Source organism: Streptomyces sp. 11x1, assembly GCF_032598905.1.
In the GTDB taxonomy this organism is placed as follows: Bacteria; Actinomycetota; Actinomycetes; order Streptomycetales; family Streptomycetaceae; genus Streptomyces.
The window spans coordinates 2,459,471-2,574,813 of the sequence record NZ_CP122458.1 but is presented as its reverse complement, the minus strand read 5'-3'; the positions used below and the strand labels follow the sequence as shown (position 1 = coordinate 2,574,813).

Sequence of the window (115,343 nt, the reverse complement as noted above, 5' to 3'; positions counted from 1 at the left end):
GTGGAAGGTCCGCCAGCGGCGGTTGCCCTTCGACAGCTCCGTCAGCGCCTCGTCCGCCGTCTTCGGCCGCGGACGGGTGGGGGTGGAGTGCGCGGGGTTGGCGCGGGAGGAGCGGGAGACGGGCTCGGCGTCGGCCGGGAAGGCGCCGACCGCGAGGCCGCCGCCGAGGACGGCCGTGCCGGCCAGCGCGGCGCGCAGGAGGGAGCGCCGACCGCGCGACTTGGTGTGGGATATCGGGGCGTCCACGCCGGTGGCGGTCGCCTCGGTGCTGTCGCCACTGTGGGGTGTTGCGTCAGGGTTCACGGCCAGGAACGTACGCCCGGCCTAAACGCTCAAACGTTCAAGTTGCGTAATCATGGACGTGCGTTGATCAAACATGGCCGTCCCTTGAACCTCCCTTGGTCGCTTCGGGAATGGTTCTTGGACAGCCCGTCTCTTTGCGTTCGCCCGGGGCGTGGGAGCGCTCTCCCTCCGCGTGCCCGCGTGACCTCAGGTCCGGTGCGCGAAGACCACCAGGTTCTCCGTGTAGTCCATGACCTTGCGGTCGTAGTCGCCGGCGCAGGTGATCAGCCGGACCTCGGGGCGGGTCGCGTCGGCGTACACGCGCTTGTCGGGGAAGTCGTCCTTCTCGAACGTCTCCAGGGCGTCGACCACGAAGGACACTCTGCTCCCGTCGGAGCGCGCGACGTGGAAGACGTCCCCCTTCTCCAGTTCGCTGAGCTTGGCGAAGACCGCCGGTGAGGTCGCCGTGTCGACATGGCCGGCGATGATCGAGGTGCCCGTCTCGCCGGGCGCGGCACCCTCGGCGTGCCAGCCGACGAGGTTCACGTCGTCGGCTGGCGGGGCTTCGAGCTGCCCGGAGCGGCCGACGGAGAGGGGCACGAAGGGGGCGCTCACCTGGATCTTGGGGATGAGCAGCCGGACAGGTCTGGCCCGGGCCGACCGTTCTCGCCGGTCCGCCGGCCGCTCGACGGGCGCGGCCTGCTCGCCGGGGGAGGCGGGCGCGGCCTGCGGGGCGTGCCGGGCGCCCGGCGGGCGGGAGGTGCCGGACGAGGAGTCCTCGCCGCCGAACAGGCTCACCGCCAGGATCAACAGGACCACGGCGCACAGCACGGTCAGATTGACGCGGGCGCCGGGGGGAGAGGAGTGGGCTGCCATCGAAAACCACCTCACAGGTACGGCAGCAGAGCGAAAGGGACGAAGGAGCGGGCGGCCGGGGCCGGTACGACGGGAACACCGGCCGGGGGGCCGCACGCGGGGAACGCCGGCCGGGCCGCCACACGACACACGGTGTGGAGGCCCGGCCGCTATCGGGCCAGGTATCGCGCCCGGCATGGGCTCAGGCCACGCTTCCGGCGGTCTTCCTGCGGCGCAGGGCGTACATGCCCGTACCGGCCACCGCGAGGATCGCCATCCCGCCCGCGGTCACCGCCGGAGCGGCCAGCGCGCCGCCACCGGTGTGCATCCCGCCGCGCGGCTTGTCGTGGTCGCCCTTCCAGGACTCCTTGGTGGACTCCTCCTTGTCGTAGCCCCCGGCGCCGGGCCTGCCGGACCGCTCGGAGTTCCACTCCTCCCCGCCCGCCGGCGAGGTCAGCGCGCCGCCACCGGTGTGCATCCCGCCGCGCGGCTTGTCGTGGTCGTCCTTCCAGGACTCCTTGGTGGACTCCTCCTTGTCGTAGCCCCCGGCGCCGGGCGAGGTCAGTGCGCCGCCACCGGTGTGCATCCCGCCGCGCGGCTTGTCGTGGTCGTCCTTCCAGGACTCCTTGGTGGACTCCTCCTTGTCGTAGCCCCCGGCGCCGGGCGAGGTCAGTGCGCCGCCACCGGTGTGCATCCCGCCGCGCGGCTTGTCGTGGTCGTCCTTCCAGGACTCCTTGGTGGACTCCTCCTTGTCGTAGCCCCCGGCGCCGGGCGAGGTCAGTGCGCCGCCACCGGTGTGCATCCCGCCGCGCGGCTTGTCGTGGTCGTCCTTCCAGGACTCCTTGGCGGACTCCTCCTTGTCGTAGCCCCCGGCGCCGGGCGAGGTCAGCGCGCCGCCACCCGTGTGAATGCCGCCGCGCGGGCCGTCGTGGTGGCCGTCCTTGTGGTGTTCCTTGCTGTAGCCGTTGTCCTTGTGCTCCCACTCGTCACCGTCGGCGTACGCGCCGGGAGCGGTGACGGCGAGGACGGCGGCCGCCGCCCCGGTGACGAGCAGCATGCGGGCAGAACGCATCTGATGGTCCTTCCGCCGGCAGCCGGGCAGCTGGTGCTTCGTCAGCTGACTTGACCCGACTCCGACGTGATCCACCGTCAGCCGGATCGCACGCGGCCACCACTCAGGGCGCTCAGCCGGGTGAACCGGGGGACGGGTCCCCGAAGGCCTCCAGAATGCGTTCGGCGGCCAGCGTCGCCGTCAACTCGCCGTCCCTGACCCGTTGTTCGAGGTCGGGCGCGACGGAGCGGACACCGGGGTGGGTGCGCAGCCGGTCGAGGAGCTCGTCGCGGACCATCGACCAGGTCCAGTCGATCTGCTGATCCCGGCGCTTGGCGGTGAGCCGGCCGGTGGAGTCCAGGAGCGTGCGGTGCTGCTCCAGACGCTCCCAGACGGTGTCGAGGCCGGTGGACTCGCGGGCGCTGCAGCTCAGCACCGGCGGCGTCCAGACCGCGTCCTTCCCGTGCATCAGCCGCAGGGCACCCGCCAGCTCCCGTGCCGCCGTGCGGGCGTCACGCTCGTGCGGGCCGTCCGCCTTGTTGACGGCGAGCACGTCGGCCAGTTCCAGGACGCCCTTCTTGATGCCCTGGAGCTGGTCGCCGGTGCGGGCGAGCGTCAGGAGCAGGAAGGAGTCGACCATGTCGGCGACCGCCGTCTCCGACTGGCCGACGCCCACCGTCTCCACCAGCACCACGTCGTAGCCGGCCGCCTCCATCACCACCATCGACTCACGGGTGGCCTTCGCGACACCGCCGAGCGTCCCGGCCGTCGGCGAGGGCCGGACGAAGGCCGCCGGGTCGACGGCCAGCCGCTCCATCCGGGTCTTGTCGCCGAGGATCGAGCCGCCCGTACGGCTCGACGACGGGTCCACCGCCAGCACCGCCACCCGGTGCCCGAGCGAGGTCAGCATCGTGCCGAACGCGTCGATGAACGTCGACTTGCCGACGCCCGGCACCCCGCTGACCCCGATCCTCCGGGCCCGGCCGCTGTGCGGCAGCAGCGCGGTCAGCAGCTCCTGGGCCAGGGCCCGGTGCTGGGGCCGGGTGGACTCGACGAGGGTGATGGCGCGGGCGACGATCGCCCGCTTCCCGTCGAGCACACCCTTGGCGTAGGCGTCGACATCGATCACAGGTCGTGCCCGAGCTCGTCCGACAGCCGCCGCACCAGGTCGAACGCCGCGTCCGGGATGACCGTGCCGGGCGGGAAGACGGCCGCCGCGCCCATCCGCAGGAGGGTGGGCACGTCCTGAGGCGGGATCACCCCACCGACGACGATCATGATGTCCTCGCGCCCCTCCTCGGCCAGCTGCTCCTTCAGCGCCGGTACGAGGGTCAGGTGCCCGGCGGCCAGTGACGACACCCCGACGATGTGCACGTCCGCCTCGACGGCCTGACGGGCCACCTCGGCCGGGGTCTGGAACAGCGGGCCGACGTCCACGTCGAAGCCGAGGTCGGCGAACGCGGTCGCGATCACCTTCTGGCCCCGGTCGTGGCCGTCCTGGCCCATCTTGGCGACCAGGATGCGCGGCCGGCGGCCCTCGGCCTCGGCGAAGGACTCCACCAGGCTCCGGGTGCGCTCCACGTTCGGGGACTCGCCTGCTTCATTGCGGTACACGCCGGAGATCGTACGGATCTGGCTCGCGTGCCGGCCGTACACCTTCTCCAGGGCGTCGGAGATCTCGCCGACGGTGGCCTTGGCGCGGGCCGCGCGCACGGCCAGCTCCAGCAGGTTGCCCTCGCCGTCGGCCGCCCGGGTGAGCGCGTCGAGCGCGTCCTGGCAGGCGGTCTCGTCGCGGTCCGCGCGCAGTCGCCGCAGCTTCTCGATCTGCTGGGCCCGGACGGAGGAGTTGTCGACCTTGAGAACGTCGATCTGCTCGTCGCTGTCGACCCGGTACTTGTTGACGCCGATGACCGGCTGCCGCCCGGAGTCGATCCGCGCCTGGGTGCGCGCCGCGGCCTCCTCGATGCGCAGCTTGGGGATGCCCGCGTCGATGGCCTTGGCCATGCCGCCCGCCTGCTCGACCTCCTGGATGTGCTGCCAGGCCCGGCGGGCGAGGTCGTACGTCAGCTTCTCCACGTACGCGCTGCCGCCCCACGGGTCGATGACCCGGGTGGTGCCGGACTCCTGCTGGATGAGGAGCTGGGTGTTGCGGGCGATACGGGCGGAGAAGTCGGTCGGCAGGGCCAGGGCCTCGTCCAGGGCGTTGGTGTGCAGCGACTGGGTGTGGCCCTGGGTGGCCGCCATCGCCTCCACACAGGTGCGGGTGACGTTGTTGAAGACGTCCTGCGCGGTCAGCGACCAGCCCGAGGTCTGCGAATGGGTGCGCAGGGAAAGGGACTTGGTGTTCTTCGGGTGGAACTGCCTGACCAGCTTCGCCCACAGCAGGCGGGCCGCGCGCAGCTTGGCGACCTCCATGAAGAAGTTCATGCCGATCGCCCAGAAGAACGACAGCCGGGGCGCGAACGCGTCCACGTCCAGGCCGGCCTCCCGGCCCGCCCTGATGTACTCGACGCCGTCCGCGAGCGTGTACGCCAGCTCCAGGTCGGCCGTCGCGCCCGCCTCCTGGATGTGGTAGCCGGAGATGGAGATGGAGTTGTAGCGGGGCATCCGCTGCGAGGTGAAGGCGAAGATGTCGGAGATGATCCGCATCGACGGCTTCGGCGGGTAGATGTAGGTGTTGCGGACCATGAACTCCTTGAGGATGTCGTTCTGGATGGTCCCGGCCAGCTTCTCGGGCGGTACGCCCTGTTCCTCGGCCGCCACGATGTAGAGCGCGAGCACGGGCAGCACCGCGCCGTTCATCGTCATCGACACGGTCATCCGGTCCAGCGGGATGCCGTCGAAGAGCTGCCGCATGTCGAGGATCGAGTCGATCGCCACGCCCGCCATACCGACGTCACCGGTCACCCGAGGGTGGTCGCTGTCGTAGCCCCGGTGGGTGGGCAGGTCGAAGGCGACGGACAGGCCCTTCTGACCGGCCGCCAGGTTGCGGCGGTAGAAGGCGTTGGACTCCTCGGCGGTGGAGAACCCCGCGTACTGGCGGATCGTCCAGGGCTGGTTGACGTACATCGTCGGGTACGGGCCGCGCAGATACGGGGCCATGCCCGGATACGTGCCCAGGAAGTCCAGACCCTCCAGGTCCTGCCCCGTGTAGAGCGGCTTGACCGGGATGCCCTCCGGTGTCTCCCACAGCGGCTCGCCGCCGTCGGTCGTCTTCTCGACGGCCGTACGCCACTCGTCGGCGCCGCCGTCGACGGACGGGGAACCCAGCTCGATCCCGGTGAAGTCGGGGACGGAGGGGACGGATGGGGTGGATGGGGTGGATGGGGTGGAGGGGGTGGTCATCAGGACACTCCCATGCGGTCGAGGGTGGCGGACAGGACGGCCACGGCGTCACAGCCCGCGAAGACGTAGGCGTCGACGTCGGCGTACTCCCCGGGGCGGCCCGCGAGGAACACGTGCGTGGCGCCGGAGGCCCTGAGCGCGGCCGCCTCGGTCGCGGCGCTCTCCTCGTACAGGGCGTCGCTGGAGCACAGACAGACCTCGGTGGCGCCGCTGTCCTCGAAGGAGCCCTCCGTGACGGGCTCGATGCCGCCCGCCTGGAAGAGGTTGGCGGCGAAGGTCGTCCGCGCGGTGTGGGCGGCGGCCGGGCCGAGGGCGGCCAGGTAGATCCGGGGGCGGGAGCCCGTCGCGGCGAGGTGGGCGTCCGAGCGGGCCCGCAGGGTCTCGTACGCCTCGTCGCGGGTGACGCGGGGGAGACCGCCGGAGGGCGGCTCGGGCGCCGGGGCACGGACGACCGGCTTCTCCGTCAGGTGCGGGAACTCGCTGACACCGGTGACCGGTTCGCGCCGCTTGGCGAGCCCGCCGGTGCGGGCCGCCCAGGTGTCGGCGAGGTCCCGGCAGAGGTCGCCCGATCGCAGCGCGGCGGCCTGTCCGCCCAGGCGTTCGATTTGCTGGAAGAACTCCCAGCCCGCGTGGGCGAGTTCGTCGGTGAGCCGCTCCACGTACCAGGAGCCGCCCGCCGGATCGATCACCCGGGCGAGGTGGGACTCCTCGATCAGGATCGTCGAGGTGTTGCGGGCGATCCGTCGCGCGAACGCGTCCGGCAGGCCCAGCCGGTGGTCGAAGGGCAGCACGGTGACCGAGTCGGCGCCGCCCGCGCCGGCGGCGAGCGCGGCGATGGTGGTACGCAGCATGTTCACCCACGGGTCGCGGCGCGTCATCATCACCGGCGAGGTCACTGCGTGCTGGATCTGCGCCCCGGCGGCGGGTGCCCCGCACACCTCGGCGACCCGGGCCCAGAGGCGGCGCGCGGCGCGCAGCTTGGCGATCGTCAGGAACTGGTCGGCGGTCGCCGCGTACCGGAACCCCAGCTGTGCGAAAGCCTGCTCGACGCTCAGCCCGGCGCCGGTCAGCTCCCGCAGATACGCGACACCGGTCGCGAGCGAGGCGCCCAGCTCCTGCGCCGCCGAGCCGCCGGCCTCGTGGTACGGCAGGGCGTCCACGGTCAGCGTCCGCAGCCCCGGGTACTCCTCGGCGCACCGGCGCGCGAGGTCGAGGACGGGTGCGCTGTCGTAGCTCTGTCCGGTGCGGGCCTCGTGACCGAGGGGGTCCGCGCCCAGGTTGCCCCGCGCAGCCGCACCGGCGACGCCCCGCTCGGCGTACAGCCGCAGCAACTCCCGTGCGGCGGGCTCCGCTTCGGCACCCGCGTCCAGGACCACGGGCGCGAGGTCGAGGTGGACGCCGTCCAGGGTCCGGCCGAGCGACGCCACCGGGAAGCCGCCCTCGCCGAGCACCAGCCACAGGGAGGTGACGCCGTTCTCCAGGTCCGTGAGCACGGCCGCGCCGTCCGCCGCCGTGTGCCGTTGGCGTACGTCCCAGCCGCCGACGGTGTTGCCGGCGGCCCTGCCCCCTCGTACGAAGGGCGCGAAGCCGGGGTGGCCGGAGGGGGGCGCGGTGTCGTGCGCGGTGTAGAGGGGACGGGTGCGCAGCCCGTCCTCCAGCGCGGTGGACAGGGCTTCCTCGGCCTGAGCGCCCTCGACGTCCTTGCCCGACTTGCGCAGCACGCCCGCAACGAGGCGCTGCCACTGCTCGTGGGTTGCGTCAGGGAACTCGGCGGCCAGCTCAAGCCCGTCGTCAGGCAGGACCGTCATGCTCGGATGCTAGGCCAGAGGCGCAAAGGAGCAGCAGGGGGCACGGCTGTGACCTTGCCCTCTCCGGATAGACGGTTGAAGGGCGGCGGACCGGGACCGGACGGCGGCAGGCGGCGACGGCTGAACGTGCCGAGGGCGTGCGCCGTACCTCGTGCCACGCGGCCCGTGCGCCCCCTCGGCGCGGTCACCGGGCCGACCGAGGACAGGAGCGACCCCATGGCCGAGAAGTACTTCACCGTGTCCGGCATGAGCTGTGGCCACTGTGCCGAGAGCGTCACCGAGGAGGTCGTCGCGGTGCCCGGCGTCACCGAGGTCGACGTCGACGTACGCGCCGGCCTGGTGATCGTACGGGGGGAGACGGTCGACGACGCGGCGGTGCGTACGGCGATCGTCGAGGCCGGCTACGAGGTCGCGGAGGTCGTACGCCGGGCGGCTGCCTGAGCCGGCCCCGCCTGCCGTGGCAGAAAGGAAAGTCCCGGGACCATTGGCCGTCACCGCCGCGGCCGAACACGGTTGTTCCGTTCCGCTGCCGCCGGCCACGTACAGCGAAGCGCCCGGGTCCGTCCGTACGGCGGACCCGGGCGCCTGCTCGCGGCGCCGGTGGCGAGGCGGCACGCTCCAGCGGCCGGCGGGTGGGAGGCGACCCGCCACCCGGTCCCCGTGCGCGTCATCTCACCGCCGGCGCCGCTCGTCTCATCGCACCTCCAGTGCGTACGGTGCGACCGTGATCCGGTCGATCAGCGGGGCGAAGCGGGAGCGGAGCAGCACACCGGGGAAGGTGTCCGAGGCGTAGGTCTCGCCGTCGAAGTTCGGGAGTTCCTCGGAGCGGAAGGTGATCGTGTTCTGCCCCTTCCTCAGATGGACGGGGACGGTCAGCTCCCAGAAGTTGTTCTGGTGGAAGGTGTGCGGGAAGGTGACCCGCCGCGTCTCACCGCCGTTGACGGCGAGGTCGGCATGGCGGGCGAGCGGGTCCGGGTTGTAGTGGGTGGCCGGCGACTGCTCCGGGTTGGAGTAGCGGATGCGCAGCGCGTGGGTGCCCGCCCGGTCCGCGGCGACGGTGAACGTGGCGGTGTTGCCGTTGCCCGGGTCGCCGCCGATCCCGGTGATCGCGGTGCCGCCCGTGGCCAGGGAGAGGGAGCCGAGCGCGGCCGAGCCGCGGAGCTCGGCGTCCTTCCCCTCGTACGTACGCGCCGGGAGTGTGCCCTCGGTCGAGGTGACCATGAGGCGGTCGACGAGCGTGGTGGACGAACTCCCGGTCACGGTCACCTTGTTGACGCCGCCGGAGAGGGAGACCGCGACGCTGCTCCGGCCCTTGTCCAGCCTCAGGACGTCCTGGCCGTTGACGGAGAGCCGGGCGCCCGAGCCCTTCAGGGTGTCGATCCTGAGGGTGGCCTCGCGGTCGGCGGGGGAGTACACCCAGAACGTGGCGGTGCCCTTCTTCGGGAGCCGGGCCGCGCCCGATCCGGTGGCCGCCCGCTTCGGCAGGTCGTAGACGGGACGTGCCCCGCCGCCCAGCCAGGCGAGTTCACCCTCGTACACCCGTGTGCGGGCGGAGGCGTCCGGCAGGGAGAGGGTCAGCCGGTCGACGATGGCGTCGCCCTGGGTGACGCGCTTGCCGTCGGCGCTCCGCGCGGCGAGCGTCAGGGTGTGCCTGCCCTTGGTGAGCCGGACCGTGGTGTCGGTGTGGTCCCAGACCACCCACTTGTAACCCAGCGGCAGATACAGCTCCTGCTCACTGTCCGCCTTGCCGTCGACCCGGAGGAAGACATTGGTGGGGCCCTGGTCCTTCACCTTGTCGAAGGTGTTGAGGGAGTTGGCGAACACGCTCAGGTCGTAGGTGCCGTCCTCGGGCACGTCCACGGTGAAGTCGAGCGTCAGGTCCGAACCGGTGCGCAGGCCACCGACGTCGTAGCCGCCGGAGGTGTAGAACTTCGACACGTCACGGGGTGAGCCCTCGGGTCCGTTCTTCGAGTAGCCGGACCCGGTGTGGGCGGCGTCCTCGGCCTCGTAGGAGTGCTGCCAGCGCGTGGGCGCGTCCAGGGTGGCCTTCGCCTTCCCGGCGGGGCTGAGGACGATCTCGTACGCCGAGGACTCCTTCAGCGCCGGCAGGGCGCCGTCGCCGAAGTCGACGGAGACCGTGCCTTCCTCGGAGACCATCAGGTTCGTCTCCGTGAGCAGCTTCGGACCGGAGCTGTCGCCGATCTGTCCGCTCCACTCGATCTCGCGGACCCAGGCGTGGACGTTCTTGCCGAAGGTCTTCTTCGGGACGCCGGCGAAGGTGATGTGGCCCTTGCCGGTGGAGCCGCCGAAGATCAGCCGGGCCTGCTTCTTCCTCTCGTCGAGCGTGCCGACGCCCTGCATGGTGTAGTTCTCGCCGGGGAACGGCGGGTCCACCTTCACCGTGTGCCCGCTCATCGAGGCGTACGCGTTGAGCAGCCACCACTGGCCGTTGCCGCGGCCCGACTGCACGGCGGAGTCGGAGAGGTTGCCGTCGATGTTCCAGTAGGCGATGTCGGCGTCCACCTTGGACTCCTCGATCGCCGAGACCCACTGGATCATCTGGCCGGGCACCGAGGTGTGGTAGTTGAACGCGTACTCGTTGATGTTGATGGGGAGCTGGGTGCCGTCACGGGCGGTCCCCTTGAACAGGTCCTTCTCCCAGCCCCGGTACTTGGCCACGCTGTCGCGCACCGCCTCCGGGTGACTCAGCTCGTGCCAGGTGACGACGTCGGGGAGCGTGCCGGCGGCCAGGGCGTGCGCCATGAAGCCCTTCACCTGGTCGTACAGGACGCTGGTGTTGGGGCCCGCGATCCGGGCGTCCGGCATCCTCTCCTTGATCAGCTTGTACGCGGAGTCCCAGGCGGCCAGGAAGTCGTCGGGTTCGTCGAGCCAGCTGACCCGGTTGTAGCTCCACTCCCCGGTTCCGAACATGTTGCCCTCGGGCTCGTTGAACGGCACGAAGACGATGTTGTCCTGGTACTGCTCGGGCAGTCGGAGCACCTGGTCGACCTGCTTGGCGAGCTTCTGCTCGTAGAGCTTGAGCTTCTCGGCCGGGGTGTCGCCCGGCCACTGGTACGGGAAGCCGCGGTGGATGTCGGTCATGTAGACGTACACATCGCCGTCGGTGGAGTCCGCCAGCGGCTTCACCACTTCCAGCGCGTCGGCGCCCGGGTGCTGCGGGCCGTCCTGCGCCTTGGTGGAGACCGTGCGCAGGCCCATGCCCTCGATGAGGTTGTTGGTCGGCACGTCCGGCCCGTACACGCCGTAGAGCGTGCCGGAGGCGCCGCCGTGGAACGCGCCGGTGTCCGAGGCGAGGTCGACGGTGAGCTGCCCCTCCCGGACCACGGCGACCGTCGCCTGCACGTCCCGTCCGGCCGCGCGTCCGGCCACCGTGAACGTGCCGGGCCGGGCGTACTTCTCCTCGGGCACCGCGTCCCAGACGATCGGCGTGTCACGGTCGTAGCCGTCGGAGTACGAGGAGCGGACCGCGGCGGGGAGGGACGGAGCGGTCCCGGTCGTGGTGCGCACGTCGAAGGACGTGCGTGACAACGACTGCAGGGTGGGGGCGTCACCGACCACGTCCGCCACCTGCTCTGCGCTCAGCGCCGAGTGCCACACCGTGAAGTCGTCGATCGCGCCCTTGAGCAGCGGGTCCGGCCAGAAGGACTTGCCGATGTATCCCGCGGCGGTGGCCGAGGCGTCCAGCAGCTCCCTGGCTTTGACGGAGGTCTTCGCGGAGGAGACGGCCACGCCGTCGAGGTAGGTGGTGACCCGCCCGGCGGCGGTGTCGAGGGTGACCGTGACCGTCCGCCAGGAGCCGGCGGGGAGTGCCGCGTACCCGGAGACCTGGGACTCCGCGCCCCCGCCGCCGGTGGTCACGGCCGTGCGCAGCGCCCCGCCGTTGTGGGACGGGGTGGTGAAGAGGTACCTCGTGGTGTCGGTGCCCAGGTCGAAGATCCGCTGCCAGGCCGACTTGTCGTCGCCCCACTTCACACGGGCGGACACCGTCAGGTCGGTGGCGTCGCCGACCACCGCGCGGGGCAGGCGCACGTACGCGCCGTCGGAGGTGGGTGTCCCGCCGGGCAGGGCGAGCGCCCTGCCGCCGCCCGTGCCCTCGACGGACCGCGCGGTGGAGCCGTTGACGAGGCTCGCCGTCAGACCGTTGCCGGAGACGTCCGTGATCTTCCCGGACGTGAGGTCGTCCTCGTCGAAGGTGTAGCGGGCGGTGGGCTCGGGCGCGTCGGCGGCCTGGGCGGGGACGGCCGGCGCGACCAGCACGCCCGCGCCGAGGGCCAGGGCCACGGCGGCCGGGGCCCGGCGCCGGGCCGATCTGTCAGCGGATGGCATGGAGTGCGTCCTCGATCCTGTGAGTAACGAGTCCCGGCCGGCCGGCCGCCCCGGCCCGCAGCGCCGGCTCGGCTGTCGGTCCGCGTGCCGTGGTCGGTGAGGCGGGTTCGAGGGTGGAGGCATGCGGACTCGGTGACGGCGATGCGGAGTCGGTTCGATCGCCCGCGCTACGGAGCCGGGGCGGCCGACCCGGGTGGCCGTGACGGCGCCCCGCACACCAGGGACTGCGCGGAGCGGAGGCCCCGGCTGCCGGAAGGATCACTTCGTCGAACCGGTTCGCTGGAAGCTAGCACCGGAGAAATCGCGCAGCAATACCTCCGACACGAGCGAAGCCGCGGAGGGCCGGGGATCGTCCGGATCGCCGCGCCACGACGGGAAGTCCGGATCGAGGTGTTGACAGCCGCCCCGCCCGTTCCTACCTTCACTTCACGCGAACCGGTTCGACGACCGGGGACCGTCCGCTCCTCAACCTTCCGTCCCAGCGGCTCGGAAACTTCGCCCCCGCGGAGTGTCGAACCGGTTCGAACAAGGAGTTCTCCGTGAACATCGGTGAGATCGCCCGGCGGGCCGGTGTCTCGCGGAGCACCGTGTCCTACGCCCTGAGCGGCAAACGCCCCGTGTCCGACGACACCCGCCGGAAGATCCAGCAGGTCATCGACGAGCTGGGCTACCGGCCCAACGCCAGCGCCCGAGCCCTGGCCAACGGGCGGACCAGCACGATCGGCCTGGTCTTCCCGCCGGCCGGCAACCACTACACGGGCATGCAGCTGGACTTCATCGGCAGCGTGGTGGAGGCCGCCGCGGCCCACGACTACGACGTGCTGCTGTCACCCAGCGGCGTCGACAGCGACCGTTCCTTCCAGCGGCTGCTGGGGGAGCGGCGGGTGGACGGCGCGATCCTGATGGAGATCAGGCTGGAGGACGACCGGGTCGATCACCTGGCCGACCTCGACTTCCCCTCCGTCGCCATCGGCCGCACCGCGCGGCCGGAGGGCGGCTGGTGGGTGGGGCTCGACCACACCGCGCTGGCGGAGGCGTGCGTCCACCACCTCGCCGACCTCGGCCACCGCAGGGTCGCCTTCGTCAACCGGCCCGAGCAGCTTCTGCGGGCCGGGTACGAGTCCGCGCACCGGGGGCTGGACGGCTTCACCAAGGCCGCTGCCGAGCGCGGACTGACCGTGCGGACGTACACCTGCGGGGACGACGCCGCCTCCGGACAGGCGTGCCTGGAGCGGATCCTGCGGGACGACCCGGCGACCACGGGCCTGGTCACCCTGAACGAGGCGGCGCTGGGCGGCCTCTACCGGGGGCTGGCCCGGGCCGACCGCCATGTGCCGCGCGACTTCTCCGTCACCGGCATCGTGGCCTCCCGGTGGGCGGAGACGGTGACCCCGCAGCTCACCGCGGCGGACGTACCGGCGGAGGAGATGGGCCGCCTCGCCGTCGACCTCCTCGTGGAGCGGCTGGACGACCCCGACGCGTCGCCCCGCAATCACCTGCTCGTACCGCCGATCTCCCTGCGGGCCAGCACCGGCCCCGCGGGCGGCGGAACCGTCTCCTAGCCGTCACCCCGCCCGCACTTCCTTCTTCTGCCAGCCGTCACCCCGCCTGTCCTTCTTCCTTCTTCACCGGGCACCCCGTTCCGCCACCGGCTCCGTTCGGCGTGCCCGGCTTCCTCGTCTCCCTCCCTCTCACGGCACCCCTGTGCCTGAAACTAAGGACCCGCCATGCATCCCACCTTCAGACAACGTCGTCTGACCGCCGCAGCCCTGACAGCGCTGGCCGTGGCCGTCAGCGCCACCGCGTGCTCCTCCGGCTCGGGCAGCACCGGTGCCGAGGACGCGGACAGCGGCTCGTACACCATCTGGGACCCCTACCCCCAGTTCGCCAAGGGTTCGGCCTGGACGAAGCTGCTGGACAAGTGCGGCACCGACGCGGGCGTGAAGATCGAGCGGACCGGCTTCGACACCAGCGACCTGCCCAACAAGACGCTGCTGGCGGCCCAGCAGGGCAACTCCCCGGACGTCCTCGTCGTCGACAACCCGGTCGTCTCGACCCTCGCCGAGGCGGGCGTGCTCACCACGACCGACGACAACGAGCTCGACACCTCCGCCGTGGACCCCAACCTGCTCGCGGCCGGCCAGTCCGGCGGCAAGACCTACGGCACCCCGATCGGCGCCAACACCCTCGCCCTCTACTACAACAAGGAGGTCCTGAAGAAGGCCGGCGTGGACATCGCCTCGGTCAAGGACTGGAAGTCGCTGACGGCCGCGCTGACGAAGGTCAAGAAGGCCGGCAACAAGGGCATCACCTTCTCCGCGATCGGCACGGAGGAGGGCAGCTTCCAGTTCCTGCCCTGGTTCTGGGGCTCGGGCGCGCAGCTCACCGAACTCGACTCCGCCGAGAGCATCTCCGCGCTGTCCCTGTGGAAGGGCTGGCTCGACAAGGGCTACGCCCCCAACTCCGTCCTCAACAACACCCAGACCACCAGCTGGCAGGAGTTCGCCACCGGCGACTACGCCTTCGCCGAGAACGGCACCTGGCAGCTCGCAGGCGCGGAGAAGGCCGGCTTCGACTACGGCGTCCTGCCGATACCGGGCGCGGACGGGGACAACGCCGCCGCCCCGACCGGCGGCGAGTTCGTGACCGTCCCCGTCCAGCAGGACACCGGCCGCCACGCCACCTCGCGCAAGCTGGTCACCTGCCTGACCAGCACCGAGAACCTGTACGACACCGACACCACCCTGTCCTACGTCGCTCCCACCGGCGAGGTCCAGGACAAGCAGGTGGCGGCCAACCCGGACCTGAAGCCGTGGGTCGAGGCGGTCAACGCGGCCAAGGGCCGTACCAGTGACGACCTGGGCACCAAGTACCCCAAGATCTCAGAGCAGTTGTGGAAGGCCGTCCAGTCCGCGCTCAGCGGAGCCGAGTCGCCGAAGGACGCGCTGACCAAGGCCCAGTCGGCAGTCAAGTAGCAGGGAGGCGCGGTCCGTCGATGAACGACACGAGACAAGTCCCGGACCGCCGGTCCGCGCGCGACGCGGCCCGGACGGCCGCCACCGCCCCGCCCCGGGCCCCCGCGCGAGAGCGGCGCCGTCCGGTCTCCACACAGTGGGCGGCCTGGGCCTTCCTCACCCCCGTCACCCTCTACCTCGTCCTCTTCTACGCCTACCCGCTCTACCGCAACCTCGACCTGAGCCTGCGCGACTACACCGTCCGCTCCTTCGTCCAGGGCGACGCGCCCTTCACGGGCCTGGCGAACTACCAGAAGGTCTTCGACGACCCGACCTTCGCCCCCGCCCTGCTGCACACCGTCGTCTTCACCGCCGTGTGCCTGGTCTTCCAGTACGCCATCGGCCTGGCGCTGGCGGTCTTCTTCCACCAGCACTTCCGGCTGTCTGCCACCCTGCGGGCTCTGTTCCTGGTGCCGTGGCTGCTGCCGCTGATCGTGTCCGCCTCCACCTGGTCGTGGATGTTCAACAGCGACTCCGGCATCGTCAACGCCGCCCTGCACGCCGTCGGAGTCGGCCCGGTGCACTGGCTGACCTCCCCCGACTGGTCACTGACCTCGGTGATCATCGCGAACATCTGGATCGGCGTCCCCTTCAACCTGGTGGTGCTCCACAGCGGTCTGCAGTCCGTCCCCGGTTCGCTGCACGAGGCCGCGGCCCTCGACGGGGCGAACGCCTGGCAGCGCTTCTGGCGCATCACCTTCCCCCTGCTGCGCCCGGTCTCCGCCATCACCCTGCTGCTGGGCCTCGTCTACACCCTCAAGGTCTTCGACATCATCTGGATCATGACCAAGGGCGGCCCGGCGGACTCCTCCACCACCTTCGCCACCTGGTCCTACCAACTCGGCTTCGGCAACCTCCTGCCCGCCTTCGGCCCCGGCGCGGCCGTCGGCAACCTGCTCGTGGTCGCCGCCCTGGTCTTCGGCCTGATCTACCTCCGCGTGCAGCGAAAGCAGGGGCTGTCATGAACCGAAGTGCCGCCCGCTCATGGTGGAAGACGGCCGCCGGCCTGCTGCTCACCGGGATCATGCTCTTCCCGGTCTACTGGATGGTCAACGTCTCCCTCACCCGCGACCAGGACATGCGCAAGAGCCCACCGGACCTCTTTCCGGCCCACGGCACCCTGGCGGGCTACCGCACCGTCCTCGACGACCAACTGCCTTACCTCGGCACCAGTTTGGTGGTCGCCCTCGGCACCGCCGTGCTGACCGTGGCCCTCGCCGCGCCCGCCGGCTACGCCCTGGCCAAGCTGCGCCCCCGCGGCGGCGGCCTGCTGAGCTTCGTCCTGCTGGCCGCCCAGATGATCCCGGGCATCATCATGGCGATGGGCTTCTACGCCATCTACCTCCAACTCGGGCTGCTCCAGTCGGTCCCCGGCCTGATCGTCGCCGACTCCACCCTGGCCGTCCCCTTCGCCGTGCTCATCTTCACCGCGTTCATGTCCGGCATCCCGGGCGAACTCCTCCAGGCCGCTCAGATGGACGGCGCGAGTGCCCTGCGCACCTTCGTGTCCATCGTCCTGCCGATGAGCCGCAACGCCGTCGTCACGGTCTCCCTGTTCGCCTTCCTCTGGTCCTGGTCCGATTTCGTCTTCGCCAACACCCTGGTCAACGGCGGCGCCCACGAACCGATCACCCTCGGCATCTACCACTACATCGGCAACAACAACCAGGAGTGGAACGCCATCATGGCCACCGCCGTCGTGGCGTCACTGCCCGCCACGGTCATCCTCGTCCTCGCCCAGCGCTATGTGGCGGCCGGTGTCACCACCGGCGCCGTCAAGGACTGAACCCCCCGCCCGCCCTCATGTCCGGCGCCCCCTCCCGCGCCGGTCGGTCGGCACCCCCTGCTCCAGAAACGAGTCACGCCACATGACCGCCGCCCCGTCCGGCCCGGCCTTCTCCGTCCACGACATCCCGTTCAGCGCGTACGGATCCTGGTTCGACATCTCGCCCGTGGTGGCGGAGAAGACCTACGCCGAGGATCTCCACCTCGTCTCGCACCAGAACGGCATGCACGGCGTCCTGCGCCTCGTCCCCCTCGACGCCTCCACGGGCGCCCGGGCCGACACCCGTGTCGAGGCGACACCGGCCCTGCTCACCTGGACCGCCGGGCGGGGACGCGTGGAACTCGCCTACGAGGCCCCGGACACCGTACGCCTGCGGGGCAGCGGCCTGGACCTCGGCGTCCTCGCCGCCGCGCGGACCCTGACCCCGTTCAGCGGCACGTACTTCTTCCATGACCCGGTGGCGGACGCGCACGTGTTCACCTCGTACGAGACCGGCCGCCGCTACCGCGTCACCCTGCTGTCCGGCGCCCTCGCCGACACGGCCGGGGCTCAGGCCCTGGGCAGCGCCGAACGAGGTGTCACCGTGACCGCGCCGACGGACGGTAGCTGGGAGCTCGCGATCGAGGAACTCGACACCGCCCGGCCGCCGTACGCGCCTTCGGCGCCCTTCGACGCCGTGGTGGCCTCCGCGCGGGCCGCGTTCGCGGACTTCGTCGACGCGGTGGCCCCCTGGTGTTCGGACGCCACCCCGGCCGCCGAACTCGCCGCCTATGTCGTCTGGTCGGCGACCGTGGCGGCGAAGGGCCTGGTCACCCGGCCGGGGGTGCTGATGTCCAAGCACTGGATGGACAAGGTCTGGAGCTGGGACCACTGCTTCAACGCCCTCGCCCTGGCCGAGGGTTCGCCCGAGCTGGCGCTGGACCAGTTCCACCTGCCCTTCGACCACCAGGACGAGAGCGGTGCCCTGCCGGACTCGGTCACCCACTCCGAGGTCCTCCACAACTTCGTCAAACCGCCCATCCACGGCTGGGTCTTCGGCCGTCTGCGCCGTACCCTGCCGACCCCTGTGGACCGCACCGAACTCACCGAGGTGTACGAACGCCTGGAGCGCTGGACCGGCTTCTGGCTCACCGCCCGGCGCGCCCCCGGCGCCGACCTGCCCCACTACCAGCACGGCAACGACAGCGGCTGGGACAACGCCACCACCTTCGACCCCGAGCGCGTGGTCGTCACCGCGGACCTCGCCGCCTTCCTCGTCCTACAGCTCCACGAACTCGCCGTGCTGGCAGATGAGTTGGGCATGCAGAACGTGGCCGAACGATGGACGCGGACGGCCGAGGAGATCCAGACGGCACTGCTCGACCAGCTCTGGACCGGGGACAGGTTCGTCGCCCGCTCGGCCACCACCGGGGAATCCTGGGGCAGCGCGAGCCTCCTCGATCTGATGCCCATCGCCCTCGGTGAGCACCTGCCCGCGGAGATCGCGGGCACCCTCGCCGACCACATCAAGGCCCACCTCACCCCGTACGGCCTCGCCACCGAACTGCCCACCTCCCCGCACTACCTCGCCGACGGCTACTGGCGCGGCCCGATCTGGGCTCCCGCCACCGTCCTCGTCGAGGACGGCCTGCGCCGCGCGGGCCACCACCGGCTCGCGGACGACATCAGCGCCCGTTTCCGCGCCCTGTGCGAGACCCACGGGTTCGCCGAGAACTTCGACGCCCTCACCGGCACGGGCCTGCGCGACCGCGCCTACACCTGGACCGCGAGCAGCTATCTCCTCCTCGCCCGTGAACACCAGCGGCGCGAGGGGGCCGGGACCGACGACCCGGTGGCCTGACCCGCGAGCGACAAACCACCCGGACGAAAGGACTGCCCGACCGAGAGATCCATTGCCAGAGGTATTGACGCTTCCGGTTCTCGCTCATAGCGTCTGCCCGATTTGACGAACACCGTTCGAGGTGCCGAACGGCGTTCGTCGCGGACCGTCATGTCCCCCGCTGGTGCTCGCTGGTGCTCTTTCGCAGGACGACAGGAGATGTACATGTCCGCGCTTCGCGCTCGGCTGGCGGCGATACTGGTCGCAGCCTGCCTCCTCCTCACGGGCCAAGCCGTGATCACACCGCAGCGGGCCGTCGCCGCCGACCCCGGCTACCTGATGACGCACTTCATCGGGGAGGGGGCGACCGGTCAGCAGATCCACTTCTCGCACAGCTCGGACGGCCGCAACTGGAGCGACCTCAACGGCGGTGGGACGGCCCTGCGCTCCACTGTCGGTACCCGTGGCGTGCGCGACCCCGCACTGGTCCGCTCCCCTGACGGCAGCCGGTACTGGATCATCGCGACCGACCTGTGCATCGGCTGCGGACAGTCGTGGAGCGACTCCATCAACAACGGCAGCCGCAATCTCGTGGTCTGGGAGTCGACGGACCTGGTCACCTGGTCGCAGCCGTGGTTGCTGAACGTCGCGGGCGCGATCCCCGACGGGCGCAACGCGTGGGCGCCGGAGGCGATCTGGAACCCGGCCACCAACGACTACGTCCTGTACTGGGCGACGAACAAGCCCCTGGACGGCGTGACGAAGCACCGCATCTACTACGCGCGCACCACCGACTTCCGCACCATCACGACCCCGCAGGTCTACATCGAGCGGCCCGGCACCCAGGAAATCATCGACACCCAGATCGTCGAGCTCCCGCCCGGAGTCGGCGGCTACCGCTATGTACGGGCCTCCGGCGACGGCCAGATCACGCTCGAAGGCAGCAACTCGATCCTGGGCACATGGACCGCCCTCGGCAACCTCTCCGGCATCGGCCTGACGGGCTCCCAGGTCGAAGGCCCGATGTGGATGAAGTTCCGCGACCGTGACGAGTGGACCCTGTACCTCGACCAGTACGCGACCGGGAGGGGATACATGCCGGTCACGACGACCGACCCGTCCGCCGCCGGCACCTACCGGCTGCCGACGTCGGGAACCTACTCCATGGGCGGCACCAAGAAGCGCCACGGCTCGATCCTGACCCTGACGGCCGCCGAGGAGAGCCGCGTCCAGGCCCGCTGGCCCGACACGACCGCCAACCGGCTCCAGTCGTACAACTTCCAGGACCGGTACGTACGGCACGCCGCCTTCGACGTGCGTATCGACGCGAACGTCAGCCCGGTCGAGGACTCCCGGTTCCGGTTGCGGACCGGCCTGGCGGGCTCCGGCACCGTCTCCTTCGAGTCGGTGAACTTCCCCGGGTACTTCCTGCGCCACTCCGGTTACGACTTCCAGCTGGCCTACAACGACGGCACCACCCAGTTCGCGGCGGACGCCACCTTCCGCCAGGTCTCCGGGCTCGCCGACGCGAGCTGGTCGTCCTTCCAGTCGTACAACTTCCCCGACCGGTACATCCGCCACTACGCGTACCAGCTGCGGCTCGACCCGGTCACCACCACGACGGCGCGCGGCGACGCCACCTTCCGCGTGACGAGCTGACCCTGCGCCGATCCGCCCTCCGGCGGATGAGGCCTCAGTGAGCGTCGTGGCCTGCCACGCTTGCTGGGGCCGAGTGGTTGACCTGTGTAAACGCCCTTTCCGCTGTTTCACGGCCTCGCCCGGGAGCGCATCGACACCGCCTGGGCACCGGGGCATCAGGGAGTCAGGGTGCCGGGTTCCGTCCAGGTCGCCTTGTCCCGTCCGCCGCGTCCATGAGGGGCTGCGCGACGGGCAGCTCGGCGAGTTCCCGCCACGCGTACGCGCAGAAGTGCATCGCTCCGCCCTGCTCGCACAACTCGCCCGCTCGCCGGTACACCGCGGCGGCGGTGGACGTGTCGCCCAGCGCACGGTAGATCCTCGCGGTCCACAGCAGGTTCACCCCGACCTCGTGCGTGGCGGGCCAGGCTCCCGCGCGAGGCTGGAGATCTACCTGCGGCCGCTGGACGACGAGGTCATCCGCGACGACGTGGTGGTCCTCGACGACTTCGCGACGCCCGCCCACTACTTCCAGGTCCGGCTGACGCTCAAGGACGCCGATGCCGGGCGGCTGCGCCGCGTCCAGGAGACCGCCAGGGCGATCATCGACCGGGAGAAACCGGCCCACACCTTCTACGCGCTCAAGATCGTGGTGCCCACGATGCGGCTGGTCTCCGAGGAACTGCACGCGGCCGGCGGTGGCGAGTTGCTCATGCTCGGCGAGAACACCGTGCTCGGCACGCGCGATCTGACCTGAAACCCGGAGGACGAAGCCCCACGGCGGACTACACCCAACCCGACGTCGTACCGAAGCGCGTCCGCTTCTTCGACGGGCAGTACCTGGTGGACCAGGACTTCATCGACGAGCAGAAGTTCCACCTCGACCGTGAGCGCAGACAGAGCCGGCTGCTGCGGCTCACCGGCGTCAGCGCCGGCCTGACGGTGACCTCCGGCGGACCGTCCTCGATCACGGTGAGCGCCGGGATGGCGGTGGACGCGCTGGGCCGGCATCTCGTCCTGGCCGCGGACACGACCGTGTCGGTCGGGGACCTCGACGGCCGGCAGGACGTCGAGGTGCGCCTGGCCTACCGGGAGACCGCGACGGACGTGGCGCAGACGGAGGGGGTGGCGAGCGAGCGCCGCTGGGACGAGAGCCCGAGGCTCGTGGTGATCGCTCCGGACGGCACCGCCGTGGTCGCCCCCGACGACGCCTCGCCCGACCTCGACGGTGTCCCCACGGTGCTGCTGGCCCGACTCGCGGTCGCCGAGGGCGGTGAGGTCACGGTGGACCTCACCGCGGCACAGCGCTCCACCCTCTCGGTCGCGGGCGCGCTGGGCGTGGGCACGGACACTCCCGGCAGCGACCTGGAGATCGGCGACTACGGCCCGCGGGACCGGCACCTGACGTTCAAGGTGGCGGGCGGCGACGGACACCGCGGCGGAATCCGGCTGCGGGCCGGGTCGGAGAACGCGAACGAGGGCTACTCCCTGGAATACGACGGACGAGCGGTGGCGGGACAGGGCCTGCATGTCAGGACCCACGGTCCCGGCGATGCCGAGGACGGCACGACCAGGCTCTTCGTCTCCCCGGGCGGCGATGTCGGCATCGGTACCACCGCACCGGACAACCAGGGCCACGGACGCGTGACGGGCCGACGCCCGCTACGCGCCGTACCGCCTGAGATCCGCTCGCCACGCACACACGTCCCCGTACGTCCCGCGCCGTTCCGGCCGGGCCCCGTCCCACGTCTGGAGGTCCCCCATGGCCCCCCATGCCCGCAAGTCGTCTCGTGGCCCCGCTGAAGGCCGAAGGGGTGAAGGTCGTCGAGGCCGACGGCTGGCGCACCCGCACCCGCAACCACAAGGGCGCCTGGGCCCCCGTGAGCGGGGTGATGACCACCACACCGTCACCTCGGGCACCAAAGCGAGCGTGGACTCTGCCGTGACGGACACGCCGCCCTGCCCGGCCCGCTGTGCCTGGGAGTCATCGCCTGGCTCGCGAAGCGTTGCGCAGCAACGGGGTCCCTCTCAGCCCTCGCGCCGCCATGTGCGGCGATGTCCCCTCCGCCGAGCTGCCGGACGAGTGCGGGCCTGACCGCCGTTCGAGGGGCAACGCCTTGGGCTGTTCGACGGACATGTGGTAGCGGTACGCCCCGGGTGGAACCCCTGTGACAGCGGCCGTTCGGCCGCTGTCCCGCCCGCTGTCCACCGAGGTGACCATGCGTCTGCTCCTCGTCCACCCGAGCGCTCTGATGTACTCGGAGATCTTCCTGCGTCTGGAGCCGCTGGGCCTGGAGCGGGTGGCCGGTGCCGCGCGCGACGCAGGCCATGAGGTGCGGATCGTGGACCTGCAGGTCACCGGAGTCAAAGAACTCGCGCGTGAGTTCGCCTCCTTCCGCCCCGACGCCCTCGGGGTGTCCCTGAACTACCTGGCCAACATCCCCGAGGCGATCCGCCTCGCCCACGCAGCCAAACGGGCCGCCCCTGACTGCTTCGTCTTCTTCGGCGGGCACAGCGTGTCCTTCGTGGCCGAGGACGTGCTCGCACAGGCCGAAGGGGCCGTGGACGCAGTGGTGCGAGGCGAGGGAGAGCCGGCCGTTGTTCCGCTGCTCGCCGCGGTCCGGGACGGCGGCGTGCAGGATGTGCCCGGGATCATCACCCTGGCGGGTCGCGGCCCCGCACCACAGATGCTGCACGGCATCGACAGCCCCGCACCGGCGCGCGACCTGATGCGCCACCGGCGCCGCTACTTCATCGGGGAACTGGATCCGTGCGCTTCGATCGAGTTCACCCGGGGCTGCCCGTGGGACTGCTCCTTCTGCTCCGCCTGGACCTTCTACGGCCGCAGCTACCGCAAAGCCTCCCCCGAGGCGGCGGGGGCGGAGATGGCCTCCATCCGCGAGCCGAACGTGTTCATCGTCGACGACGTCGCCTTCATCCGGCCCGAACACGGGCATGCCATCGCCGCCGAACTGGAGCGCCGAGCCATCCGCAAGCGGTACTACCTGGAGACCCGCAGCGATGTCCTGCTGCGCAACGAGGAGGTCTTCCAACGCTGGACCCGGCTCGGTCTGAAGTACATGTTCCTCGGCATGGAGGCCATCGACGCCGAGGGACTGGACCTGTATCGCAAGCGCGTCAGCCCCGACGACAACTTCCGCGCCTTGGAGGTGGCACGGCGACTCGGCATCAGCGTGGCGATCAACCTCATCGTCGACCCCGCGTGGGACGAGGAACGTTTTCGCGTCGTCCGCGAGTTCGCCCTGTCCGTTCCGGAGATCGTGCACCTGACAGTGATGACTCCCTATCCGGGAACCGAGATCTGGCACACCGAGGCCCGCAGGCTCACCACCCGCGATTACCGGCTCTTCGACATCCAGCACGCCGTGGTGCCCACCGCTCTCCCTCTGGACGTCTTCTACCGCGAACTGGTGAAGACCCAGGCGGTCATCAACCGCAAGCACCTGGGGCTGCGAACCGCGCTGGGCGCCCTGCGCGTCCTGGGCGGCAACCTCGCGCGCGGACAGACCAACTTCGCCCGCATGCTGTGGAAGTTCAACCGTGTCTACAACCCCGCACGGCAGTTCGCCGACCACCACCGCCCGGTGCGCTACGAACTGCCCCTGCCTCGCCACCTGGACGTCGGCGACCGCCGCCAGCTGTACGTCCACTCCCGCGGCGACGCCCGGCGTGCTGCTCGGGCGGCGGAGTAGGTGGGAGCCGCCCGGGGGCATGCGACCGGACGGGCTGGTCCGGAAGTCACGGCCTCTCCCTCGCCATCAGCGACGGAAAACCGCGCGGGCCCTCCGTATCGAGATCGCGGCGACCACCGCGCTACCGCTCAACCGAACGCCGCGGCAAGGCGCCGGTAAAGGGCCGGAGCCGTGCCGCGAATCCGAGCGGGCAGACGCAGCCAGCCAGGGACGTAGATCTCGTCGCGACCGCGGGAGACCGCGGCCCACACGGCATCCGCCACGCGCTCGGGCGGCACTGGCCTGGGCCACGACCGCTGGTACGGGGTGCCGCGCCGGGCGAAGAACGGAGTGTCCACCGCACCCGGCACCACAAGGCTGACCCCGACGCCGCTACCGCGCAGTTCGTATCGGAGGGCGTCGGCGAAGGCACCCAGCGCCGCCTTGGCCGCCGAGTACACGGCCTCCCCCCGCACGCCCACCGCGCCCGCCACGGACCCGATGAGCACAACGCGTCCGGAGCCGGCCGCCACCATGTGCGGAACCAGTTCCCGTACCAGCCGCAAGGGGGCCAGCAGGTCGACTTCGACGACCTCTTCGATGGCGGGCCGGGGCATGGAGCTGAAGTCCCCGGCCCAGCCGATGCCGGCGCCGACCACCAGCAGATCCACCCGATCGACGTGCTGGAGGGCGAAGTGGGTCAGTCGCCGTTCGGCGCCGGGACGGGTCAGATCCGCCGGGAAGACCGACGCCGGGGACTGCTTCGCGATTTCCTGGAGGCGTGCCGTGTCCCGCCCGTTCAGGACGAGACACCATCCTTCTGCGGAGAGTCTTCGGGTCACGGCGGCGCCGATCCCCGAGGACGCTCCGGTCACGAGTGCCGTGCTCCGGCGCTCGGCCCCGTCGGCTGGGGAACGGTGCACGGCGCCGGGCAGCGGGGTCGACATCCCGGTGAGTGACACGTCGGCGGTGCCGGCGCGGAGAGGCGCGTGAGACATGGGCTTGAACCTCGGCTGCCAAGGTGAACGCCCGGGAGACAGCCCACTGCGGCCGCTCCCGGGGTTCGTGGGGACGGGGCAGCGTGGAGTAACCGGGGCCCGCGATGCCCAAACGCCGGGCGGGCACGTTTCACCAGGGCAGCGCAAGACCGGCCGAGCGGCAGCGCGGGACGTCAGGGGAAGCCGTCGGGATTCACCGGCCGCATCACGCTCTTTCGAGTGACGGCGGCCGGGGCACCACCACCCCGGCGGCCCGCCCGGGGCGGTTCCCGGCCGCACTCTGCCCGTCTCCGTCGGACCGGGGCCCTGGGCACACGGGCGGTGTCAGCCGAACCCTGACTGAGGCGGTTTGCGGTGACCCGGCAGGCGAAAGGCCGTGGCGCCTGCGCCGCTGGGCGGATGACCATGCATCCGCGGGTACCTTCGCGTCCATGGGTATCACCGCGCCGAACACGAGCGGCACCGCCCCCGCACCGCCGGACGCCCTGTCCGTCGCGGTACTGGTGGAACTGCTCAGAAACGATACGTCCGGTGGGCATGTGAAGTGCTGGGAGCGGTTCGCCGAGGCGGCGGCCCGGCACGCCGACGACAGGGCGGGCCTCGACCTGACGGTCTATGTGCTCGGACATCACGAACACGTCGAGGAACTCTCGCCACGAGTGCGGTTCGTCGCGCTGCGGCCGATGCTGAGCAGCGCTCCGGTCATGCGGGCCGTGGGCACCGTGGACATCACGGACCTCGCACCCCACCACTTCCGTCTCGCCGAGCTGCTGCCCGGGCACCATGTCTGGCACCTCACGCACACCTTCGCGTTCGCGTCGACGGCCGTCCGGCTCGCCCGCCGCGCCGACCCGGCATCCCGTGCGGGTCTCGTGGCGTCGCTGCACACGGATGTTCCGGCGCTCGCCTCCGCCTACACCCGTCAGGCGCTGAGCAGGGTGCCCGGCTTGTCCCGGCTGACCGAGCACCCCGTCGGCGGGCTGCCCCACCTGGTGGGGGAACTGGCTCGGCGTCGGCGTGACCGGCTGGTGCGTCAGTGCGACCGGGTGCTCGCCTCGTCGTCCGACACCTGCCGGGAGATCGGCGCGATCACTGGTTCCGAGCGCGTGTCGCTGCTGCGCCGCGGTGTCGATCACGAGCGGTTCCGGCCCGATCCGGCAGCGCGCCACGAGCTCGCCCGCGTTCACGGCGTCCCCCTGGACCGGCCCCTGGTGCTGTTCGTCGGTCGCGTGGACGCCTCCAAACGGGTCCAGCTCCTTGCCCAGGCCATTGCCCGCCTCAGACACCGTGGTCACCGCCCGCACCTGGTCGTCGTGGGCCGCGGTGCCGCGACCGGCCTCGTCACCCGGCTGCTGGGACCCGACGTGACACATCTCGGACCGCAGCCTCAGGAGCGGCTGGCTCGGGTGTACGCCGGCTGCGACCTCTTCGCACTGCCCTCGCACACCGAGACCGTCGGCAATGTCGTCGCCGAGGCGATGGCGTGCGGCCTGCCCGTGGTCCTGCCGGAGTGCGCCGCCACCAGGCAGTGGTTGGCCGCCCCCGGAGCGGACGGCCTCCTGGTGCGGGACGACACCCAGGAGGGCTGGGCCCGGGCGCTTGAGGACCTGCTCACCCGGCCGGACGCACGGCGGGCGATGGGACGACGGGCGGCCCGGACAGCCCGGACCCGGCACCCCACCTGGACACGAGTGCTGGAGGAGGATCTCCTGCCCGTGTGGCGCGAGGCGGCCAAGACGCGTGGGCGAGCAGGCGCTCTCCGTTCCTGAGCGCCGCTCAGGGTCGGAAACCGCGACGGGACCGGCCGGGAGGAGCCGACCGCGCGCCTCTTCCGCGCGCCGCCGCGGACTCCTGCCGAAGGGTGTCCCGCCGGTGCAGTGCCGCTATCGCCGGTGAGGTGTCCAGGCAGACGATGCCCACGACGGTGGCGGCCACACCGGTCACTGTGAGCGCCGTGAGCGGCCATCCACCGTGCAACGTCTCGCCGAACAAGGTGGCTCCCACGGTCACGGCCACGACCGGCTCGGTTGTGTCGATCACCGTCACCGAGGCGGCGAGCGGCCCCTCCCGGAACGCGCTCTGGATCAACAGCAGTCCACCGACGCTCGCGACGACGAGGACGTACGTCTGCCAGGCCGACACGACGGCGACGAACCCTCTGGGCATCCGGGCCACCGTGGCAGCCAGCAGTACCGACTGGAACCCCATGACCGCACCCGCGGCGAGGGCCATGAAGGAGGCCCGCGCCACCCCGGCGACGTAGGCGCACACGACCAGGGCACCGGCCACCACGGCGGCTACCGTCCCCGACGCCAGCAGCCACGGACCGAGGTGAGCGGTCGCCGGGTCCCCGCCACTCGGCCGGGCCGTAACCAGAGCGGTGGCGAGGCCGGCCGCCACGGCTACGGTGCCGCTCCACTCGCGCATCCCCAGCCGGACACGGTGCAGCCGGGCCGACAGCGGGATGGCGAAGACGAGCTCGCATACGATCAGCGGCTGCACCAGGCTGAGTGGACCGAACGCCAGCGCGAGGGACTGGAACCCGTACGCCACGATCGCGAGCCCGATACCGGACAACCACATCGGCTGTCGCAGCAGATGCGACAGCAACCGCCAGGACAAAGCCTCCTCGGGAGGCCGTGTGCTCGCCGAGCGCTGCTGGAGCACACCGGCCACCGCGAAACAGGCACCCGCGGCGAGAGCGGCAAGAACGGAGACGGTCATCCGGCATACCGGGAGATGAGGGTCGACGAGCGCAGTCCTGATGCTCGCGCGGCGGCAGGAGGGGACCGAGCGGTGCGGCGGGGGTGTCCGGCGCACGACGAAGGGCGGAGTGGTGCCGCTGCCGACCTCACCCGTGGGGGTCGCCCCACGGTTCCGGGGCGAATCAGCCGCAGCACGCGTACGGATCGCTGCCGGATCACGTGTCGGCCCCCGCGGGCGGGGACGGGCCGCCTCTCGTTGTCGGGTGCTGCCGGGACCGGTTTCACGGGGGCCGGCCCAAAGGCCGCCGGGCGGGCGTACTCCGCCGGACGCAACGGCTCAGCTGTACCAGAGCGACCGCGAGAGTGGCGCGTGGGTCGGGTCGGCGGACCGGTGACCGGCTCCTGTTCCTCATTCCCGTCATCGTCGGCGAACGGCTCGCACGTCCGGAGTGCTTCGCGCAGCTGGTCGCAACAACGTCTCAGGATGCGCGAGACCTGCATCTGGGAGACCCCGATGCCATCCGCGATCTGCTGTTGGGTGTGCTCCCGATAGAAGCGGAGGTAGATGACCCGGCGATCCCGTTCCGGTAGCCGCTTCACCAGGGAGGCCAGGGCCACGTTGTCGACGACGCGACCGAGCGCGGGGTCGTCGGACCCCACGAGGCAGGAGAGGGGGGCTTCCTGGTCGCGTCCCGCCGACTCGTCGAGGGAACGCGGACGGCATTCCTGCACCGCCCGCAGTGTGGACAGAACGCGGTTCGGCTGGAGCCCCGTACGCTCAGCGATTTGCTCGGCGTCGGGTGAGCACCCGTGGAGTTGCTGCTCGAGCTCCTCCACGGCTCGGAAGATATGACCGCTCGCCTCCTGGAGGGGACGGGGCAGCCGTACACAGGCGGTGCCATCGCGCAGGTGCCGCCGCAGTTCACCGGTGACCTTGGGAAGTGCGTACGACAGAAAGGCGTGACCCAGAGAGGGGTCGTAGCCGTCGACGGCCTTGACCAGTCCGAGGGAGGCGACCTGCACGAGATCCTCGAATTCCTCCCCATGGTGCCGGAAGCGGCGCGCGACACGGTGGGCCATCGGCAGCAGCTGACGGATGACGTGGTCCCGGAGGGCCGATTGTCGTGGCCCCGGGAGCTGCTCCGAGAGCTCGCGCATCAGCGCGTCGAGTTGCTCCGAGCCCGGCCCTTCAGCGGCAGGGCGAGTCCGGATCGAGTCGGCGGCTGAGGAGGGCATGGGGCCTCTGGGATGTCGGGCTCGGCTGGGACGTGTGGCTGGGAATGCCGTGGCTCGACGCCTGGCATCCGGCGAGCAGGGACCAAACGGTCACGTGCGGCGCCGCTGCCGTTGGTATCGGGGCCACGACGACTTCTCGTGGGCGGCCGTAGTGTTCACGTCACTCTTGGAGTCACCCTTCGCCCGCGTCGCGAAACACCGCGTGACCCAGGTGCGGGCACCCTGCCCGTCATACGAGTGACTTCGTGTGCCGCCCGTTTGCGGAGCCGGCCCGGGCAGCCGGGTACATGTCCTACCGGAACCGCCCTGATGGAGATCGTTTCTCGAACTGCTCCGATTGACGCCGATGGTCAGGCCCGCCGCAGCCAGACTCCGAGCGGAGCAGCCGCCCGGGCGACCCGGAGCATCCTTTCCGGAGCCGTGGTGAGCCCTTGGTGCATTGACTCGCAGGGTTGTTCACGCGGGTGATGGGTGGCCGGCCGCCGAGTGCGGTGTCGCGCGTATGCCTCCATGATGACCGCGTACAGGGCCTGGTCGATGCGGCGCAGGCGTTCCAGCAGGCTGGGGAAGAAGGATCCGGTGCGGACCTTGGGGATCGCCAGGTCCAGGTCCCCGGCCTGCGTGGTCGGCACCTTGTCCCGGACCCCGTTGCGCATCGTCGTGCGGGTCTCGGTGTGTTCGCCGGGCTCCGCACCGATGTGGGCGGTGGCCTCGGCCTCGATGAGTTCCTGCAGGATCCGTTGGGCCAGGATCCTGATCAACTCGATTCCGTCCGCCGTACGCAGTGGTAGCCAGTCGGCAGAACCTGTTGAACGTGGCCCGTAGCCTGCCGCGGGCCCAAAGTCCCAGAGAAGTCCCAGAGATGCCGCCGCATCCCCTCTGACCCGCTAAGTCGCAGGTCAGAGGGGGTGCGGCGGCATCCGCTCATCAAATGTCCCGGAAGAGACCAGTGAACGCCGTGACCTGCCACGCTTACTGGGGGCGAGTGGTTGACCTGGGTAAACGCCCTTTCCGCTGTTTCACGGCCATGCACGTTGATGCAGCCGGAAGTCCCAGAAAAGTCCCAGGGCACTGCCACTGCCGACAGCCACTCTTTCGGCTCTGTACAGAGTTCGGGGCGTGACAGTGACCTGTGGTGGAGCTTCGAGCGGCACGGTGCCGGGCCTCAGGCGGCGGCCCCACCGGTGTGTCGGTGGTCGTGGCGCGACAGTGCACGGGCGGTCTCGATCTCTTCGCGAGTGAGTTCCTCGTTGCCGGTCCCGAAGCCGACGACGGTCTCCCGCAGCTTGTCCATCGTGCCCCGCTGTTCGAGAGGCTCCCTGAACGCCGGTCGGGAGCCGGTTCGGCGGTGGGAGGATGCGGCGAGGGCGACAGAGGGGTGGGAAGCGTGGGGCGGGGCGAGCGGGACACGGTCGCGAGGGGAGCGCGACTGGACGAGGCGGCGCAGGCGGTGCTCGGTGACCACGGAAGGGCGGTGGAGGCGGTACGGGCGGCACTGAAGCCGATCCATGACGCGGCGGTGAAGCGGGAGCTCGACGCCATCCCTGTCGTTCGGCTGCAGGACGTCACCGAAGGGCGGCTGCGGCTGGGGAGCGTCGAGAAGAGCGGACTGCGCACCCTGGGCAGTGTCCTCGAAGCCGGCCCGTACCGGTTGCGGCAGATTCCCGGTGTCGGGCAGCGCACCGTCGACCAGATGCTCGCCGCCGCCCGCCGGCTCTCCGAGGCCGTGCACGAGACCGTGGCCGTCCACATCGACGTGGACCGGCCGGAACCGAGCACCACCGCGCTCGTCATGGCGCTGCACGTCCTGGTGGAGGCGGGTCCGGACGCCCGGCGTGCGGTCGACAAGGCCACCGTCCTGGCGGAACGGCTCGGTCCGTTGCTCGACGACGCCAGGCCCGCCGCCGGACGTATCCGGATGTTCCTGGCGGGCCAGGAGAAGAAGGCTCGCGCGTTGGCGGCGGTCACCGAAATCCGATCGCTGGTGGACGAGGCGGAGCCGACGGGCCTGCCCGGACTGCTCGCCCAGGCGTCGGTGGACCTGCTCCGGGGGCCTTCGTCCGACATCGCGGCCTGGGTGGATTTCGAACTCCGTTCCGCGGAGTACTACAGCCTGCTCGCCGAGATCTCCGGGCGGCCGCCGGACACGGCCGCCGCCGAGGGTTTCCTACCGGACGAGATCGCCGAGCGGGTACGCACGAAACACCTCGACGACGCGCACCGTCGGGTCTCCCTGCGCGGCTACCAGGCGTTCGGCGCGCGGTTCGCACTCGCGCAGCGCAAGGTGATACTCGGCGACGAGATGGGCCTCGGAAAGACCATCCAGGCGATCGCCGTCCTCGCGCACCTGGCCGCCGAGGGGGAGAGTCACTTCATGGTCGTCTGCCCGGCGAGCGTCCTGGTGAACTGGACACGGGAGGTCGAGGCCCGCAGCGCCCTGCCTGTCATGGCGCTCCACGGCCCCGATCGGCACGAGGCGTTCGCCGACTGGAAGGGGCGGGGCGGAGTCGCGGTGACCACGTTCGATGCGCTGCGCGGATTTCCCGTACCGGGCGGCGGGGAGGTCGGACTGCTCGTGGTCGACGAAGCGCACTTCGTGAAGAACCCGAAGGCCAAGCGGTCCCAGGCGGTCGCCCTGTGGGCGGAGCGTTGCGGGCGTGCCCTCTTCATGACCGGAACCCCGATGGAGAACAGGGTCGTGGAGTTCCGCAACCTGGTCCAGATGCTCGACGGCGATGTCGCGGATTCCCTGGGTGAACGGGACGCCTTGGCCGGATCGGTCGCCTTTCGCAAGGCCGTGGCCCCGGTCTACCTGCGGCGCAACCAGGAGGACGTGCTGACGGAACTCCCGAGTCTCCAGCAGACCGACGAGTGGGAGGAGTTGAGCGTCTCGGACGAGGAGGCGTACCGCGAAGCCGTGCGCGCGGGCAACTTCATGGCGATGCGCAGGGCCGCGTACATGCGCCCCGATAAGTCGGCCAAGCTGGACCGGCTTCGGGAGATCGTTCGGGAGGCCGGCGAGAACGGGCAGAAGACGGTGGTCTTCTCCAATTTCAAGGACGTACTGGGCGTGGTGAAGGAAGCACTTGCGGCCGGAACCACCGACGGCACTGCGGTGTTCGGCCCGCTCGTCGGAAGCGTCCCGGCCGGGCGGCGGCAGCAGATCGTCGACGACTTCGCCGGCACCGCGGGCCCCGCGGTGCTCTTGGGGCAGATCCAGGCGGCGGGTGTCGGCCTCAACATGCAGGCTGCCTCCGTCATCGTCATCTGCGAACCCCAGATCAAGCCGACCATCGAACACCAGGCGGTGGCCCGAGCCCACCGTATGGGGCAGGTCAGGCCGGTTCGCGTGTACCGCCTCCTCGCCACCGGCGGCGTGGACGAACGCTTGGTGAGGATGCTGGAGGCCAAGACCCGCCTGTTCGACGCCTACGCCCGACGCAGCGCCGTGGCCGAAGCCACCCCGGACGCGGTCGACGTGTCGGACACCGAGCTGGCGCGCCGGATCGTCGAGGAGGAACAGGCACGTCTGGGCATGACCGCGTGACTGCCGAGTCCGACCTGGCGGGGCCCGCATGCGCCGGTCGTCGTTGTCGAGGGCTGTGAGGACCACGGCGTCGTACAGGTGGGGGATGTTCGCGCGGTCGGGGCTCCCGGGCTGCCGAGGCGCCCGGAGTCGTCGGCGACCAGTTCCGAGCGGGCGCCGGGCTCCTCCGGGGGTGAAGGCGCCGTGTTCCCTGAGGGGGATCTTCCGGCCCGGTGGAGTCCGGTCGTCAGCGCTGCGGGGTGGAGCGGGCGGTGGTTGCCGCTGCAGTGAGGGGTGGTGATCGGCCGCAGCAGCCCGGCCGTGTGCCGGTGCGTTCCCAGGAACCCGCGACGGCCCGCACGTCGTTCTGGTGATCGCGACCGGTCCCTGCGTCGACCCGCGAGGGTTCAGCGCGGTGCCCCGTCCCCCGGCGGGCGGCGGTCACCCTTGGGGCCTCTCCGGGGAGCGCAGCGACACCACCATGGCACCGGGGACATCAGGGAGTCAGGATGCCGGGTTCCGTCCAGGTCGCCGTGTCCCGTCCGCCGCGTCCATGAGGGGCTGAGCGGCGGGCAGTTCGGCGAGTTCCCGCCACGCGGACGCGCAGAAGTGCATCGCTCCGCCCTGCTCGCACAACTCGCCCGCTCGCCGGTACACCGCTGCGGCGGTGGACGTGTCACCCAGCGCACGGTAGATCCTCGCGGTCCACAGCAGGTTCACCCCGACCTCGTGCGTGGCGGGCCAGGCTCCCGCGTCCACCGCCGCGTCGGCCATCAGCCGGGCCCGGTCGTGCTGCCCCCGTCCGAGGGCCAGGTGCCCTTCGAGTACGGCCAGGTGGACCAGCATGCTCGTGTGGCCGAGTACCTCGATCACCGGCCGGGCCCTGGCCACCCGCTCGTCCACCTGCTCGTCGAGGCCCTGGTCGACGAGGAACTCGGCGATCGCCAGGTAGTACTGCGCCTCCGCCCAGGCGTTGATGTCCTGGCGCGGGTCGATCTGCTCCAGGGCGCGCTCGAACCAGGTCCGCGCCTGTGCGTAGTCGTCGGTCAGCAGGCCCAGCCGGGCCGACTCCCGGTACGCCGCGCTGCGCTGCCGCCAGGGGACCTCGTCCGAGATCCGCGCGACGAGCGCGTCGGCCACCTCGCGCCCCCAGCGTCGATGGCCGCTCCATGCGCAGGCGTTCACCAGTACGGTGCCCGCGCGCACGGCTACGGAGGCTTCCTGCCGGGGCTCGGCGAGCGTCCACGCGAGCTGGGCGAACCGCAGGCCGGCGACGAGGTCGCCGTTGCGCAGGCTGAGTTCGGCGAGGTGCCGGGCGACCCGTTCCCGCCTCTCCGTCGAGGAGCGGGTGTACGGGTCGTCGAGGAGCTGCCGCAACAGCAGCCGGCTCTCGTCGACGCGGCCGTTCCTGCCGTGGACACGGGCCAGTGACCAGCGGACCTCCCAGAGCATGTCATCGGGTGGGCCGTCCCCGTGCCTGTCCAGTACCGCGGTGAGCTGTTCGGCGGCCGCGTCAAAGGCGCCTTCCTCTTCCTCCTTGCGCGCCCTGAACAGCAGCTCCATGAGGTCGATCCGCCCGGGAGCGTATCTGCCGGCGCTGCCCGCGATTTCGTCGCCCGCCTCCTGCTTCGGGGCGCCTGTGTCCTCCGCGTGGAGAGACCGGGGAGCAACCCCCAGTCTCTCCGCGAGTTCGGCGACGACCTCCGGGCTCGGCACGCGCTTGCCGCCCTCGAGCAGCGAGACGTAGCTCGCGGAGAGCCCCGGTCCGGCGAGCTCGGCCTGGGACATGCCCGCTCGCAGTCGGAGCTCTCGCATCCTTCTTCCGAACTCGGGCTGCGTCGGCACTACGGGCTCCTCACTGGGACGGACGACTCTGCGAGGGCGGTGGTACCCCCCGGCAACCCATGATGACTCCCGCCCCACGAAGTTCCCTGACCGGCCTCCAGAATTGAAGGGTTGACTCGGACCCTGTCATGAAGTCAGGGTAACCAGTCATGGGACATGACTGATCATGACACGGGGGCGGGGCGCTGTTGTGGACACCCGGGAGGGCCGGTGTGAGCCGCGTGCTCGTCGAGCCGTGTGCGGGTGACGGCCCGGCGGTGACGGGTGGTGGCCGCGCCGACCCGCGGGCGGTTGTCGAATGTGCGGGAAGTGCGAATGCCTCGCGTATATGGTGTGTGAATCTCAACTCCCCTTGGATTCAAGGAGAGTTGGTGACGCCGCATCCGGAATCGGTGCCGTGGCTCGGGCGTCGTCCCAGCGTCGGCCAAGGAGAACTGGCGTGGTTCGAGGGAGCTTCGTGGTGCATGGCATACAGGTGAGACTGTTCGGAGAGGTGGAGCTTCGGCGCAGGGGCCGACCCCTGACGGCCCCGCCGGGCAAGGCCCTTGAACTGCTCGGCTACTTATTGGTCCACCGCGACCGCATGCACACCCGTGAAGCGGTCTCGGAGCTGCTGTGGCCGGACTTCGAGCCCGGCGCCGCCCGAAAGTACTTGCGTCAGACTCTGTGGCGGCTCAACACAGCCATGCAGGACCGGTCGAACGAGCACGGCGATGCAGGTGAGGCGGGAGACGCGGCACGCGAACTCGTCGTCGTCGATCCCCACCGCGTCCGGATCAACCCGGCCGCGTCCTGCTGGCTGGACGTGGACGCGTTCGAGGAGAGTTACGCGAAGGTCCGTGACACGCCCGGTCACGCCCTCTCCGACGATCAGGCGCACATGGTGGAATACGCGCTCGGCCTCTACCGCGGCGATCTGTTGGCCACCTGGTACCACGAGTGGTGCGACCACGAGCGGGACCGCCTGAGACACGCCCATCTGGCCATGCTGGACCAGTTGATGGGCCACTGCGAGGCACGCGGACTCTATGCGAGGGGGGTCGGCTTCGGGCAGGCCGTCCTGCGTCACGACGCGGCCAGGGAGCACACCCACCGGCAGCTGATGCGGCTGCACTACGCCGCCGGTGACCGCACGGCCGCGCTCCGCCAGTACGAGCGGTGCACCTCGGTGGTGAGCCAGGAGTTCGGGGTGGGGCCGTCGGCGGACACCACGGTCCTCTACGAGCACATCCGGGCCGACCGGGCCGAGGACATCCTGCCGGGCGGTGTCCGGGGGGCGGTGGCCGCACGGCCGACGTACGAGGTGCGAGGCTCGGTCGGATCCGACGGCTCCCCTGAGCGGCCGGAGCCGTTGCCCACCAGCGCGATTCCGACGCAACGGCAGTCATCTCGGAGTGAGACCGCGCCGGTCGATCCTGCCCGGCTACAGTCGATCGGCCCGTCAGGCCCGTCAGGCCCGTCAGGCCCGTCAGGCCCGTCAGGCCCGTCAGGCCCGTCAGGCCCGTCCGGCCGGTCAGGTTCGTCAGGCCCGTCCGGCTCGTCCGGCCACGACAGCCGGACTCCGAGCAGCATGCCGGACCAGAGGCGAAGACCGACCAGGGACCACCGGAACGAGGGGCGGGGCGATATGGGCGGTGCGAGCTATGCCGACTCGACGGAGCACCTGTTGGCCGAGTTCGCTCGGCTCGATCTGCTTCTGCGCAGACAGGTCGGACAGGCCCGCCGCTCCCACCGCGAGCCCGCCGGCGAACTCTCCGCGCTGTACGTCACGGACACCGAGGCGGACGCGCTGCTGGACGGCACGCTCGGCACCCCACCCGCGGCCGGGGACCCGGAATCCGAAGCGGAGCTGGACAGGCTGTCGGCGGAGATCGCCGAACGCGTGACGCTGAGCCTGCGCGGGGGTGTGAACCTGCGGCTCGTGGCCCTGGCCGGGCTGTTCGAACTGCACCCCGTGGACATAGACATCGTCGTGATGTGCCTCGCCCCGGAGATGGACCGCCGCTACGAGCGGCTGTACGGCTATCTGCACGACGACCTGACCCGGCGGCTGCCGACGGTCGGCCTCGCCCTGGACATCCTGTGCTCCGACCCTGCGGCGCGGGCCGTCGCACGGACCCGGTTCGCGCCGTCGGCGCCGCTGCTCCGACACCGTCTGATCACGCTCGCGGAGGACTCCGCGACGCCGGCGCACTCCCTGCTGGGCAACAGCGTCCGGCTGGATCCGCGGGTCGCCGGGTTCCTGCTGGAGGACGATGATCCGGCCGACCGACTGCGGCCGTACGCGCGGCCGGTCGCACCGGCCGGCACACCTGAAGACCTGCACTTCCCCCCGGAGTTCGGCGCGTCACTGGCCCGGCTGGGCGAGCACGCCGACGACCGCCTCGTGGTCTACTGCCAGGGCTCATACGGCGTCGGCAAGCAGAGTGCCGCTGCCGCCTGCGCCCGGCGCTGGAACGCCCCGCTGCTGGTGGTGTCCACGGAACTGCTCGCGGAACGCCCGATGGAGGAGTTCACGGCCCTGGTCGCCCTTGTCGACCGGGAGGCGCGGCTGCAGGGCGGGGTCATGTACTGGGAGAATGCCGATGCCCTCCTCGGTGAACAGGCCCGCCCCCGGCTTTCGTTGCTGCTGTCCACGCTGGCGACCCATCCCGGCCCGGCGTTCCTGGCGGGCGACACCGCGTGGGAGCCGGCCGACCCGCCGCAGGGCATGACCTTCGTACGGCTGGAGTTCCCCGCTCCGGGCTATGCGGAGCGGCTCCGCCTCTGGGAATCTGCGCTCGACGGGCTCGACGGGACGAACCGGGTGGTGCTGGATCTGGCCGCGGTCTCCGGGAAGTTCCGGCTGAGCGGCGGTCAGATCCATGACGCCGCGGCGACCGCCCGCAACCTGGCACACGCCCGCGCACCCGAGGCGCCCCGGATGACCCAGGACGACCTGTACGCGGCGTGCCGGTTGCAGTCCAACCGCAAACTGGCCGAACTGGCCCAGCAGATCACGCCGCACTACGGCTGGGACGACATCGTGCTGCCGGCCGACCGGATGGAGCAGTTACGAGAGGTCGCCGATCAGGTGCGCTACCGGGCCCTGGTGTACGAGTCCTGGGGCTTCGAGCGCAAACTGGCCAACGGCCGGGGCCTGGCCGTGCTGTTCGCCGGTCCGTCCGGCACCGGCAAGACCATGGCCGCCGACGTCCTGGCCCACGAACTCGGCCTGGACCTCTACAAGATCGACCTGTCGACCGTGGTGAGCAAGTACATCGGCGAGACCGAGAAGAACCTCTCCCGGATCTTCGCCGAGGCCGCCACCAGCAACGCGGTGCTCTTCTTCGACGAGGCCGACGCGATGTTCGGCAAGCGCTCCCAGGTCCGCGACGCGCACGACAAGTACGCCAACCTGGAGACCAGCTACCTGTTGCAGCGGATGGAGCAGCACGAGGGGGTCGTCGTCCTGGCCACCAACCTGCGCAAGAACCTCGACGACGCGTTCATCCGCCGCCTGCACGCCACCATCGACTTCCCCGTCCCCGGCGTCGAGGAGCGCCGCCGCATCTGGGAGCAGGTCTGGCCCAAGGACGCTCCCCTGGACGGGAGTGTCGACCCGGACCTGCTCGCCCGGCAGATCGACCTGCCCGGTGGCAACATCCGCAACATCGCCCTCGCGGGCGCCTTCCTCGCCGCCGCGGACGGCGGGGTGGTGACGATGGGTCATCTGCTTCGGGCCACACGGCGCGAGTACCAGAAGATGGGCAAGATCCTGACCACCGGAGAGCTCGGTACCGGTACCACTGCTGGAAAGGATGCTTCACATGCGTTCCCCTCAGAGTGAGGCCACATCGGTGCCGAAGGCACCGGCCACCGTCGCAGCCGAGGGCCCCGTGTCGCCGGGGCGCCGACCCGCACGCCCCGGCGACGGGTTGCTGCATCTGCAGCGCCGGTACGGAAACCGGCGGGCGCAGGGCATCATCCAGGCCAAGCTGAACGTCGGCCCGGTCGACGATCCGCTGGAGCGCGAGGCCGACAGGGTCTCGCGTCTGGCGATGGGCGCAACACCGTCCGTGTCGGCGCAGCGGGTTCCGGAGGCGGTCCGGCAGGTGCCGCATGCCGAAGGTGGCGCGGCGGATCCCTCGGTCACCCAGGCGGTGGAGCGGGCGCGCGGCGGCGGTCAGGCCGTGCCGAGGGGTGTGCGGGCGCGGATGGAGAGGGCGACCGGGGCGGATTTCGGTTCGGTGCGGCTGCACGTGGACGCAGAGTCGGATCGGCTCAACGACGCGTTGGGGTCGCGGGCGTTCACGGTGGGCGCGGATGTGTTCGTCAGGCGAAGCGAGTACCGGCCGGGTAGCGCTCAGGGCGATGCTTTGTTGGGCCATGAGCTGACGCACACCGTTCAGCAGGGCGCTGCCGGTCCGCGGGTCGGCGGCGCGTCGAAGGCCACGGTGCGGCGCGACGATGGCCTCAGGGCGCAGAGGGCGCCGAAGAAGAAGCCGAATCTCATGCCGCGCGGCGACGAATTCACCCGTGCGTACAACGAAATCGAGTACTTCAAGGCCTACATCAAGTCGATCGATGACAAGACGGCGCGCACAGAATTTGAAGAAGAATTGCTCAATGATGTCATTGAATTCCAGAAGGGCAGTATAAAGAGCTACAAGGAGGTCTTCAAAGCCGCGTTCCCGCACCGAGAGGACGAGGGAAAGACGCTCGGTGTCGACGAGACGGCCCGGGCGGCGAGCGGTGTGAGCAACTTGCTGGAAGGCCTCACTGGTATGAAAGGTAGGATCAGTGAATGGGCCCGAAATAAGGGTCTCGAGGGCTTCGGGGGGGAAGACCTCAACAAGGGTGACCTCGGGCGGATGCTCGCTGAAAAAGGCGAGGCTGCCTGGAAGAAGGATTACACGGACACCAAGAAGATCATTGACGGCGTGCTCGAGGGCGAGAGGTACCTTGGCCAGCCTCTGGAGTACCTGGGCAGCCTGAAGCGGGGGAACCGCGGTCCGCACAAGGGGCGGACGGCATTCAACGTCGACCATTTCGATGTCGACCTGTTTGTGGTGCATCCGGCCAAGTGGGAAGAAGTAAAGGGAAAAGTCATGAAAGAAAATCCGGAAAAGTGGGACAAGGAAAAGGCATTCCCGCAGGACGTGAAGCCGCATCTCAATGACCTCATACAACTGGGGAAGGCGGTAGGTGGAAAGCTGGCCGGCGCGCTGAATGGGCGCCTGCGGGACGGCGTCCTCAGGGAGATAAGGGAAGATACGGATATCGTACTGCGTGAAAAGCATCCGTAGGCTAACCAGAGAGTGAGCGAGAGATGCGGCCACTGCACCTGCTCAGATTTTCCGTCCGGTCCGATGTCCTCCAGCCACTCGGGCAGGTGGCCGAACGGCTGGGTGACATCATGGGGTGCTCGTTCCGTCCGGGGTATCACCGCGAGGAGACGGCTGCTCGCACGGCCGAACTGCTCGGAATGGACGTGTACCTCTACGAGTGGCGGGGGCTGGGGGACCGCCGGATCTACAGATTCCACGGGGATATCGGCAGAGGAAAGTACGCCCCCTACGCGGAAACCGAAGGTGTCGAATACCTTCGAATTGACATCAGTGAAGCCATCATCGACCTCCTGGCTGCTCATGGCGGTGGTGAGTGGCATCGGCCCACTGAAGCCGATATCGCAGCGGAGATCGCATACGGAAGCCGAATTCTGCGATCCGAATAAGGGGAGGTGCGGGGCAACCGGGCCGCCCCGACGGCGGCGTCGGTCGGACCCCGATGCGACACGGCGCCGTGCCCGGCGCGCGAACACCCACCGGCCGCGCCCGATTCCGGTGCGTACCCCGCTGTGCCGTTCCGTGACTGTCACGCCGTACACCACCCTCCGCCGGTGAGAACCTCGAATCACCCACCCGGTCCGCGGCTTTGGCGTCGCCGCGGGGACGGGTGTGGCACCGCAGGGCGTATCCGTTTCCGTCGAGGCGGTCTGTCGGCTCCTCTCGCCGCGTGAGCGCCGACGACATGCGGTGGCGGACTGCCAGCGCCCTCCTTCCGCCGCGTGCTCCTGACGTCTGTCGGTCGCAGTGCGGCGTGCACCCTGGTGGTGCCTTCCACGCCGACTGCCACGCCACCGCACCGTAGTCCCCGCCGCGCCGAGGCGCACGGAGAGACGCTTCGGCAGACGGTCGGGGGACGCGGGGCGTGTAGACCTACTGTTCCGAGTTGTTCGGCACGGCGGCAAGGCGAGGAGAAGCAATGTTCCAGGATCTGGACGCGACCCTCGCCGCGCTCGTCGAGGCCGAACTGCCGCTGTCCGGCATCACCGTCAGCTTCGCCACCCCGGACGACCAGTTCCCGCCCTCCGGTGTCACCCTGCCGGCGGTCGCGTTCTTCCTGTACGACGTGCGGGAGAACCACGAACTGCGCACCAACCAGTGGGACAACACGCGGCAGGAGTCCGGGATGGTCACGCGCAAGCGCGCACCGGCGCGGGTCCTGTGCTCCTATCTGGTCACCGCCTGGCCGAACGAGAGCGCGCCCAACCCGGCGCAGGACGAACACCGTCTGCTCGGCGCGGTGATGAAGGTGCTGCTGCGCCACCGGGAGATCCCCGCGAGCTATCTGCGGGGCGAGTTGGCCGAGCAGCCGGCTCCGCTGCCGGCCAGGGTCACCGCCGAGAGCCAGTTGCAGGGCATCGGCGAGTTCTGGCAGGCCATGGGCGGACGGCCCAAGGCGATCCTGCACTACAGCGTCACGCTCAGCGTCGACGTCTTTGAATCCACCGACGTCGGACCCGTGGTGACCGAGAGGGTCGTCCGGGTCGGCCACGGCGTCGACCACAAGTCATGACGAGGGGGAGATCCCGCACATGCCGCAGTATCTAGCGCCTGGCGTGTACGTCGAAGAGGTCCCTTCGGCGATCAAGCCGATCGCCGGGGTGGGAACCAACACCGCGGGCTTCGTGGGCGTCGTGGCCGACACGGTCACGATGCCGCTGCTCCCCGGCAGGTCCGGGCTGAAGGCAGACGGCACCACCCCCGAGCCCACCGACTTCGCCACGGTGGCCCCTGCCGGAGTGGCCCAGCTCGTGGACGGCTGGGAGACCTTCAAGACCCTGTTCGGCGATATCCAGTCCGGCAACAGCACGCTCGCCCACGCGGTCTACGGCTTCTTCAACAACGGCGGCGCGCGCTGCTGGATCACCCGGGTCGCGCCCGACGCCGAGGGCGATGCCGGTATCGATCCCGATGCGGGTGCCGATCCCGACGCCGGTACGGTCGCCGCCACCAGCGCGGAGCAGCTGGACGCGAGGTTGATCGCCGCGCTGGACACGTTCACCGCCCGCGACGAGATCGCCCTGGTCGCGATCCCCGGCGCGGTGAGTGACGCAGTGCAGGGCGCCATCCTGGACCACTGCGAGAACCCGTACCTCCAGGACCGCTTCGCTATCCTCGACGGCCGGCGGACCACCGAGCTGACCAAGGAGAAGATCCAGGGCGGCACCCGCGACAGCAGCTACGGGGCGATCTACTACCCGTGGATCGACGTCGGTGCGAAGGACGCGGCCGGCAACCCGGTGTATCAGCCGCCGAGCGGCCACCTCGCCGGGGTCTACGCCCGCGTCGACACCGAACGGGGCGTGCACAAGGCGCCGGCCAACGAGGTGATCCGCGGCGCGCTGGGTCTTGAGACGCTGGTCGGCAAACAGGGCCAGGCCGGGCTCAACCCCCATGGCATCAACGTGATCCGCAAGTTCGACGGAAACATAACCGTCTGGGGCGCCCGCACGATGGCGGGCGCGTCGCAGGCCGAATGGCGCTACATCAGCTCCCGCAGGGTGTTCAACTTCCTGCGCGAGTCGATCGACGAGGGCACCCGGTGGGCGGTCTACGAGCCGAACGCGCCGGAACTGTGGTCGAAGATCCGCCGCAACCTCGGCGCCTTCCTGAACACCGTGTGGGCATCCGGCGCGCTCCTGGGCAACAAACCCGAGGACGCGTTCTACGTGCACTGCGACGAGACCCTCAACCCCGCGGCGGTCCGGGACGCGGGCCAGCTGGTCGTCGAGATCGGCGTGGCCCTGGTGCGCCCGGCCGAGTTCGTGGTGTTCCGGATCAGCCAGTGGTCCGGCGGGATCCAGTAGCCGCGGACGACCGGACGAGACCATGACCCAGCCACCGATACCGGGCGTCATCCGGCAGGACGTGTTCCCGCCCCCGCCACCGGTCTTCCTCACCGGGGTGCCCGTCTTCCTCGGCCGCGCCGCCACCGGACCGCGTACGCCGACGCGGCTCACGCTGTGGCCGCAGTTCGAGGCCGCCTACGGCACGGCACCGGGAGGCTTCCTGGCCGACGCGGTCCGGGGCTTCTTCGACAACGGCGGTCTCCTGTGCCACGTCGTACGGCTCGACGAGTCGAAGCCGCCCGCCGCGGCGCTGCAGGCCGCGCTGGACGCGCTGGACGGCGTGGCGGACGAGGCCGACCTCGTGTGCGCTCCCGACATCGTCACGGCGGTGCCGTGGCCGACCGACGGTTTCCTCGAACCGGTCCTCGCCCAGCAGCGGGTGCTGCTGCGGCACTGCCGGGAAAGGGGCGACCGGTTCGCCCTGCTCGACGGCATACCCACGACGGACACGACGAAGGTCATGCGGCAGTGCGCGGAGCTGACGGGGGCCGACGGCTCCTTCGGGGCGCTGTACTACCCCTGGTTGTGGGCGCCCGGCGGGGACGGACTGCTGCGTCACCTGCCGCCCTCCGGACATGTGGCCGGCGTGTACTCGGCCGGTGACCAGCGGGTCGGTGTGCAGAGGGCACCCGCCAACACGGAGGTCGAGGGTGTCGTCGACCTGCACGTGCGTCTCGCTCCCTCCGGCGTGGGGGAGTTGTACGGGCAGGGGGTGAACTGTCTGCGGGCGCTGCCCGGCCGCGGTGTGCGGGTGTGGGGCGCGCGAACCCTCTCCGACGACCCGGCCTGGCGGGACGTGAGCGCCCGGCGTCTGGTCGGCACCATCGGCCGGTGGGTCGAGCGGTTCATGACGGGTCTGGTCCACGAACCCAACGACGTACGGCTGTGGGTGCGGATCATGCGTGAACTCACCGCGTACCTCGACGAGTTGTTCCAGCGCGGCGCGCTGAAGGGCCGGACGGCGGCCGAGGCGTTCTTCGTCAAGTGCGACCACGAGACCAACCCCCCGGAGGCCGTCGAGGCCGGGGTGGTGGTGACCCAGATCGGTGTGGCCCCGACCGCGCCCGCCGAGTTCGTCACCGTGCGCGTCATCCACGGCGCGAGCGGTGTGACGGTCGACGCGGCGTGAACGGTTTCGACGAGCAGTGACAAGTGGCGATGAGCAGGTCGGCCAGAAGATCGACCAGAGGTTCGACGAGAAGGAGGCGCGGTTGTGGACAGGGTCGACCCCTATTTCGGCTACAACTTCACAGTGGAGCTCGACGGCATGACCCGGGCCGGTTTCCGGGAGTGCTCCGGGCTGGAGAACAGCCAGAACCAGGCCGAATACCGTGAGGGCACGGACGCGAACCTGGCCCCGCGGAAGATCCCGGGCCTGAACACCTTCAACGACATCACCCTCAGCCGCGGTGTCACGAACGACAGCAAACTGTGGGAGTGGCGCCAGCGGGTGATGAAGGGCACCGTCGAGCGGCACAACGTGTCGGTCACGCTGCTCGACCAGCAGGGCAACCCCAAGGTGACCTGGAACCTCTTCGAGTGCTGGCCGAAGTCGTGGACCGGCCCCAGCCTGAACGCGACCAGTGACGAGATCGCCGTCGAGCAGGTCGTCCTCGCCTGCGAACGGATGGAGGTCGACCAGTGGAGCTAGCGGGCGGCGGTGTCACAGAGGCCCCCCGGGCCCGCCCGGCCGAGTTCCCGTTCACCCTGCCGCACGGTCTGGTCGCACCGGACGGCACGGTGCACCGCGAGGGCACCATGCGGATGTCCACCGCGCTGGACGAGATCGAACCGATCAAGGATCCCCGGGTGCGGTCGAACCCGGGTTATCTGGTGATCATCCTGCTGACCCGGGTGATCACGAGGCTGGGCAGCCTGGAGTACATCAACACGCACACCGTGGAGAACCTGTACTCGGGCGACCTCGCCTATCTCCAGGACTTCTACCAGCGCATCAACGTCAACGGGCACGCCCGCCTCCAGGTGGACTGCCCGCACTGCGACGGATCGTTCGAAGTGGAGCCCCCCGGCCTGGGGGGATGACGCGCTACTCCCTTGACCGGCTGCACGAGGAAGTAGCGTACGTGGCCTTTCACTTCCACTGGCCTTATCACGACATCATGCAGCTCGACCACCGGGAACGGCAGCGCTGGGTCGCCGAGATCGCCCGCATCAACGAACGTGTCAACGAACAAGGAGGGGGACGGCGATGACGTCGACCGGCATTCCGCTCGGCCTGAACTGGGCGTCCGCCGCCGTGGGCAACTGGACCGGCCTGCGCCTGCCGGACCCCTTCCCGACCTTCAACTTCGCGGTGGAGATCGAGGGCCTGCTGGTCGGCGGTTTCACCGAGGTCAGCGGCCTGGAGAGCCAGATCGAGATGCAGTCCTACCGGGAGGGCGGAGTCAACGGCTTCGCGCACCAGCTGCCCGGCGCGGCCAGTCCGTCGAATCTGGTGCTGAAGCACGGCCTGACCGCCATCAGCACGCTCTGGAACTGGTACGACAACACCGCCCGCGGTGTCATCCAGCGCAAGAGCGGCACCATCGCCCTGCTCGACCGGCGCCAGATCCCGGTGATGTGGTGGAACTTCCGCAACGCGCTGCCCGTGCGCTGGACCGGCCCGACCTTCACCGCCGGCAGCGACGAGGTCGGCGTCGAATCCCTGGAGCTGGTGCACGAGGGACTGACGAAACCGCTGCTGGGCCAGGCCCTCGCACTGGGCCACGGCATAGCCGACATGGCCCGCTGACCGGGCACCGCCGACAGGAAGTCCGAGATGCACGACGACACGAGCTTCGACCCGACGCTGGTCCACCGGCTGTCGCGGCGGGCGCTGCGACCCGGGGTGACCGACCCCGGCCAGGCGCGGACCGTCCTCACCCGGCACGGCGACATGACGCCCGGGCTCCCCCTGGCCGAACTGCCCTCACGGTACGTCGACCCGGTTCCGCAGCACGCCGGTTCGACGGAGCCCATCGTGTACGCGCGGCCCGCGCTGCCGGGGCCGTCCGGGCCTCCTGCGGCGGGGGCGGGCGCGGCAGGACCCGGCTCGGCGGCGCCCGCCAGGCCCGCGCCGGTCGTCTCGGCGCGCCCCGCGTCGGCGCCCGAGGACGGCCCGATGGCGTCGGCCCGCCCGGCCGCCCGGACGGGGGCGGACGTGGGGAACGCGGGGAACGCGGGGGACGCCGTACGTACTCCGGCCCCGCCCGGCAGCGGCGGCTCACTCAAGCGCTCCTCGTCGTCGCCGTCCGTGAAGGGGACGCCGACGATCCAACGCAAGGCCGCCGCACCACCGGCCTCCCCGGCACGTCCGCCCGCCGGTGCGGGATCCGGGCATGCGCCGGCACCCCGCATGCCGGGCCCGCTCGCGAAGCGGGGCGGGACCGGGGCGCTCGGCCCGGCGCACGCGGACCTCTCGGGTCCCACCGCCCGGACGAAGCCGCCCGTTCAGGGGCACGGCCCGGTGATGGCGTACCTTCCGGCGGCCCCGGGGCGCGGCCCCGGTGCTCCGGTGGCGTCCCACCCCGCCGCGCCCTCGGCACACCCGGGGAGAGACTCCGAGGCATCGGCCCTGACAGCGGCTCCGGCCGTCCGGCCCCGCCCCGCCGACGACCCGCACCGGGTACCGCCCGCCCCGACCACCGTCCCCACCGTCGTCGCCCACCGGGCACCTACGTCGTACTCCGCGCCGTCCGCTCCCGGACCCCTGGCGGCGCCCCCCGAGGCGGTCGCCCCGCGCCGACCGCAGGCACAACCCGCGCCGACCCTGCCTCTGGCCGTGGCCGGTACCACTCCGCACGACCGGCCGTCACCCGGCACGGCGGCCGAGTGGCAGGCGCCCGGCGCGCCGCCGCTGCCTGTCCTCCCGGGCCCCCCGCACACCTCGGCGCCCGCACACACCGGCTCCGACAGCTCCGGAAGCCACCCACCGCGTGCCGACCACGGCATGCCACCGTCACTCCGCCCGGAGGCCCCGCAGGTGGACGTCGCACACATCACGGACCAGGTGCACCAGCGCATCGTGCGCAGGCTGGCCGTCGAGGCCGAACGCCGGGGGGTACGACGATGACCCTCAACAAGGCGGCCCTGGCGAGCACCCTGCTCGGCGTCGGCCCCGGCGGTGGCGGTCTGCAGAAGCTGACCATCTCCCACGACGGAACGGACTTCAAGGAGAACGGTCCGATCAAGGCGCTGTTCAACCCGCGCGAGATCAGCCGGTCCCGATCGGTCTCCTGGCAGGCGCCCAAGACGGCGGGCACGGGCAGCGAGTGGACCCGCAGGGGGTTGCAGCAGGAGTTCTCCTCCATGCAACCCGCGACGCTCTCCGTCGAGCTGCTCTTCGACACCTACGAGTCGAGGGCCGGCGCGTCGGCCTGGGCCACGGCCGCCTCGCTCGTGGTCCCGCCCAACCCGTTCCAGACGGGTGACGCGACCGACGTCACCGCGCTGACCGGCCGGGTGGCCAAGCTCGCCGAGGTCGACACCGAACTGCACCGCCCCCCGCTGTGCACGCTCTCCTGGGGGGCCTTCTCCGAGATCTTCACCGGCGTGCTCACCAAGCTCGACGAGCGGTTCACGCTGTTCCTCCCCGACGGCACCCCGGTACGGGCCACCGTCTCCTGCAGCTTCGCCGAGTCCGTCACCGACGCGCAGCTGAAGGCAGGCGAACTGCACTCGTCCGACGTGGACAAGACCTGGACGGTCCGGCGCGGCGACACGCTGCACAGCATCGCCGCCGCCGAGTACGGGGACCCGCGCCGTTGGCGGCACATCGCCTCCGCCAACGGCATCGTCAACCCGCGTGAACTGCGGCCGGGCCAGATGCTGACCATTCCCAGGGTGAGCTGAGCGGAGGACTGAGCGATGAACGCCGAAGAAAACGCACCGGCCCTGGAGATCCGCTGCGACGGCCGTCCCCTGCCCCTGGACGCCCGCGCCGACGTCGAGTCGGTCACCGTCCTGGACGATCTCCACGCGCTGAGCATGTTCACCGTGACGCTGCACAACTGGGACCCCGAGCGGCTGGCCTTCCCCTGGTCCGACTCCCGGCTCTTCGCGGTCGGCACCGAGGTGGTGATCTCCCTCGGATACGGCGGCGACCTGTACCCGGTGATGAGCGGTGAGGTCACCGGTCTGGAGCCCACCTTCAGCACGGACCGGCTGCCGACGCTGACCGTCCGCGGGTACGACTACCGGCACCGGCTCGCACGGGCCCAGCGGACCCGGACCTTCACCCGCACCAAGGACAGCGCCATAGCCCGTCAACTGGCCCGGAACGCGGGGCTGCGGGCGGAGGTGACCGACACCGGCGCCGCCCCCGACTACGTGGTGCAGAACAACCAGACCGACCTGGAGTTCCTCCAGAAGCGGGCGCGGCTGATCGGGTACGAGGTTCACGTACGGCACAAGGTGCTGTACTTCCGGCCACCGCAGCACGGCCGCCGGCCGTCGGCGACCCTGCACATCGGCGACGACATCGCCGAGTTCACACCCCGGCTGCGCGCACTGCCCCAGGTCGGCCGGCACTCCGTGCGGGGCTGGGACGTGGCGCTCAAACAGGCCGTGGTCTCCACGGTGACCGCAGGCCGGGAGCCCACCACCATGGGCGGCGCCACCACCGGCCCCCGCGAGGCCGAGCGCGCCTTCGGCAGGGCGGCGACGGTCAGCACGGGCCTGTCGGTGCCGAACCGGGACCGGGCCGACCAGATGGCCCTCGGCCAGTTCGACGACCTGGCGCTGACCTACATCACCGGCGAGGCCGAGTGCGAGGGGAAGCCCCGGCTGCACGCCGGCGAGGTGGTCGACATCCAGGGCGCCGGCACCGTCTTCAGCGGCGCCTACTACCTCACCTCCGTCAGCCATTCGCTGACCGCGGGGGACGACTACCGGACCTCCCTCCAGCTGCGGAGGAACGCCGCGTGACGGAGATCTTCGACTACCCGACAGGCCAGGAGACCGCCCGCGCGGACGGGCCGTTCCAGGGAGTGGCGATCGGCATCGTCTCCAACAACCGGGACCCGGACGGTCTGGGCCGGGTCAAGATGACCCTGCCCTGGCTCGCGGACGACGCCGAGACCGACTGGGCGCGGGTGGCGGTGCCGATGGCCGGGGCCGGCCGCGGCTTCTGGTTCCTGCCCGAGGTCGGCGACGAGGTCCTCGTCGCCTTCGAGCACGGCAACCCCGAGGTGCCCTACGTCGTCGGCGCGCTGTGGAACGGCAAGGACAGGCCGCCGGTCACCAACGGCGACGGCCGCAACGACGTACGGGCGATCAGATCCCGCAGCGGGCACGTGATCCGGCTGGTCGACACGGCGGGGGACGAGCGCATCGAGATCGTCGACAAGAGTTCCGGGAACAGCATCGTGATCAGCACGAAGGACAACCGGATCACGATCACCGCGGACGCGGACGTCGTCATCTCCGCGGGCGGGAAGCTGCGGCTCACCGGCAACGGGGTCGAGATCACTTCCAAGGCCGACGTGAACGTGCAGGCCAAGTCCGCGCTCGCGGTCAAGTCCGGCGGACGGCTGGACATCAAGGGCAGCCAGGTCAACATCAACTAATGGGGGGTGCAGGGTTCATGGGGCAGTTCGCCGCCAAACAGGGTGACCTGGTCACGGCCACCGACATCCACATCGTCATGGTCCCGGGGACACCGCCGGTGCCGACGCCGCTGCCGCACCCGTTCACCGGGGTCGTCAACGGCGGACTGAGCGCCGACGTCACCATCATGGGCAAGCCGGCGGCGGTCGCCGGTTCCACCGCGGAGAACACACCGCCGCACCTGCCCGCGCCGCCCGGCACCTCGTTCCAGAAACAGCCGTCGAACACGGCCACCCTCGAAGGCGGCAGCACCACGGTGAAGATCAACGGAAAACCCGCCATCAGGGCCGGCGACCCCGCCACCACCTGCAACGACCCACAGGACCTCCCCAGCGGCACGGTCGTGGCCACGGGCACGGTGACGATCGGATGACCGGCGTGACGGACAGTGGCTTCCTCGGCACCGGCTGGGCGTTCCCGATCGCCCTCGAACCCGAGAACCCCGAACACCCAGAAGACCTCGGGCGGGGTATACGGCTCACCGGCGGCCCGGAGGCGGTCCGCCAGTCGATCCGGCTGATCCTCGGCACCGCGCCCGGCGAACGCGTGATGCGGCCCGACTTCGGCTGCGGCATCCACGACGCCGTCTTCGACACCAACGACGCGACCACCGCGGGACGCGTCAGCCGGTCGGTGCGGGAGGCACTGAGCCGCTGGGAACCACGGATCGACGTCCTGGACGTCCACGCGGCACCCGATCCCGAGGACCGGCACAGCCTGCTCATCGAGATCAACTACCGGATGCGGTCGAACAACAGCCGCTTCAACCTCGTCTACCCCTTCTACGTCGCATGACCGGACAGCCGCCCCCCATCGACCCCCGCGACCGCGCGGCCCTGGTCGCGCAGACCACCGACCTGGCGATCCGCTACACGCGGCCCGCCGACCCGGCGACCGGTGACCGCGGCTGGCAGCCGCCCGCCGGCGGACGCGCAGACCCCGGCCAGGCACTGATCGGCATCTTCGCCCGCTTCGCCGAACTGGTCGTGCAGCGCCTCAACCAGGTGCCGGAACGCGACTACCTCGCCTTCCTCAACCTGATCGGCGTTCAGCCGACGCCGCCGCTGCCTGCGCGCGTCCCCCTCACCTTCCGGCTCGCCGAACGCAGCCGGACCGACGCACTCGTCCCCGCCGGCACCCAGATCGCCGCCGACCCGCTCGACGGCGAGGACGACGAGGTCGTCTTCGAGACCGGGACCGATCTGGCCGTGACCCGGTCCCAGCTGGTGACCGTCCTCGTCGACGACGCCCCCCGCGACAGCTACGCCGACCGCGGCGCCGAGGCGACCGGCACCCTCGACGAACCGTTCGTCGCGTTCACCGGAGACCGGGCCGTGCCCCACGAGTTCTTCGTCGCCTGCGACCCGGTGCTGACCGCCGAGGGCACCAAGGACGTCACCCTGGCCCTCGCCACCCCGGACAGCGTGCTGCTCGCCGCATGGCCGGTCTCGTGGTCGTACGGGGACGGCACCGGGTGGCAGCCGGTACAGGCCGGCAGCACCCCGGGCGACGGCGTGTGGACCGTGACCTTCTCCGGTCTGCCGCAACTGCCCCCGCAGGACGTGAACGGCACGTCGGCCGGCTGGCTGCGCGCGCGGCTCGACCTGCCCATGCCGCACGGCACCTGGGGGCTGCCGCCCGCCGCGGTCGCGATCGGCAGCCGGCCGCCCCAGGACAGCGCCGACGGGGTGTTCCCGTTCGGGGAGACCGAACAGGGCCAGTTCTTCTACCTGAGCGTCGACGCGTCGGTGGCCCTCCACGGCGCGACCGTCCGGCTCGCCGTCACCCTGGCACGCCCCGGAGAGACCGGCGCCCCGGCCGGCCCGGTGCGCCTGGAGTGGGCGTACAAGGACGGCGACACCTGGCGGCGGCTGGGGGAGTCCAGTACGGCGGCGGAAGCGGTCGGCACCGGCGGCACCGGCCTCACGGACGGCACGCTGGCCATGACCCGCGACGGCGACGTCCGCTTCCGGGTTCCCGCCGACTGGCCGGCCGAGCTGTTCCGGGCCCGGTCCGGACACTGGCTCCGGGCGCAGATCGTCCAGGACGGCGGCGCGTACGCCACCCTCCCGCAGGTGGAGTCGCTGACCGTGGGCCACGACTGGGATCTGCCCACCGTCACCGGCATCGACGTGTCGACCGCAACCGCCCCGGAGCCGGTGGCGCCGCCGCGCGCCTTCGCGGGCGGCACCCAGCTGGACGTGACCCGGGACTTCCACCCCTTCGGGGAACAGCCGCGCTTCAACGACACCTTCTACCTGGCCTGCCCCGCGAACCTGGTGCGCCCCGGCGCGGACCTCACCCTCGACGTCACCCTGACCAACGGCCCCGACGCCACGGACGGCCCGGTCCCGCCGGTGCGCACCGTCGGCAATCCGGTGACCGCGTGGGAGGCCTGGGACGGCACCCACTGGCGCACCATGACCGCCACCGCCGAGGGCTCGGACACCGAATCCCCCTCCTACGCCTTCACGGCCGACGCCACCCTGGTGCTCACCCCGCCCGAGGGCTTCGCCCGCACCGAGGTGAACGGCGTCGAGGAGTACTGGTTGCGCGTCCGTCTCGTCGACGGCGACTACGGCAGCCCGGCCCACTACACCCGCAACGCCGACGGCACCTACGAACCCGTCGATGCCACGCTCGCACCACCGGTCGTCAAGGCCCTGTCGTGGAGCTCCCGGCAGGGACTGACCGCGCCCGTCCCGGCCCCGGTCTGCGTCACGCACAACGACTTCCGCCTCGTCACCCACCACAAGGACCCCGAAACGCCGTGGTCCGTCACCCCCTTCACCCCGAACCCGGAGCAGGACCCCGCCCTCTACCTCGGCTTCGACCAGGCGTTCGGCAACCGGCCGGTCACGCTCTACCTCCAGGCCGAACCACCGCAGCCGGACGAGGTGACGGCCGACCGGCTCGCCGGGACCGAGGCGGCCGACCGCGCCGACCTGGTGTGGGAGTACAGCGGCCCCGACGGCTGGCGGCCACTGGCCGCGGTCGACGAGACCGCCGCCCTGACCGACCGGGGCATGGTGCGGTTCGTCGGACCGGCGGACCTCACCGCCAGGGAACACCTCGGACAGCGCCGGTGCTGGCTGCGCCTGCGGCTGCGGCACGGGACCTTCCCGGTCCCCCCGCGAGTCCGCCGGATCCTTCCCAACACGACCTGGGCGACCCAGGCCGTCACCGTCACCGACGAGATCCTCGGATCGGGCACCGCCGAGGCGGGCCGGCGGCTCACCACCGCGCAGAGCCCGGTCCTGCCCGGTCAGCGCCTGGTCGTACGGGAGCCGGAGCGCCCTTCGGCGGCTGAGGAAGCCGTACTGACGGAGACCGAGGGCGTCGACGCAGTGACGGTCGTCGAGGACACCGGGGACGTCTGGGTGCGATGGCACGCGGTGACCGACTTCCACCGCTCCGGCCCCGGCGACCGCCACTACACCGTCGACCCCAGGACCGGAGAGATCGCCTTCGGCGACGGCCGGGCCGGCCGGGTGCCGCCGGCCGGGCAGAACAACATCCGGGTCACCTACCGCACGGGCGGCGGCGAGCAGGGCAACCGCGCCGCCGGAACCGTCGTGACGCTGAAGTCCGCCATCCCGTCCATCGACTCGGTCACCCATCACGAGCCCGCCTCCGGCGGCAGCGGGTGGGAGCCGCTGGAGCGGGTGCGTGCCAGGGGGCCGAGGTCGCTGCGCCACCGCGACCGGGCCGTCACGGCCGCGGACTTCGAGGACCTCGCGTTCGAGTCCTCCGCCGAGGTGGCCCGGGTCCGGGCGGTGCTGCCCGGCCGGTTCGACCCGTTCGCCCTCTGGTTCGACCCGGCGACCGAGCAACCCAGGGACGAGCACACGGAGGCGGAGGCGGACGCCGGCGACGTCGGGATCGTCGTGGTCCCGCACTCCGGCGCGTCCCGTCCGATACCGGGCCTGGGACTGCTGCGCCGGGTCGAGGAGTACCTGCGGGACCGCTGCGGCCCGACCACCGGACTGTGGGTCGCGGGCCCGGAGTGGATCGAGGTGACCGTCACCGCGACGGTGGTGGCCTCCTCCCCGGACACCGCCGGTCTGCTCGGCGGACGCGTCGAGCAGATCCTGGAGCGCTTCCTGCACCCGCTGACCGGGGGACCGGACGGCACCGGCTGGGCCTTCGGCCGCAAACCGCACCGCTCCGACCTGTACGCGCTGATCGGCGCCGTCGACGGTGTCGACCACGTCCCCGCGCTCACGGTGACGACGGTGGCCCACTCCGACGAACTCGGTGAACGGCTGGAGGCGGTGCTCGGCCGCTCGCTGGCGGAACTCGCGAGCGAGCCGGTGGCCGAGGACCTGACCCGATGGCTGGAGCGGGCGCTGGTGTACTCCGGCGCCCACCGGATCACCGTGACCCTGGGAGAGTGAGGAGTTCCGTGCCGATCGAGCTGCCCGACCTCGACGACCTCGACTTCGACGACCTGGTCGGCGAGGCACGGGCCCTCATCCCCGTCCTCCTGCCGGAGTGGACCGACCACAACCCCGGCGACCCCGGCATCGTCCTCGTCGAACTGCTGGCCTGGCTGACCGAGATGCAGCTGTACCAGGTCGACCAGCTGCCACCGAGCCACACCCTGAAGTTTCTGCGGCTGCTCGGCGGTTCCCGGTGGGAGCCGCCGAGCAGCGGCGATCTCGACACGGCCGTACGCCAGAGCGTGGCCACGCTGCACGAGCGCCACCGGGCCGCCACCGCGGACGACTACGAGTACCTGGTCCGCGCGGTCTGGCCCGAGCAGCCGCAGGCGGCCGGACTGCCCGCGGTACGGCGGGTGCGGTGCGTACCGGGCCGGAACCTGGCGGACTCCGGCCCGGACGTGCCCGCTCCGGCGCACGTCAGCGTCGTCGTCCTGCCCGAGCCGGGCGGGGAAGGCGGTGCGCACCCGCTGCCCACCGAGGCACTGACCACCGCCCTGCACGAATTCCTCGACCCCCGGCGAATCCTGACGGTCCGTCACCATGTGGTCGGCCCGGAGTACGTCGACCTCACGGTCGCCGCCGACCTGGCACTGCGCGAGGACGCCGTACCGGAACTCGCCCTCGCCGACGCGCTCGACCGGCTCCGGAACTTCTACGACCCGTTCGTCGGCGGTGACGCCCGCGACGGTCGGCGCTTCGGGCAGAGCGCGTACCCCTCCGAGGTCTACGGCGTGCTCGAACAGTCACCGTCGACCGACTACGTGGAGAACGTCCGCCTCACGCCTGTGGGCGCGGGTGTCGACGCCGAAGCCGGAGTGGACCACGTCGCACTCGGCTCCCACCAGCTGGCTCGGCTGACCGGGGTGGACCTGACGGCGTACGGCAACTACGGCAGAACGTACTCGTCGACCTGGAGGCTTCCGGGATGAGCCGCTATCTCGACCACCTGCCGCCGCTGTTCCGGGAGGACCCGTTCGCCGGCCGGTTCCTGCTGGCCTTCGAGGCCGTACTGACCGGCCGTGACGACGCCGAGGGGGTCACGGGCCTCGAACAGCTCATCGTCGGCTCCGCCGACCACGTCGACCCGCTGACCGCCCGCGAGGACTTCCTGCCCTGGCTGGCCGGGTGGGTCGGCCTGAGCCTGCGCGCGGACTGGTCCCCGGACGTCAAGCGCGGGTTCATCAGCGAGATCGTGCCGCTGTACCGGCAACGGGGAACCCTGGCCGGACTGCGCCGAATGCTGGAGATCTACCTGTGGCCCAGGGACGGCGGCGTCGCCCGTGACGACGTGGTCGTCGTCGACGACTTCGAGACGCCCGCCCACTACTTCCAGGTCCGGCTGACGCTCAGAAAGGCCGACCCCTCGGAGCTGCGCCGTGTCCAGGAGGTCGCCAGGGCGATCATCGACCGGGAGAAGCCGGCGCACACCTTCTACGCGCTCAAGGTCGTGGTGCCCACGATGCGGCTGGTCTCCGAGGAACTGATCGCACGCGAGGGCGGCGAGCCGAAGCCGCTCCTCCTCGGAAGGAACACCCAGCTCGGCACGAGCGACACACCCTGACATCCGGAGGAAGCACGATGGCTGACTACAGCCAACCCGACGTCGTACCGAAGCGCGTCCGCTTCTTCGACGGGCAGTTCCTGCAAGAACAGGACTTCATCGACGAACAGAGGTTCCACCTCGACCGCGAGCGCCGGCAGAGCCGGCTGCTGCGGCTCACCGGCGTCACCACCGGCCTGACGGTGACCGCGGACGCCGAGCGCCGGATCACCGTGGCCGCCGGCATGGCGGTGGACGCGCTGGGCCGCCACCTCGTCCTGGCCGCCGACACGACCCTGCAACTCGACGAGGACTTCGCCGACCAGCAGGGCATCGAGGTGCACCTTGCCTACCGGGAGACCGCGACGGACCTGACGCCCGACGAGGCGCCCGGCGGGGCGGGGGCGCGGCGCTGGGACGAGAGCCCCAGGATCGTGGTGGCGGCCCCGGACGGCACCACCGCGGTCGCCCCGGACGACGCCCCGCGCGACCTGGACGAGCACACGGTGCTGCTCACCCGGCTCGCGGTCGCGAACGACCAGGTCGTGGTGGACCTCACCGCGGCACAGCGCTCCACCCTGTCCGTGGCGGGCGCGCTCGGCATCGGCACCACCGCCCCCGGCAGCGACCTGGACATCGGCGACTACGGCCCGCGGGACCGGCACCTGACGTTCAAGGTGGCGGGCGGCGACGGACACCGCAGCGGGATCCGGCTGCGGGCCGGGTCGGAGGACGACCACGAGGGCTACTCCCTGGAGTACGACCGACGGCCGGTCGCGAGAGTGGGCCTGCACGTCAGGACCCACGGTCCCGACGACGGCGAGGACGGCACGACGAGGCTCTTCGTCTCCCCGGGCGGCGATGTCGGCATCGGCACCACCGCGCCGACGAACCAGGGCGGATGGGACCGGGTCCTCGACCTGGTGGGCGCCGAGAGAACCAAGCTGTCGGTGCGGACCGCGAACATCGAGGGGCGCGTGGCGGCGCACGAGAGAGGTGCGTTCGGCGCGCTGCCGGGCATGGCCGTGGGCACCGTGTCCGCCAGCCCGCTGACCCTGGTCACCGGCAACGCGGCCCGGCTCAGTGTCACCGCCGACGGCCATGTGGGTGTCGGTGCCACCGCCCCGGCGGGCACCGCGGGGTGGGGCAGGGTCGTCGACGTCATGGGTTCCGGGAGCACCAAGCTGTCCGTGCGGACCGCGACGGTGGACGCGCGCGTCCAGGCGAACGATCAGGAGGTGTTCGGCGCGAAGCCGGGCATGGTCGTGGGTACCGCGACCGACAGCCCGCTGACCCTCGTCACCAGCCAGGCGGCCCGGCTCACCGTCCAGGCGTCCGGCAATGTCGGCGTCGGTACCGACGATGCCTCGCACAGACTGACCGTCAGTGCTGAGAACAGCCACCTCCAGCTGCGTCGGATGCTCCCGCCCGGCGCGGACAACAAATACCTCTTCATGGAGTTGTTCCAGGCCGGTCCGTCCTCCCCCACCCCGGTGTCCTTCAACATCCGGTTCCATCACGGTGGCACCTACTGGCACAGGCTGGAGGTGCGGAAAGACGGGTTCCACTTCAAGTACGGCGACTTGGCCAGCAGCACGTACAGCGACATCCATGCGGCCCGGGTCGCCGCATCACAACTGGCCATCGGATCGGTCACCATCGGCGAGGCCGAACTGGCCGTGCTGAAGAGACTCGCCGCGGGGGAATTGAACGTCGAACTCTTCAGCTCCCGCCTTCATGAGTACGCCTATGCCGCCGATTCGACGACGGGCCAGAATCACTACGTTTTCTCACGTTCCCAGCTTTCCGCCGAGCACCGCCGCTGGGTTCTCAAGCCCCTGGCTTCGGACTGACCACGGACTCTGTGAAGGAAGACCGGCATGAGAGCCGAAATAGAAAAGCGCGTATCCGAACTGGAGACCGAGTTCGCAGAAGGGAAGCGGATGCTCGCCGAGCTGGAGGCCCGGCAGACCGACGTCCAGCAGACCCTGCTCCGCATCAGCGGCGCCCTCCAGGTGCTGAACGAACTCCTGGCCGCCGAGGACGCCCGGGAGACCGACGGCGCCGAACCGGCACCGCCGGCAGCGGCGGACCAACCCGCGGACGTCTGACGGACCGACACCCGCCGCGCGCCGTACCGCCTGACGCCCGCTCATCCCCCGTACGTCCCGTGCCGTTCCGGCCGGGCCCCGTCCCACGTCTGGAGGTCCCATGGCCACCCCCTTGTCCGCAGACCGCATCGTGGCCGCCCTGAAGGCCGAGGGTGTCAAGGTCGTCGAGGTCGACGGCTGGCGCACCCGCAACCGCAACCACAAGGGCGCCTGGGGCCCGGTGAACGGGGTGATGATCCACCACACCGTCACCTCGGGCACCAAGGCCAGCGTGGACCTCTGCCGCGACGGCCACGCCACTCTGCCCGGCCCGCTGTGCCTCGGCGTCATCGCCAAGGACGGCACCGTCCACCTCGTCGGCAACGGCCGTACCAACCACGCGGGTTCGGGCGACGGCGACGTGCTGAAGGCCGTCATCGCCGCACGCGCCACGCTGCCCGCCCCCAACGAGAACGACACGGACGGCAACACCCACTTCTACGGCTTCGAGTGCGTCAACCTCGGCGACGGCAAGGACCCCTGGGCCCAGGCGCAGTTGGACGCGATCAAGCGCGCGTCAGCCGCGCTGTGCCGGGCGCACGGCTGGTCGGCGCGGTCGGTGATCGCGCACAAGGAGTGGACCAACACCAAGATCGACCCGCGTGGGTTCTCCATGAAGGACCTGCGGGCCGACATCCAGCAGCAGCTCACCGGGAAACCCCAGAAACCCCAGCCGCAACAGGAGAAGGGCGACGACATGGCCCTGACCGACGCCGACCTCGACAAGATAGCCCGCCGGGTGTGGGCACTCTCCGGTGACGACCCCTTGAAGGGCGGGACCGCGAAGATCTCGAAGGAGATGCTGCTGTGGGGAATGGCCGGGCGCCTGCAGCGGGTGGAGACGGTGGTGGCTGCCCAGGCCGCCACGATCGACAAGCTTGTCGACGCCGTGACGGTCGACCCGGCCACGGACCTCGACGCCCTGAAGGCGGAGATCCGGCAGGCCATCGAGGGCATCTCCGCGACGGTCCGCCTCGACGTGAAGAGCTGAGGAGGAAGCATGGCGGCATTCCTCCCCCCTTCACGTCCGTGGCAAGGGGGTGATGCCTGCCGCGTCGGCGTACGGCTACCGCTGTCACCTCACGAAGCACGCATCGCTGCCGGGAGGTCCTGCGGAACGCCATGAGGCCCGCGCCTCCCCCGACGTGGCGGCCCGACCCTCGAAGGTGATGGGCAAGCCGGGTTGCACGTCCAGGCCACGGAGGGGGCGCCTGGGAGGCCGTCAGGGTCGCATCGTGCCGGGACGGCACTCCCGTGCCGGCACTGTCAGGAACGTGGCGGAGTGCTGCTGGTCGGCGAAGCCATCGCCGACGAGGGTGCGGGAGGTCGTTGCTCCAGGGGCTGAGCAGGCCGAGGGTCCAGTTCACCGACTCGGGTGCCGGCAGCTCCGGTCCCGTAGACCATCCGCGCTGTCTCGCGCTTGCCACCTGCCTCTGTCGTGCACTTGACGATCGACAGGAACCGGTCGGGCTGCATCACGCAGAGCACCCGCGTGAGGAGAGCTTCCTCGAACCCGGTCATGGCGAACGGAACGGTGCCGGCGAGCAGATGCTGAGCCGGTCCGCGAGCGGCCCGTCGGCAGGTTCGTACAGGGGGTACTTGAGGGTCTTGCGGTCTCATCCCCGGCAGCGGTGTCGCCCATGGCGTTCCCGGTGAAGTCGAAGGTTGCCTGGGTGGGCACCGAGGTCGGAGTCGGCGAAAGCCTTGAGGAGTCTCGGGTCGCACGTCCACGACGCGTCGCGCAGAACATGCCCCGGTACTCTGCCCGACAGACGGCTGCCTCAAGGTCGAAATCCCGCTGGGTGGTGAGGAACCGCGTCGGGAGTCGCGTCGCGCGTTCCAGCCACTCGGGCTCGACGTCCTTTCGGATTCGGGAAGCGGGCCCTCAGGTCGTCGAAGGCACAGGGCGGCCTCCTCCGCAGGGCAGCGGACTCCCCGTCTCCCGTTCGTAGCCGCACCTCCGAGGGCCCATACGCAGGACAGCGAGCCGAGCCACCTGCCCCTCTCAGACCGACAGTCGGTCCCGGCTCAAAGTCCCAGAGAAGTCCCACAGGCGCCGCAGAAACCCCTCCTGACTCACATATGTGCAGGTCGGGAGAGGTGTAGTGGCGTTGCTTCTGAAACTTTCAGATGTCCCGGAAGATCTCGATCTGTGCCCCCACCGTGTTGAGGCGCTCCGCGAGCTCCTCGTAGCCGCGGTTGATGACGTAGACGTTGCGCAGCACGGACGTGCCCTCGGCGGCCATCATCGCGAGGAGGACGACCACGGCGGGGCGCAGGGCCGGCGGGCACATCATCTCGGCGGCGCGCCAGCGGGTCGGGCCCTCGACCAGGACGCGGTGGGGGTCGAGGAGTTGGAGGCGACCGCCGAGGCGGTTGAGGTCGGTGAGGTAGATCGCCCGGTTGTCGTAGACCCAGTCGTGGATGAGGGTCTGGCCCTGCGCGGAAGCGGCGATGGCCGCGAAGAACGGGACGTTGTCGATGTTCAGCCCGGGGAACGGCATGGGGTGGATCTTGTCGATCGGCGCCTGGAGCTTCGAGGGCCGGACGGTGAGGTCCACCAGGCGCGTACGGCCGTTGTCGGCGAAGTACTCCGGTGAGCGGTCGTGGTCGAGCCCCATCTCCTCCAGGACCGCCAGCTCGATCTCCAGGAACTCGATCGGCACCCGGCGCACGGTCAGTTCGGACTCGGTGACGACCGCCGCCGCGAGCAGACTCATCGCTTCGACCGGGTCCTCGGAGGGGGAGTAGTCGACGTCCACGTCGATGTGCGGCACCCCGTGCACGGTGAGCGTGGTGGTTCCGATGCCCTCCACCCGTACGCCGAGGGCCTCCAGGAAGAAGCAGAGGTCCTGGACCATGTAGTTGGACGAGGCGTTGCGGATGACGGTGACGCCGTCGTGGCGGGCGGCGGCGAGCAGCGCGTTCTCGGTCACCGTGTCGCCGCGCTCGGTCAGCACGATCGGACGGCCGGGCGTGACGGAGCGGTCCACCTCGGCGTGGTACAGCCCCTCGGTGGCCGTGATGTCGAGACCGAACCGGCGCAGGGCGATCATGTGCGGCTCGATCGTCCGCGTCCCGAGGTCGCAACCGCCCGCGTACGGCAGCTTGAAGTGGTCCATGCGGTGCAGCAGCGGGCCGAGGAACATGATGATCGAGCGGGTGCGGCGGGCCGCCCCCGCGTCGATCGCGTCGAGGTCCACCGCAGCCGGCGGCACGATCTCCAGGTCGACACCGCCGTTGATCCACCGGGTGCGTACGCCGATCGAGCCGAGCACCTCCAGAAGGCGGTACACCTCCTCGATTCGGGCCACCCTGCGCAGCACTGTGCGCCCCTTGTTCAACAAGGAGGCGCACAGCAGCGCGACACACGCGTTCTTGCTGGTCTTCACGTCGATCGCGCCCGACAGCCGACGCCCGCCGACCACCCGCAGATGCATCGGACCCGCGTAGCCCAGCGAGACGATCTCGCTGTCCAGGGCTTCACCGATTCGGGCGATCATCTCAAGGCTGATGTTTTGATTACCGCGCTCGATTCGATTCACCGCGCTCTGGCTCGTCCCGAGGGCCTCCGCCAACTGTGACTGTGTCCAGCCGCGGTGCTGCCGTGCGTCACGGATGAGCTTGCCGATGCGTTCGAGGTAGTCGTCTGCCATGGGGGAGAGGTTATCTCAGATATGAGATGGCACCTCTTGAGGGGGCCGTTGGAGGTGCGACGCGGGCCCGTTCAGGTGATGGCAGGTGATGACAGGCAAGGTCAGCCGATGTGGGGGTGAAGCCGGGTGACGTCAGCTGAGGGAACGTCAGCCGGGCTCAGTGGCGCCGCGCGTCGCGGGTGCGGCGCCAGCCGAAGGGGCCGGGCAGGTCCATCGAGGTCGTACGGCGTCCCGTGCTGCTGTGGGTGTGGCGGGGGCCGTTGCGGCCGCCGGTGGTGATGGACCAGGAGCGCTTGTTGATGTTCAGTCGCACACCCGGCAGGATCCGAAAGCTCCTGCGAAACGTGAGCGGCATGTCTGCCTCCTTCCCGATGCCGCACGGGTACCCCGCTCTTCGCCGGGCATCCCCGCCCCTGTACGGCAACTGGGTGTCTCCCGGCGGCAATTGCCTCAGCGCGGCGGCAGTACGCAGAACTCGTGGCCGTCGGGGTCGACGAGTACCGCCCAGTCGACCCGGCCCTGGCCGATGTCCACGGGGGCCGCGCCTATGGAGACGAGGCGGTCGATCTCGTCGCGCTGGTCGCTGTCCGCGGACGGGACGAGGTCGAAGTGGAGGCGGTACTTCCCGACCTTCGGGGCCAGCGGCGGACCGCCCCAGGTGATCTTCGGGCCGCCGTGCGGCGACTGGATCGCGGTCTCCTCGTCCTGGTCCCAGACCAGGGGCCAGCCCAGCGCCCGGCTCCAGAAGTACCCGACCTGCTGCGAACCGTCGCTCGCGAGCGCGCCGATGAATCCGCAGCCGGCGAGGAAGTTGTTGCCCGGCTCGATGACACAGAACTCGTTGCCCTCCGGGTCGGCGAGGACCACGTGGGTCTCTTCGGGGAGCTGGCCGATGTCGATGTGACGGCCGCCGAGCTCCAGCGCCTGTTCCACGACCCGCCGCTGGTCGTCGTGGGAGGTGCTGGTCAGGTCGAAGTGCGTCTGGTTGGGGACGGTCTTCTTCTCCTGGCTCGGCAGGAAGCGCAGGCGCAGCCCGCTGTCGTCGTTCGGCGCGAGCGCGATGCCTCCGTAGGGGTCCTCGGTCGTCTCCCGGCCCAGGAGGCCGGCCCAGAAGTGCGCGAGTCCGTCGGGGTCGTTCGCGTCGAAGGTGAGCGCGTAAAGGTGGGACGTCATCGCGTGGGATCTCCGATCCGCCGGCACGGCCGCGGACAGGGCCGGTCCCCCGCCCATGAGGAACAACCATGCTAGGAAGCCCCGGAAACGCCCCGCAACGTATTAAGAACGCGGCCTCACCACGCGGCCCCGCGCGGACGCGCCTCCGCTCCCGGCGGCCCAGCGCGGACCGGTTTCCGCTCCCGGCGGCCCCGCGCGGACTGGCCTCCGCTCCCGGCGGCCCCCCGACCGGGGCGACATCACTCCGTCGACCCCAGAAGGCGTTCGAGTGTCCGGCGCCCCATGGCGCTCATCGCCGGATTGCTCTCGACGTAGTACCAGACGAGACCCATTGCCTGTTCGAACGCCCATGCCTTGCCGCGCTCCCACTCCAGATCGTCACAGCCCAGCGCCCGCCGGAACACCTCCCGCGGCCCTGTCCGCAGCAGGTGCCAGGCGCCGACCAGATCCAGCGCGGGGTCGGCCGGGCCGAACCCGCCGGTGTCGAGTACGCCGCTGAGCCGGTCTCCCGTGACCAGGACGTTGCCGGGGATCAGGTCACCGTGGCTCATCACGTCGGCGCTCGTGCGGGGCAGCTCCCGGAGCCGGTTCCACAGCCGGCGCAGCCGGGGCACGTCGAGCAGGTCCTCGCTCTGCGCGAAGCATGTCGCCATCCACTCGTCGTGGTGGGTGAGCACGCCGCCGCGATTGTCGCCGTCGAAGACCCGGCCCCGTGTCCCGGCGTCCCGCAGGGCCGCGACGAAGGTCGCGAGGTCCTCGGCGAAGGCGTCGGACCCGCTGGGGTCGGCATCGGAGGCGACCGTGCCCGGCAGCCAGGTCTGGACCGACCACGGCATGGGGTACCCCGCTCCGGGCTCTCCCAGGGCGACGGGTTTCGGGACGGGGAACGGGGAGAACCGCGCCAGCTCCGCGCTCGCCAGGGCCTCCCGCTCCAGCACCGCCAGCGCCTCGGCGGGATCGGCCGGGCGCAGGGGGAGACGCGCGGAGAGGTCGGCACCGATGCGGAAGATGGCGTTGACCGTCCCGGTCGACGGCACGCGCCGGACCGCCCTGCCGCTCCACCGGGGGAGCTGCTCGCGGATCAGGGACTCGACGGTCTCGGTGGTCACGTCCACTTGGTCGACGTGCATGGTCATGCGCAGGCCCTCCCCCTGGATCCGGTGCGGACGCCGGACGCCGGACGCGCCCCAGACGATCAGGAACGACAGCCAGTATTCATCCGCCAGGTGCCGGATCAACCGAGATTTTCGGCCCCGCGGGCGGTCCCTGGGCGCTCCCTGGGCGGTCCCGGACTGCCGGTCGGCGGTCCCCGGGCCGTCGGCGGACGGGGCGCAGGCGTCGGCGGACGGGGCGCAGGCGCCGGAGATTGGCCCACGCCACATCGGGCCGGGCATGACCAGCCCGCGCCTATGTACTACTGTTATCTCGACATCGAGATATCTGCCGAGGCGCACTGCGGCCGCCACCCCGGTAAGGGGTGCCTAACTTAGCCTTACCTTAGCGGATCGGCCAAGGGGGCGTGGCGGCAGGATGCGGTGGTACGCGCACATGGAATGAAGGAGACTGTCGTGTCGGCGAACAGCTTCGACGCCCGCAGCACGCTGCAGGTGGGCGACGAGTCGTACGAGATCTTCCGGCTGGACAAGGTGGAGGGCTCGGCTCGCCTGCCCTACAGCCTCAAGGTCCTGCTGGAGAACCTGCTCCGCACGGAGGACGGCGCGAACATCACCGCCGACCACATCCGTGCCCTCGGCGGCTGGGACTCGCAGGCCCAGCCCAGCCAGGAGATCCAGTTCACCCCGGCCCGCGTGATCATGCAGGACTTCACGGGCGTGCCCTGTGTCGTGGACCTCGCGACCATGCGTGAGGCCGTCAAGGAGCTCGGCGGCGACCCGGCGAAGGTCAACCCGCTCTCCCCGGCCGAGCTGGTCATCGACCACTCCGTCATCGCCGACAAGTTCGGCACGAACGACGCCTTCGCCCAGAACGTCGAGCTGGAGTACGGCCGCAACAAGGAGCGCTACCAGTTCCTGCGCTGGGGCCAGACCGCCTTCGACGACTTCAAGGTCGTACCCCCCGGCACCGGCATCGTCCACCAGGTGAACATCGAGCACCTGGCGCGCACGGTCATGGTCCGGGGTGGCCAGGCGTACCCCGACACCCTCGTCGGCACCGACTCGCACACCACCATGGTCAACGGCCTCGGCGTCCTCGGCTGGGGCGTCGGCGGCATCGAGGCCGAGGCCGCGATGCTCGGCCAGCCGGTCTCCATGCTCATCCCGCGCGTCGTCGGCTTCAAGCTCACCGGTGAGCTGACCCCCGGCACCACCGCCACCGACCTCGTGCTCACGATCACCGAGATGCTCCGCAAGCACGGTGTCGTCGGCAAGTTCGTCGAGTTCTACGGTGAGGGCGTGGCCGCCACCTCCCTCGCCAACCGCGCCACCATCGGCAACATGTCGCCGGAGTTCGGCTCCACCGCGGCGGTCTTCCCGATCGACGGCGAGACCATCAAGTACCTCAAGCTCACCGGCCGCTCCGAGCAGCAGCTCGCGCTCGTCGAGGCGTACGCCAAGGAGCAGGGCCTCTGGCTGGACCCGGCCGCCGAGCCGGACTTCTCCGAGAAGCTGGAGCTGGACCTCGCCACGGTCGTCCCCTCCATCGCCGGCCCGAAGCGCCCGCAGGACCGCATCGTCCTCGCGAACGCCGCCGAGCAGTTCAAGAGCGACGTCCTCAACTACGTCGACTCCGTGGACGAGTCCGGCAAGGAGTCCTTCCCGGCCTCCGACTCCCCGGCCGTCGCCCCGAACGGCGCCCCGTCCAACCCGGTCACCGTGACCGCCCCCGACGGCTCGACGTACGAGATCGACCACGGCGCGGTCACCGTCGCGGCCATCACCTCCTGCACCAACACCTCCAACCCGTACGTCATGGTCGCCGCCGCGCTCGTCGCGAAGAAGGCCGTGGAGAAGGGCCTGACCCGCAAGCCGTGGGTCAAGACCACCCTCGCCCCGGGTTCGAAGGTCGTCACCGACTACTTCGACAAGGCCGGGCTCACCCCGTACCTCGACAAGGTCGGCTTCAACCTCGTCGGTTACGGCTGCACCACCTGCATCGGCAACTCCGGCCCGCTGCCGGAGGAGGTCTCCAAGGCCGTCAACGACCACGACCTCGCGGTCACCTCGGTCCTCTCCGGCAACCGGAACTTCGAGGGCCGGATCAACCCCGACGTCAAGATGAACTACCTGGCCTCCCCGCCGCTGGTCGTCGCGTACGCCATCGCGGGCTCCATGAAGGTGGACATCACCAAGGACGCCCTCGGCACCGACCAGGACGGCAAGCCGGTCTACCTGTCCGACATCTGGCCCTCCGAGGCCGAGGTCAACGACGTCGTGGCCAACGCCATCGGCGAGGACATGTTCAACAAGTCCTACCAGGACGTCTTCGCGGGCGACGCGCAGTGGCAGGCGCTGCCGATCCCCGAGGGCAACACCTTCGAGTGGGACCCGCAGTCGACCTACGTCCGCAAGCCCCCTTACTTCGAGGGCATGACGATGGAGACCACCCCGGTCTCCGACATCGCCGGTGCCCGCGTCCTCGCCAAGCTGGGCGACTCGGTCACCACCGACCACATCTCCCCGGCCGGTGCGATCAAGGCCGACACCCCCGGAGGCAAGTACCTCACGGAGCACGGTGTCGAGCGTCGTGACTTCAACAGCTACGGCTCGCGCCGCGGCAACCACGAGGTCATGATCCGCGGCACGTTCGCCAACATCCGCCTGCGCAACCAGATCGCGCCGGGCACCGAGGGCGGCTACACCCGCGACTTCACCCAGGACGGCGGGCCGGTCTCCTTCATCTACGACGCCTCGCGCAACTACATCGAGCAGGGCATCCCGCTGGTCATCCTGGCCGGCAAGGAGTACGGCTCCGGCTCCTCCCGTGACTGGGCGGCCAAGGGCACGGCCCTCCTCGGCGTCAAGGCCGTCATCGCCGAGTCCTACGAGCGCATCCACCGCTCCAACCTCATCGGCATGGGCGTCCTCCCGCTGCAGTTCCCCGAGGGCGCCTCGGCGCAGTCCCTCGGCCTGAGCGGCGAGGAGATCTTCTCCATCACGGGCGTCACCGAGCTCAACGACGGCACCACGCCCCGCACGGTCAAGGTGACCACCGACAGCGGCGTCGAGTTCGACGCGGTCGTCCGCATCGACACCCCCGGTGAGGCCGACTACTACCGCAACGGCGGCATCATGCAGTACGTGCTGCGCCAACTTGTCGGTTCTTGACCTGACGTGAACGAGCGCCCTGCCCCTGCATCTCGCGGGGAGCGGGGCACTCGCGCTCGACGGGGCGGAAGCGCCCGTTCGTCATCAGACAGCAGCAACGGTTCCAGCTTTGGGTTCCGACGAACTGACGCACCAGCAGCAGAAGTCACACACCTACTGACGATCAACTACGGGCGCAGGACACCGGAGAAACGCCCTCCAGGCCCGGTCCTACCCATGTCCGCCCAGGTCAAAGGCCGGATTCGCCCCCTCCAGACCGCCGAATATGTCGAACGCAGGCCTCAGTGAGGGGAGGATTCAAGGCAACCCGACGATGAGCAAGCGGCATGGCCAAAACCGAGGCCACCGGTCAGATGAGTGCGTTGCGGATGGCGTAGGACACCACTTGTACGCGGTTGCGCAGCCCTAGGCGGATCTGGACGGCGGAGAGGATGTTCTTGATGGTGCGCTCGGAGTAGCTCAGCTTGGCGGCGATCTCCGACAGGGTGAATCCTTCCGAGAGCAGCTGCAGAACAGTGATCTCCCGGCTGCTGAGCCCGGAAGCGGTCAGGCCCCTGGGGTCCAGGACCTCGCGTTGGATGCGGTCCATCTGATCCAGCAGCCTGCCCTGGACGGCCGGCGGCAGATACGCCAGCCCTGCCCCCACGTCACACACCGCCCGCACCAGCGCTGCCGCATCCAACTCGGCACGCCGCAGCACCGCCCGTATCCCATGCTTTGCGACGGCTGCCGGGTCAGTGTGCCAGCCGCCACTCACCACCAGCACAAAGCGGCTCCCAGGCGGTGCGGGTAAACCGCGCAGCAGTTCCAGCGCCGAGGAATCGACCGCTTTGACCGCGACCACCACGGTCTCGGCCTCCTCCATGACCGTCAGGGTGATCTGGGGACTCTCCTCCAAGCATGTCATCAGACCGATCTTGGTCAGCGGGTCTGCGGCGTACACGGCTGCACGGACTGTTCTCAATGCCTTCCGCCCAAGGGCAGGGCGCTGTACGTGTTCAGCGCGGGCTGTCCGCCGAGGTGGGCGTAGAGCACGGTCGCGTCCCGTTCGATCTCACCGCGTGTGACGAGGGTGATCATCCCGGCCGTCGACTTCCCCTCGTAGACGGGGTCGGTGACCATGCCCTCCGTGCGTCGACGCCGGCCGGGTTGTCGTCGGCCTTGAGCAGGAAGGGCTCGAGGGACGCCGGGAAGGCGGCCTTCGCCACCCGGCCCGAACCGTAGGTGCCCAGGTAGCGGCCCACCTCACCGGTGCCCGTCGAGAAGCCGACGAGGACGGCGTCCGTCAGGTCCAGCGTGGTCAGCACCTTGTCCGGGTCGGCGGCGAAGGTGTCGTGGTCGTGGCCCTTGGTCGGCTGCGAGGAGCGGCCGAAGCCGCGCCGGTCGTAGGTGATGACCGGGTGGCCGGCCTCCAGCAGGGCGGGCACCTGCCGCTCCCAGGAGTGGCCGTCCAGCGGATGGCCGTGGATGAGCACGACGGGCTGTCCGGTGCCGTGGTCCTCGTAGTAGAGCTCGATGGGCGCGCTGTTCTCTTCGCCGACGGTGATGCACAGCATGTCGGTTCCCCCACCATGCACGGGAGTTCGGGTACGGGGTCCAGCCCACCACTAGTGAGGGGACCTCGCCAGGCAGAATGCCAGGCAGAACTAGACAGCGCTTGCTGTAATGGTCGCGATGACCAGTCATGCTTCCGACACGTCCCCCGGCGGCACTCCCTTCGGGGTGATGCTGCGATCCCTGCGCCGGGCCGCCCGGATGACCCTGGAAGAGCTGTCCGGGGCGTCCGGAGTCAGTGTCCGCGCGCTCGGCGACATGGAGCGCGGACGCAGCCGCGGACCGCAGCGCCGTACCGTCGACGCGCTCGCGGCCGCGCTCGCGCTGGACGGCGAACAGCGCGAGCGCCTCCAGCGCCTGGCCGACGCCGGCCGGGAACGCGGCGGCCCGAGCCCGTCGCCGTATCTCCTGCGCACCGTCGCCGACTTCACCGGCCGGGAGCAGGAGCTGGCGGATCTGGAGGCCCTCGTCACCGGTGCCGGCACCCGGGCCGTGGTGCTCTTCGGGCCGGGCGGGCAGGGCAAGACGACGCTCGCCGCGGAGGCCGCCAGGCGGCTGGCCGGGCACTTCCCGGACGGCTGTGTCAGCGTGCGGCTGCACGGCATGAGCGACGCGCCGCTGCCCGCCGCCGAGGCGTTGGTCCTGTTGCTGACGGCCCTCGGCCATCCCCCCGAGCGGATCCCGGTGGACCCGGTCGCGCGGGAAGCCGTCTACCGGGCCACCCTGGGCGCCCGGCGGGCCCTGATCGTCCTCGACGACGCGGCCGACGAGGAACGCACCAGGCCGCTGCTGCCGGACGCCGAGGGCAGTTTCGTGCTGGTCACCAGCAGACGGCCGCTGGCCGGTCTGGAAGGCGTACGGCGGATCAGGCTCGGCGGGCTCAGCGGCCACGAGTCGGCGGCGCTGCTGGAGCGGATCCTCGGGGCCGCGCGCACCGGCGGCCAGTCCCAGGCGATCGCCCGGCTGACCGGGCTGTGCGGGCATCTGCCGCTGGCCCTGCGGATCGTCGGCAACCGCCTCTCCAGCCGGCCGAGCTGGCCGCCGTCCCGTCTGGCCGACCAACTCGGCGACGAGGAACGGCGGTTGAACGGCCTGATCGCGGGCGACCTCGCCGTGCGCAGCGCCCTCGCCCTCTCCTACGGCCAGCTCACCGGCCCCCACCGGCTGCTGTTGCGCCGGCTCGCCCTGCTGCCCGGCCGCGACACAGGCCCGGACCTGGCCGCCCTCCTGACCGGCGACGACGACCCGCTCGCGGTCGAGGACTCCCTCGACCTGCTGGTCGACCGCGGTCTGCTGGAAGAACCGACACCCGGCCGCTACGACCTGCATGACCTGGTACGGCTCTTCGCCCGCGAGCAACTGCACGCCGAGGAGACGGAGTCGGCGGTCGCGGAAGTCCGGCTCCGCATGGCCGACTGGCTCCTGCGCTCGGCCTCCGCGGCGGGCCGCTGGTTCGAGGCGCCCGGCGCGCCGGAGCCGTGGCCGGGCGAACCCGCCCCCTTCACCCCCGCGTCCGCCGAGGAGGCGGAGGAGTGGCTGAGAGCCGAACGCGCCCACTGGGTCGGGGCGTTGCCCCTCATGTCCGCGGCGGGCCGGCACGCGGAGATCCTGCACACGGCCCGCACCCTGTACTGGTTCTCCGACCGCTGGGAGAAGTCGCCCGAGTGGCAGACCCTGTTCACGTACGGCGTCCGGTCCGCAGCCGCCCTCGGCGACCGCGCGGCCGAGGCGCACCAGCTGAACTGCCTGGCATGGGCGCACCGGGTGGGCGCCCACGAGTACGCGCGCTGCGAGGAACTCGCCCGGCAGGCCCTGCGTTTGGCGGAGGAGACCGGCGAGACGGCACTCCAGGCCTGGGCATGGGGCTACATCACCAGTGCCTGCATGAATCTGGGCCGCCCCGCGGAGGCGGCCGAGGCGGCAGGAAAGGCAGTGGAGCTCTTCGAGGCCATCAGCGACACCACCGGCGCGGCGATCTCGCGGCGGATGCTCGCCAGCGCACTGCGCGAGGCCGGCCGCCCCGAGGAGGCGCTGGCCATCCACCGCTCCTTGCTCGGCGGCTCCGCCGGCGACGTACCAGGCCTCAACGCCACCTCCCAGGCACTCATCCAGACCGAGACGGCCTACGACCTGTCGGCCCTGCACCGCTGGCCCGAGGCGGTGCAGGTCTTCCGGGCCATCACTCCCCCGCCCACCTACAAGGACAGCGACCGCTTCCGAGCCAGGGTCCACTCCGGCCTGGCCGCGGCCCTGGAACACATCGGCGAACTCCCCGAGGCCCACGAGCACTACATCCGGGCGCACCGCCTGTTCACCGAGATAGGCGACAGAGAATCCGCTGCCGGGGCGGCAACGTCGATCGACCGGACCCGCTCAGCGGGGAAGGCCGGGCAGCAGGTCGCTCCCGGCAACGTGAGCGGTCAGCTGGGGGCGGGGTCGTAGCCGGGGTCGGCCGAGATCCGCCGGCCCGGCGGCCCGCCAGCCCTAGGCGAGGTCGCCCTCCCCGGGACGGGGAGTGGATCGCCGAGGCGGCCGACCGCGCAACGGCCGCCCCGGAGCTAGGGGACCCGGGCGGCCGAACGAACAGCTCGCTGACCGGGACTTCAGGGCCGAGCAGAGGGATCCGTGCCTGTCCGAACCTTCCATCGTGGCTCGTGTACGAGATCACCAGAGGTGGAGGGACGGGTTCTCAGACATACGAGGGTGTCTCGAACCACTGCAAGGCATTGAACGCACTGCCCGGCAGGTGAGCGGAGCACGTGTGCGATCGAGCCGCCCCGTGTTCGTTCAGCAGTCGGCTGACCGTGTTGAGGCGGGCGGCAAGAGCTCGCTCTCCGCCGCTGATACGGGATCGGGCAGGCGGCTGCGCGCGCTCGATCAGGGCGTGCAGCGTGGGGGCCTCGTCCTTCGGCTGATTCCGGTGTCGCCACAGTCCGGTGGTGAGGTCGAAGGCGTAGTCCGGCAGCAGGGTCCACCCGAAGGCGGCCACAAGCTGGACGGCCTGCACGAGGTAGCCGAACTCGGCCTCCGAGATGGCGTAGTGGAAGCTCAGGCGTGCCCACCCAGGCTTGAGGCCCTCTTCTCCTGCGAGGATCGCCTTCTCGAACTGCTGGGAACGGTCCATGCCAATGCCCAGAAGCCGGTGGCCATACGGTCCGGCGCAGGAGCAGCCGCCGCGGGCCTGGATGCCGAACAGGTCATTGAGGAGCGCCACGACGAAGTTGTGGTGGAGGTGGTGGCCACAAGGGGCTTTCACCGTAAAGGAGACGATGGGCAAGCGCTCGGCTGTCGGGCTGCCTAGGACCTCGAGTGCGGGGACGGCGGCCCATGCGGACAGCGCGCGGCGCAGGAAGTCCTGCTCGCGGCGGTGTATCGTCCCCGTTCCGACCAGGGTCTTGAGGTGCACAGCCAGGCCGGCCCGGATCGACTCGACGATGGCAGGGGTACCGCCCTCGTTGCGATGCACCGGATCGGTGAGGTACCGGTGGTCCCGCGGGCTGGCGTAGCAGACCGTACCGCCACCCGGCAGCGCCGGTATGCGGGTGGTGCACAGGTCGCGGCGTACGGCCAGGACACCGGGGCTGCCCGGTCCTCCGACGAACTTGTGGGGGGAGAAGTAGACCGCGTCCTTGGCGGCCTGAGGGTCTCCCGGCACTGACATACGGATGTCCGTGTAGGGAGCCGCGGCCGCGAAGTCGAAGAACGCCAGAGCGCCGTATTGGTGCAGCAGCCGCGACACGGCGTCGGTGTCGGTGAGGATCCCGGTGACGTTGCTCGCCGCCGAGAACGCCCCGATGCGCAGCGGGCGGTCAGCGTACGCCTTCAGGCGGCGCTCCAGACAGGCGAGGTCGATGTGCCCGTCCTCGTCCTCCGGCACGGCGACCACTTCGGCGATGGTCTCGCGCCACGGCAACTCGTTCGAGTGGTGCTCGTACGGGCCGACGAATATCACGGGGCGCTGGTCGCAGCGGATGTGGCGGGCGAGGCGGTAGGACCGATCGAGGGAATCGGGCAATCGCAGGCCGAGCAGGGTAATCAGCCGGTCCACCGCCGAGGTGGCCCCCGAGCCGCAGAACAGGATGCAGACACTGTCATCGGCGCCGATCGCCTGTGCGACCAGGCGTCTGGCCTCCTCGCGCCGAGCCGTGGTGACCCGGCCGGTCAGCGTCGCCTCCGTGTGTGTATTGGCGTAGAACGGAACCACCTCGTCGCGGATGGCGTCCTCGACGAACGTGAGCGCTCGCCCGCTCGCGGTCCAGTCGGCATAGACCAGAGGACAGGGCCCGTACGGCCCCGCCACCTCCGTCGTCCTTCCCACCATCGCCGCGCGCATGCGCCGTATCAGCTCGGATTCGGCGGCCTCGGGAGCCGGCGGGGGGATCGGCACCAGCCCGGGACAGTGACCACCCGGGACGTCTCTGAATTTGAGCGACAGTGTACGCATAGCCGGATTCCTCAGCTCTCTCGTGCAGCGAGCTCATGCTGACTCCTGACACCGGGCGGGCAGGTGCCTCGGTGGGGTGCCGTCGGCCGCCACCGACACGGGAAGGATGCGCCCGAGCGGCACAACTGCTCACCAGCGAGCTCCACCAGCCTCAGTACCGGTGAAGCTAAGGCACCCCCGAGGCCCCTCTGAGCACTCGGCAGCGGAAAAGGGCGGGACGGGAAGGTGATCGTCCCGTTCGGGCATGCCGTCAGCCATCCGGTCTCCGAGTCCACGGACCGATCTCGCGCTTGGCGTCATGGCCTGAAACGTGAAGCGCCCGACTCCGTCCGGGGCCTGCTGCTGGACCGGGAGCTGAACCCTGGGGTCCAGGATCGCCATTCCCGCTGGGCCACTGGGTCAGGCGCGGGCTTGCGATACCGGGCGGATGCGCGAAAGGGCAACTTCACAGGGACCGATGGCTCAGAACTTCCTCAACTGGAACTGCTCTCAGGCGAGTTGAGCTCTAACCTCATGCCAATCTCGCAGCGACTCATCACACCCAGGAGCAGTCCTATGGCAGGCGGCGTACAGCAGTCGAGTGCACAGTCGACCCGGAACGGCATCCATGCTCTGGAATCCGCTCACGACGGCGTCGCGCGGTGCCGTCAGGACGTGGACGCCACACGTAACAACCTCTCCGCGGCGTACCGGGGCGGTGACGGAGGGCAGTACGGTGCGCTGCTGCGGAAGTGGGACGACCAGTGCGCCGTGATCCAGAAGAACCTCCAGGGCATGGTCGAGGCGCTCAATCTGAGTATGAAGCAGCATCAGCAGACCCAGACCTCCGCGGGGGAGGCCATCAGCCGGGCCGCCAGCGCCTCGGAGAACGCGGCCTTCCAGCAGCTCAACCCCTCCTGATCCGCCCGCCGCCCCTCCCCGCACCGATGACCGAGACGAGACCACTGATGAGCGACAACCTCACCGACGGACACATCTACGTCGCCTACTCCCACGTGCTGAACGCGGCGGACGACATGGTCAGCCAGACCAGGGCGATCGCCACCACCCTGGCCAACCTGGAAGCGGAACTCAACGAGCTGAAGAACACCTGGTACGGCGCCGACGCCGACGTCTACCGGCAGAAGCAGGCCGCGTGGGACCAGGCCCTGCGGAACATGGAGCAGCTGCTCACCTCGCACGCCGGCCTGCTGACGGACATCTCCGCCAACTACAAGTACAGCGAGAACTCCCTCTCCCAGATGTGGTCCGAGGTCACCATCGGCCGCTGAGCCGACCACAGCCGGCGCGGGCACCCCCCTCGCTCGCGCCACCGCCCGCCGCCCGGCCCCCGTTCCGGGCGGCGGGCGAGTACTCAGGAGACTGACAGTGACCGATCTCGATCTGACGCACCTCAACGCCAAGGAACTGAACAGGTTCATCGAAGAGGTGGCCGAGTTCAGCAATGCACTGAAGGCGATCCGCGAGGACAAGCCCCCCGTGCTCGCGCTCAGGAGTCTGGTGGAGGGACGCTCCACCGGCGACACGCTGAACCAGAACAGGGTCCTCGCCATCGGCACCATGGTCGGCGACGAGCTGACGCACGGCAAGACCCTGGTCGAGGTACTGACCAAGGCCGCCAAGTCCGTCGACGACGTCTTCGCGGCACAGCAGACCCTGTTCAAGGACATCGAGCGCGACCTGCAGACGACCATCGACACGCTGCTGAGGAACCAGAGCGACAGTCTGACCGCCATCGAGGGCGAGAAACTGCTCGACGCCTTCTCGAACATCGACAACGACCTGGCCGACCGTCCGACCTCCCGATCCTGAGCCGTCCCCCCCTCCTCCTCCCGGGAGTTCCCCGCTGTGGCTGACAACACCCCCGAAGACGACTACTGGTCCACGGCCGTCTCCAGCTTCACCGGGTACAAAATGCCCGAACGGGGCAAGCTGTTCGAGAAGCTCAAGAGCGACAAGGGTGTCCCCCTCTTCCGGCACGAAGTCGAGTCCCTTGGTGTGAGGGCCGTGCAGCCGAGCGACATCGGCCGAAACGTGCGCCAGGGCGAGGACTACGACATAGTCTTCTACTCCTCCTCGGGCGGTGACGGCCGTCACGACGGCGTGAAGATGCATCGCGTCCGGATCGTGATGATCGGCGTCATCCCCGACGCGAATGGCCGGGCCACGTTCTTCTCCGAGAGAGACGACCCCCTGGGCGAGGGGTGGGGTGACAACAACACCTTCACCGGCATCGGGAAAATCCAGTGGGACGCGTCCGACATGGCCCGTTACATCTTCGGAGGCAGGCGAGCGCTGGGGGCGCTCACCGATTCGTACAGCACCAAGGACTTCAGCTACGCCGGACAGTCCGTGCTGGACAGCAGCGCCGTCGATCTGCTGTCGTTCACCCGTACGGCGCAGTCGTTCGACAGGGCGAAAGGATTCCTCGTACAACAGGCGGAGACGCTGGGGCAGTGGGAGAGGGCCCTGGGCTCGGAGCGGTCCGCCTGGCGCGGAAAGGCCGCCGGGGTCTTCCGCGGGCTGGTCAAACAGCTGCACAAGAACTACGCCGGTTACGCCGACCAGCTCGGGGGCAAGGGCTACCAGGGCACACACCTCACGGTCGACGGCTACCTGCCCACGTCCAAACCTGGTCACGCGGTCACGGTCGCGCAGCGCAATCTGCTCGCCCAGGCGAAGGAGTTGGCGTACGCGTGGCAGGACTGGGCCGACTCCGGTCGGCATGACCCGCACCGCGTGGTCAACGACCTGCTGGCCGACCTGGTCAAGTGGCTGATCGCCAACAACCACCCCCATGTGCTGAGCCACGACCGCGGGAGCGACCCAGATGGCTCGGAGCTACCCCCGACCTATTCCACCAGTGCCGCCTTCCGCCAGGTCCATCCCGTCTACGGGGACCTCAGGAACGACCAGGCATGGAAGACACTGGGCGAGAGGGCCGTCAGGATATGGCGGGAGACTCAGGATGCCTACGTCGAGACGCCGGCCCGCAACGCCCTGTCGCGTCTCGGCAATGGGTGGCTGCAGACCTCGAAGGACGTCGTCGTCGCGCTGCGGACCAGGGACACCACCCCTCTGACCGAGGCATACAGGAAGGAGGAGGCTCGGCTCGCGAAGGAGAAGGCCGAGAAGGACGGCGACTCCCTCAGCAAGACCCTCAACAGCCTTGGCGGCTTCGGCAAACAGATGAACAAGGCCATGGAGGACTTCGGCAACAACATGGGCAAGGGGCTGGGGGGCTTCGGTAACCAGCTGAACAAGGGCCTGAACGACTTCGGCCAGGGCATGAACAAGAACCTGAACGACTTCGGCGAAGGCATGAGCAAGGGCCTGAACGGGGCCACCAAGGGCATCGGTGACAACGTCAGCAGCCTGAACAAGGGTCTGAACGACTTCGGCCAGGGCCTGAACAAGGGCCTGAACGGGGCCACCAAGGGCATCGGCGACACCGTCAGCAGCCTGAACCAGGGGGGTATCGGCGGCTACCTGGGCGGAATCCTCGGCGGCAACGGGAACCCCACGCACAGCTCCGATCCGTCGGCCAAGAACACCGCCGGCGGCATCAGGAATCCCGACGGCAGCACCACCGTGCTGAACCCGGACGGCTCGCTGACCGCCAAGTACCCGGACGGATCAGTCCAGACCGTCAACCCCCCCGGGACCACCCCCTTTCCGCAGCCATTTCCGTCACCGGGCACGGTCACCACGCCCAGCGGCTCCACCACGAAGCTGAACGCGGACGGCACACTGACGACGACATACCCGGACGGCACGAAGGAGACCGTCGATCCGTCCAAACACACGGTCTCCACCACCACACCCGACGGCAAGACACACACCGACTCCCTGCGCCCCGGCCATCAGTTCACCAACCCCGACGGCAGCACCACCGCCCTCAACCCCAACGGCTCGCTGACCACCAAATACCCGGACGGGTCGGTCCAGACCATCAACCCCGACGGGAGCGTCACCACCTCGCAGCCGCATCCGTCATCGGGCACGGTCACCACGCCCAGCGGTTCCACCACGAAGCTGAACGCGGACGGCACACTGACGACGACCTACCCGGACGGCACGAAGGAGACCGTCGATCCGTCCAAGAACACGGTCTCCACCACCACACCCGACGGCAAGACACACACCGACTCCCTGCGCCCCGGCCATCAGTTCACCAACCCCGACGGCAGCACCACCGCCCTCAACCCCGACGGCTCGCTGACCACCAAATACCGGGACGGGTCGGTCCAGACCATCAACCCCGACGGGAGTGTCACCACCACCACCGACCTGAACGGCTCGTCCACCGGCAAGAACACCCCGGGCAGCGGCGGCCACTCCGGCACCTCCGGTCACTCCGGCAGCGGTACCTCCGGGCTGAACCACCATCTGCCGTCACCGAGTTCGTTCGACCTCCGCGACTTCGACACCTCCGGTCTCAACGGCCACCAGCCCATGAGCACACCGCTCAGCCCGGCACTGGCCGGCGGAACCGCCGCCACCGGGGACGGGGGCGCCGACTCCTACGAGGACTACGACAGCATCCCGTACGCCGGTGGCGCGCTGGGCGCACCCACCGATGACTCCACCAGCTCCTCGGCTGCCCAGGAGAGCACCGGCGGCATGCCGCTGAACCCCATGGCGTTCGGTGGCATGGGCGGCATGGGTGGCATGGGCGGCACGGGCGGAGGCGGCACCGGCGGATCGAACGGCGAACGCGTCCGCTCGGTGCTCAGCGACGGCGACGGCGCCGCCCTGCGCCGACGGCGGAGGTCCCGGGGGGCCGCGTCGGCCGACGACGAGGAGGACGTGGTCGTCACCAGGGGCGGACGGCCCGTCACGGCCTCCACCCCGTACGCCCCCATGGGGATGGACGGCGGTCAGGGTGGCCGGTCCACCGAGTCCGGCGACCGCGTGCGGTCGAACTGGGGGACGGAGGAGGACGACGACGTGTGGGGCACGGACGAAGGCGGCGCTCCGGCGGTGATCGGACGATGAGCGGAGGCAGGACGATGAACGACGGTGGCGCAAAGGACACGTCCGGGGAACCGGTGGCGCAGGAGGCGTCGATCGAGCAGCGGCTGGCCCAGGCGATGGCCGAACTCGAAGCCACCCAGAAGGCCGTGGCCGAGGCGGAGGAGGAACTGCGTCATGCATCCTGCACCGTGCGCTCCAGGGACCGTGCGGTCGAGGTCACGGTCGGTCACCAGGGCGAGCTGACGGAACTGCGGTTCCTGGACGGCAAGTACCGGAACATGACCGCCGGTGAGCTGGCCGGCAGCGTCCTGGAGGCGGCGGAGCGCGCCCGGACGCAGATGTCCCGGCAGGTGATGGAGACGTTCGAGCCCTTCACCCGGCCGAGCGACGCCGTACCCGAGATGACCGGTATGGACGTCGACTGGGCCGCGATCTTCGGTCCCGGTGTCCAGGAGACCGCGCACACCGCCCCCGGCGGCCCTTCCAGGAACCGCCTGCGCGACGAGATCCACGAGGACACGGAGGACGAGCACGATGTCTGACACCGGCGGCGCCTACAGCGCGAACGCGGACGAGGTCCGCAGGGCGGCGGAGCTCATCGACAAGATCGCCGCCATGTCGGGTGCCATCGTCGGCGACTTCGCCGAGGGGGCGAGGGCGACCAGCGGCTGGGAGGGCGACGACAGTTACGGCCGGTCGCTGCGTACGAACCTGGACAAGGAACTGACCTCGACGACCGACACCGGCAAGGCGGTCGCCGAGGCGATCGGCGCCGTCTCCCACGGCAGTCTCGAGAACGCACGGAACATCCTCAAGACCCAGGCCGGAAACCTTGACGCGATCCTCACGTCACGGGGCGCGGGCAGCGCCGGGACCGGCAGAAAGAGCTGATACGACATGGCGATCCAGGCCTCGACGCCGGTGAACAACATGCTGTTCGTCCTCACCGGCGAACGCCTCATCCAGGCGAACGAGGACCTGGCGCGCGAGAGTCACGCACCGTACCGGAAGCTGGCCAGGAATCTGGACGAGCTGTCCGACCTGGTCGAGAAGTCGATCGGCAGCGCGGCCCGCGCGCTGCCGCCCCAGGCCGGCCAGAACTACGTCCGCGCGATGCGCATGTTCGTGGACCAGGGCGGGACCGCCAATCTCAAGCAGTTCTCGCGGCAGCTGGACGAGGTCGCCGACAACAGGGTCAGGACCTCCTACCAGATCATGGAGACCAAGTGGCAGATCATCGCCGAGGTGATCCGTCTCATCATCGAGCTGGTCGTCGTCTTCGCTTTGTCGGTGTTCAGCAGCGGAGCGGCGGCCGGCCGGGCCGCCATGGCCAAGGCCCGGAGCCGGGTCTTGATCCTCACGCTGATGGACACGCTCATGCGGCGCACGCATGTGCTGCCCATCCTGAGTGAGGCGCTGGAGGAGGCGTTCCAGTCCTTCGCGGTGCGTCTGGGCATGATCGCCTTCACGGACAGCCCGTTCAGTCCCAAGGGCTTCGACTGGAAGCAGATCGCCCAGGACGGCGCGTTCGGCGCGTTCGCGGCGGCTTTCATCACCCCGATCGCCAGGAGCGGCCAGGGCGCCTTCGACGGGCTCAAGAAGAGCTTCAAGGGGACGGCACCGGTCAAGAACGTCGCCGACGACGTCATCGCCAAGGTCGGCGAGAAGACGAATCCCTCGGTGATCAACCGCACGCCCGGCGCAAGGGCCGGAAAGTCCGGCACGGAAACGGCCGTACCGGTCCAGCCCGCACAGGGCCGGCACCTCTCCGGCGGAAGTCTCGCCTTCGGTGAGGCGGGCGGTGAGTCCCTGGCCGAGGTGCTCGGCGGCGGACTCTTCTACGGCAACTGGTCCACGTCCCCGGACACGTTCGTCGGCGCGGGCCTGAGCAACCGGTCCGAACACGTCCTGCACACGGGCGCTGTGGGCTCGGGCACGTGGATCAACACCAAGTTCTCCGTCGACCCGCCCGTCGGCACGGTCAACGGGCCGGACGCCGGCCTCGGCACCGGCGGCGGCGGCGAGGACAAGGACACGAGCGAGAAGGGCACCCGTCCGGGCATTTCGGGGAGCGGTGGCTCCGCACACGCCGGCGACGGATCATCGGAGCCTGTCGTTCCCGTTCCCACCGTCAGTGCCGGTCCCACGGTCCCGGGGGGCCTCGACACGGGGATACGGCCCGCGCCCGGGGCCGGGGGCCCCGCCGCTGCCTGGGACGGCTCCAGCGGCCTCGGGGGAACCTCGGTTCCGCTGGGCGCCGCCCCGACGACGCCGTCCTCGACGGCCCCCCCGAGCCTTGCGCCGGCCACGAACACCACGAACGTCCCCGGCAACCGCCCCGGTGCCGGCCAGGGAGAGAACCCCGACGGCACGCCCGCGCACGACGCCGGAGCCCAGGAGACCGGCCCGGACCGGACTCCACCGCTCGCGCCCACGGCGGTCACACCTGCCGCCGTCACTGCCGTGACGGCCACGCCGCCGGCCACCACGCCCACGGACGTGCCGGCCGAGGCGCCGCACTCCGGTACGGCTGTCCCGCAGCCGGCGCCCTCGGGCGACCCCGCCCACGCTCCCGCGTCACGGCCCGTGCGGACCGTCTCCGGGGACCCGGACGCGGCCGGGGACCGTGTGCACGACAGCGACAGCGACAGCGATGCCGCCGTCGTCGAAGAGGGCGCCGACGGCCCTGTGCGGACGGTTTCGCAGACTCCCGCGGGCTCCGCCCCGTCGACCGGGCCGGCCTCCGGCTCGGTCGGCGCGGACGAGCAGTCCACAGACCGCACGCCCCCTCTGGTCCAGCCCGTCCCCGCCGCCGCGCCGCACTCTGCCCCGACGGCTGCCGGGCCGGCCGCCACAGCCCGGCCCACTGCCGCAGAGCAGACGGTGCCCAGGACCCGTGGGGAGGCGGACGGGGCGGCCCCGGCCCAGGAGGCCGCGGACCCGGTCCAGACGGTGGGCGGGAACGCGGCGGATCCGGCCCACGACGCCCTGGCCCACGACGCCCTGGCCCACGACGCACTGGCCCATGGTGAGAACGCCGGTGCGGTGGCGCCTGCCGGACAGGTGCCCACCGTGTCCGGGGCCGTAGCGGGACCCGCGGCCGGCACCGGTGACGGACGGACGGAGGAGCGGAGGTCCGACCGGCCCGACGTTTCGGAGTCCGACAGCGACACCGCCGTGTCCGCCGGCCCTTCCGGGCGGTCCGTCAGGGGCGAGGCCACCGCGGTCACACCCGTGACCGTGGAACTGGCCGCGCAACCCGGCGGCGGGCAGGGCGCCGGCGGGCAGGAGCCGGGTGCGCTGTGGGGGGCGGGCGAGGTGCGTTCCGAGCGGTGGACTCCCCTCCGGGCCGGGCAGGGGCCGAAGGGAGAGCCCCTGCCGGAGGCGTTCGAGTTCGGGTTGAAGGACGGGTCACCCGTGGTGCGGCGGGGGGACAGTTCGGGAGAGCGGACCGACGTCGGCTACGCGTGGGAACGGCGTCGGGGAAGCACGCCGGAGCAGGACACCATCCGGCTGACCCGCCGTGTCCTTCTGGTTCCGGAGGACGGTGTGAGCGAGGCCGAGGTCGCCGAGGTCCGCAAGACGCTCGCCCTGGGCCTGGACCGCCTCGTCAACGAGCCGGGCCACAGGCTGGAGGCCCTCCAGGACCAGGGCGACGACCGGGGAGAGTCGGGTCCCCGGCTCCAGGTCACCGTCGAGTTCGTCACCTCCGAGGACCGGGCGCACACCGTGGTGGCCGTCGTCAAGGGCAGGCCCAACGACGACGAGCCGATGAGACAGAACGAGTGGTACACCGACGCTCCCGCCGACAAGTACGTTCACGAGATCGTTCACGGCCTGGGTGTGCGTGATGGCAGGGACGGAGCCGACCCGCGGGTCCTGCTGACGCCGGGTGGTCACCGCCCGCAGGACGTCCCCGACGGCCATTACGACTTGATGGACCCGTACCAGGGCGGCAAGAAGGCCCTCCTGACCTCCGATCACCTGCGGCAGATCGCCGATGTCCTGACCCCCTACCTCCACCGGAACACGGTCGGCGCCACGTCGGCTCAGGGGATGGTGGTCACGGCTTCGGACGCGGTCGCCGCGTCCCGTTCGCAGAACGCGCCCGATGCGGCGGATGCGGAGGAACCCTCCGGCCGACGCGGTCCGGATGTCGCCCCCGCGATGCGCGATGCACGGGGGGCGGGAGAACCGGGCGAGGGCGTGGCTGCCCGGACCGCGGGCGAGTTGGACCTGGACGAGTGGTTCGAGCAGGCGGGTGACGTCGAGGACCGGCTGGACGATCTGTCCGTGCACGGCGACGACGATTCCGGTGCGGACGAGTTGGACCTGGACGAGTGGTTCGATCGGGAGGGTGGCGTCGAGGACCGGCTGGACGATCTGTCCGTGCACGGCGACGACTTCGACGTCCTCGGGAGTGACGAGTTCTCCGGCCGGCTCCAGGAGTCCTCGGGTACGGACGGGGAGCCTGCAGGGCCTGTTGCGCCGCAGGTGCCCGCGGCGGGTGTTTCGACCGTGGCGGGTACGGCGGCCGAGGGGCACAGCCCGGCGACTCTCCTCCAGGCCCAGGTGCGCTATGCAAAGGGCAGGCTGGGATCGTTCGAGGCCGTGGCCCGCATCGTCCGTGTCGGCACGCGATCGGTGAAGGGTTGGGCGAGCCGCCCGCTTTCGAAAATGGAGGTGGTCCATGCTGAGCGTCTCCGCGCGTTGGTTGACCTGCTCCAGGAGCCCGGCCGCACCGGCCCCCCCAGCAAGGAGGAAGTCAACGCCCGGGTCCGCAGCAACTGGAGCGACCTCCAGTCCAAGATAGTGCGCCTGGAGGAAGGGCTGGGATCGGTCAAGGCCGTGGCAGAAGTCCTCGGCGTCGCGGTGGCCCCTGTGAGCTTTTACTCTTACCGCTCCGGCGATATCCGGAACCCGGCTAAGGCCACGGTCGACCGGATCGACGCGGCATTGGCCCTGCTTGAGGAACGCGGCCCGGGCGGCACGGTCACCGCCGCCGACGTCACAGCACGCGTCACGCCGCACGACGCCCCCGGCAAGCTGGCTGACCTGGAAAAGTGGCTGGGGTCGCTGAGGGCCGTGGCCCGGGAGCTCGGTGTAGCACTGAATTCGATATCTAATGTCAAAAAAAATAACAACCCACGTGCGGACTTCGCCGCTCGGCTCGATGCGTTGCACAGCAAGTACCAGCAGCTGGGGCTCGCCGATGGCATCACCGTGCTCCAGGCGAGCGTGCGGTGGCTGGTGGAGGAGCTGGGGTCGGACGAGGCCGTGGCCGTCATACTCAAGGTCCACGCGGACTTGGTGCGGGGCTACCTGCGCGGCGTACCTCCGTGGCGAGGCGTTGCCGAGCGGATCAACGCGGCGGTGGCCTTGCTCCAGGAACCCGGCCGCACCGGACCGGTCACCGCGGATGAGGTCACGGTCCGGGTCAGCAGCAGCTGGAGACCCCTCCAGATCAAGACGGCGCGCCTGCTGGAACGGCTGGGATCGTTCGAGGCCGTGGCAGACATCCTCCGTATCGAGGTGATAGTCGTGCGCTGTTACCGCTTCGGCGATGTCACGAACGTGTTGCCTGCCGTCGCCGATCGGTTCGACGCGGCATTGGCCCTGCTTGAGGAACGCGGCCGCACCGGCACGGTCACCAAGGAAGAGGTCGACGCCCGGGTCACGCCGTACGACGCCCGCGGCAAGCTGGATTTCCTGGCAAAGTGGCTGGGGTCACCCATGGCCGTGGCCAGAGAGCTCGGTCATGGTGAAATAACCGTGCGGAAGCTGAGGTCCGGTGAGCTTGCTCCGTCCATGCTCGACAGGGACGGAATCGATACAGCGTACGAGTCGGTCCGCGAGCGGCTGCGGGCGTTGGGCGTCGACTTCGGTGACAGCGCCGAGCAGACCCGGCCCGTCACAGGCCGGCCCGCCACAGGCCGGGCGGCCGAATCCCCTGAGGGACAGCCTCCGGCGAAGCAGCGACGGCTGAACGACGATTCCGGTGCGGACGAGTTGGACCTGGACGAGTGGTTCGATCGGGAGGGTGGCGTCGAGGACCTGCTGGACGGTCTGTCCGTGCACGGCGACGACTTCGACGTCCTCGGGAGTGACGAGTTCTCCGGCCGGCCCCAGGAGTCCTCGGGTACGGACGGGGAGCCTGCAGGGCCTGTTGCACCGCAGGCGCCCGCGGCGGGCGTTTCGACCGTGGCGGGTACGGCGGCCGAGGGGCACAGCCCGGCGACTCTCCTCCAGGCCCAGGTGCGCTATGCAAAGGGCAGGCTGGGATCGTTCGAGGCCGTGGCCCGCATCGTCCGTGTCGGCACGCGATCGGTGGAGGTTTGGGAGAGCAGCCGGACTTCCAGGCCGGAGGTGGTCCATGGTGAGCGGCTCCGCGCGTTGGTCGAGCTGCTCCAGAAGGATCCCGGCCGCACCGGCCCCCCCAGCAAGGAGGAAGTCGACGCCCGGGTCCGCAGCAACTGGAGCGACCTCCAGTCCAAGATAGTGCGCCTGGAGGAAGGGCTGGGATCGCGCGAGGACGTGGCAGAAGTCCTCGGCGTCGCGGTGGCCCCTGTGAGCTTTTACTCTTACCGCTCCGGCCATACCCGGAACCCGGCTAAGGCCACGGTCGAGCGGATCGACGCGGCATTGGCCCTGCTTGAGGAACGCGGCCCGGGCGGCACGGTCACCGCCGCCGACGTCACAGCACGCGTCACGCCGCACGACGCCCCCGGCAAGCTGGCTGACCTGGAAAAGTGGCTGGGGTCGAAGAGCGCCGTGGCCCGGGAGCTCGGTACAACACTGAAGTCGATATCTAAAGTCAAAAAACACAACAACCCACGTGCGGACTTCGCCGCTCGGCTCGATGCGTTGCACAGCAAGTACCAGCAGCTGGGGCTCGCCGATGGCATCACCGTGTCCCAGGCGAGCGTGCGGTATCTGGTGAACCGGCTGGGGTCGGACGAGGCCGTGGCCGTCATACTCAAGGTCCACGCGGACTTGGTGCGGGGCTACCTGCGCGGCGTACCTCCGTGGCGAGGCGTTGCCGAGCGGATCAACGCGGCGGTGGCCTTGCTCCAGGAACCCGGCCGCACCGGACCGGTCACCGCGGATGAGGTCACGGTCCGGGTCAGCAGCAGCTGGAGACCCCTCCAGACCAAGACGGCGCGCCTGCTGGAACGGCTGGGATCGTTCGAGGCCGTGGCAGACATCCTCCGTATCGAGGTGATAGTCGTGCGCCGTTACCGCTTCGGCGATGTCACGAACGTGTTGCCTGCCGTCGCCGATCGGTTCGACGCGGCATTGGCCCTGCTTGAGGAACGCGGCCGCACCGGCACGGTCACCAAGGAAGAGGTCGACGCCCGGGTCACGCCGTACGACGCCCGCGGCAAGCTGGCTTTCCTGGCAAAGTGGCTGGGGTCACCCCTGGCCGTGGCCAGAGAGCTCGGTCTTGATGAAATAACCGTGCGGAAGCTGATGTCCGGTGCCGCTCCGTCCATGCTCGACAGGGACGGAATCGATAAAGCGTACGAGTGGATGCGCGATCGGCTGCGGGCGTTGGACGTCGACTTCGGTGACAGCGCCGAGCAGCTTGTCCAGCTCACCGGAAACGAGCTGGATTTCTTCGGGGACGTGCAACCCACGGACGCTACGCAACTCGAAGGCGAGCAGTGGCTCATCACTGAGGACGATGCCGACTTCCTGACGGGTGATTTCCAGAATCCGTTCACCGGGGACGAGGCCCTCTTCCCCAGCGGACAGTGGCTGCAGACGTCGTCCCACGAGTCCGTGAGCACGACCGGCGAGGAGGACGTCCAGCCCGGCACGACCCGGCCCGCCACAGGCCGGGCGGCCGAATCCCCTGAGGGACAGCCTCCGGCGAAGCAGCGACGGCTGAACGACGAATCCGGTGCGGACGAGTCGCACCTGGACGAGTGGTTCGAGCAGGACGGTGCCGTCGAGGACCTGTTGGACGGTCTGTCCGGCAGCGGCCGCCCGGGCGATACGGCGGGCGCGGGGGACATGGCGATCGACGTGGCGCCGGCGGTGGACTACACCATGGTGCACGGCGACGACTTCGATCTCTTCGACCGGGAACTGCACCGCACCGGCACCTGGAACCCGGTCACCGAGTCGGTCGACTGGGCCGGCGGTGAGCTGTTGGCCTCGGGCGAGGTGCGTAGCGAGCGGTGGATTCCGTTCGGCGGTGAAGGGACGCCCGAGGCGTTCGTGTTCACGCCCGCTCCGCCCGGCACCCGCACGTTGACCCGGCTGGTCGACGGTAGGCCCGTCGAGTTCGACGCGCCGTGGCTGGTGAACCGCCCGGAAGAGTCCGGCGAGCGGACGCAGGTCGGCTACTCCTGGGCCCACTACCGTGGTGCGACCCCCGCCCAGGACACCATCCACCTCACCCGCCGGATCCACCTGGTTTCGGAGGACGGTGTGAGCGAGGCCGAGGTCGCCGGGGTCCGCAAGAAGCTCGTCCTGGGCCTGGACCGCCTCGTCAACCAGCGCGACTACCGCCTGCCGGCCCTCCGGCCCGACCAGGTCACCGGCCCTTCCCTGCCCGGGCCGCTGCTGCGCGTGGAGGTGCGGTTCGTCGACTCGGATGAGCAGGCGGACTCCGTCGTCACCGTACGCGGCGGTCTGCCCCCCCGTGACCGGTCCATGGACATGATGCAGAACGCCTGGTACGCCGGCGTGCATCCAATCGCGTACGTCCACGAGATCGTCCACGGCCTCGGTGTCATCGACGACAACCCCGACCCACGCGTCCTGCTGACCCCCGGCGGCCGCAGCGAGCAGACCCTCGCCGAGGGCGAATCCAGCCTGATGGGCCCCTTCACCGACCCACCCCAGAACTTCGTCCTGACCACCGATCACCTGCGGCAGATCGCCGATGTCCTGACCCCCTACTTCCACCAGGACACGGCCGGCGCCACGTCGGCTCAGGGGGTGGTGGTCACGGCTTCGGACGCGGTCGCCGCGTCCCGTTCGGAGAACGCGCCCGATGTGGCGGATGCGGAGGAACGGTCCGGTCGGCGCGGTCCGGATGTCGCCCCCGCGATGCGCGATGCACGGGGGGCGGGAGAACAGAGCGAGGGCGTACCTGCCCGGACCGCGGGCGAGTTGGACCTGGACGAGTGGTTCGATCAGGCGGGTGCCGTCGAGGAGCTGCTGGACGGTCTGTCCATGCACGGCGACGACTTCGACGACGTCCTCGGGAGTGTCGAGCTCCCCGGCCGGCCCCAGGAGCCCTCGGGTACGAACGGGGAGCCTGCAGGGCCTGTTGCGCCGCAGGCGCCCGCGGCGGGCATTTCGACCGTGGCGGGTACGGCGGCCGAGGGGCGCAACCCGGAGACTCTCCTCCAGGCCGAGGTGCGCTATGCGCGGCACAGGCTGGGATCGTTCCAGGCCGTGGCCGACATCGTCGGTGCCCCCCCGAGCACGGTGAACAGATGGAGCAGCGGCCGGGCTTCGAAAATGGATGTGGTCTATGCTGAGCGGCTCCGCGCGTTGGTTGGCCTGCTCCAGGAGCCCGGCCGCACCGGCCCGGTCACCAAGGACGAGGTCATGGACCGGGTCCGCAGCGGCTGGAGCCCCCTCCGGTCCAAGACGGCGCGCCTGCTGGAAGGGCTGAGATCGCCCGAGGCCGTGGCAGAAGTCCTCGACCTCTCGGTGGGCGTCGTGAAATATTACCGCTCCGGCGTTATCACAAACCCGACTAAGGCTGTGGTCGACCGGATCGACGCGGCATTGGCCCTGCTTGAGGAACGCGGCCCCACCGGCACGGTCACCCGCGACGACGTCACAGCACGCGTCACGCCGTACGACGCCCGCGGCAAGCTGGATGACCTGGGAAAGTGGCTGGGGTCGGAGAGGGCCGTGGCCCGGGAGCTCCGTAAGCCACGGCCTACGGTGTTCAAAGTCAGAAAAGACAACAACCCACGTGCGGACTTCGCCGATAGGCTCGATGCGTTGTACGCCATGTACCAGGAGCTGGGGCTCGCCGATGGCATCACCGCGTCCCAGGCCCAAACGCAGTATCTGGTGAACCGGCTGGGGTCGGACGAGGCTGTGGCCGTCATACTCAAGGTCCACGCGTACTCGGTGCAGGTCTACCTGCGCGGCGTACCTCCGGGGCTAGGCGTTGCCGAGCGGATCAACGCGGCGGTGGCCTTGCTCCGGGAACCCGGCCGCACCGGCCCGGTCACCGAGGACGAGGTCATGGACCGGGTCCGCAGCGGCTGGAGCCCCCTCCAGACCAAGACGGCGCGCCTGCTGGACTGGCTGGGATCGTTCGAGGCCGTGTCAGACGTCGTCGGTATCGATGTGAATACCGTGCCCCATTACCGCTTCGGCGGTATCACGAACCCGTCGGCTGACGTCGCCGATCGGTTCGACGCGGCATTGGCCCTGCTTGAGGAACGCGGCCCGGGCGGCACGGTCACCCACGCCGACGTCACAGCACGCGTCACGCCGTACGACGCCCGCGGCAAGCTGAATTTCCTGGAAAAGTGGTGGGGGTCACGCAAGGCCGTGGCGAGAAGCCTCGATACTGACTTCGCAACAGTGCGGAACCTGATGTCCGGTGAGATCGCTCCGTCCATGGACATGAGGGACTCAATCGATGCAGCGTACGAGTCGGTCCGCGAGCGGCTGCGGGCGTTGGACATCGACTTCCTGACGGGTGATTTCCTCCACCTGCGGTTCGAGCAGCCGGGTGCCGATAACCTGGTGGACGAGTCGGACGGCATCGGCCCGGGCGACACGGCGGCCGCGGACGGCGCGGAATCGTCGGAGAATCTGTTCACCGGGGACGAGGCCCTCATCCTCAGCGGACAGTGGCTGCAGACGTCGTCCCACGAGTCCGTGAGCACGACTGGCGAGGAGCACGTCCAGCCCGGCACGACCCGGCCCGCCACAGGCCGGGCGGCCGAATCCCCTGAGGGACAGCCTCCGGCGAAGCAGCGACGGCTGAACGACGAATCCGGTGCGGACGGGTTGGACCTGGGCGAGTGGTTCGCGCAGGACCGTGCCGTCGAGGACCTGCTGGACGATCTGTCCGACAGCGGCCGCCCGGGCGATACGGCGGGCGCGGGGGACATGGCGATCGACGTGGCGCCGACGGTGGACTACACCATGGCGCACGGCGACTTCGACGTCCTCGGGAGTGACGAGTTCTCCGGCCGGCCCCAGGAGTCCTCGGGTACGGACGGGGAGCCTGCAGGGCCTGTTGCGCCGCAGGTGCCCGCGGCGGGTGTTTCGACCGTGGCGGGTACGGCGGCCGAGGGGCACAGCCCGGCGACTCTCCTCCAGGCCGAGGTGCGCTATGCAAAGGGCAGGCTGGGATCGTTCCGGGCCGTGGCCCGCACCGTCCGTGTCCGCAGGCCACAGCATGTGGAGGGTTGGGCGAGCCGCCCGCATTCGAGAATGGAGGTGGTCCATGCTGAGCGGCTCCGCGCGTTGGTTGACCTGCTCCAGGAGGAGCCCGGCCGCACCGGCCCCCCCAGCAAGGAGGAAGTCGACGCCCGGGTCCGCAGCAACTGGAGCGACCTCCAGTCCAAGCTAGTGCGCCTGGAGGAAGGGCTGGGATCGGTCAAGGCCGTGGCAGAAGTCCTCGGCGTCGCGGTGGCCGCCGTGAACTATTACCGCTCCGGCCATACCCGGAACCCGGCTAAGGCCATGGTCGACCGGATCGACGCGGCATTGGCCCTGCTTGAGGAACGCGGCGGCACCGGCCCGGACGCTGCGGAAGAGGTCGACGCCCGGGTCACGCCGTACGACGCCCGCGGCAAGCTGGATGACCTGGAAAAGTGGCTGGGGTCGAAGAGCGCCGTGGCCCGGGAGCTCGGTGCAACACTGGATTCGATATCTAGAGTCAAAAAACACAACAACCCACGTGCGGACTTCGCCGCTCGGATCGATGCGTTGCACAGCAAGTACCAGCAGCTGGGGCTCGCCGATGGCATCACCGTGCTCCAGGCGAGCGTGCGGTATCTGGTGAACCGGCTGGGGTCGGACGAGGCCGTGGCCGACATACTCGAGGACCACGCGATCTTGGTGCGGGCCTACCTGCGCGGCGATCCTCCGGGGCTAGGCGTTGCCGAGCGGATCAACGCGGCGGTGGCCTTGCTCCAGAAACCCGGCCGCACCGGCACGATCACCGCGGAAGAAGTCACGGACCAGGTCCGCAGCAGCTGGAGACCCCTCCAGACCAAGACGGCGCGCCTGCTGGAACGGCTGGGATCGTTCGAGGCCGTGGCAGACATACTCGATCGCACAACACCTAGCGTGGACGTATACCGCTTCGGCAATGTCACGGACCCGTCGGCTGCCGTCGCCGATCGGTTCGACGCGGCATTGGCCCTGCTTGAGGAACGCGGCCCGGGCGGCACGGTCACCCGCGACGAGGTCACAGCACGCGTCACGCCGTACGACGCCCGCGGCAAGCTGGCTTTCCTGGAAAAGTGGCTGGGGTCACCCCTGGCCGTGGCCAGAGAGCTCGGTCTTGATGAAAAAACCGTGCGCAAGCTGATGTCCGGTGCCGCTCCGTCCATGCTCGACAGGGACCGTATCGATGCAGCGTACGAGTCGGTCCGCGAGCGGCTGCGGGCGTTGGACGTCGACTTCGGTGACAGCGCCGAGCAGCCTGTCCAGCTCACCGGAAACGAGCTGGATTTCTTCGGGGACGCGCAACCCACGGACGCTACGCAACTCGAAGGCGAGCAGTGGCTCATCACTGAGGACGATGCCGACTTCCTGACGGGTGATTTCCAGAATCCGTTCACCGGGGACGAGGCCCTCTTCCCCAGCGAACAGTGGCTGCAGACGTCGTCCCACGAGTCCGTGAGCACGACCGGCGAGGAGGACGTCCAGACCGGCACGACCCGGCCCGCCACAGGCCGGGCGGCCGAATCCCCTGAGGGACAGCCTCCGGCGAAGCAGCGACGGCTGAACGACGAATCCGGTGCGGACGAGTCGCACCTGGACGAGTGGTTCGCGCAGGACCGTGCCGTCGAGGACCTGTTGGACGATCTGTCCGACAGCGGCCGCCCGGGCGATACGGCGGGCGCGGGAGACATGGCGATCGACGTGGCGCCGGCAGTGGACTACACCATGGTGCACGGCGACGACTTCGACCTCTTCCCTTATCCGGAGAGCTGTGCGGGCGAGCAGGTGTGGCGGTTCTCGGATCTGCCGCCGGAGCAGGTGTTCCGGGAGGGTTTTCGTCCGGACGACCCGGGCAATGCGGTGCCGATCATGGAATGGGTGACCGAGAACCCGTCGGCGCAGTTCGTGGGCACGACCCGCAACCGCGAACTGTGGTACGCGGACCGCCGGTACCGCTACCAGATCGACACCGCCCGTAACACGGACCCCACCGGTATCGACGTCAACGCGACGATCGACATGCAGCTCGACGAGCAGGAGATCGCGTTCACCGGCCCGATCACCGCCCACACCGTGGTCAGCGTCTTCGACCGGGAACTGCACCGCACCGGCACCTGGAACCCGGTCACCGAGTCGGTCGACTGGGCCGGCGGTGAGCTGTTGGCCTCGGGCGAGGTGCGTAGCGAGCGGTGGATTCCGTTCGGCGGTGAAGGGACGCCCGAGGCGTTCGTGTTCACGCCCGCTCCGCCCGGCACCCGCACGTTGACCCGGCTGGTCGACGGTAGGCCCGTCGAGTTCGACGCGCCGTGGCTGGTGAACCGCCCGGAAGAGTCCGGCGAGCGGACGCAGGTCGGCTACTCCTGGGCCCACTACCGTGGTGCGACCCCCGCCCAGGACACCATCCACCTCACCCGCCGGATCCACCTGGTTTCGGAGGACGGTGTGAGCGAGGCCGAGGTCGCCGGGGTCCGCAAGAAGCTCGTCCTGGGCCTGGACCGCCTCGTCAACCAGCGCGACTACCGCCTGCCGGCTCTCCGGCCCGACCAGGTCACCGGCCCTTCCCTGCCCGGGCCGCTGCTGCGCGTGGAGGTGCGGTTCGTCGACTCGGATGAGCAGGCGGACTCCGTCGTCACCGTACGCGGCGGTGTGCCCCCCCGTGACCGGTCCGACCGGTCCATGGTGCAGAACGCCTGGTACACCGGCGTGCATCCAGTCGCGTACGTCCACGAGATCGTCCACGGCCTCGGTGTCATCGACGACAACCCCGACCCACGCGTCCTGCTGACCCCCGGCGGCCGCAGCGAGCAGACCCTCGCCGAGGGCGAATCCAGCCTGATGGGCCCCTCCACCGACCCACACCAGAACTTCGTCCTGACTTCCGATCACCTGCGGCAGATCGCCGATGTCCTGACCCCCTACTTCCACCAGAACACGGCCGGCGCCACGTCGGCTGAGGGGGTGGTGGTCACGGCTTCGGACGCGGTCGCCGCGTCCCGTTCGGAGAACGCGCCCGATGCGGCGGATGCGGAGGAACCCTCCGGCCGACGCGGTCCGGATGTCGCCCCCGCGATGCGCGATGCACGGGGGGCGGGAGAACAGGGCGAGGGCGTGGCCGCCCGGACCGCGGGCGAGGGGCAGGCGGTCGCGCATTCCGGTGCGCTTGATGGACGACCGCCGCAGGATGTGCCGGACTTCACTCCGGGGGAGCTCGACTTCCTCGGGAGTGACGAGTTCCTCGGTCGGCCCCAGGAGTCCTCGGGTACGAACGGGGAGCCTCACTTGCCGTACCCCGGTGACGAAACAGGGGGCGAGCAGTGGCTCATCACTGAGGACGATGCCGAGGAGCGCGTCCAGCCCGGCACGATCCGGCCCGCCACAAGCCGGGCGGCCGAATCCCCTGAGGGACAGCCTCCGGCGAAGCAGCGACGGCTGAACGACGAATCCGGTGCGGACGAGTCGCACCTGGACGAGTGGTTCGAGCAGCCGGGTGCCGTCGAGGACCTGCTGGACGATCTGTCCGTGCACGGCAACGACGAATCCGGTGGTGCGAACGGGGAGCCTGCAGGGCCTGTTGCGCCGCAGGCGCCCGCGGCGGGCGTTTCGACCGTGGCGGGTACGGCGGCCGAGGGGCACAGCCCGGAGACTCTCCTCCAGGCCGAGGTGCTCTATGCACGGGACATGCTGGGATCGTTCGAGGCCGTGGCCCGCATCGTCCGTGCCAGCACGCCAAGGGTGAAGGGGTGGGCGAGCCGCCCACTTCCGAAAATGGAGGTGGCCCATGCTGAGCGGCTCCGCGCGTTGGTTGACCTGCTCCAGGAGCCCGGCCGCACCGGCCTCCCCAGCGCGGAGGAGGTCGACGCCGAGGTCCGCAGCAGCTGGAGCCCCCTCCGGTTCAAGACGGACCGCCTGCTGAAACGGCTGAAGTCGCGCAAGGCCGTGGCAGGCATCCTCGAAGCCTCGGTGCCCGCCGTGAGTTCTTACTGCGCCGGCGATGTCACGAACCCGCCTAAGGCCACGGTCGACCGGATCGACGCGGCATTGGCCCTGCTTGAGGAACGCGGCCCCACCGGCACGGTCACCAAGGAAGAGGTCGACGCCCGGGTCACACCGTACGACGCCCCCGGCAAGCTGGATGAGCTGAAAAGGTTGCTGGGGTCGTGGCGCGCCGTGGCCCGGGAGCTCGGCACGTCAATTACTTCGATCCCTTATGTCAGAAGACACAACAACCCAAGTGCGGACTTCGCCGATCGGCTCGATGAGGCGCTCAGCATGTACCGGGAGCTGGGGCTCGCCGATGGCATCACCGTGTCCCAGGAGAGCGTGCGGTATCTGGTGAACCGGCTGGGGTCGGACGAGGCCGTGGCCGTCATACTCAAGGACCGGGTGGAGTTCGTGCGGGCCTACCCGCGCGGCATGGTTGTGCCGCTACGCGTTGTCGAGCGGATCAAGGCGGCGGTTGCCTTGCTCCAGGAGCCCGGCCGCACCGGCCCGGTCACCGCGGAGGAGGTCGACGCCGAGGTCCGCAGCCGCTGGAGCTCCCTCCAGTCCAAGACGGCGCGCCTGCTGGAACGGCCGGGGTCGTCGTACGAGGCCGTGGCAGACATCCTCGGTGTCGAGGTGTTGGACGTGCAATCTTACCGCTTCGGCGATGTCACGACCCCGCCGTCTGAGACCGCCGATCGGTTCGACGCGGCATTGGCCCTGCTTGATGAACGCGGCCCCACCGGCACGGTCACCGCCGCCGACGTCACAGCACGCGTCACGCCGTACGACGCCCGCGGCAAGCTGGCTGACCTGGAAAAGTGGTGGGGCTCAACCAGGGCCGTGGCCAGAAGCCTCGATGGTGCGAGCGACTATGTGGCGGAGCTGATGTCCGGTAAGCGCGCTCCGTCCATGCTCTACAGGGACCGAATCGATGCAGCGTACGAGTCGATGCGCGACCGGCTGCGGGCGTTGGGCGTCGACTTCGGTGACAGCGCTGAGCAGCCTGACCAGCTCACCGGAAACGAGCCGGATTTCTTCTTGGACGCGCAGCTCACGGACGGTGCGCAACTCGAAGAGGAGGGGGAACGTGCCGTCCGGTCAGGGCCGGAGGGCGCGGGGGACATGGCGATCGACGTGGCGTCGGCGGTGGACTACACCATGGTGCACGGCGGCGACTCCGTTCTCCCGGCGAGCCGGGAGAACGAGCAGGCCGACGAGGCCGGCGGTGAGCTGCTGGCCTCGGGCGAGGTGAGCACCGACCGCTGGATCCCCTTCGGCACCGGGGAGGGAACACCCGAGGCGTTCACCTTCACCCCCGTCCCGCCCGGCACCCGCACGGTGACCCGGATGGTCGACGGTGCGCTGGTCGAGTCCGACGCGCCGTGGCAGGTGGGCCGCGCGGGACACGAACCGGACGCCGACGACGAAGAGCCTCTGGACCTGTCTCACCTGGACCAATGGCTCGTCCAGTGGGGCGAGGCCGATGACCTGCTCGCCGAACAGCCCCCGGGCGACGCCGCGCAGGATCCGGCAGCGGCAGCCGAGATCGGCGGGACTCCCTCCACCCCCGTGGTGGAGACCCGGTACGGCGACGAGGAGGACCTCCTCACGGAGGACGCCTCCCCGATGCCGTTCGACGTCATGGACGACTACTCCCGGATGCCGTTCGACGTCATGGACGACTACTCCCGGATGCCGTACGAGGAAGAGGCCCCGGACACGGATGACCGGGCGCCGGAACGCCTCTCCATGGAGGCGGGCGCCTCCGTGGCCACGGCGATCACGGAGGCCGGCCCCGGCACAGAACCCGCGGTCGACCGCCGAACCGCCGGGAGCCCCGCGGGGTCCGCGGACGAGCGGGACGAGGGCGATGCCGCCGCCCAAGGGGACCGGCGCGACGGGGCAGCGGCGCGGGACGCAGTCCTGGCGGGACAGGATGGCGAGCACGCGGTGACCGGTTCCGGGCCATCGGGTGAGCCCGGCGGACTGCTCGCCGAGCTCTCCCCGGACGAGACGGCGGACGGAGCACCGCAACAGGACACCACCGCCCTTCTGCAACTCCTGTACTCGAAGGAGCTCAAGAACCACCACGGCTGGTCGCGTGCGCGCGAGGCGATGGCCACCGCTCTCAGCGGCGACGCCGTCGTGGTGGACCCGGCAACGGTCGACGACTGGCGGAACGGCTGGTCCTCCCCGGATCAGGCGATGCACGAGCGGATCGCCGCGTACGCCGCACGCGCCGTCCCCGAGGAACTCCACACCTACCGGACCACCCTGTCCCGCTTGACCGACCTGGCCGGCGCACTGAAGACGAAGACGAATTTGGCCCAGCGACTGGGTGTCAACTCGAGCACGGTGTCGCGCTGGCGGAACGGCAGCCTCGTTCCGGACCCGTCCTCCATCCGCAAGATCAACGAGCTGTACCACCGGCACTTCCCGGGACACGAACCGGACGCCGACGACGAAGAGCCCCCGGCCCTGCCCCGCCTGGACCAACGACTCGAACAGCCTGGTACGGCCGGGGTACTTGCTGGCGGACTCACCTCGGACGGCGCTCGGCGACAGGACACCACCGCGTCCTCCAGCAGCATTCTGAAACTGCTGTACGCGAGGGAGTGGACGAACCGCCGGAGCACGTCCGTCGCGCATGGGGCTGTGGCCGCCGCGCTCAGCGGCTATGCCATCGTGGTGAGCCCGGCGATGCTCGACGACTGGCTGGCGGGCAGGTCCGTACCGCCTTGGCCGATGCGCGAGCGGATCGCCGCGTACGCCGCACGCGTCATCCCCGAGGAACTCCACACCTACCGGACCACCCTGTCCCGCCTGACCGACCTGGCCGGCGTGCTGAAGACGAAGACGGAATTGGCCCGGCGGCTGGGTGTCAGCCCGAGCAGGGTGTCGCTCTGGCTGAACGGCCAGGTGCCGAACCCGTCCTCCACCGGCAAGATCAATGAGCTGTACCACCGGGTGTTCCCGGCGCACCAGGCCTCCGAGGCAGGGGCGATGACGGAGACCGGCCACGACACGGCGCCCGCGGGGCAGGGTTCCGCGCGTCCGGCACCGCGGTCCGCTCCGTCGTCCCCGAGTGCCTCGTCCGCTCAGACGCCGGCAGGCAGCGGGGGGCCCGCGGATACGGCGGACGCCACCGGCACGGCTCAGGCCGGGGAGGACACCGCCGGGCAGGAAGCGGCCGCGGAGGAAGCGGAGACGCCGCGGGAGCGGTCGCTGCGCGCCATGGGACCCGCCGGGGACTGGGTGCTCAGGCGGGAGGCGGCCGGAGCGCGCGAGGTGGAACGCCTGGAGGTGCAGCCCGCGGAGACGTCCCCCGACGGCAAGGCCCTGCGCCCCTGGGTGGGTACGCTCGATGGCGCACTCGACATCAGGAGGTTCGAGGCACGCCGGTACCGGCTGCCCTCCGGGGAGTTCGCGACCAGCGCGGTGGTCCGCGTGCATCTGAAGAAGTCCTTCGGAGGCTCCTCCTTCGCCTCCGACGAGCAGTTGGAACGTCTGCGGGAGTCTGCCCGGGCAGGCGTCGACGCGATGTGGAACACCGGTCACCGGCTGCCCGACGGGGATGTCTTCCGGCTCGACCTGGAGTTCGTCACCGATCCCGACACCGCCCATCACACGGTCACCGTGTACGGCCACCTGGAGCGCGCGAACCACCTGGAGTGGGGAACGAACACCAGGCCGAACACCATCGCGCACGAGGTGGGCCACCTGCTGGGCCTGGAGGACGAGTACCGCGAGAGAGACGAGTACGGCCGGCGCGCCGTGTACCTCGACGGGACGCTGATGGGGGCGAGCCACATCGACCCCACAGGACGCTTCCTCGTGGACACCGACCTCATGTCCGAGGCCCGGCACTCGGGACGGGGTACGCAGCGGATCCCTCCCCGTCATCTGCGTCAGCTCGGAGCGGGCATCGAGCAGGCCCGAAAGCTGTCGGCCAGGGACAAGGCATCCCTGGAGGCCACGCTCAGGGACTGGGAGACCCGCGGGGAAGAGAACGAGGAGAACGGCGAAGAGAGCAGGACTGAGGAGGGAACGGCCCCGAACAGGGCGGATCAGGACAGGGACCTGTTCCGGCCGGCTTCGCCGCCGGCCCGGGCGCGGTTCTCGCCGGATGTCCTGCGCGCGGTGCTGCACGGGGAGTCGCGTCCCGGACGCGGTGGCCGCCTGGCCCCGGGTGCCGGGTCGTCTCGTCCGATGCCTCTGGTGCTGGACGGCACCACCCGTCCCAACGGCACCTACCGGGCCGAGTATCCGGAGGACGGGTCCTCGGGTGCCGAGGACCGCTGGCTGCCCGGCGCCGGTGACCTGGCCGGGGTCCACCCGCAGCGCGGGCTGATGATGTTCCCCGCGCACTGGACGGAGGAGGACGCGGTCTACGGGGCCGAGCAGGCCTACCTCCACGCCCTGCGGGAGGGGGCCGTCCGGCCCGCCCCGGGCCGCGGCGCCACCCAGGTGTGGACCGGTGAGTACGCGGGCGTGCGGATCGAGGGGGAAGTCGTCGGGGGCGTCTTCACCGGTTTCCGGCCCAGTGACGACCAGCCCGGCACGCCCGCCCCGGCCTACGCGCTGCCGGTGCCGCTCGGCACGCCGCAGAGCGGTCCCCGCTTCGGGCAGCGGGTCGAGGACCTGGTCCGCTACGGCGACCGCCGCACCCTCGGCGGCGCCCACCACGCGCCCAAGGTCGACGAGGTCGACGAGATGCGGTACGGCCTGGTCATCAGGCCCGGTCAGGAGAACGACAACGGCACCTACCAGGCCGAAGTCCGCTTCCTCGACCCCTCTGTGTCTCCGCACGACGCCGAGGGCGCGGCGGACCCGAGCAACTGGCGCCCGCACCGGGACGGCGACCAGCACGTGATGTTCCCCGCCGCCTGGGCGCCGCACGCGGTGCTGGACGCCGTCTCGGCCGCCCACGACGCGGCCGTGGCGCGGGGGATGTCGAGGCCGGTCGACGACCGCGGCACCTACCACTGGGTCGGCACGGCCCAGGGAGTGCGGGTTGAGGGACTGGCGCGTGACGACCGGCATCTCGTGTTCCGGCCCACCGCGGTGCAGCCGTACCCGCGCTGGCCCGGCCGCGCGCCGGTCGGCGAGGCCCTGGACTCCGCGTCGGTTTCCGGTGCCGGGCGGTCCCTTCCGCTCGATGTCCGGCACGTGCTGTTCGACAACGGGCAGCAGGGCGTCGAACTGGTGATCCGGTTCCACCTGGCCGCTGCGCCCGGCACCGACACCGCTCAGCTGGAGTCTCAGTTCGACGGGCTCCTGAGGTCGACGGCCTCCGGAACCGCCCGGGCGTGGCGGAGGTCCGGCAGCGACGGCCCCCTGCTGCGGCTCGAACTCGTCCGGGTCGACAGTGCGGAGGAGGCACACCACTCCCTCCAGGTCGGTCCCGAGAACGTGGACGACTTTCCGCAGCAGCTCATGGAGCTCGTACCGGCACCGGCCGATCTGCGGCAGCTCGCGGTCGACCTGCTGGACGACGGGGCGCCGGGCGCCGACCGGTGGCGGCTGCCCGCCGACACCGACGCGACGGCGGCGGAACTCGGACAGGAGGAACTGCGCCACGCCCTCGACGTGGCCGATCCGTTCGGCCGTCCCACCACCCTGCGTGAACCCGATCCGACGGAACGGGGCGACTGGCCGTCGCCCCCCGTCTGGGAGGACGAGAGCGTGTCGGAGTCGGGCCGGCCCGGCTCCGACACGGAATCCGGCTTGCCCGGCCTGGACATGAGCCGGCCCAGCGACGACAGCCCGCGCGGCGGCGAGGGCACACCTGACTTCAACGCGGGAGGGATCTGGCGTTCCGGCGCGCGCTCCGCCCCCGCCGAGGGCTTGCCGAGCACGGCGGAGGGCGCGCGAGACGCCCGGGGCGAGACGCAGCACGCCACCGATGACACCGTGGACCCGGCATCCGCCGGGGTGGACCCGTCCGCGGCGCGGCCTCCTGTGGAGGAGTCGCGGGACGGTCTACCGCTCGACGCTGACGCCGACCCGGCCGTGTGGGACCGTCTGCGCGGACACCTGCGGGGCATCTGGGACGCGCTCACCGGGCTGTCGGCGCGGCTCGGCGCCTGGGCCGGCCGGGTCTGGCAGTCCGTCGTGGATCTACTCAGCCGCAACGCCCACCCGCACGCCGAGCCGGGTCCCGCCTCCGAGCCGGGTCCCGCCTCCGACCCCGAAACGCCGGTCCCCGGCGCAGAACCCGAGGTGCCCTTCCCGGGCGCGACGGAGACCAGCCGCGCCTCCGACCCCGACACGCCAATCCCCGGCGCAGAACCCGAGGTGCCCTTCCCGGGCGCGGTGGAGACCGGCCGCGCCTCCGACCCCGACACGCCGGTCCCCGGCGCAGAACCCGAGGTGCCCTTCCCGGGCGCGGTGGAGACCGGCCGCGCCCGGATCCGGCCGGTCCCGTTCCAGGACGCCCGGTGGGTCGGGGAGCCCTACGGGGGCTGCCTGTGGATCAGGAATTTCGAGGCGCGCCGGTACCGGCTGCCGTCGGGCGAGTTCGGCTCCGTCGCGGCGGTCCGCCTGTTCCTCAACCAGGAACCGGGCCAGCAGATCACCGAGGAGGCGCTCACCGATCTGAGGCAGCGCGCCCAGCAGGGTGTCGACGAGCGGTGGAACACCGGCCACCGGCTGCCCAACGGGGATCTCTTCCGGGTCGACCTGGAGTTCGTGACCGAGTGGGATTCCGCACACCACATCGTGACCGTGCACTCCGACTATCCGCGTGCCGACCACAGGAACTGGGGAACCGACACGAAACCTCACGTGCTGGCGCACGAGGTGGGGCACCTGATGGGCCTGGAGGACGAGTACCGGGAGGGCAACCGCAACCGCCAGCGCGCCGTGTACGAGGACGAGGGTCTGATGGGCCACTTCCAGCGCGACCACCGGGGCCGCCCCGCCGTGGACAACGACCACGCCGTCGGAGCGGACTGGGGCCGGATGCGGATCGCTCCCCGGTACCTGCGCCAGCTGGGGGCGTGGATCGAGGACGCCCTGGGGACGGCCGACCGCCGGACCGCGCACGGGGTGGCCTTCTTCACCGAGGACACCCTGTACCCGCGCGCGGACGGGCTGCCCACGCGCGCCCACTTCGCCCTGGACGTGCGCAGGTCGGCGCTGTACGGCGAGGCCCGCACCGGTGGGGGCGGGCGCATCACCCCGCCACCGGCCTCCGGCCGTCCCCGGCCCGTGACGCTGGAGGGCACGGCCAGGCCCAACGGGACCTACCGTGCCACGTACCCGGACATGCACCGGCGAGGAGTACGGGAGAACCTCACGGACCTGATCGCAGGCGATCTCCTGCTTCCGGCTCAGCCGGACCCGGGGCTGATGATGTTCCCCGCGCACTGGACCGAGGAGGACGCGGTCTACGCCGCCGAGCAGGCCTACCTGCACGCCCTGCGGAACGGCACCGTCCCGTCCGTGCCCGGGCGGCCCGGTGTCCACACGTGGCGGGGCGAGTACGCCGGCGTGTGGATCGAGGGAGAGGTCTCGCAGGGGGTCTTCACCGGCTTCCGCCCGAGCGACGACCAGGCCGACACCCTCACTCCGACTCATGCCGCACCCCCCGCACCTGCCGTCGGCCCTCACGGCGGTCCGGTCTTCGGCCGTCGTGTGGAGGACCTGGTCCGGTACGGCGACCGCCGCACCCGCACCGGCGCCCACCACGAACCCGGACTGACGCGGGCGGACCAGATGAGGTTCCACGGTCTGCAGATCAACCGCGGCCAGGAGCACCACAACAAGACGTACGACGCCGAGGTCTTCTTCCTCCACCCCGGGCTCCGCGTGGGTCCGGGCCGCCCGTTCCTGCCCCTTGCATGGGAGCAGCACGTGGACGGGGACCAGCATGTGATGTTCCCTAGCGAGTGGAAACCGGAGACGCTGCTGGGCAACGTGGAGAAGGCGCACGGGTCCGCGCTCGACGCGGGCACTGTCAGACAGGTCGACGACCGTGGCACGTACCACTGGGTCGGTACGGCCGCAGACGTCCGCATCGAGGGCCTGGTACGCGACGGCCGGCATCTCGTCTTCCGGCCCACGTACGTACAACCGCACGTCACCTGGCCCGGCTCCGGGCCGGTCGGCGAGGTGCGGGTTCCCTCGGTGACGGTCGCGAGCGACGACGGCCGGGTGCTCCCCTTCGACGTCCGGCACCTGCTGTTCGCCAACGGTCAGCGCGCTGTCGAGCTGACCGTCCGGATACATCTCGACCCCGCGCCCGGCACCGATCTCGCATGGATGGACAAGACCTTCGACAAGGTTCGGCAAGAGATGCCCGGTGCCGTCATCCGAGCCGCGAACGTGTCGCAGACGAACGGTGCTCTGGTCGGGCTGACGCTGCTGCGCACCGATGACGTGGAGCAGGCCCATCACACACTGTTCGTGGTCGGGCGCGACCTGCGCCGCATGGCCAGTGGAATCGTCGGCTTCCTGCCGAGGGGCACCGAGCTGCGCACTTTCGTCGAGCAACTGGTGAACGGCTGGGCGCCGCCCGCCGACGCCTGGCGACTGCCCGCCGACGCCGACCAGGAAGACGGACCTCGGGCTCTGAGCCAGGCCGTCGAGCGACTCGCATTCGCCGACCCCTTCGGCCGGCCCACCACACTGCGTGAACCCGATCCCTCGCAGAGGGGTGACTGGCCCTCGAACGTCCCGTCCGGCGCCCCGTCGGCCCCGCCGGCGGACTTCGACGACCTGGACGAAACGGAAATCAACGGCCTGTCCCTGTTGATCGCCCCCGGCACGACCGACGGCGACAATCTGTCGGATCTGTCGGACGTCGAGGCGGACGACGACATCACCGCCCCCGGCGCACCCGCGCGGACGCCCGCCTACCGTCCTGCCCCCGCGGGCGCACCGAACGCCCACCCGGAGGAGGAGGCCGCGCCCGAGCCGGAGGACGACGAGGAGCGGCCGGGAGCCGGTGACGTCACCGGTGAGCCGGAACCGGCGGGTCAGGACGACGAGGTGGCTGCCGCCGGCGGACCGCGCGCCGCGAGCCCCGCTGTGCCGCCGGCCCCTTCCGGCCGCACCGAAGCGGTGCCCGCCGAGTCGTCGTTCCATGAACCGGAGGCGGCCGACGGGCGTCGGTCGCCGGGCGTCGGCCGTGCCCTGTCGGCGCCGTTCTCCTCGTCCGATGAGGCTGGGGCGGCCCAGGAGAGCGAACCGGCGGCGGTCCAGCAGCCACGGCCCGCAGCCGAGCCCCCGGTAGCTGCCGGGGAGTCGGGCGCTGCGGCTGACGCATCCCAGGTGCCGTCGGCCGAGGTCGTTTCGCCCGTGCTCGGTTCCGCCGTCGCCTCGTTCGCCGGTACCACCGGTGACGGGCCTGCTCGGCCCGGTGAGGCGGACGAGCGCTCTTCGGGGCAGCCGGAGGACCAGGATGACGCGGCGTCCGAGGAGGGTGCCGAGGCCGCCCCTGAGGTTGGTGAGAGGCGAGACGCTTCGATCCGGATCGAGTCGCAGCTCGACAGTCACCGGCCGCCGCGTATCGACCTTTCCATGCCGGCACCGTCGCCACAGGCGGGACCGGTGCTGTTCGACGACGACAGTCGGCTGCCGGAGCATTTCGGCTTCAGCCAGTACACCCTCCGCGGCGTCGACAGCGTCGTACAGGAGATCACCGACCGGCTCGGCGCGGGCCGAAGCAGCAGCACCCCCGGCCTGGACGAGGCGCTGGAGGACCTGCGGCGCGCGCTCGGCGCCACCGCGCACGTCTTCGACGGCGACGGGTACGAGTCCCCTGCCTTCGGCCACGGCCTGGACCAGGTGCTCAGAGTGACGACGCGGCCTTACGGGAACTGGGAGCGGTTCGCCGATGTCCAGGCTGATCCGGCCGTGCGGCTGGCGGAGCAGGCAAGCAGGGTCACCACGGGCACCACCAAGAAGGTGTCCAGCAGTACGGGGCTCTCGGCCGGCGTTGCCCTGTGGCCGGGCGCGTGGGCGGTGTCCGCGCGCGTCGGCGCGGCGGCCGGGGTCACCCGCGCGCAGCAGTACGTCATGGGGGACCGGAGCACCGCCAGGCTGGAGCAGTACTCCAAGGACGGGTCGCACCTCCACCTGGACGACGTGTGGTACGAGGTCTCCGTCAGTGGTCCGCCGCGGCTCGGGAGTGCCGGCCGAGGGCGCGACAGCGGCGTCCCGGGCGAGGACACGTTCGGCTTCGCCGTGCGGCACGGGCTGGCGGTGCGGCTGCCGGACAGTGCGACGGCACCCGGCGAACCGGGCCGCGTGCCGAGCAGGATCGAGCTGGGGCCGCAGTCCGACTACCGGCTGGTGCACACCGAGGGATACGGGCCCGTCAAGCGCCTGCGGGACCTCATCCTGGAGAAGCTGGAGCTGGATGGCGCCGGGAACAAGGCCGCACGTGAACGGATCGTCGGCTTCTTCAGCTCGGAGAACTTCCACGGTCTCGCGGACCGGCTGGCCCGGGGCCCTGTGACGACGGGGTTGTTGTCGGCGGACGACGGGTCGCCGCTGGGGGCCGTCATCGTGGAGAGGGCCGTGCCCGGCGAGGCCGAGTGGCTCACCGAGAGCAAGGCCGTCGAGCTGCGCAGCACCATCCAGCAGACCGTCACGAACGAACGCGTCGCCTCCAGGACGTCCAGCAGAGAACTCAGTGCCGGCGTCGGCAAGTTCTTCGACTTGGGCAACCCGGCCTGGGGCCCGGTCGTGGCCGGTGTCGGTGGCAGCCTCAGCCGCAGCACCACGCAGGGCACCGTCTTCGGAGGCTCGGGAAGCCGTAAGACCGTGGGCAGGGTCAAGAGAGCGCCGACGGCCCTGTACCGGGTCGTCAAGACGGTGACGGTGCGCTTGCCCGGTGTGCGCGAGCCCGTCAGCGTCGAGACCTGGAGTCTCGACCGGATGACACACACCGAGGCACGTCGCCTCGCGGGCTGGGACGACGGCACGACCCTGCGCGCGAGGAACGCCGTCGAACCCTTCGCTCCGCTGTACCTGACCCCGGACCGCCCTGCGATGCTCGGCATGAGCAGGGTCGAAACCCTCACCCACGCGGGCGGCAACCTGGCGGGCCCGGATGGGCGGCGCGGCTTGCTGGAGACCTTCACGGACAGGGTGATCGACGAGGCCGCTGCCCGCCATCCGGACCTGTTCGTCCCGCTGGGCGAGTCCGGCACCCCGAACAGCCGCCGCCGGCGGGACATGCTGCACTACAACCTGGCGTTGCAGAACACCCTGACGGTCATGAACGTGCTGTCCTACCACAGCGTGGCCGGCAGCCTCGAGGCACTCACCACGACCGGGATCACCATCGACCTGATGGCCAGGCCGACCGGTTTGCTGCGCCCCCACCTGTCGCTGCACATCAGCGGTGTACTGACGGGACGCCGCTACGAGGGCACCCAGAACGACTTCACCGTGAGGGCCGCCGCGCCCGGCACGACACGCCTCGACGGCTCGCACGGGGTGACGCGCGCCATCGGCGCGGGGACCGACGCGAGCGTACGGGTCGACCCGGCGGAGGGGTCGCGGCATACGGTCACCGTTTCTGCCGGCCCCCGGTGGGAGCGCGCCGAGGGCCGCGGCGGCGACCACGGTTCAACCGTCTCGCACGAGACACTGGCCGAAGGCTCGACATCGTCCCACCTGTTCGGCTACGACCTGGAACTCACCGCGAGGATCGACGGGTTCTCGCGCTACCGCAGCGGAGCGAGGGCCGCCTCGCTGGGCGTACTCGGCATGCCGTCCTTCCTCCGGCAGGAGGGGGATAGCGCCCTCGCGTCGATGCGGGGCCGGGTCCTGCTGTCCGTGCCGGACGAGCACACCCCCGCCACGGATCCGCACGCGGACGGGGCGGGCAGCCCGAGATCCGTCGTGGAACCACTGGACATGACCGAAGCACGTGCACTGGTGACCGGCGAGCCGCACGCCCGGGGCGACCTGCTGACCGCGTCCGAGAGCCACGGGCAGGACGTGTCCGGCGACGAGGGCCCCTGGCACAACGTGTTCGGAAGCCACCCCTACCAGACGCTCAGCATCGGCGCGCACCCGGAACTGAACAGCGCCGCCGAAGAGCTGATGGCGGAGTTGTCGGGCGGGTCCTGGCGCTTCACCAGGACCGGCGCCCTGCCGCACGACTTCCTGATGCGGCACTTCCAACCGCAGTACCTTGCTGCCGGCTTCGACCAGGCGTCCGCCTCCGCCGGGTCCCGGCTGCTGCTGAGAGCTCAGGGCGGCCTGCGGGACCAGGACGGCACCGTGGTGCACCGGATCCGGGTCCACGATCTGGTCGTGGTGTCCAAGCCCGTCACGATAGCGACCGAACACTCGCTCTCCATGGATCTGCAGGCGGCGGGATCGGCGAGCACCACCCGCTCCTCCGCCTGGTCCCTCGGGGTCACCGCCGCGCACGCGCTGACGGGGCGGGACGGGACAGTGCTCACCACCGCCTACGGCCTGTCGTACGGCCGGGCCGGCTCCCTCACCACGGCCACCGCGGTCTCGCGTACGGTGACCTTCGAGGTCGGCCATGGGGACGACCGCCACCACGTCCTGGTCGCGGGTGACACCCGGCACGAACTCGCCGGCTCGCTGCGCCCGGGCGGCGCCCTCGGCCCGCTGCTGAGCTCGTGGAACCGCAACAGCTTCGCCGGCAGGCGGCTGACGTTCACGAACGACTGGCTGGGGCACCTGCCGGAGAAGGCCGCGCATGAGCTCGGGTTCATCCAGGACGGGCTGGGCCGGGTGCCGCGCTACACCGCCAGGCCGTGGACGCTTCCGAAGTGGCTGCACGACCACCCTTTCGGCTCGTATGCCGCGGGCGAGCTGGACACCGGCAATGTGCTGACCGCCTTCATGCAGGAACTGCGGAACCGGGGCGTCGCCGTCGACGAGACGGGGCTCGAGCGGCTGCGTGACATGGTCTCTCCGCGAGCGCTGCGGGCCCTGCGCGAGCACATGACCTCCACCGGCGCGGCCGCCCGCACCCGCCTCAGCCATCGGAACCTGGCAGGTATCCGTATCGGCGGTGGTTTCGGCTCCCTGCGGGTGGAGCTCATCGCCGGCGAGTCGACATTCGACCGCCTCGACCACGGACTCGTCGTGTGGGACGCCCGGGTCGCCACCGTGAGCGAGACCGAGCAGAGGTCCGCGGAAACCTCCCGTGGGGTCGGCTGGGGCATCACCCAGGGCGTGGGGACCGTCTCCTCGGCCGCGTCGCCGCACCCGGGGGATCTCACAGCCGTGCGGGCGGGCCTGAGCGGGCGGCTCGGCACCGCGGACCAGCTGTCCTCCAGCCGGTCCCGCACGCAACAGCGGATGCAGATGTTCTACACGGTCGGACCGCACGCCGAATACCTCACCGGGTACGAACTGCGCCTCACCCTCGACCGTGGAAACGGCGAGACCGTCACCCACCAGGGCTCGGTCGGCCTGCTGCGGGAACAGATGCCGTTGAGTCTTACGGTCCCCGAGGCCCGCTCCGTCACGGAAGGCGATCCACTTGGCACGCCCACGCTGGACACGACCGGGCGGTCGGTCAGGTTGCGGGCACGGGGGGAACTCTCCCAGCAGGACATCGACGACTGGCGTTCCGTTGCACGGCCCGACGGCACCAGGGCGCCCTTCGAGCCGCCGGCTCAGGGTTTCCAGGTCCGCCGTGTCAGCGGGCTGCGCAACCTCAGGGAGGCCGGCGAGCTGGCCGTCGCCGCGGCCTGCGGCACCCGCGTCGACGCCACGCCGGACCGAGGGCGCGAGCTGACCGGACGCGCTCTGGACGCGGCGCTGGAAAAGGCCCGTGACTCGGCGCTGACCCGGCCCGGTACGGTCTCGGGGCTGGCGTTGGACGAGGCGATCAGCGACGCGGCGCTGGCCCCGTTCTTCGCGGAGAGCGGGGCCCGGGACGGCTACCGCGTTCTGGGACTGGACGACGACACGTCCGTGAACTGGTCCCACGGCCAGTACCGGCTCTACTCCAAGCCGGACCTCTCCCGGGCCACCCTGCTGACGGTGTTCCCCGACAGCGCCATGATCACCATGGAAGGAGATGCCACCAGCGCCGGCACCGCGCTCTCGCACAGCGCGAGCCAGGGCGTCTCGGCCACCCTGCAGCCGGTCCTGTCCGCCGGCCAGGCCGGCTCGGCGCTCCCGGCCGTCTCCGGGACGGCCGCCTCCGGCGAGGCCGACAGGCATGCCGTCTCGGCCAGGCAGAGCGCCGCGACCGGCACCGAGCGGGGCGGACGCCACTTCCTGTTCGCCGTCCCGACCGCCTGGTTGGGCATCGCCGAGGTGCAGCGATGGCTGGCGTTCGGCCGGGTCAGGCCCCTTCCGCAGGGCGTCCACGCGGACACCGTGCTCGAAGTGCTCGTGAGTGAGGACGTCGCCCGGGACCTGGGCCTCGTCGACGACGGGAACTTCCCGCCCGTGGTCCAGGACGCCTGGACGCAGGTCACCGAGGCGGGCGACGCCTGGGCACGTGCGGACCGCGCGTACTGGCAAACGCGCCGGGAACTGGCCGAACTCCGGGAGAACACCCAGGAGCCGGAGGACACCTCGGAGCCGGAGAACAACCCGGAGCCGGACAACAGTGAGCTGCTGGAAACTCTGCGCCGACGTGCCGAGGACGCGGTCGGCGAGTACCACCGCGTGCGGGCGGAGGCCGACCGGCTCACCCGCTGGCACCGGCTGCCGGCCGAAGCACACCGGCCGGGCGAGCCGGAGACGCGCGCGGGCCTGACCGAACCGCCGGCCGTGGTGTTCACCGCGGCGGACCGCGATCCGGACCCCGAGCGCCCTGTGTACGTCGTCCAGGAGGGCGCGCCCGGCGATCCCGAGTTGCTCATCTCGCCGGAATCGCCGCAGGGCCGCCAGTCGTACACGCTGTACGACGTGCCCGAGGACGGGGACGGCTTCTACCACGCCCTCGCCGAAGGACTGCACCACGCCGACCCGGAAAGGCTCCGCGCCCGGGTGGACGTGACGGACCGGCAGGAGCTGGTCGGGGGTCTGCGACGTCTGCTCGCCGACGAGCTGCACCACCACGCCGACCTGCTGGCAGTCACCTCGCCCGACACCGGGGACACGTTCAGCGGCGACGAGTTGGAGGCCGGCGGGATCACCTCCACGGGCACCGTCCGGATCAGCAACCTGAAGCCCGGCACGATGCCCTTGAACAGGTCCGAGCGGCGCGAGCTCGCCGATTCCGGCCACATACCGCTGCACACCGTGCTGCCGGAGAAACAGCGTGAGGGTCTGGCCCGGGAGCAGCTGCTGCGCGGGGGTGACGCCCCCAAGCGCGCGGGATGGGACCACGGCGCCGCGGACCTGTTGCCCGTGCTGGCCGCCCGTGCTTTCGGTGTACGGGTCACCGTGGTCGGCGCGGACGGGCGGTTCCAGGACTTCTGGCCCTCGCTCTCCGAGGTCGCAGACCCTGCCGAGGATCAGCTGCCCCACGTCGTGCTGCAGTTGAAGGACCAGCACTACCGGCCGGCCCTGCCCTCCGCCGACGCCCGGCGGGAGCCCCCGCTTCCCGCGCCCGCCGAGGCGGCGCAGGACCGCGAATCGCCGGCCGCCCGGCCGGCGCGGCCCGCCTACACCACGGCGCCGTGGGCAGCCGGTTCCGGTCCCTGGCGCCCGGCCTTCACACCGGGCCGGACGCCGACGCTGACCGGCCCCGACGACACGGTCCACACCCTCGTCGAACCCGCGGGCGACGGCAACGGCTTCTGGTCCGCCGTCGTCGCCGGCCTGCCGGACGTCACCCGTGAGGAGCGCGCGCTCCTCACGGCCCAGCCGCACACGACCCGCCCCGAGGACGCCACGAGCGCCGCCGCTGAGGGCGGCGTCTGGGACGAGGCGACCGAGCAGGCCGCGGCCCGGCACGCGGCCGACGTCCTCCGCGCCGACGTGACCGTCGTCGCCGAGGACGGCACCGCCCGTACCCGTGCCACCGGCGACCAGCCGGACGGCCGCAAGGTGATCCTGTACCGCAGAGGCCGGGAGTACCTGCTGGCCCGACCGGACCGGACTTCGGGCGACGCCACTGACGACCGACCGGCAGGCACCAACGCGGCCGGGCCCTCGGAGGACTCCACCGCCGCACCCCGCACGGCCCGGGACAGCGGCTCGGAAGGCCCTGGGGCTGTCGTGACGCCGGAGGTGGCGGAGCGGCAGTACGGCATACCGGTGAAGAACTTCAACAAGTTCCGTCAGTTCGCGTGGGAGCGCGGTCTGGTGATCGATGTCCGGCCTACGAATCCCGCCGCGCCCCATTGGCTGGCCAGGGGGGCGCTGCCCAAGCCCTTGAAGATCAAGGCGAAGACGATCAACGAAGTGGACGTTCGTCTCGGCGCCAGGCTCCAGGACGTCGGCCTGGTCGGCTACTTCGAGCCGCACCTGCCCGAGCGTCCCTCCGACATGGACGATGAGTCGTGGGATCGTGTCAAGGAGCGCTACGACCAGCGGTTGGACGAGTTCGCGGACCTGGCGCCGACCATGGCACGGCTGAAGGACGAGGGCACTTTCGCCGTCAAGGACGGTCTCGTCTACCGTCGTGACGGCGCGGGGGTCGAACGGCCGATCACGGGTGATCACGACACCTTCGACCTCTCGACTCCGGGCGGTTCGAAGCTGACTCCCCGGTCGTACGACCGGGTCGTCGGTGAGATGCGCGCCAACGACATGGGCGTCGAGCACGGGCCGCACATGTACTGGGCGGAACCCAGGTCGCCGTTCAGCGAGAAGGTGTTCCAGAAGATCCTGCACTCCCACCAGCCCGGTGGCGAGCCGCTGCTGCGGTTCCGTCCCGACGACGTCAACACCCGTCTCGTCTGGGCGGATCCTTCGCAGATCTCGCTCCCCCGAAGCCGCCGCCAGGCCCCGGACACCGGGCAGAGCGAGCGGCCGACGAACGACGTCCCAGGAGCCGTGGACGGCTCCGCCGAAAGGTCCTCGACGGAACAGAGCGCGGCTGTACAGGACTTCGGTGCGCAGTTCCGCGCGCTGCTCGACTCCCGGGACGTGCTGGACACCCATGTGCGACGCGATGACGTGGAAGGCATGGGCTACTCGCGGTCGGCCACCGCCACCTGGGAGCTCGCGCCCGACACCGAAGTGCCGCTGCGCGATCTGGCACTCACCTCGGCGGACCTCGCGAACCTGTTGCGCAAGCGTCCGGAACTCTTCCCCGAGGCGGTGCGGGAGGACTTCGCCCGGCTGACCGCGCAAAAGAAGGACGGCCGGCTGCCTTAGGAGCCATGTCCTGGCTGTACACCGATTCCCGTTGGCGCGGCGGGGCCGTGTGCCCCGCCCGCTGCGGACCACCGGCCGCTCACACCCGCAGAGACCGCCCTGTCACGTGGTACGCCCCACAAGGCGTCCCGGGGCGGTGCCGGGCGGCTGGAACACCACTCACCCCCCCCTCATCGATCGTTTGGAAAGGACACCATGAGCGCATCAGAGGCTCAGGGCCCTCGGCAGGCACCCTCCCAGGCTGCGGAACCGGAACCGGAAGCGGTTGCCACGGCGCCCGGGTCGGCACGGTCCGTGGGTTTGCCGGCTGCTGAAGGGGCCGCCGTCGTCGGCGAGGCGAGCGCCGCTGGAGGAACGGCCGGGAGTGTGCCGTCTGCCGGGGGTGTGGCGCGGTCGGCCACCGGAGAGCCGGACTCCGGCTCTCCGGTGGCTGGAGCGGTGCGGGAGCCGGGCGTGGCAGGTGCCACCGCTGCCGTCTCCGAGGGGGGCGGGGCGGAGCCGGAGAGCGCCGCCGTTGTTGCTGTGGGGGAGGCGGAAGGGCCGGAGGGCATGGCTGAGGCCGAGCCGGTGGCTCCGCCGGGGCGGCCGCACAAGAGTCTGTTGGCCGGGGCGGCCATTGTGGGGGTGTTGTTGATGGCGGTGCCGTTTCTGGTGGGTGGTGACGGTGAGGATGCTCGTGCGGTTCCGCCCGGTGCGACGCCGGGTACGGTGTTGGGTTCCCAGGACGGGGGCGTCTACGGTGCTGTCGGTTCGGCTTCGCCGTCCCCTGGCGGCAGTGCTGGGACCGTAGGTCCGGGCGGGCGTTCCTCCACACCGCGGGCCACCGTTGGCGCGGGCGCGGGCGCGGGCGCGGGGGCCGGGACGGGCGCGTCCAAGAGTGGTGGGGGCGGGAAGTCCGGGGGGCAGGTGACGGGCCGGGGCGGTGCTTCGTCGTCTTCGGGGAAGACTTCGGCGACGGCCGGTCCGACATCGGGCACGAAATCGCCCACCGGCACCAAGAAGAAGAAGCCGGGTGGTTCCAGTGGTTCCACACAGGTTGCCAGGGTCTCCGTCCGGAGCCATGCCACGGGCCGCTGCATCGATGTGACGGGCGCTGGGGGTGACGGTACGCCGTTGCAGATCTGGGACTGCAACGGGTCGGCGCAGCAGTCCTGGCGTTTCATGAGCGATGGGACGGTGCGGGCGTTGGGGCTGTGTATGGATGTCGCCTGGGGGGCCACCGGTAACGGTGCGGTGATCCAGTTGGCTACCTGCAGTGGTAATCCCGCCCAGCAGTTCCGGCTGAACTCCGCGCATGACCTGGTCAACCCGCGGGCGGACAAGTGCGTCGACGTGAAGGACCGGCAGACCGGTAACGGCACCCGCTTGCAGTTGTGGGACTGCAACGGCCGGGACCACCAGAAGTGGAGCAGAGGCTGATCCGGCCGATCCGTTCCGGTGACCCTTGAAGTGCTCTCCCGGCTGAAGCCGGGAGATTCCTGCCTACCTTGCGGTGGCGGGCTTGACGCCGCGGGGGCGCCTGACGACTGCCCTTCCGGCAGCCGGGACGAGCGCGTGGCCCATCCGGTAAAGGTGCAAGACGTTCCGGGCAGCGTTGTGGTCGGCGTTGTCGGACCAGCCGCAGTCTTCGTTCTTGCATACGAACACGGCCTGGGACTCCCGGCTGCCCGGTGTGGTGAAGCCGCACATCGAGCAGCGCCGGGAGGTGCCGGGGGCGGGAACCTTGTGCAGGGTGCCGCCGTGGCGGGCGGCCTTGTACGTCAGCATCGTCACGGTGCGATGCGCGGTGATGCACAGGACGACCGCCCGCAGGACCCGGTGCTCCGGCGAAGGGCCCTTGACGTACGTGGACACCTGCGCCTGGTTGCCCGGGCGTTGCGGATACGTGACCGGGAAGCGGGCCCCGGACCGGGCGAGTTCGGGCCCGTGGGCGGCCTCCACGAAGGCATGGCGAACAGGACGCTGATGCGGTGGCGGGCGGGCGGAGGAGGGCTCGGGCATGGGGCTTTCCGTCGCCCGGAGTTGTTCGTGTCCGGACGGGCAGATCCGCCTTCCCGTTCGGCCCTTCCGGCGGACTGACTGCTCACAAGACCGTGGTGGCGCCGTACGGTGTTGGTCGTGCGGTCGCCATAATCCTTCCTCTCGGGGCGGCCGGGCGGCCGCCCCCGGGATGCACCCCCATCCCGGGGAGGCAGCCGTCTCTCGCCGTCTGTCCCGTCAGGGGGTGCGGCACGAGCCCCGGACCTGGCCGACCCGGAACTCGCCCACGCCCCGCCCTACGGCTCGGCCAAGGACCCGGTGAACATGGCCGGGACGATCGCCGAGAACCCGGCCACCGGCACCGCCCGCACCGTGCAGTGGCACGAGCTGGACGCCGCGCTCGCCGACGGCGCCGTCCTGATCGACGTACGCACCGCCGCCGAGCACGCGCGCGGCGCCATCCCCGGCGCGCTGAACCTCCCCGTCGGCGAACTGCGCGCCCGGCAGGGCGAGATCCCCGCCGGTCGGCCACTCATCGTGCACTGCCAGGTCGGGCTGCGCGGTCACACTGCCGCCCGCCTCCTCACCCAGCTCACCGGCCGCCCCACCGCCAACCTCGACGGCGGCTACGCCACCTGGGCCGCCGCGCACACCACCGAGCCGGCCACACCCGCACCCCTGGCCGCCTGAACCCCCACCAGCACCCCACCGGAACAACCCGCGAACAGGAGCCGCCGCCATGGCTGCCGCAGACGACGAAACCACGACCGCCGTCCTCAACCGGCTGCGCCGCGCACAGGGCCAGCTGGCCGGCGTCATCACGATGATCGAGGCAGGCCGCGACTGCAAGGACGTGGTCACCCAGCTCGCCGCTGTCTCACGGGCACTGGACCGGGCCGGCTTCAAGATCATCGCGAATGGCATGCGTGAATGCCTCACCACCACCGACGGTGAGCGCGCCCCGCTGACCGAAGCGGAACTGGAGAAGCTGTTCCTCAGCCTGGCCTGATCTTCCACCAGGCGCGCCCCACGCCGTCGAGCACAGGCGGGGCGCCCCTGGCGTCCCGCACCGCACGCCGATCACACATCCCACACATTCATATACCCCCATACGTATAACGCAGTTTGCATTCATTAATACCCCCATGAGTATTGAGCAGGAGATGAGCATGACGACCGCCCAACCGGCACTGGCACAGAAGGACGCCTCCGCCCCCCATGCACCGCCCGGACTGCTGGGGCGGTTGGGGGTCTGGGCCACGACCCGTCTGCGAGTGGTGCTGGTGCTGTGGCTGGCCCTGGTCGCGGGTCTCGGTGCGTTCGCGCCCCAGGTGACCTCCGCGCTCGCCGGTGCCGGCTGGCAGGCCAACGGCTCGCCGTCGGTGCAGGTGCGCGAACTCGCCCAGCGGCACTTCTCGGGCAACGCGTCCTCGGCGCTGCAGGTGGTCGTCACCGCCGACCGGCAGGTCTCGGACCCGGCGGTGCAGAAGACGATCGCGAAGGCGACGGACCTGCTGAAGGCCGACCCGCGGATCTCCGACGTCCTCGCACCCCAGCAGGGTGCGACCATCAGCCGGGACGGGAAGACGGCGGTCCTCCTGGCGGGGGCCGCCGCGGACACCAACGACATGGTGCGTGCCGCCGACGACCTGAAGAAGCCGCTCGCCGCCCTGTCGGGCGACGGGGTCACCCTCGCCGCGACCGGTGCCTCGGTCATGTGGAGCGACTTCAACACCGCCAACCACGACTCGATGATGCACTCGGAGATGATCTCCTGGCCGGTGACGATGGCCATCCTCGTGCTGGCCTTCGGTTCCCTGGTCGCCGCCGGGCTTCCGCTGCTGCTGACCATCGCGGGACTGGCCGCCTCCGCGGGCGCCCTCGTGCTGCTCAACCACCTGACGCCCACGTCGATCTGGGCGATGAACTTCGCCATGATGTTCGCCCTCGCCCTCGGCATCGACTACGCGCTCTTCCTCGTCGTCCGCTTCCGCGCGGCGCTCGCCCGGCACGGCAGCCCGGTCAGGGCCGTCGCCGAGACCATGGACACGGCCGGCAAGGCCGTGGCCCTGTCCGGCCTCACCGTCCTGGTCAGCCTCTCGGCCGTGATGCTCGTGCCCGCCCCGGCCTTCAGGTCCATGGCGCTCGGCATCATGCTGGCCGTCGTCTTCGTCCTGGCCGCCACCCTCACCCTGCTGCCCGCCGTCCTGGGCCGGCTCGGGACACGCGTCAACGCCGCGTCGCTGCCCGTCGCGCGCCCCGCGAGCGACGGCGACGGATCCTCGCCCCGCTTCACCGCCTGGGGCGAGCGCCTGTGGCGCCACCCCTTGCGCTACGGCGTCCCCGCCCTGCTCGTCCTGGTGGCCCTGGCCGCCCCGGTCATCGGTCTGCGCACGGCCATGCCCTCCATCACGGTGGTGCCCGAGGGCAACTCCTCCCGCGTCGGGTACGAGGCCGTCCAGAAGGCGTTCGGCGAGGGCGCCCCCGGCACCCTGCAGATCATCACGCCGTCCGCCGACGCCGCCCGGGTCGCCCGGCAGATCGCGGACAACAGCGGCATCGCCGCCGTCATGCCGGCCACGCCCGCCACCGACGACAGCGGGCTCGCCATGATCCAGGCCGTGCCCCTGGCGGACCCGTCCGATCCCGCCCTCGCGGACACCGTCCACACCCTGCGCAACGGCCTGCCCGACAAGACGCTGGTGGGCGGCGCGGCCGTCGAGAACCTCGACCTGCAGCAGACCCTGAACGACAAGACGCCCCTGGTCATCGGCATCGTCCTCGTCCTCGGCTTCCTCCTGCTCGTGGTCGCACTGCGGGCGCCCCTGGTGGCACTGATCGGAACCGTGACCAACCTGCTCGCCACCGCAGGAGCGTTCGGAGCCGCCCGCCTCATCTTCCAGGACGGCCACGGCGCCGGTCTGCTCGGCTTCACCCCGCAGGGCTTCCTCGACGGCTGGGCACCGGTGTTCTTCTTCGCCATGATCTTTGCGATCGCCATGGACTACACCGTCTTCCTGCTGTCCACCGCCAAGGAGCACTACGAGAAGACCGGCGATCCCCGTACCGCCGCCGTCGCCGCGCTCGGCCACTCCGGCCGCGTCATCCTGGCCGCCGCGGCCGTCATGGTCGCTGTCTTCTTCACCTTCGCCCTCTCCGACTCCCTGCCGCCCAAGGAGATGGGCATCGTCCTGGGCGTCGCCGTCCTGCTCGACGCCGCCCTCGTCCGCCTGATCCTGCTGCCCGTGCTGCTCCGCCTCACCGGCCGCGCGGCCTGGCACACCCCCGCCTGGCTCCAGCCCGTCCTGCCCGACATCCACTTCAGTCACGGGTAACACGTCAGGCACCCCGACCCGCGTGGGCCGGCGCCGGCGCCGGCCCACACCCGCCCCACCACACAAGGGAGTCGAGACCATGTGCCAGAAGGCCACATGTCGAAAGTGCCAGAAAGCCACCTACCGCGGCTGCGGCATGCACGTCGACCAGGTCCTCGCCGCAGTGCCACAGTCCCAACGCTGCACCTGCACCAAGGACTCCAAGGACTCGGCCCCCGCCGGGAACCTCTGGAAGCGCATCCTCGGCCGCGGCTGACCCGGCGCGGCACCCGCCCGTCGTCTGACGTCGCCCGGGGACCAACCGCCCAGCCGGCCCCCGACGGCACCGAAAATCGCCAGGTCAGGCCCGGTACCGTGACCAGTACCGGGCCTGACCTGATGTTTCTCTGCCGATGCGGCGGGTTCTGCACTCCTCCGCGGCCGCCGGGCCGCGAGCCTGCACTTCGAGACGGCCTCAAGCTCGGGAAGCCCGG

Annotated in this window: 68 protein-coding genes and 4 pseudogenes (1 of these 72 cut by a window edge); 49 read left to right on the top strand and 23 right to left on the bottom strand. The window is 70.6% G+C overall.

Annotation, left to right across the window (positions count from 1 at the left end; translation table 11 throughout):
• From P8T65_RS11235 to P8T65_RS11210, 6 genes are all read right to left on the bottom strand, one after another.
• Window positions 1–303, bottom strand: partial view of a carbonic anhydrase gene (locus tag P8T65_RS11235; protein ID WP_316725278.1) — the 5' end (the start) only. Its footprint begins 519 nt before the window's first position; 303 of the gene's 822 nt are visible here — the first part of the coding sequence; its start codon is at window positions 301–303; the stop codon falls past the left edge of the window.
• Window positions 304–489: 186 nt separating this feature from the next.
• The gene (locus P8T65_RS11230) at window positions 490–1,158 is read right to left on the bottom strand and encodes a class F sortase (protein ID WP_316725277.1); all 669 of its coding nucleotides are present in this window, start codon (window positions 1,156–1,158) and stop codon (window positions 490–492) included.
• A gap of 181 nt (window positions 1,159–1,339) precedes the next feature.
• Window positions 1,340–2,209, bottom strand: coding sequence for a hypothetical protein (locus P8T65_RS11225; protein ID WP_316725276.1), 870 nt, complete (start codon window positions 2,207–2,209; stop codon window positions 1,340–1,342).
• A gap of 112 nt (window positions 2,210–2,321) precedes the next feature.
• Entirely contained in the window at window positions 2,322–3,317 is a 996-nt protein-coding gene (gene meaB, locus P8T65_RS11220) for a methylmalonyl Co-A mutase-associated GTPase MeaB (protein ID WP_316725275.1), read from the bottom strand.
• Window positions 3,314–5,533 (bottom strand): methylmalonyl-CoA mutase, encoded by a 2,220-nt coding sequence (gene scpA / locus P8T65_RS11215; protein ID WP_316725274.1) that lies wholly within the window; start codon window positions 5,531–5,533, stop codon window positions 3,314–3,316. The genes meaB and scpA overlap by 4 nt, the downstream gene beginning before the upstream one ends.
• Entirely contained in the window at window positions 5,533–7,341 is a 1,809-nt protein-coding gene (locus P8T65_RS11210) for a methylmalonyl-CoA mutase family protein (protein WP_316725273.1), read from the bottom strand. Before P8T65_RS11210 ends, scpA begins: the two co-directional genes overlap by 1 nt.
• A 216-nt stretch (window positions 7,342–7,557) precedes the next feature.
• On the opposite strand from P8T65_RS11210, the gene P8T65_RS11205 reads away from it, so the two are divergent.
• A complete protein-coding gene (locus P8T65_RS11205; RefSeq protein ID WP_316725272.1) occupies window positions 7,558–7,782 on the top strand; it encodes a heavy-metal-associated domain-containing protein in 225 nt (74 codons plus the stop codon).
• Between the two features lie 252 nt (window positions 7,783–8,034).
• Here P8T65_RS11205 and P8T65_RS11200 read toward each other — a convergent pair whose 3' ends face one another.
• Window positions 8,035–11,688, bottom strand: coding sequence for a LamG-like jellyroll fold domain-containing protein (locus P8T65_RS11200; RefSeq protein ID WP_316725271.1), 3,654 nt, complete (start codon window positions 11,686–11,688; stop codon window positions 8,035–8,037).
• Between the two features lie 539 nt (window positions 11,689–12,227).
• Here P8T65_RS11200 and P8T65_RS11195 point away from each other — a divergent pair.
• From P8T65_RS11195 to P8T65_RS11170, 6 genes are all read left to right on the top strand, one after another.
• Window positions 12,228–13,250 (top strand): LacI family DNA-binding transcriptional regulator, encoded by a 1,023-nt coding sequence (locus P8T65_RS11195; RefSeq protein WP_316725270.1) that lies wholly within the window; start codon window positions 12,228–12,230, stop codon window positions 13,248–13,250.
• A 165-nt stretch (window positions 13,251–13,415) separates the two neighbouring features.
• Entirely contained in the window at window positions 13,416–14,663 is a 1,248-nt protein-coding gene (locus P8T65_RS11190; RefSeq protein WP_316725269.1) for a sugar ABC transporter substrate-binding protein, read from the top strand.
• 20 nt (window positions 14,664–14,683) lie between these two features.
• Window positions 14,684–15,667, top strand: coding sequence for a sugar ABC transporter permease (locus P8T65_RS11185; RefSeq protein ID WP_316725268.1), 984 nt, complete (start codon window positions 14,684–14,686; stop codon window positions 15,665–15,667).
• Window positions 15,664–16,488 (top strand): carbohydrate ABC transporter permease, encoded by an 825-nt coding sequence (locus tag P8T65_RS11180; protein WP_316725267.1) that lies wholly within the window; start codon window positions 15,664–15,666, stop codon window positions 16,486–16,488. Before P8T65_RS11185 ends, P8T65_RS11180 begins: the two co-directional genes overlap by 4 nt.
• An 82-nt stretch (window positions 16,489–16,570) precedes the next feature.
• On the top strand, window positions 16,571–18,328 hold the full coding sequence (locus P8T65_RS11175) for an MGH1-like glycoside hydrolase domain-containing protein (protein WP_316725266.1): 1,758 nt from the start codon (window positions 16,571–16,573) through the stop codon (window positions 18,326–18,328).
• A gap of 204 nt (window positions 18,329–18,532) precedes the next feature.
• On the top strand, window positions 18,533–19,966 hold the full coding sequence (locus tag P8T65_RS11170) for a glycoside hydrolase family 43 protein (RefSeq protein ID WP_316725265.1): 1,434 nt from the start codon (window positions 18,533–18,535) through the stop codon (window positions 19,964–19,966).
• A 163-nt stretch (window positions 19,967–20,129) separates the two neighbouring features.
• Here the strand turns inward: P8T65_RS11170 and P8T65_RS11165 are convergent, their stop codons facing one another.
• Window positions 20,130–20,345, bottom strand: a complete 216-nt coding sequence (locus tag P8T65_RS11165) for a hypothetical protein (RefSeq protein ID WP_316725264.1) — start codon at window positions 20,343–20,345, stop codon at window positions 20,130–20,132.
• Between the two features lie 9 nt (window positions 20,346–20,354).
• Here P8T65_RS11165 and P8T65_RS11160 point away from each other — a divergent pair, with 9 nt between their 5' ends.
• The 4 genes and pseudogenes from P8T65_RS11160 (at window position 20,355) to hpnR (ending at window position 23,655) form a co-directional block, all read left to right on the top strand.
• Entirely contained in the window at window positions 20,355–20,699 is a 345-nt protein-coding gene (locus P8T65_RS11160) for a hypothetical protein (protein WP_316725263.1), read from the top strand.
• Between the two features lie 86 nt (window positions 20,700–20,785).
• On the top strand, window positions 20,786–21,745 hold the full coding sequence (locus P8T65_RS11155; RefSeq protein WP_316725262.1) for a hypothetical protein: 960 nt from the start codon (window positions 20,786–20,788) through the stop codon (window positions 21,743–21,745).
• Window positions 21,715–21,931: pseudogene (locus P8T65_RS11150) on the top strand (N-acetylmuramoyl-L-alanine amidase); the annotation flags it as partial. The gene P8T65_RS11155 and the pseudogene P8T65_RS11150, both read left to right, overlap by 31 nt.
• Window positions 21,932–22,161: 230 nt before the next feature.
• Window positions 22,162–23,655: a hopanoid C-3 methylase HpnR gene (gene hpnR / locus P8T65_RS11145; RefSeq protein ID WP_316731549.1), complete on the top strand. Its 1,494-nt coding sequence runs from the start codon at window positions 22,162–22,164 to the stop codon at window positions 23,653–23,655.
• Between the two features lie 128 nt (window positions 23,656–23,783).
• Here the strand turns inward: hpnR and P8T65_RS11140 are convergent, their stop codons facing one another.
• Window positions 23,784–24,632, bottom strand: a complete 849-nt coding sequence (locus P8T65_RS11140) for an SDR family NAD(P)-dependent oxidoreductase (RefSeq protein ID WP_399098720.1) — start codon at window positions 24,630–24,632, stop codon at window positions 23,784–23,786.
• 431 nt (window positions 24,633–25,063) lie between these two features.
• On the opposite strand from P8T65_RS11140, the gene P8T65_RS11135 reads away from it, so the two are divergent.
• Window positions 25,064–26,401 (top strand): glycosyltransferase, encoded by a 1,338-nt coding sequence (locus tag P8T65_RS11135; RefSeq protein ID WP_316725261.1) that lies wholly within the window; start codon window positions 25,064–25,066, stop codon window positions 26,399–26,401.
• 7 nt (window positions 26,402–26,408) lie between these two features.
• Here the strand turns inward: P8T65_RS11135 and P8T65_RS11130 are convergent, their stop codons facing one another.
• Both P8T65_RS11130 and P8T65_RS47235 read right to left on the bottom strand, forming a co-directional pair.
• Entirely contained in the window at window positions 26,409–27,356 is a 948-nt protein-coding gene (locus tag P8T65_RS11130; RefSeq protein WP_316725260.1) for a DMT family transporter, read from the bottom strand.
• Window positions 27,353–28,417 (bottom strand): sigma-70 family RNA polymerase sigma factor, encoded by a 1,065-nt coding sequence (locus tag P8T65_RS47235; RefSeq protein ID WP_399098717.1) that lies wholly within the window; start codon window positions 28,415–28,417, stop codon window positions 27,353–27,355. Before P8T65_RS47235 ends, P8T65_RS11130 begins: the two co-directional genes overlap by 4 nt.
• On the opposite strand from P8T65_RS47235, the gene P8T65_RS11125 reads away from it, so the two are divergent.
• Complete coding sequence (locus tag P8T65_RS11125; protein WP_316725259.1) at window positions 28,298–28,564, top strand: hypothetical protein; 267 nt, start codon at window positions 28,298–28,300, stop codon at window positions 28,562–28,564. The two genes, P8T65_RS47235 and P8T65_RS11125, sit on opposite strands and share 120 nt — an antisense overlap.
• A 503-nt stretch (window positions 28,565–29,067) precedes the next feature.
• Here the strand turns inward: P8T65_RS11125 and P8T65_RS11120 are convergent.
• Both P8T65_RS11120 and P8T65_RS11115 read right to left on the bottom strand, forming a co-directional pair.
• Window positions 29,068–29,358 (bottom strand): annotated as a pseudogene (locus P8T65_RS11120) (transposase); the annotation flags it as partial.
• A gap of 380 nt (window positions 29,359–29,738) precedes the next feature.
• Window positions 29,739–29,867 (bottom strand): hypothetical protein, encoded by a 129-nt coding sequence (locus P8T65_RS11115; RefSeq protein ID WP_316725258.1) that lies wholly within the window; start codon window positions 29,865–29,867, stop codon window positions 29,739–29,741.
• A gap of 93 nt (window positions 29,868–29,960) precedes the next feature.
• Here P8T65_RS11115 and P8T65_RS11110 point away from each other — a divergent pair, with 93 nt between their 5' ends.
• Complete coding sequence (locus P8T65_RS11110) at window positions 29,961–32,120, top strand: DEAD/DEAH box helicase (RefSeq protein ID WP_316725257.1); 2,160 nt, start codon at window positions 29,961–29,963, stop codon at window positions 32,118–32,120.
• A gap of 483 nt (window positions 32,121–32,603) precedes the next feature.
• Here P8T65_RS11110 and P8T65_RS11105 read toward each other — a convergent pair whose 3' ends face one another.
• Window positions 32,604–33,944, bottom strand: a complete 1,341-nt coding sequence (locus P8T65_RS11105) for a helix-turn-helix transcriptional regulator (protein WP_316725256.1) — start codon at window positions 33,942–33,944, stop codon at window positions 32,604–32,606.
• 475 nt (window positions 33,945–34,419) lie between these two features.
• Here P8T65_RS11105 and P8T65_RS11100 point away from each other — a divergent pair, with 475 nt between their 5' ends.
• From P8T65_RS11100 to P8T65_RS10995, 22 genes are all read left to right on the top strand, one after another.
• On the top strand, window positions 34,420–37,773 hold the full coding sequence (locus tag P8T65_RS11100) for an AAA family ATPase (RefSeq protein ID WP_316725255.1): 3,354 nt from the start codon (window positions 34,420–34,422) through the stop codon (window positions 37,771–37,773).
• Entirely contained in the window at window positions 37,754–39,232 is a 1,479-nt protein-coding gene (locus P8T65_RS11095; RefSeq protein ID WP_316725254.1) for a DUF4157 domain-containing protein, read from the top strand. The genes P8T65_RS11100 and P8T65_RS11095 overlap by 20 nt, the downstream gene beginning before the upstream one ends.
• A gap of 86 nt (window positions 39,233–39,318) precedes the next feature.
• Window positions 39,319–39,660: a hypothetical protein gene (locus P8T65_RS11090; protein WP_316725253.1), complete on the top strand. Its 342-nt coding sequence runs from the start codon at window positions 39,319–39,321 to the stop codon at window positions 39,658–39,660.
• Window positions 39,661–40,190: 530 nt separating this feature from the next.
• Window positions 40,191–40,784 carry a DUF4255 domain-containing protein gene (locus P8T65_RS11085; protein WP_316725252.1) on the top strand — a complete coding sequence of 198 codons (594 nt, stop codon included), beginning with the start codon at window positions 40,191–40,193 and terminating at the stop codon, window positions 40,782–40,784.
• A 19-nt stretch (window positions 40,785–40,803) separates the two neighbouring features.
• Complete coding sequence (locus P8T65_RS11080) at window positions 40,804–42,078, top strand: phage tail sheath subtilisin-like domain-containing protein (protein ID WP_316725251.1); 1,275 nt, start codon at window positions 40,804–40,806, stop codon at window positions 42,076–42,078.
• Between the two features lie 22 nt (window positions 42,079–42,100).
• On the top strand, window positions 42,101–43,249 hold the full coding sequence (locus P8T65_RS11075; protein ID WP_316725250.1) for a phage tail sheath subtilisin-like domain-containing protein: 1,149 nt from the start codon (window positions 42,101–42,103) through the stop codon (window positions 43,247–43,249).
• An 84-nt stretch (window positions 43,250–43,333) separates the two neighbouring features.
• Entirely contained in the window at window positions 43,334–43,771 is a 438-nt protein-coding gene (locus P8T65_RS11070) for a phage tail protein (protein ID WP_316725249.1), read from the top strand.
• Window positions 43,762–44,163 carry a hypothetical protein gene (locus tag P8T65_RS11065; protein WP_316725248.1) on the top strand — a complete coding sequence of 134 codons (402 nt, stop codon included), beginning with the start codon at window positions 43,762–43,764 and terminating at the stop codon, window positions 44,161–44,163. Before P8T65_RS11070 ends, P8T65_RS11065 begins: the two co-directional genes overlap by 10 nt.
• Complete coding sequence (locus P8T65_RS11060; RefSeq protein WP_266505232.1) at window positions 44,160–44,333, top strand: DUF6760 family protein; 174 nt, start codon at window positions 44,160–44,162, stop codon at window positions 44,331–44,333. Before P8T65_RS11065 ends, P8T65_RS11060 begins: the two co-directional genes overlap by 4 nt.
• Window positions 44,330–44,872, top strand: coding sequence for a phage tail protein (locus P8T65_RS11055; protein ID WP_316725247.1), 543 nt, complete (start codon window positions 44,330–44,332; stop codon window positions 44,870–44,872). Before P8T65_RS11060 ends, P8T65_RS11055 begins: the two co-directional genes overlap by 4 nt.
• Before the next feature lie 27 nt (window positions 44,873–44,899).
• Window positions 44,900–46,192 (top strand): hypothetical protein, encoded by a 1,293-nt coding sequence (locus P8T65_RS11050; protein ID WP_316725246.1) that lies wholly within the window; start codon window positions 44,900–44,902, stop codon window positions 46,190–46,192.
• Complete coding sequence (locus tag P8T65_RS11045) at window positions 46,189–46,971, top strand: LysM peptidoglycan-binding domain-containing protein (RefSeq protein ID WP_316725245.1); 783 nt, start codon at window positions 46,189–46,191, stop codon at window positions 46,969–46,971. Before P8T65_RS11050 ends, P8T65_RS11045 begins: the two co-directional genes overlap by 4 nt.
• 15 nt (window positions 46,972–46,986) lie before the next feature.
• Window positions 46,987–48,045 carry a contractile injection system protein, VgrG/Pvc8 family gene (locus P8T65_RS11040; protein ID WP_316725244.1) on the top strand — a complete coding sequence of 353 codons (1,059 nt, stop codon included), beginning with the start codon at window positions 46,987–46,989 and terminating at the stop codon, window positions 48,043–48,045.
• Window positions 48,042–48,686 carry a phage baseplate assembly protein V gene (locus P8T65_RS11035; RefSeq protein ID WP_316725243.1) on the top strand — a complete coding sequence of 215 codons (645 nt, stop codon included), beginning with the start codon at window positions 48,042–48,044 and terminating at the stop codon, window positions 48,684–48,686. The genes P8T65_RS11040 and P8T65_RS11035 overlap by 4 nt, the downstream gene beginning before the upstream one ends.
• A gap of 17 nt (window positions 48,687–48,703) precedes the next feature.
• Complete coding sequence (locus tag P8T65_RS11030; RefSeq protein WP_316725242.1) at window positions 48,704–49,099, top strand: PAAR domain-containing protein; 396 nt, start codon at window positions 48,704–48,706, stop codon at window positions 49,097–49,099.
• Window positions 49,096–49,521 carry a GPW/gp25 family protein gene (locus P8T65_RS11025; protein WP_316725241.1) on the top strand — a complete coding sequence of 142 codons (426 nt, stop codon included), beginning with the start codon at window positions 49,096–49,098 and terminating at the stop codon, window positions 49,519–49,521. The genes P8T65_RS11030 and P8T65_RS11025 overlap by 4 nt, the downstream gene beginning before the upstream one ends.
• Window positions 49,518–53,123 (top strand): putative baseplate assembly protein, encoded by a 3,606-nt coding sequence (locus P8T65_RS11020; protein ID WP_316725240.1) that lies wholly within the window; start codon window positions 49,518–49,520, stop codon window positions 53,121–53,123. Before P8T65_RS11025 ends, P8T65_RS11020 begins: the two co-directional genes overlap by 4 nt.
• 8 nt (window positions 53,124–53,131) lie before the next feature.
• Window positions 53,132–54,100 (top strand): hypothetical protein, encoded by a 969-nt coding sequence (locus P8T65_RS11015; RefSeq protein ID WP_316725239.1) that lies wholly within the window; start codon window positions 53,132–53,134, stop codon window positions 54,098–54,100.
• Entirely contained in the window at window positions 54,097–54,732 is a 636-nt protein-coding gene (locus tag P8T65_RS11010; protein WP_316725238.1) for a phage tail protein, read from the top strand. Before P8T65_RS11015 ends, P8T65_RS11010 begins: the two co-directional genes overlap by 4 nt.
• Before the next feature lie 17 nt (window positions 54,733–54,749).
• The gene (locus P8T65_RS11005; protein WP_316725237.1) at window positions 54,750–56,564 is read left to right on the top strand and encodes a hypothetical protein; all 1,815 of its coding nucleotides are present in this window, start codon (window positions 54,750–54,752) and stop codon (window positions 56,562–56,564) included.
• A gap of 27 nt (window positions 56,565–56,591) precedes the next feature.
• Window positions 56,592–56,822, top strand: coding sequence for a hypothetical protein (locus tag P8T65_RS11000; RefSeq protein ID WP_316725236.1), 231 nt, complete (start codon window positions 56,592–56,594; stop codon window positions 56,820–56,822).
• Window positions 56,823–56,922: 100 nt separating this feature from the next.
• The gene (locus P8T65_RS10995) at window positions 56,923–57,852 is read left to right on the top strand and encodes a peptidoglycan recognition family protein (protein WP_316725235.1); all 930 of its coding nucleotides are present in this window, start codon (window positions 56,923–56,925) and stop codon (window positions 57,850–57,852) included.
• Between the two features lie 1,135 nt (window positions 57,853–58,987).
• Here P8T65_RS10995 and P8T65_RS10990 read toward each other — a convergent pair.
• The 4 genes from P8T65_RS10990 to P8T65_RS10975 all read right to left on the bottom strand — a co-directional run bounded on the left by P8T65_RS10990 (window position 58,988) and on the right by P8T65_RS10975 (window position 62,826).
• Window positions 58,988–60,517: a UDP-N-acetylglucosamine 1-carboxyvinyltransferase gene (locus P8T65_RS10990; protein WP_316725234.1), complete on the bottom strand. Its 1,530-nt coding sequence runs from the start codon at window positions 60,515–60,517 to the stop codon at window positions 58,988–58,990.
• A 157-nt stretch (window positions 60,518–60,674) separates the two neighbouring features.
• Complete coding sequence (locus P8T65_RS10985; protein ID WP_316725233.1) at window positions 60,675–60,872, bottom strand: DUF4236 domain-containing protein; 198 nt, start codon at window positions 60,870–60,872, stop codon at window positions 60,675–60,677.
• Between the two features lie 95 nt (window positions 60,873–60,967).
• A complete protein-coding gene (locus P8T65_RS10980; RefSeq protein WP_316725232.1) occupies window positions 60,968–61,690 on the bottom strand; it encodes a VOC family protein in 723 nt (240 codons plus the stop codon).
• 239 nt (window positions 61,691–61,929) lie between these two features.
• Window positions 61,930–62,826, bottom strand: a complete 897-nt coding sequence (locus P8T65_RS10975) for an aminoglycoside phosphotransferase family protein (protein ID WP_316731546.1) — start codon at window positions 62,824–62,826, stop codon at window positions 61,930–61,932.
• A 432-nt stretch (window positions 62,827–63,258) separates the two neighbouring features.
• Here P8T65_RS10975 and acnA point away from each other — a divergent pair, with 432 nt between their 5' ends.
• Window positions 63,259–65,976: an aconitate hydratase AcnA gene (gene acnA / locus P8T65_RS10970; protein ID WP_316725231.1), complete on the top strand. Its 2,718-nt coding sequence runs from the start codon at window positions 63,259–63,261 to the stop codon at window positions 65,974–65,976.
• A gap of 349 nt (window positions 65,977–66,325) precedes the next feature.
• Here acnA and P8T65_RS10965 read toward each other — a convergent pair whose 3' ends face one another.
• The 3 genes and pseudogenes from P8T65_RS10965 to P8T65_RS10955 form a co-directional block, all read right to left on the bottom strand.
• Entirely contained in the window at window positions 66,326–66,919 is a 594-nt protein-coding gene (locus tag P8T65_RS10965; RefSeq protein ID WP_316725230.1) for a response regulator transcription factor, read from the bottom strand.
• Window positions 66,920–66,936: 17 nt separating this feature from the next.
• Window positions 66,937–67,098, bottom strand: coding sequence for a hypothetical protein (locus P8T65_RS10960; protein WP_316725229.1), 162 nt, complete (start codon window positions 67,096–67,098; stop codon window positions 66,937–66,939).
• A gap of 11 nt (window positions 67,099–67,109) precedes the next feature.
• Window positions 67,110–67,532 (bottom strand): annotated as a pseudogene (locus P8T65_RS10955) (alpha/beta fold hydrolase); the annotation flags it as partial.
• Between the two features lie 118 nt (window positions 67,533–67,650).
• Between P8T65_RS10955 and P8T65_RS10950 the strand changes: the two are divergent.
• Complete coding sequence (locus P8T65_RS10950) at window positions 67,651–69,972, top strand: helix-turn-helix domain-containing protein (protein ID WP_316725228.1); 2,322 nt, start codon at window positions 67,651–67,653, stop codon at window positions 69,970–69,972.
• Between the two features lie 247 nt (window positions 69,973–70,219).
• On the opposite strand, the gene P8T65_RS10945 is transcribed toward P8T65_RS10950, so the two are convergent.
• The gene (locus P8T65_RS10945) at window positions 70,220–71,917 is read right to left on the bottom strand and encodes an aminotransferase class V-fold PLP-dependent enzyme (RefSeq protein ID WP_316725227.1); all 1,698 of its coding nucleotides are present in this window, start codon (window positions 71,915–71,917) and stop codon (window positions 70,220–70,222) included.
• A gap of 711 nt (window positions 71,918–72,628) precedes the next feature.
• Here P8T65_RS10945 and P8T65_RS10940 point away from each other — a divergent pair.
• From P8T65_RS10940 to P8T65_RS10905, 8 genes are all read left to right on the top strand, one after another.
• Window positions 72,629–72,874, top strand: a complete 246-nt coding sequence (locus tag P8T65_RS10940) for a hypothetical protein (protein WP_316725226.1) — start codon at window positions 72,629–72,631, stop codon at window positions 72,872–72,874.
• A gap of 47 nt (window positions 72,875–72,921) precedes the next feature.
• Window positions 72,922–73,245 (top strand): WXG100 family type VII secretion target, encoded by a 324-nt coding sequence (locus tag P8T65_RS10935; protein WP_316725225.1) that lies wholly within the window; start codon window positions 72,922–72,924, stop codon window positions 73,243–73,245.
• Window positions 73,246–73,342: 97 nt separating this feature from the next.
• Window positions 73,343–73,786, top strand: a complete 444-nt coding sequence (locus P8T65_RS10930) for a type VII secretion system-associated protein (protein ID WP_316725224.1) — start codon at window positions 73,343–73,345, stop codon at window positions 73,784–73,786.
• A 36-nt stretch (window positions 73,787–73,822) separates the two neighbouring features.
• The gene (locus P8T65_RS10925; RefSeq protein WP_316725223.1) at window positions 73,823–76,972 is read left to right on the top strand and encodes an AAWKG family protein; all 3,150 of its coding nucleotides are present in this window, start codon (window positions 73,823–73,825) and stop codon (window positions 76,970–76,972) included.
• A 14-nt stretch (window positions 76,973–76,986) separates the two neighbouring features.
• Window positions 76,987–77,493 carry a YbaB/EbfC family nucleoid-associated protein gene (locus tag P8T65_RS10920; RefSeq protein ID WP_316725222.1) on the top strand — a complete coding sequence of 169 codons (507 nt, stop codon included), beginning with the start codon at window positions 76,987–76,989 and terminating at the stop codon, window positions 77,491–77,493.
• A complete protein-coding gene (locus P8T65_RS10915; RefSeq protein ID WP_316725221.1) occupies window positions 77,486–77,842 on the top strand; it encodes a hypothetical protein in 357 nt (118 codons plus the stop codon). The genes P8T65_RS10920 and P8T65_RS10915 overlap by 8 nt, the downstream gene beginning before the upstream one ends.
• A 6-nt stretch (window positions 77,843–77,848) precedes the next feature.
• Window positions 77,849–109,555 carry an EndoU domain-containing protein gene (locus P8T65_RS10910; protein WP_316725220.1) on the top strand — a complete coding sequence of 10,569 codons (31,707 nt, stop codon included), beginning with the start codon at window positions 77,849–77,851 and terminating at the stop codon, window positions 109,553–109,555.
• Between the two features lie 195 nt (window positions 109,556–109,750).
• The gene (locus P8T65_RS10905; RefSeq protein ID WP_316725219.1) at window positions 109,751–110,974 is read left to right on the top strand and encodes a ricin-type beta-trefoil lectin domain protein; all 1,224 of its coding nucleotides are present in this window, start codon (window positions 109,751–109,753) and stop codon (window positions 110,972–110,974) included.
• Window positions 110,975–111,037: 63 nt separating this feature from the next.
• On the opposite strand, the pseudogene P8T65_RS10900 reads toward P8T65_RS10905, so the two are convergent.
• Window positions 111,038–111,334 (bottom strand): annotated as a pseudogene (locus tag P8T65_RS10900) (zinc ribbon domain-containing protein); the annotation flags it as partial.
• Window positions 111,335–111,859: 525 nt separating this feature from the next.
• Between P8T65_RS10900 and P8T65_RS10895 the strand changes: the two are divergent.
• The 3 genes from P8T65_RS10895 to P8T65_RS10885 all read left to right on the top strand — a co-directional run bounded on the left by P8T65_RS10895 (window position 111,860) and on the right by P8T65_RS10885 (window position 114,870).
• Entirely contained in the window at window positions 111,860–112,225 is a 366-nt protein-coding gene (locus P8T65_RS10895) for a rhodanese-like domain-containing protein (RefSeq protein WP_316725218.1), read from the top strand.
• Between the two features lie 49 nt (window positions 112,226–112,274).
• Window positions 112,275–112,544 (top strand): metal-sensitive transcriptional regulator, encoded by a 270-nt coding sequence (locus P8T65_RS10890; RefSeq protein WP_316725217.1) that lies wholly within the window; start codon window positions 112,275–112,277, stop codon window positions 112,542–112,544.
• 160 nt (window positions 112,545–112,704) lie between these two features.
• Window positions 112,705–114,870 (top strand): MMPL family transporter, encoded by a 2,166-nt coding sequence (locus P8T65_RS10885; RefSeq protein WP_316725216.1) that lies wholly within the window; start codon window positions 112,705–112,707, stop codon window positions 114,868–114,870.
• Window positions 114,871–115,343 lie beyond the last annotated feature (473 nt).

Coding starts and splice junctions, on each gene's coding strand:
- P8T65_RS11230 (WP_316725277.1), bottom strand. CDS start 1,158: ATGGCAGCCCACTCCTCTCCCCCCGGCGCCCGCGTCAATCTGACCGTG.
- P8T65_RS11225 (WP_316725276.1), bottom strand. CDS start 2,209: ATGCGTTCTGCCCGCATGCTGCTCGTCACCGGGGCGGCGGCCGCCGTC.
- scpA (WP_316725274.1), bottom strand. CDS start 5,533: ATGACCACCCCCTCCACCCCATCCACCCCATCCACCCCATCCGTCCCC.
- P8T65_RS11210 (WP_316725273.1), bottom strand. CDS start 7,341: ATGACGGTCCTGCCTGACGACGGGCTTGAGCTGGCCGCCGAGTTCCCT.
- P8T65_RS11205 (WP_316725272.1), top strand. CDS start 7,558: ATGGCCGAGAAGTACTTCACCGTGTCCGGCATGAGCTGTGGCCACTGT.
- P8T65_RS11200 (WP_316725271.1), bottom strand. CDS start 11,688: ATGCCATCCGCTGACAGATCGGCCCGGCGCCGGGCCCCGGCCGCCGTG.
- P8T65_RS11190 (WP_316725269.1), top strand. CDS start 13,416: ATGCATCCCACCTTCAGACAACGTCGTCTGACCGCCGCAGCCCTGACA.
- P8T65_RS11185 (WP_316725268.1), top strand. CDS start 14,684: ATGAACGACACGAGACAAGTCCCGGACCGCCGGTCCGCGCGCGACGCG.
- P8T65_RS11180 (WP_316725267.1), top strand. CDS start 15,664: ATGAACCGAAGTGCCGCCCGCTCATGGTGGAAGACGGCCGCCGGCCTG.
- P8T65_RS11175 (WP_316725266.1), top strand. CDS start 16,571: ATGACCGCCGCCCCGTCCGGCCCGGCCTTCTCCGTCCACGACATCCCG.
- P8T65_RS11170 (WP_316725265.1), top strand. CDS start 18,533: ATGTCCGCGCTTCGCGCTCGGCTGGCGGCGATACTGGTCGCAGCCTGC.
- hpnR (WP_316731549.1), top strand. CDS start 22,162: ATGCGTCTGCTCCTCGTCCACCCGAGCGCTCTGATGTACTCGGAGATC.
- P8T65_RS11140 (WP_399098720.1), bottom strand. CDS start 24,632: ATGTCTCACGCGCCTCTCCGCGCCGGCACCGCCGACGTGTCACTCACC.
- P8T65_RS11135 (WP_316725261.1), top strand. CDS start 25,064: ATGGGTATCACCGCGCCGAACACGAGCGGCACCGCCCCCGCACCGCCG.
- P8T65_RS11130 (WP_316725260.1), bottom strand. CDS start 27,356: ATGACCGTCTCCGTTCTTGCCGCTCTCGCCGCGGGTGCCTGTTTCGCG.
- P8T65_RS47235 (WP_399098717.1), bottom strand. CDS start 28,417: ATGGCCCACCGTGTCGCGCGCCGCTTCCGGCACCATGGGGAGGAATTC.
- P8T65_RS11115 (WP_316725258.1), bottom strand. CDS start 29,867: ATGGACAAGCTGCGGGAGACCGTCGTCGGCTTCGGGACCGGCAACGAG.
- P8T65_RS11095 (WP_316725254.1), top strand. CDS start 37,754: ATGCGTTCCCCTCAGAGTGAGGCCACATCGGTGCCGAAGGCACCGGCC.
- P8T65_RS11085 (WP_316725252.1), top strand. CDS start 40,191: ATGTTCCAGGATCTGGACGCGACCCTCGCCGCGCTCGTCGAGGCCGAA.
- P8T65_RS11080 (WP_316725251.1), top strand. CDS start 40,804: ATGCCGCAGTATCTAGCGCCTGGCGTGTACGTCGAAGAGGTCCCTTCG.
- P8T65_RS11075 (WP_316725250.1), top strand. CDS start 42,101: ATGACCCAGCCACCGATACCGGGCGTCATCCGGCAGGACGTGTTCCCG.
- P8T65_RS11060 (WP_266505232.1), top strand. CDS start 44,160: ATGACGCGCTACTCCCTTGACCGGCTGCACGAGGAAGTAGCGTACGTG.
- P8T65_RS11055 (WP_316725247.1), top strand. CDS start 44,330: ATGACGTCGACCGGCATTCCGCTCGGCCTGAACTGGGCGTCCGCCGCC.
- P8T65_RS11050 (WP_316725246.1), top strand. CDS start 44,900: ATGCACGACGACACGAGCTTCGACCCGACGCTGGTCCACCGGCTGTCG.
- P8T65_RS11045 (WP_316725245.1), top strand. CDS start 46,189: ATGACCCTCAACAAGGCGGCCCTGGCGAGCACCCTGCTCGGCGTCGGC.
- P8T65_RS11040 (WP_316725244.1), top strand. CDS start 46,987: ATGAACGCCGAAGAAAACGCACCGGCCCTGGAGATCCGCTGCGACGGC.
- P8T65_RS11030 (WP_316725242.1), top strand. CDS start 48,704: ATGGGGCAGTTCGCCGCCAAACAGGGTGACCTGGTCACGGCCACCGAC.
- P8T65_RS11025 (WP_316725241.1), top strand. CDS start 49,096: ATGACCGGCGTGACGGACAGTGGCTTCCTCGGCACCGGCTGGGCGTTC.
- P8T65_RS11020 (WP_316725240.1), top strand. CDS start 49,518: ATGACCGGACAGCCGCCCCCCATCGACCCCCGCGACCGCGCGGCCCTG.
- P8T65_RS11010 (WP_316725238.1), top strand. CDS start 54,097: ATGAGCCGCTATCTCGACCACCTGCCGCCGCTGTTCCGGGAGGACCCG.
- P8T65_RS11005 (WP_316725237.1), top strand. CDS start 54,750: ATGGCTGACTACAGCCAACCCGACGTCGTACCGAAGCGCGTCCGCTTC.
- P8T65_RS11000 (WP_316725236.1), top strand. CDS start 56,592: ATGAGAGCCGAAATAGAAAAGCGCGTATCCGAACTGGAGACCGAGTTC.
- P8T65_RS10995 (WP_316725235.1), top strand. CDS start 56,923: ATGGCCACCCCCTTGTCCGCAGACCGCATCGTGGCCGCCCTGAAGGCC.
- P8T65_RS10990 (WP_316725234.1), bottom strand. CDS start 60,517: ATGGCAGACGACTACCTCGAACGCATCGGCAAGCTCATCCGTGACGCA.
- P8T65_RS10985 (WP_316725233.1), bottom strand. CDS start 60,872: ATGCCGCTCACGTTTCGCAGGAGCTTTCGGATCCTGCCGGGTGTGCGA.
- P8T65_RS10980 (WP_316725232.1), bottom strand. CDS start 61,690: ATGACGTCCCACCTTTACGCGCTCACCTTCGACGCGAACGACCCCGAC.
- P8T65_RS10975 (WP_316731546.1), bottom strand. CDS start 62,826: ATGACCATGCACGTCGACCAAGTGGACGTGACCACCGAGACCGTCGAG.
- P8T65_RS10960 (WP_316725229.1), bottom strand. CDS start 67,098: ATGGTCACCGACCCCGTCTACGAGGGGAAGTCGACGGCCGGGATGATC.
- P8T65_RS10950 (WP_316725228.1), top strand. CDS start 67,651: ATGACCAGTCATGCTTCCGACACGTCCCCCGGCGGCACTCCCTTCGGG.
- P8T65_RS10935 (WP_316725225.1), top strand. CDS start 72,922: ATGAGCGACAACCTCACCGACGGACACATCTACGTCGCCTACTCCCAC.
- P8T65_RS10920 (WP_316725222.1), top strand. CDS start 76,987: ATGAACGACGGTGGCGCAAAGGACACGTCCGGGGAACCGGTGGCGCAG.
- P8T65_RS10915 (WP_316725221.1), top strand. CDS start 77,486: ATGTCTGACACCGGCGGCGCCTACAGCGCGAACGCGGACGAGGTCCGC.
- P8T65_RS10910 (WP_316725220.1), top strand. CDS start 77,849: ATGGCGATCCAGGCCTCGACGCCGGTGAACAACATGCTGTTCGTCCTC.
- P8T65_RS10905 (WP_316725219.1), top strand. CDS start 109,751: ATGAGCGCATCAGAGGCTCAGGGCCCTCGGCAGGCACCCTCCCAGGCT.
- P8T65_RS10895 (WP_316725218.1), top strand. CDS start 111,860: ATGGCCGGGACGATCGCCGAGAACCCGGCCACCGGCACCGCCCGCACC.
- P8T65_RS10890 (WP_316725217.1), top strand. CDS start 112,275: ATGGCTGCCGCAGACGACGAAACCACGACCGCCGTCCTCAACCGGCTG.
- P8T65_RS10885 (WP_316725216.1), top strand. CDS start 112,705: ATGACGACCGCCCAACCGGCACTGGCACAGAAGGACGCCTCCGCCCCC.